The sequence below is a fragment of the Croceicoccus mobilis genome (assembly GCF_001661965.1).
Classification (GTDB): domain Bacteria; phylum Pseudomonadota; class Alphaproteobacteria; order Sphingomonadales; family Sphingomonadaceae; genus Croceicoccus; species Croceicoccus mobilis.
Genome location: NZ_LYWZ01000025.1, coordinates 1 through 111706 on the forward strand (window position 1 = coordinate 1; position 111706 = coordinate 111706).

General features: G+C 62.3%; 118 protein-coding genes and 1 riboswitch (1 of these 119 cut by a window edge). Of the genes, 75 read left to right on the forward strand and 43 right to left on the reverse strand.

Going from position 1 to position 111706, the window contains the following annotated elements:
• On the forward strand, positions 1 to 558 hold a 558-nt coding region (locus tag A9D13_RS14185; RefSeq protein ID WP_216635512.1), incomplete at its 5' end, for an electron transfer flavoprotein subunit alpha/FixB family protein.
• A 36-nt stretch (positions 559 to 594) separates the two neighbouring features.
• Here the strand turns inward: A9D13_RS14185 and A9D13_RS14190 are convergent.
• Positions 595 to 1863 carry an MFS transporter gene (locus A9D13_RS14190; RefSeq protein ID WP_066775062.1) on the reverse strand — a complete coding sequence of 423 codons (1269 nt, stop codon included), beginning with the start codon at positions 1861 to 1863 and terminating at the stop codon, positions 595 to 597.
• A 120-nt stretch (positions 1864 to 1983) separates the two neighbouring features.
• Between A9D13_RS14190 and A9D13_RS14195 the strand changes: the two genes are divergently transcribed.
• The 3 genes from A9D13_RS14195 to A9D13_RS14205 all read left to right on the forward strand — a co-directional run bounded on the left by A9D13_RS14195 (position 1984) and on the right by A9D13_RS14205 (position 4277).
• Complete coding sequence (locus A9D13_RS14195) at positions 1984 to 3192, forward strand: MFS transporter (protein ID WP_066775827.1); 1209 nt, start codon at positions 1984 to 1986, stop codon at positions 3190 to 3192.
• A gap of 208 nt (positions 3193 to 3400) precedes the next feature.
• Positions 3401 to 3757 (forward strand): hypothetical protein, encoded by a 357-nt coding sequence (locus A9D13_RS14200; protein WP_082922478.1) that lies wholly within the window; start codon positions 3401 to 3403, stop codon positions 3755 to 3757.
• A 172-nt stretch (positions 3758 to 3929) separates the two neighbouring features.
• Entirely contained in the window at positions 3930 to 4277 is a 348-nt protein-coding gene (locus A9D13_RS14205; RefSeq protein WP_066775066.1) for a PilZ domain-containing protein, read from the forward strand.
• 36 nt (positions 4278 to 4313) lie between these two features.
• Here the strand turns inward: A9D13_RS14205 and A9D13_RS14210 are convergent, their stop codons facing one another.
• From A9D13_RS14210 to A9D13_RS14295, 18 genes are all read right to left on the reverse strand, one after another.
• Positions 4314 to 4715 carry a flagellar protein FliS gene (locus A9D13_RS14210; protein ID WP_229665314.1) on the reverse strand — a complete coding sequence of 134 codons (402 nt, stop codon included), beginning with the start codon at positions 4713 to 4715 and terminating at the stop codon, positions 4314 to 4316.
• Complete coding sequence (gene fliD / locus A9D13_RS14215; RefSeq protein WP_066775068.1) at positions 4697 to 6142, reverse strand: flagellar filament capping protein FliD; 1446 nt, start codon at positions 6140 to 6142, stop codon at positions 4697 to 4699. The genes A9D13_RS14210 and fliD overlap by 19 nt, the downstream gene beginning before the upstream one ends.
• A 59-nt stretch (positions 6143 to 6201) precedes the next feature.
• Positions 6202 to 7344, reverse strand: coding sequence for an EscU/YscU/HrcU family type III secretion system export apparatus switch protein (locus A9D13_RS14220; RefSeq protein WP_066775070.1), 1143 nt, complete (start codon positions 7342 to 7344; stop codon positions 6202 to 6204).
• Positions 7341 to 8126, reverse strand: a complete 786-nt coding sequence (fliR, locus tag A9D13_RS14225) for a flagellar biosynthetic protein FliR (protein ID WP_066775073.1) — start codon at positions 8124 to 8126, stop codon at positions 7341 to 7343. Before fliR ends, A9D13_RS14220 begins: the two co-directional genes overlap by 4 nt.
• A 19-nt stretch (positions 8127 to 8145) precedes the next feature.
• Positions 8146 to 8418: a flagellar biosynthetic protein FliQ gene (locus tag A9D13_RS14230; RefSeq protein WP_066775076.1), complete on the reverse strand. Its 273-nt coding sequence runs from the start codon at positions 8416 to 8418 to the stop codon at positions 8146 to 8148.
• Positions 8419 to 8428: 10 nt separating this feature from the next.
• A complete protein-coding gene (fliP, locus tag A9D13_RS14235; protein ID WP_082922439.1) occupies positions 8429 to 9178 on the reverse strand; it encodes a flagellar type III secretion system pore protein FliP in 750 nt (249 codons plus the stop codon).
• Entirely contained in the window at positions 9175 to 9453 is a 279-nt protein-coding gene (locus A9D13_RS14240) for a flagellar biosynthetic protein FliO (protein ID WP_066775079.1), read from the reverse strand. The genes fliP and A9D13_RS14240 overlap by 4 nt, the downstream gene beginning before the upstream one ends.
• Positions 9453 to 9770: a flagellar motor switch protein FliN gene (gene fliN, locus A9D13_RS14245; RefSeq protein WP_066775082.1), complete on the reverse strand. Its 318-nt coding sequence runs from the start codon at positions 9768 to 9770 to the stop codon at positions 9453 to 9455. The genes A9D13_RS14240 and fliN overlap by 1 nt, the downstream gene beginning before the upstream one ends.
• Positions 9767 to 10705 carry a FliM/FliN family flagellar motor switch protein gene (locus A9D13_RS14250; protein ID WP_066775083.1) on the reverse strand — a complete coding sequence of 313 codons (939 nt, stop codon included), beginning with the start codon at positions 10703 to 10705 and terminating at the stop codon, positions 9767 to 9769. The genes fliN and A9D13_RS14250 overlap by 4 nt, the downstream gene beginning before the upstream one ends.
• A gap of 5 nt (positions 10706 to 10710) precedes the next feature.
• Entirely contained in the window at positions 10711 to 11283 is a 573-nt protein-coding gene (locus A9D13_RS14255; protein ID WP_066775090.1) for a flagellar basal body-associated FliL family protein, read from the reverse strand.
• Positions 11284 to 11316: 33 nt separating this feature from the next.
• The gene (locus A9D13_RS14260) at positions 11317 to 12564 is read right to left on the reverse strand and encodes a hypothetical protein (RefSeq protein WP_066775093.1); all 1248 of its coding nucleotides are present in this window, start codon (positions 12562 to 12564) and stop codon (positions 11317 to 11319) included.
• Between the two features lie 106 nt (positions 12565 to 12670).
• Positions 12671 to 13090: a hypothetical protein gene (locus A9D13_RS14265; protein WP_066775096.1), complete on the reverse strand. Its 420-nt coding sequence runs from the start codon at positions 13088 to 13090 to the stop codon at positions 12671 to 12673.
• Positions 13091 to 13094: 4 nt separating this feature from the next.
• Positions 13095 to 14426: a FliI/YscN family ATPase gene (locus A9D13_RS14270; protein ID WP_066775099.1), complete on the reverse strand. Its 1332-nt coding sequence runs from the start codon at positions 14424 to 14426 to the stop codon at positions 13095 to 13097.
• Entirely contained in the window at positions 14426 to 15028 is a 603-nt protein-coding gene (locus A9D13_RS14275; RefSeq protein ID WP_066775102.1) for a FliH/SctL family protein, read from the reverse strand. The genes A9D13_RS14270 and A9D13_RS14275 overlap by 1 nt, the downstream gene beginning before the upstream one ends.
• Positions 15021 to 16031, reverse strand: a complete 1011-nt coding sequence (locus A9D13_RS14280) for a flagellar motor switch protein FliG (RefSeq protein WP_066775105.1) — start codon at positions 16029 to 16031, stop codon at positions 15021 to 15023. Before A9D13_RS14280 ends, A9D13_RS14275 begins: the two co-directional genes overlap by 8 nt.
• On the reverse strand, positions 16031 to 17716 hold the full coding sequence (gene fliF, locus A9D13_RS14285) for a flagellar basal-body MS-ring/collar protein FliF (RefSeq protein WP_066775107.1): 1686 nt from the start codon (positions 17714 to 17716) through the stop codon (positions 16031 to 16033). Before fliF ends, A9D13_RS14280 begins: the two co-directional genes overlap by 1 nt.
• Before the next feature lie 3 nt (positions 17717 to 17719).
• Positions 17720 to 18073, reverse strand: coding sequence for a flagellar hook-basal body complex protein FliE (gene fliE / locus A9D13_RS14290; protein WP_066775111.1), 354 nt, complete (start codon positions 18071 to 18073; stop codon positions 17720 to 17722).
• Positions 18061 to 19380: a sigma-54 interaction domain-containing protein gene (locus A9D13_RS14295; RefSeq protein WP_066775114.1), complete on the reverse strand. Its 1320-nt coding sequence runs from the start codon at positions 19378 to 19380 to the stop codon at positions 18061 to 18063. The genes fliE and A9D13_RS14295 overlap by 13 nt, the downstream gene beginning before the upstream one ends.
• Before the next feature lie 375 nt (positions 19381 to 19755).
• Between A9D13_RS14295 and A9D13_RS14300 the strand changes: the two genes are divergently transcribed.
• On the forward strand, positions 19756 to 20580 hold the full coding sequence (locus tag A9D13_RS14300) for a flagellin N-terminal helical domain-containing protein (RefSeq protein WP_066775116.1): 825 nt from the start codon (positions 19756 to 19758) through the stop codon (positions 20578 to 20580).
• A gap of 227 nt (positions 20581 to 20807) precedes the next feature.
• Here the strand turns inward: A9D13_RS14300 and A9D13_RS14305 are convergent, their stop codons facing one another.
• Complete coding sequence (locus A9D13_RS14305) at positions 20808 to 21677, reverse strand: OmpA family protein (protein ID WP_066775119.1); 870 nt, start codon at positions 21675 to 21677, stop codon at positions 20808 to 20810.
• Positions 21678 to 22134: 457 nt separating this feature from the next.
• Complete coding sequence (locus A9D13_RS14310) at positions 22135 to 23466, reverse strand: Hsp70 family protein (RefSeq protein WP_066775122.1); 1332 nt, start codon at positions 23464 to 23466, stop codon at positions 22135 to 22137.
• Positions 23467 to 23647: 181 nt separating this feature from the next.
• On the opposite strand from A9D13_RS14310, the gene A9D13_RS20580 reads away from it, so the two are divergent.
• The 6 genes from A9D13_RS20580 to A9D13_RS14340 all read left to right on the forward strand — a co-directional run bounded on the left by A9D13_RS20580 (position 23648) and on the right by A9D13_RS14340 (position 28107).
• Positions 23648 to 23878: a hypothetical protein gene (locus tag A9D13_RS20580; RefSeq protein WP_156522088.1), complete on the forward strand. Its 231-nt coding sequence runs from the start codon at positions 23648 to 23650 to the stop codon at positions 23876 to 23878.
• Positions 23879 to 24052: 174 nt separating this feature from the next.
• Positions 24053 to 24466 (forward strand): ASCH domain-containing protein, encoded by a 414-nt coding sequence (locus A9D13_RS14320; protein WP_066775127.1) that lies wholly within the window; start codon positions 24053 to 24055, stop codon positions 24464 to 24466.
• Positions 24467 to 25146: 680 nt separating this feature from the next.
• Positions 25147 to 25317: a hypothetical protein gene (locus A9D13_RS14325; RefSeq protein WP_156522089.1), complete on the forward strand. Its 171-nt coding sequence runs from the start codon at positions 25147 to 25149 to the stop codon at positions 25315 to 25317.
• 340 nt (positions 25318 to 25657) lie between these two features.
• On the forward strand, positions 25658 to 26641 hold the full coding sequence (locus tag A9D13_RS14330; protein WP_066775132.1) for a cation diffusion facilitator family transporter: 984 nt from the start codon (positions 25658 to 25660) through the stop codon (positions 26639 to 26641).
• A 111-nt stretch (positions 26642 to 26752) separates the two neighbouring features.
• The gene (locus tag A9D13_RS14335; RefSeq protein ID WP_066775135.1) at positions 26753 to 27217 is read left to right on the forward strand and encodes a hypothetical protein; all 465 of its coding nucleotides are present in this window, start codon (positions 26753 to 26755) and stop codon (positions 27215 to 27217) included.
• Between the two features lie 71 nt (positions 27218 to 27288).
• A complete protein-coding gene (locus A9D13_RS14340; protein WP_066775138.1) occupies positions 27289 to 28107 on the forward strand; it encodes a LysR family transcriptional regulator in 819 nt (272 codons plus the stop codon).
• A gap of 48 nt (positions 28108 to 28155) precedes the next feature.
• Here the strand turns inward: A9D13_RS14340 and A9D13_RS14345 are convergent, their stop codons facing one another.
• The 3 genes from A9D13_RS14345 to A9D13_RS20975 all read right to left on the reverse strand — a co-directional run bounded on the left by A9D13_RS14345 (position 28156) and on the right by A9D13_RS20975 (position 30815).
• Positions 28156 to 28836 (reverse strand): energy transducer TonB, encoded by a 681-nt coding sequence (locus A9D13_RS14345; RefSeq protein WP_066775140.1) that lies wholly within the window; start codon positions 28834 to 28836, stop codon positions 28156 to 28158.
• Positions 28837 to 28989: 153 nt separating this feature from the next.
• A complete protein-coding gene (locus A9D13_RS14350) occupies positions 28990 to 29820 on the reverse strand; it encodes a universal stress protein (protein ID WP_066775142.1) in 831 nt (276 codons plus the stop codon).
• A 2-nt stretch (positions 29821 to 29822) separates the two neighbouring features.
• Positions 29823 to 30815, reverse strand: a complete 993-nt coding sequence (locus tag A9D13_RS20975) for a hypothetical protein (RefSeq protein ID WP_066775144.1) — start codon at positions 30813 to 30815, stop codon at positions 29823 to 29825.
• A gap of 127 nt (positions 30816 to 30942) precedes the next feature.
• On the opposite strand from A9D13_RS20975, the gene A9D13_RS20585 reads away from it, so the two are divergent.
• The 36 genes from A9D13_RS20585 to A9D13_RS14530 all read left to right on the forward strand — a co-directional run bounded on the left by A9D13_RS20585 (position 30943) and on the right by A9D13_RS14530 (position 57872).
• Positions 30943 to 32499, forward strand: a complete 1557-nt coding sequence (locus A9D13_RS20585; RefSeq protein WP_156522090.1) for a hypothetical protein — start codon at positions 30943 to 30945, stop codon at positions 32497 to 32499.
• A 460-nt stretch (positions 32500 to 32959) separates the two neighbouring features.
• The gene (gene rpsL, locus A9D13_RS14360; RefSeq protein WP_066775147.1) at positions 32960 to 33331 is read left to right on the forward strand and encodes a 30S ribosomal protein S12; all 372 of its coding nucleotides are present in this window, start codon (positions 32960 to 32962) and stop codon (positions 33329 to 33331) included.
• Positions 33332 to 33490: 159 nt separating this feature from the next.
• On the forward strand, positions 33491 to 33961 hold the full coding sequence (rpsG, locus tag A9D13_RS14365; protein ID WP_066775149.1) for a 30S ribosomal protein S7: 471 nt from the start codon (positions 33491 to 33493) through the stop codon (positions 33959 to 33961).
• Between the two features lie 176 nt (positions 33962 to 34137).
• Complete coding sequence (fusA, locus tag A9D13_RS14370) at positions 34138 to 36231, forward strand: elongation factor G (RefSeq protein WP_066775151.1); 2094 nt, start codon at positions 34138 to 34140, stop codon at positions 36229 to 36231.
• A 105-nt stretch (positions 36232 to 36336) separates the two neighbouring features.
• On the forward strand, positions 36337 to 37527 hold the full coding sequence (gene tuf, locus A9D13_RS14375) for an elongation factor Tu (RefSeq protein ID WP_066775155.1): 1191 nt from the start codon (positions 36337 to 36339) through the stop codon (positions 37525 to 37527).
• 176 nt (positions 37528 to 37703) lie between these two features.
• Positions 37704 to 38015, forward strand: coding sequence for a 30S ribosomal protein S10 (rpsJ, locus tag A9D13_RS14380; protein WP_066775157.1), 312 nt, complete (start codon positions 37704 to 37706; stop codon positions 38013 to 38015).
• Positions 38016 to 38312: 297 nt separating this feature from the next.
• Positions 38313 to 39167: a 50S ribosomal protein L3 gene (gene rplC, locus A9D13_RS14385; protein WP_066775832.1), complete on the forward strand. Its 855-nt coding sequence runs from the start codon at positions 38313 to 38315 to the stop codon at positions 39165 to 39167.
• A 3-nt stretch (positions 39168 to 39170) separates the two neighbouring features.
• Positions 39171 to 39797: a 50S ribosomal protein L4 gene (rplD, locus tag A9D13_RS14390; protein ID WP_066775161.1), complete on the forward strand. Its 627-nt coding sequence runs from the start codon at positions 39171 to 39173 to the stop codon at positions 39795 to 39797.
• Complete coding sequence (locus tag A9D13_RS14395) at positions 39790 to 40104, forward strand: 50S ribosomal protein L23 (RefSeq protein ID WP_066775164.1); 315 nt, start codon at positions 39790 to 39792, stop codon at positions 40102 to 40104. Before rplD ends, A9D13_RS14395 begins: the two co-directional genes overlap by 8 nt.
• A 2-nt stretch (positions 40105 to 40106) precedes the next feature.
• Positions 40107 to 40943: a 50S ribosomal protein L2 gene (gene rplB, locus A9D13_RS14400; RefSeq protein WP_066775167.1), complete on the forward strand. Its 837-nt coding sequence runs from the start codon at positions 40107 to 40109 to the stop codon at positions 40941 to 40943.
• 5 nt (positions 40944 to 40948) lie between these two features.
• Positions 40949 to 41224 (forward strand): 30S ribosomal protein S19, encoded by a 276-nt coding sequence (rpsS, locus tag A9D13_RS14405; protein WP_066775169.1) that lies wholly within the window; start codon positions 40949 to 40951, stop codon positions 41222 to 41224.
• A complete protein-coding gene (gene rplV / locus A9D13_RS14410) occupies positions 41224 to 41601 on the forward strand; it encodes a 50S ribosomal protein L22 (protein WP_066775171.1) in 378 nt (125 codons plus the stop codon). Before rpsS ends, rplV begins: the two co-directional genes overlap by 1 nt.
• A gap of 2 nt (positions 41602 to 41603) precedes the next feature.
• A complete protein-coding gene (gene rpsC, locus A9D13_RS14415) occupies positions 41604 to 42299 on the forward strand; it encodes a 30S ribosomal protein S3 (RefSeq protein WP_066775174.1) in 696 nt (231 codons plus the stop codon).
• A 23-nt stretch (positions 42300 to 42322) separates the two neighbouring features.
• The gene (rplP, locus tag A9D13_RS14420; protein WP_066775176.1) at positions 42323 to 42757 is read left to right on the forward strand and encodes a 50S ribosomal protein L16; all 435 of its coding nucleotides are present in this window, start codon (positions 42323 to 42325) and stop codon (positions 42755 to 42757) included.
• The gene (gene rpmC / locus A9D13_RS14425; RefSeq protein ID WP_066775178.1) at positions 42757 to 42960 is read left to right on the forward strand and encodes a 50S ribosomal protein L29; all 204 of its coding nucleotides are present in this window, start codon (positions 42757 to 42759) and stop codon (positions 42958 to 42960) included. Before rplP ends, rpmC begins: the two co-directional genes overlap by 1 nt.
• Positions 42961 to 42971: 11 nt before the next feature.
• On the forward strand, positions 42972 to 43262 hold the full coding sequence (gene rpsQ / locus A9D13_RS14430) for a 30S ribosomal protein S17 (protein ID WP_066775180.1): 291 nt from the start codon (positions 42972 to 42974) through the stop codon (positions 43260 to 43262).
• Positions 43263 to 43331: 69 nt separating this feature from the next.
• Positions 43332 to 43700 carry a 50S ribosomal protein L14 gene (rplN, locus tag A9D13_RS14435; RefSeq protein WP_066775183.1) on the forward strand — a complete coding sequence of 123 codons (369 nt, stop codon included), beginning with the start codon at positions 43332 to 43334 and terminating at the stop codon, positions 43698 to 43700.
• A complete protein-coding gene (gene rplX / locus A9D13_RS14440) occupies positions 43700 to 44020 on the forward strand; it encodes a 50S ribosomal protein L24 (RefSeq protein WP_066775186.1) in 321 nt (106 codons plus the stop codon). The genes rplN and rplX overlap by 1 nt, the downstream gene beginning before the upstream one ends.
• Positions 44013 to 44591 carry a 50S ribosomal protein L5 gene (rplE, locus tag A9D13_RS14445; protein WP_066775188.1) on the forward strand — a complete coding sequence of 193 codons (579 nt, stop codon included), beginning with the start codon at positions 44013 to 44015 and terminating at the stop codon, positions 44589 to 44591. Before rplX ends, rplE begins: the two co-directional genes overlap by 8 nt.
• A 26-nt stretch (positions 44592 to 44617) precedes the next feature.
• On the forward strand, positions 44618 to 44923 hold the full coding sequence (gene rpsN / locus A9D13_RS14450) for a 30S ribosomal protein S14 (protein ID WP_066775190.1): 306 nt from the start codon (positions 44618 to 44620) through the stop codon (positions 44921 to 44923).
• A gap of 11 nt (positions 44924 to 44934) precedes the next feature.
• Positions 44935 to 45330, forward strand: coding sequence for a 30S ribosomal protein S8 (gene rpsH / locus A9D13_RS14455; RefSeq protein ID WP_066775192.1), 396 nt, complete (start codon positions 44935 to 44937; stop codon positions 45328 to 45330).
• Positions 45330 to 45863: a 50S ribosomal protein L6 gene (gene rplF / locus A9D13_RS14460; RefSeq protein ID WP_066775195.1), complete on the forward strand. Its 534-nt coding sequence runs from the start codon at positions 45330 to 45332 to the stop codon at positions 45861 to 45863. The genes rpsH and rplF overlap by 1 nt, the downstream gene beginning before the upstream one ends.
• A 1-nt stretch (position 45864) precedes the next feature.
• Entirely contained in the window at positions 45865 to 46209 is a 345-nt protein-coding gene (rplR, locus tag A9D13_RS14465; protein ID WP_066775198.1) for a 50S ribosomal protein L18, read from the forward strand.
• Positions 46210 to 46211: 2 nt separating this feature from the next.
• The gene (rpsE, locus tag A9D13_RS14470; RefSeq protein WP_373288745.1) at positions 46212 to 46994 is read left to right on the forward strand and encodes a 30S ribosomal protein S5; all 783 of its coding nucleotides are present in this window, start codon (positions 46212 to 46214) and stop codon (positions 46992 to 46994) included.
• Positions 46995 to 47000: 6 nt separating this feature from the next.
• Positions 47001 to 47186 carry a 50S ribosomal protein L30 gene (gene rpmD / locus A9D13_RS14475; protein ID WP_066775209.1) on the forward strand — a complete coding sequence of 62 codons (186 nt, stop codon included), beginning with the start codon at positions 47001 to 47003 and terminating at the stop codon, positions 47184 to 47186.
• A 143-nt stretch (positions 47187 to 47329) separates the two neighbouring features.
• Complete coding sequence (rplO, locus tag A9D13_RS14480) at positions 47330 to 47809, forward strand: 50S ribosomal protein L15 (protein ID WP_066775212.1); 480 nt, start codon at positions 47330 to 47332, stop codon at positions 47807 to 47809.
• A 162-nt stretch (positions 47810 to 47971) separates the two neighbouring features.
• A complete protein-coding gene (gene secY, locus A9D13_RS14485) occupies positions 47972 to 49336 on the forward strand; it encodes a preprotein translocase subunit SecY (RefSeq protein WP_066775215.1) in 1365 nt (454 codons plus the stop codon).
• Positions 49337 to 49384: 48 nt separating this feature from the next.
• Positions 49385 to 50029, forward strand: coding sequence for an adenylate kinase (locus tag A9D13_RS14490; RefSeq protein WP_066775218.1), 645 nt, complete (start codon positions 49385 to 49387; stop codon positions 50027 to 50029).
• A gap of 91 nt (positions 50030 to 50120) precedes the next feature.
• Positions 50121 to 50948, forward strand: a complete 828-nt coding sequence (locus A9D13_RS14495; RefSeq protein ID WP_066775221.1) for an SRPBCC family protein — start codon at positions 50121 to 50123, stop codon at positions 50946 to 50948.
• A gap of 337 nt (positions 50949 to 51285) precedes the next feature.
• Complete coding sequence (gene rpsM, locus A9D13_RS14500; RefSeq protein ID WP_066775834.1) at positions 51286 to 51654, forward strand: 30S ribosomal protein S13; 369 nt, start codon at positions 51286 to 51288, stop codon at positions 51652 to 51654.
• 51 nt (positions 51655 to 51705) lie between these two features.
• Positions 51706 to 52095 carry a 30S ribosomal protein S11 gene (gene rpsK, locus A9D13_RS14505; RefSeq protein ID WP_057884041.1) on the forward strand — a complete coding sequence of 130 codons (390 nt, stop codon included), beginning with the start codon at positions 51706 to 51708 and terminating at the stop codon, positions 52093 to 52095.
• A gap of 114 nt (positions 52096 to 52209) precedes the next feature.
• Positions 52210 to 53265, forward strand: a complete 1056-nt coding sequence (locus A9D13_RS14510) for a DNA-directed RNA polymerase subunit alpha (RefSeq protein ID WP_066775224.1) — start codon at positions 52210 to 52212, stop codon at positions 53263 to 53265.
• A 118-nt stretch (positions 53266 to 53383) separates the two neighbouring features.
• Complete coding sequence (gene rplQ / locus A9D13_RS14515; RefSeq protein ID WP_066775227.1) at positions 53384 to 53803, forward strand: 50S ribosomal protein L17; 420 nt, start codon at positions 53384 to 53386, stop codon at positions 53801 to 53803.
• 130 nt (positions 53804 to 53933) lie between these two features.
• Positions 53934 to 56129 carry a prolyl oligopeptidase family serine peptidase gene (locus A9D13_RS14520; RefSeq protein WP_082922442.1) on the forward strand — a complete coding sequence of 732 codons (2196 nt, stop codon included), beginning with the start codon at positions 53934 to 53936 and terminating at the stop codon, positions 56127 to 56129.
• A 116-nt stretch (positions 56130 to 56245) separates the two neighbouring features.
• On the forward strand, positions 56246 to 56803 hold the full coding sequence (locus A9D13_RS14525; protein ID WP_066775837.1) for a hypothetical protein: 558 nt from the start codon (positions 56246 to 56248) through the stop codon (positions 56801 to 56803).
• Between the two features lie 217 nt (positions 56804 to 57020).
• Positions 57021 to 57872: a hypothetical protein gene (locus A9D13_RS14530; protein ID WP_156522091.1), complete on the forward strand. Its 852-nt coding sequence runs from the start codon at positions 57021 to 57023 to the stop codon at positions 57870 to 57872.
• Here the strand turns inward: A9D13_RS14530 and A9D13_RS14535 are convergent, their stop codons facing one another.
• The 7 genes from A9D13_RS14535 to mdh all read right to left on the reverse strand — a co-directional run bounded on the left by A9D13_RS14535 (position 57873) and on the right by mdh (position 66602).
• Positions 57873 to 58505, reverse strand: coding sequence for a trimeric intracellular cation channel family protein (locus A9D13_RS14535; protein ID WP_066775840.1), 633 nt, complete (start codon positions 58503 to 58505; stop codon positions 57873 to 57875).
• Positions 58506 to 58595: 90 nt separating this feature from the next.
• Entirely contained in the window at positions 58596 to 59996 is a 1401-nt protein-coding gene (lpdA, locus tag A9D13_RS14540) for a dihydrolipoyl dehydrogenase (RefSeq protein ID WP_066775236.1), read from the reverse strand.
• Between the two features lie 27 nt (positions 59997 to 60023).
• Positions 60024 to 61256, reverse strand: coding sequence for a 2-oxoglutarate dehydrogenase complex dihydrolipoyllysine-residue succinyltransferase (odhB, locus tag A9D13_RS14545; protein ID WP_066775239.1), 1233 nt, complete (start codon positions 61254 to 61256; stop codon positions 60024 to 60026).
• A gap of 39 nt (positions 61257 to 61295) precedes the next feature.
• Positions 61296 to 64142, reverse strand: coding sequence for a 2-oxoglutarate dehydrogenase E1 component (locus tag A9D13_RS14550; RefSeq protein ID WP_066775842.1), 2847 nt, complete (start codon positions 64140 to 64142; stop codon positions 61296 to 61298).
• Between the two features lie 101 nt (positions 64143 to 64243).
• Positions 64244 to 65134, reverse strand: a complete 891-nt coding sequence (gene sucD / locus A9D13_RS14555) for a succinate--CoA ligase subunit alpha (RefSeq protein ID WP_066775242.1) — start codon at positions 65132 to 65134, stop codon at positions 64244 to 64246.
• Positions 65131 to 65634 (reverse strand): hypothetical protein, encoded by a 504-nt coding sequence (locus A9D13_RS14560; protein ID WP_066775245.1) that lies wholly within the window; start codon positions 65632 to 65634, stop codon positions 65131 to 65133. Before A9D13_RS14560 ends, sucD begins: the two co-directional genes overlap by 4 nt.
• Before the next feature lie 5 nt (positions 65635 to 65639).
• Entirely contained in the window at positions 65640 to 66602 is a 963-nt protein-coding gene (mdh, locus tag A9D13_RS14565; protein WP_066775247.1) for a malate dehydrogenase, read from the reverse strand.
• 261 nt (positions 66603 to 66863) lie between these two features.
• Positions 66864 to 67104, forward strand: a riboswitch (cobalamin riboswitch).
• Positions 67105 to 67235: 131 nt separating this feature from the next.
• On the opposite strand from mdh, the gene A9D13_RS14570 reads away from it, so the two are divergent.
• Genes A9D13_RS14570 through A9D13_RS14585 form a run of 4 tightly spaced genes read left to right on the forward strand, consistent with a single transcriptional unit; the run spans position 67236 to position 71627 of the window.
• Entirely contained in the window at positions 67236 to 69047 is a 1812-nt protein-coding gene (locus tag A9D13_RS14570; RefSeq protein ID WP_156522093.1) for a TonB-dependent receptor plug domain-containing protein, read from the forward strand.
• Between the two features lie 2 nt (positions 69048 to 69049).
• Positions 69050 to 69904 (forward strand): ABC transporter substrate-binding protein, encoded by an 855-nt coding sequence (locus A9D13_RS14575; RefSeq protein WP_082922443.1) that lies wholly within the window; start codon positions 69050 to 69052, stop codon positions 69902 to 69904.
• On the forward strand, positions 69901 to 70860 hold the full coding sequence (locus A9D13_RS14580; RefSeq protein WP_066775255.1) for a FecCD family ABC transporter permease: 960 nt from the start codon (positions 69901 to 69903) through the stop codon (positions 70858 to 70860). Before A9D13_RS14575 ends, A9D13_RS14580 begins: the two co-directional genes overlap by 4 nt.
• Positions 70860 to 71627 (forward strand): ABC transporter ATP-binding protein, encoded by a 768-nt coding sequence (locus A9D13_RS14585; RefSeq protein WP_066775258.1) that lies wholly within the window; start codon positions 70860 to 70862, stop codon positions 71625 to 71627. Before A9D13_RS14580 ends, A9D13_RS14585 begins: the two co-directional genes overlap by 1 nt.
• A 199-nt stretch (positions 71628 to 71826) precedes the next feature.
• On the opposite strand, the gene A9D13_RS14590 is transcribed toward A9D13_RS14585, so the two are convergent.
• Entirely contained in the window at positions 71827 to 74256 is a 2430-nt protein-coding gene (locus A9D13_RS14590) for a YadA family autotransporter adhesin (protein ID WP_172808183.1), read from the reverse strand.
• A gap of 727 nt (positions 74257 to 74983) precedes the next feature.
• Here A9D13_RS14590 and A9D13_RS14595 point away from each other — a divergent pair.
• The 5 genes from A9D13_RS14595 (at position 74984) to A9D13_RS14615 (ending at position 82409) form a co-directional block, all read left to right on the forward strand.
• A complete protein-coding gene (locus A9D13_RS14595) occupies positions 74984 to 75691 on the forward strand; it encodes a response regulator (protein WP_066775261.1) in 708 nt (235 codons plus the stop codon).
• Positions 75688 to 76998 (forward strand): ATP-binding protein, encoded by a 1311-nt coding sequence (locus A9D13_RS14600; protein ID WP_082922445.1) that lies wholly within the window; start codon positions 75688 to 75690, stop codon positions 76996 to 76998. The genes A9D13_RS14595 and A9D13_RS14600 overlap by 4 nt, the downstream gene beginning before the upstream one ends.
• Before the next feature lie 129 nt (positions 76999 to 77127).
• Complete coding sequence (locus tag A9D13_RS14605; RefSeq protein ID WP_066775267.1) at positions 77128 to 77811, forward strand: carbonic anhydrase; 684 nt, start codon at positions 77128 to 77130, stop codon at positions 77809 to 77811.
• Positions 77808 to 79337: a SulP family inorganic anion transporter gene (locus A9D13_RS14610; protein WP_066775269.1), complete on the forward strand. Its 1530-nt coding sequence runs from the start codon at positions 77808 to 77810 to the stop codon at positions 79335 to 79337. Before A9D13_RS14605 ends, A9D13_RS14610 begins: the two co-directional genes overlap by 4 nt.
• 291 nt (positions 79338 to 79628) lie before the next feature.
• The gene (locus A9D13_RS14615) at positions 79629 to 82409 is read left to right on the forward strand and encodes a bifunctional diguanylate cyclase/phosphodiesterase (protein ID WP_066775272.1); all 2781 of its coding nucleotides are present in this window, start codon (positions 79629 to 79631) and stop codon (positions 82407 to 82409) included.
• 4 nt (positions 82410 to 82413) lie between these two features.
• On the opposite strand, the gene A9D13_RS14620 is transcribed toward A9D13_RS14615, so the two are convergent.
• The 5 genes from A9D13_RS14620 to rph all read right to left on the reverse strand — a co-directional run bounded on the left by A9D13_RS14620 (position 82414) and on the right by rph (position 85140).
• Positions 82414 to 82638: a hypothetical protein gene (locus A9D13_RS14620; RefSeq protein WP_066775275.1), complete on the reverse strand. Its 225-nt coding sequence runs from the start codon at positions 82636 to 82638 to the stop codon at positions 82414 to 82416.
• 187 nt (positions 82639 to 82825) lie between these two features.
• The gene (locus A9D13_RS14625) at positions 82826 to 83173 is read right to left on the reverse strand and encodes a hypothetical protein (RefSeq protein WP_066775277.1); all 348 of its coding nucleotides are present in this window, start codon (positions 83171 to 83173) and stop codon (positions 82826 to 82828) included.
• Between the two features lie 99 nt (positions 83174 to 83272).
• Positions 83273 to 83785: a DUF2938 family protein gene (locus tag A9D13_RS14630; protein WP_066775280.1), complete on the reverse strand. Its 513-nt coding sequence runs from the start codon at positions 83783 to 83785 to the stop codon at positions 83273 to 83275.
• A 6-nt stretch (positions 83786 to 83791) separates the two neighbouring features.
• The gene (gene rdgB / locus A9D13_RS14635) at positions 83792 to 84427 is read right to left on the reverse strand and encodes an RdgB/HAM1 family non-canonical purine NTP pyrophosphatase (RefSeq protein WP_066775282.1); all 636 of its coding nucleotides are present in this window, start codon (positions 84425 to 84427) and stop codon (positions 83792 to 83794) included.
• Positions 84424 to 85140: a ribonuclease PH gene (gene rph / locus A9D13_RS14640; RefSeq protein ID WP_066775284.1), complete on the reverse strand. Its 717-nt coding sequence runs from the start codon at positions 85138 to 85140 to the stop codon at positions 84424 to 84426. Before rph ends, rdgB begins: the two co-directional genes overlap by 4 nt.
• Before the next feature lie 219 nt (positions 85141 to 85359).
• On the opposite strand from rph, the gene A9D13_RS14645 reads away from it, so the two are divergent.
• The 4 genes from A9D13_RS14645 (at position 85360) to A9D13_RS14660 (ending at position 87904) form a co-directional block, all read left to right on the forward strand.
• On the forward strand, positions 85360 to 85596 hold the full coding sequence (locus A9D13_RS14645) for a hypothetical protein (RefSeq protein ID WP_066775286.1): 237 nt from the start codon (positions 85360 to 85362) through the stop codon (positions 85594 to 85596).
• A 190-nt stretch (positions 85597 to 85786) separates the two neighbouring features.
• Positions 85787 to 86854, forward strand: a complete 1068-nt coding sequence (gene hrcA, locus A9D13_RS14650) for a heat-inducible transcriptional repressor HrcA (RefSeq protein ID WP_373288748.1) — start codon at positions 85787 to 85789, stop codon at positions 86852 to 86854.
• Positions 86855 to 86905: 51 nt separating this feature from the next.
• Entirely contained in the window at positions 86906 to 87475 is a 570-nt protein-coding gene (gene grpE, locus A9D13_RS14655; RefSeq protein WP_066775290.1) for a nucleotide exchange factor GrpE, read from the forward strand.
• 168 nt (positions 87476 to 87643) lie between these two features.
• Complete coding sequence (locus A9D13_RS14660; protein WP_308420375.1) at positions 87644 to 87904, forward strand: YMGG-like glycine zipper-containing protein; 261 nt, start codon at positions 87644 to 87646, stop codon at positions 87902 to 87904.
• Positions 87905 to 87988: 84 nt separating this feature from the next.
• Here A9D13_RS14660 and A9D13_RS14665 read toward each other — a convergent pair whose 3' ends face one another.
• Together A9D13_RS14665 and A9D13_RS14670 are read right to left on the reverse strand one after the other, a co-directional pair.
• Complete coding sequence (locus A9D13_RS14665) at positions 87989 to 88396, reverse strand: hypothetical protein (RefSeq protein ID WP_082922446.1); 408 nt, start codon at positions 88394 to 88396, stop codon at positions 87989 to 87991.
• A 77-nt stretch (positions 88397 to 88473) separates the two neighbouring features.
• The gene (locus A9D13_RS14670; RefSeq protein ID WP_172808184.1) at positions 88474 to 89031 is read right to left on the reverse strand and encodes a copper chaperone PCu(A)C; all 558 of its coding nucleotides are present in this window, start codon (positions 89029 to 89031) and stop codon (positions 88474 to 88476) included.
• Between the two features lie 183 nt (positions 89032 to 89214).
• Between A9D13_RS14670 and dnaK the strand changes: the two genes are divergently transcribed.
• Both dnaK and dnaJ read left to right on the forward strand, forming a co-directional pair.
• Positions 89215 to 91140 carry a molecular chaperone DnaK gene (dnaK, locus tag A9D13_RS14675; protein ID WP_066775299.1) on the forward strand — a complete coding sequence of 642 codons (1926 nt, stop codon included), beginning with the start codon at positions 89215 to 89217 and terminating at the stop codon, positions 91138 to 91140.
• A 221-nt stretch (positions 91141 to 91361) separates the two neighbouring features.
• The gene (gene dnaJ, locus A9D13_RS14680) at positions 91362 to 92492 is read left to right on the forward strand and encodes a molecular chaperone DnaJ (RefSeq protein ID WP_066775302.1); all 1131 of its coding nucleotides are present in this window, start codon (positions 91362 to 91364) and stop codon (positions 92490 to 92492) included.
• 6 nt (positions 92493 to 92498) lie between these two features.
• Here dnaJ and A9D13_RS14685 read toward each other — a convergent pair whose 3' ends face one another.
• Complete coding sequence (locus A9D13_RS14685; protein WP_066775305.1) at positions 92499 to 94820, reverse strand: patatin-like protein; 2322 nt, start codon at positions 94818 to 94820, stop codon at positions 92499 to 92501.
• Positions 94821 to 94912: 92 nt separating this feature from the next.
• On the opposite strand from A9D13_RS14685, the gene radA reads away from it, so the two are divergent.
• From radA to rnr, 9 genes are all read left to right on the forward strand, one after another.
• Positions 94913 to 96295 (forward strand): DNA repair protein RadA, encoded by a 1383-nt coding sequence (gene radA / locus A9D13_RS14690; protein WP_066775311.1) that lies wholly within the window; start codon positions 94913 to 94915, stop codon positions 96293 to 96295.
• Positions 96296 to 96315: 20 nt separating this feature from the next.
• Entirely contained in the window at positions 96316 to 96840 is a 525-nt protein-coding gene (locus A9D13_RS14695) for a CvpA family protein (RefSeq protein WP_066775314.1), read from the forward strand.
• Positions 96841 to 96853: 13 nt separating this feature from the next.
• On the forward strand, positions 96854 to 97282 hold the full coding sequence (locus A9D13_RS14700) for an iron-sulfur cluster assembly scaffold protein (protein ID WP_066775317.1): 429 nt from the start codon (positions 96854 to 96856) through the stop codon (positions 97280 to 97282).
• Between the two features lie 90 nt (positions 97283 to 97372).
• Positions 97373 to 99004, forward strand: coding sequence for an MFS transporter (locus tag A9D13_RS14705; RefSeq protein ID WP_066775320.1), 1632 nt, complete (start codon positions 97373 to 97375; stop codon positions 99002 to 99004).
• Positions 99005 to 99068: 64 nt separating this feature from the next.
• Positions 99069 to 100133: an alanine racemase gene (gene alr, locus A9D13_RS14710; protein WP_066775322.1), complete on the forward strand. Its 1065-nt coding sequence runs from the start codon at positions 99069 to 99071 to the stop codon at positions 100131 to 100133.
• 101 nt (positions 100134 to 100234) lie between these two features.
• Entirely contained in the window at positions 100235 to 100816 is a 582-nt protein-coding gene (phaR, locus tag A9D13_RS14715) for a polyhydroxyalkanoate synthesis repressor PhaR (protein WP_066775324.1), read from the forward strand.
• Between the two features lie 188 nt (positions 100817 to 101004).
• Positions 101005 to 102588 (forward strand): proline--tRNA ligase, encoded by a 1584-nt coding sequence (proS, locus tag A9D13_RS14720; RefSeq protein WP_066775848.1) that lies wholly within the window; start codon positions 101005 to 101007, stop codon positions 102586 to 102588.
• Positions 102589 to 102731: 143 nt separating this feature from the next.
• Positions 102732 to 103373, forward strand: a complete 642-nt coding sequence (locus tag A9D13_RS14725) for a DUF805 domain-containing protein (protein ID WP_172808185.1) — start codon at positions 102732 to 102734, stop codon at positions 103371 to 103373.
• A 46-nt stretch (positions 103374 to 103419) separates the two neighbouring features.
• Positions 103420 to 105741 carry a ribonuclease R gene (gene rnr, locus A9D13_RS14730; protein ID WP_066775329.1) on the forward strand — a complete coding sequence of 774 codons (2322 nt, stop codon included), beginning with the start codon at positions 103420 to 103422 and terminating at the stop codon, positions 105739 to 105741.
• 15 nt (positions 105742 to 105756) lie between these two features.
• Here the strand turns inward: rnr and A9D13_RS14735 are convergent, their stop codons facing one another.
• Positions 105757 to 106446, reverse strand: coding sequence for a DUF4197 domain-containing protein (locus A9D13_RS14735; protein WP_066775332.1), 690 nt, complete (start codon positions 106444 to 106446; stop codon positions 105757 to 105759).
• Between the two features lie 128 nt (positions 106447 to 106574).
• Positions 106575 to 107030 carry a universal stress protein gene (locus tag A9D13_RS14740; RefSeq protein WP_066775335.1) on the reverse strand — a complete coding sequence of 152 codons (456 nt, stop codon included), beginning with the start codon at positions 107028 to 107030 and terminating at the stop codon, positions 106575 to 106577.
• A gap of 203 nt (positions 107031 to 107233) precedes the next feature.
• On the opposite strand from A9D13_RS14740, the gene A9D13_RS14745 reads away from it, so the two are divergent.
• From A9D13_RS14745 to lpdA (A9D13_RS14755), 3 genes are read left to right on the forward strand one after another with little or no spacing between them, the layout of a single operon-like run.
• Complete coding sequence (locus tag A9D13_RS14745; RefSeq protein ID WP_066775338.1) at positions 107234 to 108553, forward strand: pyruvate dehydrogenase complex dihydrolipoamide acetyltransferase; 1320 nt, start codon at positions 107234 to 107236, stop codon at positions 108551 to 108553.
• Positions 108554 to 108564: 11 nt separating this feature from the next.
• Entirely contained in the window at positions 108565 to 108951 is a 387-nt protein-coding gene (locus A9D13_RS14750; protein WP_066775341.1) for an acyl-CoA thioesterase, read from the forward strand.
• 10 nt (positions 108952 to 108961) lie between these two features.
• A complete protein-coding gene (gene lpdA / locus A9D13_RS14755; protein WP_066775344.1) occupies positions 108962 to 110377 on the forward strand; it encodes a dihydrolipoyl dehydrogenase in 1416 nt (471 codons plus the stop codon).
• 83 nt (positions 110378 to 110460) lie between these two features.
• On the opposite strand, the gene A9D13_RS14760 is transcribed toward lpdA (A9D13_RS14755), so the two are convergent.
• Positions 110461 to 111369, reverse strand: a complete 909-nt coding sequence (locus tag A9D13_RS14760; protein ID WP_066775347.1) for a LysR family transcriptional regulator — start codon at positions 111367 to 111369, stop codon at positions 110461 to 110463.
• Positions 111370 to 111516: 147 nt separating this feature from the next.
• Here A9D13_RS14760 and A9D13_RS14765 point away from each other — a divergent pair, with 147 nt between their 5' ends.
• Positions 111517 to 111706, forward strand: partial view of a CoA-acylating methylmalonate-semialdehyde dehydrogenase gene (locus A9D13_RS14765; RefSeq protein WP_066775348.1) — the 5' end (the start) only. It continues 1307 nt past the right edge of the window; the window shows 190 of its 1497 coding nt (coding positions 1-190); its start codon is at positions 111517 to 111519; the stop codon falls past the right edge of the window.

A 111706-nucleotide genomic window follows, 5' to 3' on the forward strand; every position in this document is an offset into this window, starting at 1 on the left:
CCGATCTATGCGGGCAACGCGATTGCGACCGTTGAATCGACCGATGCGAAGCTGGTCATCACCGTGCGCGGCACCGCCTTCGACAAGGCCGAGGCCGAGGGCGGCAGCGCCGAGATCGAAGCGGTCGCATCGACCGGCGATACCGGCAAATCGAGCTTCGTCAGCGCCGAGATCGCCAAGAGCGAACGCCCGGAACTGACCAGCGCGAAGATCATCGTGTCGGGCGGCCGCGCGCTGAAGGACAGCGAGACCTTCGAGAGCCTCATCATGCCGCTTGCCGACAAGCTCGGCGCGGGCGTGGGCGCATCGCGCGCCGCCGTGGACGCGGGCTATGTCCCCAACGACTACCAGGTCGGGCAGACGGGCAAGATCGTGGCTCCGGAAGTCTATATCGCGATCGGCATCAGCGGCGCGATCCAGCACCTTGCCGGCATGAAGGATTCCAAGACCATCATCGCCATCAACAAGGACGAGGACGCACCCATCTTCCAGGTCGCAGACATCGGCCTGGTGGCGGACCTGTACAAGGCCGTGCCGGAACTGATGGAGAAGCTGTAAGATAAGCGGGGCGGGCCGAAAGGTTCGCCCCGCTTTTCAATCGGCGGGGATCGGATCTTCCTCGATCGCCTCGCCCGGGCGGCGGTCCAGCGGTTTCACCCGGATCAGCCGCAGCGATACCAGCAGGCCCAGTGCGATCAGCAGGGCCGCGAACATCGATACGCCCATCCAGCCCCCATGCGTCCACGCATAGCCGCCGACCGAGCCCAGTACGCTCGACCCCATGTAATAGCAGAACAGATAGCAGGCCGTGGCCTGTGCCCGGTGGTGTCCTGCGCGCCTGCCGACCCATGATGATGCGATGGCATGCGCGCCGAAGAATCCCGCAGTGACCACCGCGATCCCAACGACGATCACGAACAAGGGTTCAGCCGCCGTCAGCCCGATCCCTGCCAGAAAGATCACGATCGGCGCCCACAGGCTGCGGCGCGGGCCATAGCGTCCCGATGCAGCGCCGCTGATCGCGGAACTGGCCGAACCGACGAGATAGAGCAGGAAGATCGCACCCACCGCCGATTGCCCCAGCGAATAGGGCGGGGCCAGCAGGCGAAATCCGACATAATTGTAGATGCTGATAAACCCGCCCATGAACATGAAGGCGAGCAGGAACAGCCATGGCAGGGCGCGATCGGCAAAAACCTCGCGGAAGCCGCCGACATAGCCGGTCAGCGACACCGGCCGCGGTTCGAACGCGCGCGATGGCGGCAGCGTGCGCCAGAACATCGCGCCCATGGCAAGGCCCGCCACGCCGGTCAGGCCAAGCGCGGTTCTCCAATCGAGAAAATCGGTCAATAGGCTGACCAGCAGGCGCCCGCTCATGCCGCCCACCGCGCTGCCCGCGATATAAAGGCCCATGGCGTGGCTGACCGCGCCATCCTCCACCTCTTCGGAGATATAGGTCATGGCGACCGCCGGAACGCCCGCCAGCGCAAGTCCGCAGGCAAAGCGCGCGGCAAGCAGGCTGTACCAGCCGGGAAGCGCGGCCAGCAGCGCGGTCATGACCGAGGCCGCCAGCAGCGATGCGATCATGATGGGCCGCCGCCCCAGACGGTCGGAAAGCACGCCTGCCACCAGCAATACAAAGGCCATCGGCCCTGTCGCCAGCGATACGGCAAGGCTCGATTCCTCTGCGGTAAGGCCGAATTCGTCGGCAAAGACGGGCAGCAGCGGCTGCGTGCAATACAGGAGAGCAAAGGTCGACAGGCCCGCCAGCAGCATGGCGAGGCACAGGCGCTTGTAGGCGGGCGTGCCCCGGGTGATTTTCTGGCTGGTCATCGCCTCGGCTATGGGGAGCGGCCCGGTCATTGGCAATTGCTTATCGGCGAAGGGCTACTTCGCTGATTGCATGCGCCTGTCGCGCTGATCGATTTTCTCGCAAAAGCGCCGCTTGTAGCGCGCTGGGTGCTTCATATATTGCGCCGCAGCATGAACGATATTTCAACGACACAGAAGGCCCGCCATCCCGGCCTGGTGCTTTTCGCGCTGGCCGTGGGCGCATTCGCCATCGGCACGACCGAATTCGCGGCGATGAGCCTAGTCCCGTTTTTTGCCGATGATCTCGGCATTTCCGAGGTCGCGGCGGGCCATGCCATCAGCGCCTATGCGCTGGGCGTGGTGGTCGGCGCGCCGCTGATCGCGATGTATGGCGCGCGCCTGCCGCGCCGCACGCTGCTGATCGGGTTGATGGGCTGTTTTGCATTTGCGAACGGGCTTTCCGCATTTTCGCCCGATTACAACTGGCTGCTGGCCTTCCGTTTCCTTTCGGGCCTGCCGCATGGCGCCTATTTCGGCGTTGCGGCGCTGGTCGCGGCATCTCTGGTCCCGGCCAATCGGCGCGCCACATCGGTCGCGCTGGTGATGAGCGGGCTGACGGTCGCCACCATCATCGGTGTGCCTGCCGCGAATTTCATGGGCCAGCTGGTCGGGTGGCGTTCCGGCTTTGGCGTGGTCGCGGCGCTGGCTTTGCTGACCATGACGCTGGTCGCGTGGCTGGCCCCGCATGGCGGCGCGGACAAGACGACCAGCCCGATGCGCGAATTGAGCGCGTTGAAGCGCCCGCAGGTGATCCTGACGCTGCTGTCGGGGGTGGTCGGGTTCGGCGGCATGTTCGCTGTCTATACCTATATCGCCTCTACCCTGATCGACGTGACCGGATCGGGCGAAGGGTCGGTGCCGATCGTGCTGGGTATTTTCGGGATCGGCATGACCATCGGCACGCTGGGCGCGGCGCGCGCGGCAGACCATGCGCGCGACAAGACCGCCATCGTGCTGTGGATCTGGAGCGCGATCGCGCTGGCCATCTATCCCTTTACCGTCGGCAATGTCGTGTGGATGGCGCTGGCCGTCTTCGTCATCGGGCTTGGCAGCGGGATCGGCGGGGTGATCCAGGTGCGGCTGATGGATGTCGCAGGTGAGGCTCAGACGTTGGCTGCCGCTGCTCATCACAGTGCTTTCAACATGGCCAATGCGCTGGGCCCGTGGCTGGCCGGGCTTGCCATCACGGCGGGCTATGGGCTGCGTTCGGCAGGCTGGATCGGCTCGGCGCTGGCGCTGGGCGGGCTGGCCGTGTTCTTGATCGCGGTCATGCTGGAAAAGCGGCAGGGCACAGAGCCGGAGATGCTGCCGGCCGAATGATCGCCTGTTCGATTGCGGGCGGATTAACGGGGGCGGGCAGCGTCCTGCGCCGCTCGCTCGGCTCGTCGCGGCAGGCGAACGCATGCTTTAATTCGCCGCCAGCCGCCTTCCTTTCGCCGCATTTGCGGGAAGGTTTTGCGGGGGTTGGGGGTTCTCCTTGCAAACGCCCCGGCAACGCGCCGGGCAGCCAATGGAAGGAGTGATCCTCATGAAGAACATCATCAAGGGCAGCATGATCGCCGCCGCTTTCGCCATTCCCGCCGCCGCCATGGCCGCTGCGCCGATCAGCTATGAAGAGCAGATGGCGCATCAGGAAGAAGCGCGGGTTCTGACGTCACCGATCGCGGGTATCCATAATTCGAAATGGTATGATTACCGCATCAATGTGACGGAAACGAAGAAGGAACTGGCCAGCGACCTGCGCCGCGCCAGCGATCTGGAAGACCGCCGCGACGCATGGGGCGAATATGCGAGCGAGCTGAAGGATAATCGCCAGGACTATGTGAAGGCGATGGCCAAGAAGGGCTATAAATACAATGTGATCGTCGAGCAGCCGGGTTACTGATCCGGCAGCGCCCTCAGGGTCGCAGAAAGGAGCGGTTCGCCATGGGCGGGCCGCTCCTTTTTCGTGGGCGGATACGGGGTTTATACTTACCGGGCGAATAACCCTATCGCGACCCGGCACGATCCATATCGCGGCTTTACCGGCATCATGCCGAAAAGGGGCGCATTCTTAAATGTTCAGATCCGATCCGCGAGAAATCGTCGAGATCCATTGCAGCTTCCGGCAGGGGCTTCAGGCGCTTCAGCCGATCAAGGTCACCGACCTGACCTGTGCTGGGTGCAAGCTGGACCATGTTCCGATGGAGATCACGCAAGGCGATCGTATCGCCATCAGGATCGACACGCTGGCACCGATCTATGGCGTGGTGCAGTGGGTGAAATCGGGGATGGGCGCGGGGCTGAAATTCGAAAAGCCGCTGCATCCCGCCGTTTTCAAAAGCATGCTGGCAAAGCTGCGCAGCGAGAATCAGGCGACCGGCTATACGCCGCGCTCGAACGCCGCGCCCGCCCGGTTCTGCTGAACGCCTATCTGGCTGACTGCCCGACCGGCCGATGGCCTAACCGGCGCGCATGGCGGCACCGATCTCCTGAAAATCGGCGCGGATCCGCGCCAGCTTTTCCGCTTCGAAACGCGCCGCGCTGTCCAGAATGGCGCTGCGCGCACGGGCATAGAGGTCGCGCATGGCAGTGACGACGGGGTCATCGCCGATAAGCCCCATTTCCAGCGCCAGAATGCTCGACACCGCGCGGGAAAGGGAGCTGCTGCGCAGGGCCGGATCGCGGATCGCATCGGCGTGGATCGCGGTGCCCAATGCCCCGACCAGCTGTTCGAAACAGATGGAGACCAACTCGCGCCGGTCCGCGCCATCGATGCGCGCGTCGAATTCGACGCTGCGATAGGCTTCGGCAGGGGCGGTTCGGTGCATCATCGCCATGCCGCTCAATCCGCCGAATTCCACGCCGCGATCTGCGATTCCAGAAAGGCGAGCGTGGATTGCGAGGCGCTGACGCGGCTGTCGGACGCGGCGAAGCGGGTGACGAGACGCTGGCGCAGCGCCTCCTGCTTTTCGGCCAGCGTATCCTGGTCTTCGCCCACGGCGTCGAGCTGGTCGTCATAGCGCGCGATGGAGCCTGCAAGGCTGGAGGGATTGCCGGTGCTGGAAGCGGCGCGGCTGATCCCGTCCATCGTCGAATAAATGCCATACAGGCCCGTGGTGAACATGGCGGCGGCCCCTTCGGGATCGCGCGCCAATGTCGCGGCAAGCTGTTCGCTATCCAGCGAAAACGTGCCGTCGCGGTTGATGCCAAGGCCAAGGTCGGACAGCGTGCGCACGCCCCCTTCGGCGACATTGCCCATGATGACGGTGCCTGCCAGCGTGCGCAGGCTGTTCTTCAACGCGCGCGCGCCCGAATCGCGGGCCAGATCGCCTGTCGCCGGATCGGTCGCGGTGTTCAGCTCTGCCATGATCTCGTTCAGCGCGGCGGTCAGATCCTCCATCGCGCCCGATATGGATTCAGAAGCATCGGAAAAGCGCAATGTGGTCGGCGCGCCGATATTGGTCGCGGTCAGTACCATTTTCACGCCGGGCACCACGTCGGTCAGCGTGTTGCTGGCCGATGTGATCGCCATGCCGTCCAGCGTCAGCGCCGCGTCCTGCGATGCCTGCACCAGCGTTCCGGTCGCGCTGCCCGGCTGCCATGCCAATGCCGAAAGGCCCGGTTCCGCCGCGTCTTCGGTCACGTCCAGCACGAAACCGTTCTGCGCGCCCTCGGCACCCTTCATCACAAGGCGCGGGCCATTGACCGTGTCGGCGACATAGGCGGTCACGCCGGAATCGGAGCCGTTGATGGCGGCGGCCACATCGGCCAGCGTCGCGCCGCTGCCGATCGCGATGTCGACAGAGGGCTGGGCCGCATCCTCGGTAAAGCCCGCACCCGTCACCTGACCGAACCGCAGCGTGATCGTGCCAGCGCCGATGGCCGTGTCGGTGGAGGCGACCGCAGGGCTTGCCAGCACCTGGTTTTGCGCCAGCTGCGTGACCTCCACGCTATAGCTGCCCGACGGCGTCACCGATTTCGACAGGCTGACCGATGCCACCGCGCCATTGTCCATGGCAGGCGCGGGCGCCAGATCACCGACGCGGATGCGATCGCCCAGAGAGGTCGAGAGGCTGAGCACCATGCTCTTGAGATTGGAGGCGGACGAGATCTGCGCCTCCAGCGTTTCCGATCTGGCCGACAGCCGGTCGATGCGTCCCGCGAATTGCGCCGCGGAAAGCTGGCTGGCCAGCCCGGTCATGTCGATACCGCTGCCAGCCCCCAGCGCGCTGATGATGCTGGAGGTAGCAGACGTGTTGCTGGTAGTGGTGGAGCTGGTGGTGGTCATGGATCTCAGAACGGCGGATCGCGCCTGCGCTTAAGCCGCGCGCGGGCCGCTTCCTTTCATCATTCGGGTTTGATTTCCGCCCGGCCATCGGCATCGAAATGCATGGTGACGGGCAGGTTGACGCTGGGCGCGACCGGGCTTTCCCCGCGTTTGAGCGACAGGACGAAGCCCAGCACGGCGGCCACGGCGGCATAAAGTTCGTGCCGGATCACCTGCCTTTCCTGCGTCGTGAAATAGAGCGCGCGGGCAAGCGGCGGGTATTCGAGGACCGGCACCTCGTACTCGGCAGCCAGTTCGCGCATGGCCAGCGCCTTGTCGTCGCGGCCCTTCGCCAGCAGGATCGGGGCATGGGCGCGGTCGGGGTCATAGACCAGCGCGACGGCGAAATGGCTTGGATTGGTGATGACGAATTGCGCCTCCTTCATCGCCGGGACCAGCGCGCCCGCGGCCATGCGGCGCTGGCGATCGCGGATCGCGGCCTTGTTTTCGGGGCTGCCTTCGCTCTGCTTGTGTTCGTCGCGCATGTCCTGATGGCTCATCATCAGGCGCTTGTTGCGGCGGAACATCTGGATCGGCACATCGACCAGCGCGATCAGCAGCAGCCCCGCGCCCAGCGCAAAGAGCAGGGTCACGATGGCATCCCAGCCATAGCCCAGCTGCTGCCCCATATTGCCCCGGCCCAAAGCGGCAAAGCCCATGATCCGGTCCTTGCCCCAGACCCATGCGATCGCTGCCAAGAGCGCGACCTTGGCCAGACCCTTGCCCATCTCGATCAGGCCGTTCATCCCGAACATGCGTTTGAGGCCCGAGAGCGGATTGATGCGCGAACCCTTGAACGCGAGATTGCCGCCGACCCATACGCCGGTGCCGAACCCCAGCTGCGAGATCAGCGCCCCTGCCATCATCAACGCGCCCAGCACCAGCACCGGCGGCAGCGCCGCGCCCAGCATGGGGAGAAGGACGCGTTCGGGCGTAAAGGCATCGAGATCGGCGCGGTCCCACATCAGCCCGTGCCGCATCGCGCCGGTCAGCCTGTCCCACACCCAGCCGCCGCCCAGCGCCATCCACCCCGCGCCCAGCAGGATCGCGCTTGCCGTCGCCAGTTCCTTCGATCGCAGCACATCGCCGTTCTTCGCCGCGTCCTGCTTGCGCTTGTCGGTTGGGGCGAGGGTCTTTTCGCCGCTGTCCGATTGCGCGCTCATGGCGTGATCAGCCCTTCGCTGAAGTCGAGGGCGACCCCGATCAGGCCGGTCATCTGTTCGCCCAGCACCGGGAAGCTGGCGATCAGCGCGGCAAGCCCGGCCAGCACGCCCAGCGGCAGGCCCAGCGCGAACAGGTTCAGCGATGGCGCCGAGCGGCCCAAGACGCCTGTCACCAATTGCGCCAGCATCAGCACCAGCGTGACCGGCAGCGCGATCAGCACTGCGTTTTCAAAGAGTACCGAGCCAAAAGAGACGATCACCTCCATGCGGTCGGCCGAAAACCAGCCGCCGCCGGGCGGAAAGCTGCGGTAGCTTTCCACCAGAAGCGCGATCCAGTGCAGATGCGCGCCCAGCGCCAGGAACAGCAGCGTCATCACGACGGAAAAATACTGCCCCAGCGCCGGCGACTGCGCGCCGCTGGCCGGATCGACGGCGGTCGCCATCGACATGCCCATCGCGCCCGATATGACCTCGGCAGCGACGATGGGCGCGGCAAAGGCCAACTGCAGGACGAAGCCCAGCGACAGGCCGATGGCGACTTCGCCCGCGACGGTCACCATGCCCGACAGCGATAACAGGTCGGCAGGCGCGGTGACGGCGGGAAACCAGCTGCACACGAATACGGCGATCGCCCCGGTCGCGATCACGCGCACCTGCGGCGGCACGCCGGCGCTGCCGAACAGCGGCGCGGCCAGCATGGCTCCGCCGATGCGGGTCATGACGAAGACCAGCCGCCAGAATTCGGCTTCGATCCCGCCAAGGCCGAAGGAAAGCCCGATCATCTTCCGACCATCCTTCCGGTCATTGGCCGATCATCGCGATTTCGGCGAACACATCCTGCGCGAAATCGGCGACCAGCCCCATCATCGCCCCGCCCAGCAGCACCAGCACCAATGCGGTGACCGCCAGTTTCGGCACAAAGGTCAAGGTCTGTTCATTGACCGAGGTCGCCGCCTGGATGATCCCGACGATCAGGCCCACCGCCAGCGCCGCCAGCAGCACGGGCGCTGCCACCAGCGCGGTCGTCCACAGCATCCGGTCGGCCAGCGCCAGAAGGGCGTTGCTTTCATCCATCACGAACCCCTCACACGAAGCTTTGCGCCAGCGATCCCATCAGCAAGGCCCAGCCATCGACCATGACGAAGAGCAGCAGCTTGAAGGGGAGCGAGACGATCATCGGGCTCATCATCATCATGCCAAGGCTCATCAGCACGCTGGAGACGACAAGATCGATGACGAGAAACGGCAGGAATAGCATGAAGCCGATCTGGAACGCGGTCTTGAGTTCGCTGGTGACAAAGGCAGGCAGCAGGATCGAAAAAGGCACGGCCTTGCGGCTTTCGAATTTCGGCGCATCGGCGATGTCGGCGAACATCATCAGGTCTGTCTCGCGCGTCTGGCGCAGCATGAAGGCGTGGAATTCCTCCCCCGCATTGGCGATCGCGGTTTCCGCCGGAATGTCGCCATCGGAATAGGGGGCGATGGCGCGCGCGTTCACTGCGTCCAGCGTCGGCGCCATCACGAACAGCGAGAGGAACAGCGAAAGGCCGATCAGCACCTGATTGGGCGGCGACTGCTGCAATCCCATCGCCTGCCGCAGGATCGCCAGCACGACGAGGATGCGCGTAAAGCTGGTCATCATCAGGATCAGGCTGGGCAGGATCGTCAACAGCCCCATCACCAGCAATAGCTGGAGCGACAGGCTCAGCGATCCGCCATTGGTCGCCTCCAGCGTGCCCAATGCGCGGTCGAGCGCGGCGGGCACCGCCTCTTGCGCGAAGGCAGGCGCGGGCAGGAGAAGCAGCGGCAGAGTCAGGGCGAGGAGGCGTTTCACTCGACCATCTCCGCGAAACTGCCGCGGGCCGGGGCCTCGGCAAGGCGCGTGAGGCCCGAGCGCGAGGCGGAGACGAGGATCTCTCGCCCATGGAACTCGATCACGGCAAGCTTCATGGTGGGCGAGAGCATCTGCGTCTCGACGATGCGCACCGCGCGGGCCTGCCCGCCCGCCTGCTGGCGCTGCTGCATGTGCTTGGCGAGTTTCAGCACGCCCCAGATCAGCCCCGCGATCAGCGGCAGCATGATGGCCAGCTTGAGGAGGTACCAGAGCATCAGAGCATGCCCTCTGCCGCAATGGCGGGCGCATCCGCCGCAGCGGGCGCGGCGCTTGGGGAGAGGGGGGCATGGCCTTCCATCTCCACGATCCGAAGGCCAAAGCGGCCACCCTGCACGACGACTTCGCCGCGCGCGATGCGGCGGCCATTGACCTGCACGTCCAGCAGCTCGTCGGTCAGCCGGTCCAGCACGATCACGCTCTCCTCGCCCAGCGCCATGACGTCGCGCAAAGGCAGTTGCGTGCTGCCAAGCTCGATCGAGAGGCGGACGGTGACGTCCTTGAGGAAATTCATCGGGTCGTGTGCGATGGTCATGAAATGTCATCCTTTTTCGGAAGGGCAGGGGCAGGCGTGCGCGTGCCGAGCTGGAGAGCGACGCGGTCGTCCATCTCACCCACCGTGCCATGCGCGATCAGTTGCTCGCCGATGGTGACGGGGACATGGCGGGCGATGGAAACCGGCAGGATGTCGCCGGGCTTCAATCCCGAAAGGCGGGCGAGCGGCAGGGCCATATCGACCAGGGTCGCCGTCAGCGTCAGCGGGATGTCGGCAAAGGGCCGGTCGGCCGCCGTGCGCGGCGCCGGGGCAGGGGCGGCGCGTGCGGGCGCGGTATTGTCGCCCAGCGCTTCCCACAGCGCCGCAATTGCGGCGGCGGGCATGGTCAGGCGGATCAGCCATTCCGGCCCCTCGGCAAAGCGGATGGAAAAGCCGATCTGATGCAGCGGGCAATTGGCGGCAAAGGGGCGCAGCAGCGCGATATCGCCGCCGCCCGCTTCAGCCCTGGGCGCGGCCAGCGCGCCGCCCGCCGCGATGCGCCCGATCAATTCGGCCATGATCGCCTCTATCCGGGAAAGCAGCAGTTCGGCGGAAACCGGCAGGCGGGCGGGCAGCGGATCGGGCACGTCGCCATCGCCGCCGAACGCGCGGTCGACCAGTTCGAACAAAGCGCGGGCATCAGTCGATACCAGCAGGCGGCAGGCATCGGTGCTGCCGGCCAGCACCCGGTGGCAGGCAGGGCCATTGGCTTTTGCCAGCAGCGTGTGGGCAAAACCGTCGACCGGATCGCCTGCCGTCACGGCGGGCATGATCCCGCCTGCCAGCGGCGCCAGCTCTGCCGGAAGCGCGGCGGCGACGCGGTGGCCCAGCAGGACCAGCGCCTCGCCGGCGTCGGCCTTTTCGACCTGCCGTTCGACCAGTTCGCGGCAATGGCGCGCCAGTGCCCGTTCGGCCCGTATGGTGTCCTGCCTCATCGGTTCTACTGCACGATGAAGGAGCGGAAATAGACCTCGTCGATCCCGCCAAAGCCTTCGCGCCGCGTCAGCTCTTCATTGATCGCGGCGGCCAGCCGTTCCTGCAGCGCGCGCTTGCCCTCGATCGAATAGACCTGCTCTTCTTCGGTATCGGCCAGCACCGCCAGCATGGCCGACCGGATGGCCAGCTCATGCGTTTTCATCCACATCAGCACGCGCCCGTCGCGCTGCGTCGATGCGGCCAGTGACACCTGCACCAGCGCGTCGGAATTCTTGAGGTTGGAGGTGAACTCCTCGCCGAAAGTGTAATAGGCGGTGCGGAATTCGCTGCCGCCATCGCCATAGACGATGGGCACGGCGTCCTTTTCCTTTTCGGCTGCGGCATAGGGATCGTCCTCGCCCTTGCGCACCAGTTTCGGGTCATTGACCTCTTCATGGGACGCGCCGATCATGCCCGACTGCATGGCGGCAAAGGCCCCGCCGCCGCCTGCGCCCATTAATGCGATCGCGCCGATGATCTTCACCACCATGCCGCCGCCCTTCTTCGGCTTGGGCTGGTCCTTTTCGCTTTTGCTCATGGATATTCCTTTCGATTGCTAAGGGCGCGCGGATCAGGCGAGGATGCCGCGACGGCCCGTGAGGTCTGGCTGGCCGGTCTTGCCGACTGCTTCGGGGGCTGTTTCGGCGGCTGCCGCGCCGTCGGCGCGCGAATGCGCCGGGGCGTCGCTGGCACGGTGCTGCTGGGCGAAGGACTGGCCGCCGTGGGATGGCGCGCCCTGACCTTGTGCATTCTGACCGAGGTTATGGCCCTGATTTTGGACCTGATTTTGTCCTTGCCCCTGCTGTGCGTTCGATTGGGCCTGGTCCGGCCCGCTGCGGGTCGCGGCACCGGCCTGCACGGCGCGGGCGAAATCCGGGTCCGCACTGCTCAGCGTTGCGGCAAGGCCATGGTCCTCGCTCGACAGGCGGAGCGCCACGATACCGAATTCGGCATGGCCAATGGTCGCGCGCACCGGCTGGCCCGAAGTCTCGCGCGCCCGCGCGATCGCCTCGACCAGCGCGCCCAGTCTTTCGGCGGCCATGGGCCCATCGGCGGCGGAGAACTGGGCGGCAGGCTGAGGGGCGGGATCGGCGATCGGCGTGGTCATGGCGACCGGCGCGGACGGGGCCGGGCCGACCGTCGCGGGCGCAGGCTGCGCGCCCTGCGGTGCATGGCGATCCGCCGCCGTGGCCGTGGTCGCCTTTGCAGATTTGGGTCCGACCGGGCGCGGCATGTCGCTATCGTTTGCAGCAGGCTCGGCGGAATTGATCGGCTCGGCGCTGGCAGCGGCTTGGCCAAGCTTCGTCGGCGTCTCCATGGCCGTGGCAATCGGCTCCGCTGTCACTGGCCCCGACACCGATCCCGGTACAGGTGCGGGTGCGGCGGAAAGGCGCGTTGTAAGCGCGTCGATGCGGATGGGGCGAATCGTCGCGGGGGCTGCGTCGGCATCCGATGCCGCAGGCAGCACGGCGTTGGCGGGCCGGGCTTCGCGCAGCTGCTCCGCAGGGGCTGCGCCCTTGGCCCTGCCGGTCATGGTGGCGAGCATTGCCGCCATGTCGCGCAGGGCGGCAGGCGCTTCGGCTTCGGCGGCAAGCTGCGGCAGCGTAAACGGCAAGCTTTTGCCGCCTGCATTGCCACCGTTGCCGCCTGCATCCGGCAGGCCCGCGCTATCGCTGCCCGCGACCGGCGCAGTCGCGGGGGCTGGGGGAGCCGCCTGCATCGCGGCCAGCGCCATCAGCAAGGGCCCGAAAAGCTCCGAATCCAGCGCTTCTTCGCCGGTTTCACCTGGCGATGCGGGTGCGTTGGGCGATTTCGCCATGGAAGACGACAGGCCCTGAAGGGCTGAACTTGCAGAAGTCGTGGCAATGATCGCAGCGTTCGGCATGAACCCTCGGTTCGTCGGCGTTGATGACGAACACTGCCTTTCAAGTATCGTGCCAGATTGCCTTTCGTCCCGGTGTCGGCAGGAACTGGCCGCCGCGTTCGATCATGCGGCGGCAATCCTCGGCCCGGTCCTGCGCATGGGCGCGGCGCTTTTCGGCGTGGCGGCGTTCGTCCTGCCTGCGGTCGGCGGCGGTGCGGGCATTGTCGATATCGGTGTCGGTCTGGGCGGTGATGCGTGACAGCCCCTCACGAAACCGGACCATGTGCAGCAGCGATGCGCCGTCATCGGCATGACGCGGATCATAGCTGGCCTGAATGTCGACGGTCCGCTCGCGCAGAGCCAGCAGCTGGGCCAGCGTGCCCTCCGCCTCGGCAGCCTGCGCGGCGGCGGCGTGGCTGGCGATGGCGCGGATCCTCTCGATCCGGCGCAGGCGCAAAAGGCGGTGCCTGTCGGGTTTCATCGCGCTATCGGGCAGGGGTGGGGGCCAGCAGCGCGGCAAGATCGGCGACCGACTGTTTCAGCGGTGCGATCTGTCCCGTCGGCTGGGCAAGAAAAGCGTTGATCGCCTTTTCCATCGCCAACGCCCGGTCAAGCTGTACATCCGATCCGGCGCGATACGCGCCCATCAGCACCAGGTCGCGATTGGCATCGAGCGTCGCAATCAGGCTGCGCAGCTCGCGCCCATGGGCGATATGGTCGGGGGCGGCGACATCGCTCATCACCCGGCTCAATGATGCGGCGATGTCGATGGCGGGATATTGCCCGCGCTGCGCCAGTGCCCGCGACAGCACGATATGCCCATCGAGGATGGATCGGGCGGTGTCGACCACGGGATCGTTTTCATCATCGCCATCGGCCAGCACCGTATAAAGGCCGGTAATGGCCCCGCCGCTGCTGGCCGAATTGCCCGCGCGTTCGACCAGCCGGGTGATCGTCGCCAGCGCCGATGGGGGATAGCCGCGCGCCGCGCCCGGTTCGCCCAGCAGCAGGCCGATTTCGCGCGCGGCGTGGGCGACGCGGGTCAGGCTGTCCATGACAAGGAGGACGCTTTTGCCCTGCGCGCGGAAATATTCAGCCATGGATGTCGCCAGCATCGCGCCGCGCAGGCGCAGGTTCGGCGCATGGTCGGCGGGCACGGCAATGGTGATGGTGCGCGCGCGTTCGGGGCCTGCCATGTGCCGCTCGACAAAGCCGGACACTTCGCGGGCGCGTTCGCCGATCAGGGCGAAGATCACGATATCGGCCGTGCTGCCATGCGCGATCATGTCGATCAGCACCGACTTGCCGACCCCCGATCCGGCCATCACGCCGATCCGCTGCCCTTCGCCGAACGTGGTCAGCGCATTCAGCGCCCGGACCCCGCAATCGAATGGCAGGCGCACGCTGGATCGTTCAAGCGCGCCAGTGCGCACGCCGACTGCGGGCCAGTGTTCGCATCGTTCGGTTGGGCCAAGCCCGTCGATCGGCCTGGCCTCTCCATCCACCGCGCGGCCCAGAAAGGCATCGCCCACCGGCACCATGCCCGGCGTTCCTTCGGGCAGGACGCGCGCGCCGGGGTGGAGGAGGGCGCTTTCGCCCAGCGGCATCATCAGGGTCAGGCCATTCTGGAAACCGATGACCTCGGCCCCCAGCGTGGCGCCGCTGTCCTGTTCGATCCGGCACAGGCATCCGACGGGCAGCGACAGGCCGCTGGCCTTGACCAGCCCGTTTTCGCAGGCGCGGACAAGCCCGTGCCGGATCGGCGTCAGCGGTATCGGGGCCAGTTTCAGCCCGTCCAGAAAAGGATGCTTGCCCATTACCGGTCCAGCGCCTCTGCGATGCGTTGCCGCCAGCTGGCAGGGCCGTCCTCGATCCCGCCATCAGCCGTCTCGACGCGCAGCGCGCCGCGTTCCAGCGCGGGGTCGGGGCGAAAGCGCCAGTCGGCAGGCGCATCGTCGGCAACCAGCGCCAGATCAATGGGGTTGAGGCAGATGGTGCGCGGCCCGCTTTCCGACAAAAGCGCGAGCGCGGCATCGATGCGCCGGACCAGCGCGTTCTCGTCCATGGCCATGGGGGCCAGCGTCTCTTCGCAAAGCGCGGCCACGATGTCGCGCAGATCGCGGGAAAGCCCGGCGCGGGCTTCCTCGTCGAGGCGGCGGAAAGTGGGCATCAGCGCCGCGCGCGCGTTCTCGTCTGCGCCATGGCGCGCCTCCATTTCGGCGCGTGCCTGGGCTATCCCTGCGGCAAAGCCGTCGGCGTAAGCGGTCTGCGCGGCATCGGGTTCGGGCGGCTGCGGCGCGCAGGCGGGCATGCCGGGGGCAAACCGCCGGTCGGCGCGAAAGCCGAGGCCCTGCGACAGCGAGGCCAGCGATACGGCTGCCGGGACATCAGATGCATGACCGGGAAAGTCTTCAAACATATTCATCGTCTCCCGATCCGATGATGATGGTGCCTTCGGCGGCAAGACGGCGGGCAACGGCGATGACCGCCCGCTGGGCCGTGACCACATCCTCCATCTTGAGCCTTCCACGGCCCTCGATCTCGTCCTTCAGCCCGTCGGCGGCGCGCGACGACATGGCGGCGAAGAAGAATTCGCGCTCCGTCTCGGCAATGCCCTTCAGCGCGTCGATGAGAATGTCGGAATCCACCTCGCGCAGCAGCGCGCCCATCTGCTGGGCAGGCAGGGCGAAGAGATGTTCGAAGCGGAACATCTCCTCCTCGATCCGCCTGGCCAGCTTCTTGTCGAATTTGGAGATCGCGGGCATCACCACCTTCTCCACCGCCTTGCCGGTGCCGTTGATGATGGCAGCGGCCTCTGCCGCGCCGCCCATGGCAAGCGGGGCATGGCCGTGGCATTCGCGGATGCGCCGTTCGAGCATCTGTTCCAGCACCTTGAGCGCGCCTGCCTGCACCGTCCCCATGGTGGCGACGCGGCGCATGACCTCACCCTGCACGGCGGGGTCGAGGCTTTTGACGACCTTGGCGGCAGGCTCGGCCTCTATCTGCAGGAGCAGTAGCGCAATCGCCTGCGGATGTTCGCCGCGCACCAGTATCGAGAGCGATTGCGGCGTGAGCCAGCGCAGCAGTTCGAGCGGCGAGGGAGGAGCCTCGGGCACGATGCGCTGCATCAGATTGTCGGCCTTGATGTCGCCCACGGCGCGGGTCATCAGCTGGCGCACCTGAACGCTGCGGTCCTGCGCGGCGAATTCGGCGCTTTCGGCGTGGGAGACGAAGCTGGCGATGGCGCGATTGATCGCATCGGGCGCGACATCGCCCAAGGCGCACATGCTTTGCCCAAGGCGCTGTAGTTCATCGGGGCCGAGCTGCGAAAGCAGCGACGCGGCCTGCTCTTCATCCAACAGCATGACCATCATTGCCGCCTCTGCCGCAGGGCTTATCGTCGGGGTGAGCGCATCGTCCATCACGCCGCGCTCATCTGCTGGCCGCCTGCCGGGGCGGGGGCAGGGGCATCCTCGCGCAGCATCTGGCGCAGGGCGGCGACCGCGCTTTCGGGTTGTTCGCTCACCATCCGGCGAGCAAGCCCGACCTTGCGGTCAAGCTGCTCACGCTCGGCGATATTGCCGACCAGCTCTGCCGCGCGCGGGGTGATGGCGGCATCGCCGCGCTCCTCGCCATCCTCGCTGTCTCCGGTTTCCAGCGCGGGTACATCGAGCGCGCCGTCCTTTGCAGCAGGGCGTTTCAGCGCCTTGATCATCGGACGCACCGCCAGCAGCAGAACCAGCAGCACCGCCAGCAACGCCGCGCCATAGCGGACGAGGCGGGCAAACCAGCTCGTTTCATAAAAGGCCTGCGTCGCCGTGGTGACAGGTTCGAAGCTCCTGACCATGACGGTCAACCGGTCGCCGCGCGCGTCGTCGACGCCCACCGCAGAGCCGATCAGGGACTTGATCTCGTCGATGTCGGACGCCTTGGCATCCTTCATCGCCTCTGACGACAGGGCGACCGCGACCGACAGGCGCTTCAGCCCGCCGGGCGCGCTATTGGCGACGGCAACCTCTCGGTCCAGTTCGTAATTGCGGGTGGCGGCAGTTTCACCGTTTTGCACGGGCGCAGCGGCTGCGGCGTTTTCGGTTCCGGTGGGAGCGCGGTCTTCGGCCGTCGCTTCGGGCGGGGGCGTGTTCGACAAGGCGCCCGGAATGCCCGCGGCGGGCGCGGCGGCGCTGTTGGTCGCGCTATGCACGCTTTCGCTGCGCAGCGATCCGTCGCGGCCATAGGTTTCGCTGGCGCGCGTCACCTCTTCCATGTCCAGCTCGACCTGGATCTCGCTGGTGAAATTGCCTTCGCCGAACATGGGGGTGAGGAGATGGGTGAGCTGGCTGCGCAATTTGGCTTCCATGCGCGCCTGCCGGTCGAGCCGGTCGTCATCGGCCTTTGCCGGATCGGACAAGAGCGTGCCGTGCTGGTCGACGACGCGGACATCATCAATGGCAAGTCCCGGCACCGACGCCGCGACCAGATTGACGATGGCGCGCACCTGTTCGCCCGACAGAGAGCGTCCGCGCGCCAGCCGCAGCATGACGGAGGCAGATGGCGGCACGCTGTCGCGGACAAAGGCGCTGCGCTCGGCCTCTGCCAGATGGACGCGCACCGATTCCACTGCGTCGATTTCGCCGATGGTCAGCTGCAATTCGCGCTCGCGCGCGGCGCGCAGGCGCTGGCCTTCCATCGTGCGGCTTGCGCCCAGCGGCAGGGAATCAAGGAGTTCGGTCCCGCTTTCGGGCGTCCCGATGGAACCGTCCTGCGCGACCAGCATGCGGGCGCGGTAATAATCCTCTTCCGTCACGGTCAGCGCGCCGGTGGCATTGTCGATGGCATAGCCGATGCCCGCGCTATCCAGCATCTGCACCACGGCGGCGCGGTCGCTATCGGCCAGATCGGCATAAAGCATGCGCTGCGACGATGGCGCGAGCTGCGCCCATGCCAGCGCCGCCGCGCCAATGGCCGACAGTGCGAAAAAGGCAGGCAGCGCCTTCTTCACCGGCTCCTGCGCGGTAAAGCTCTTGATGCGCGTCAGCACCGATCCACCTGCGGGATCGGTAAGCGGGGCAGTCAAAGACTGGCTGGCGGCGGGGACGAGACCTGACATGGCTTAGACCCCCATCCGCATGATGTCCTGATAGGCGGACAAGAGCTTGTTCCTCACCTGCAGCGTGGCCTCGAAAGCGACGCCCGCTTCCTGCCGTGCCAGCATGACCTTGGCGACATCGGTCACCTCGCCGCGCTGATAGGCATTGCCTATGTCCTCGGCCTTTACCTGGACGGCGTTCACGTCCTGCAGCGAATTGTTCAGCGTTTCGGCAAAACCGGGCGTGCCCGCGCTTTGCGTTGATTCCGCCTTTTGCGAGGCGTGCACATCGCGCAGCGCCTGCGAACGGTCGATGATCTGCTGCCGAAGCGCGATGATCGAGCGCACATCGGCGCCGGTGGGATTTATCGACGACACCGCGCACCCCCTGCCGCATAGCGGCCCATCTCGACACCCGCGTCACGCATGGAGGCGAGGCGGTAGCGAAGCGTGCGTTCCGATATGCCCAGCGCCGCTGCCGTGCGAACGCGATTGCCGCCGTGATCGTCCAATGCGCGCAGGATCGCCTCGCTCTCCGAATGCTGGACGATATCGTGCAGGCTGGCATCGGAAGCGGCGGCACGAGCCGGGGCGGCAGGGCGCAGCGGGATCGCGCGCACATTGTCGCCGCCGACAGGGGCGGGCTCGACCAGTATGGCCGGGCGGTCGAAGACGATGTGATCCGCCGCGATCACGCCCTCGCCATTGGCAAGGAGCAGGGCGCGGCGAACGACGTTTTCCAGTTCGCGCACATTGCCGGGCCAGCTGTGCGCGGTCAGCATCGCCACCGCATCGTCGCTGAAAAACGGGACCTGCTGGCCCGTCGGCACATGGCGCATGGCCAGCGCATAGGCCAGCATGGGAATGTCATTGCGGCGCTGGCGCAGCGCCGAGAGCGTCAGCGGAAAGACGTTGAGGCGGTAATAGAGATCCTCGCGGAAGCGGCCCTCGGCCACTTCGACGGGCAGGTCGCGGTTGCACGCCGCGATGATGCGCACGTCGATCTTTACAGGCTTCGACGATCCGATGGGCACGACTTCGCTTTCCTGCAGGGCGCGCAGCAGCTTTGCCTGCAGGTTGATCGGCATCTCCGCGATCTCGTCCAGCAGCAGCGTGCCGCCGTCGGCTGCGCGGAAAAACCCCTCGCTCGCCGCATTGGCGCCGGTGAATGCGCCTTTCTGATAGCCGAAGAGCATGGCTTCCAGCATGGTTTCGGGCATGGCCGCGCAATTGACCGCGATGAACGGTCTGTCGGCGCGCGGGCTCCTCATGTGGATGAAGCGCGATAGCACTTCCTTGCCCGTGCCGGTGGGGCCGTTGATCAACACCGGGATCTCGCTGGCGGCAAGCCTTTGGGCAAGCGCGAAGATCGACAGGCTTTCAGGATCGGCGGCGATGGGATTGTCATTCCCGCTCATCGCCGCGATCACCTTGCCCAGCGCGGTGTCGGACAGCGGATCGCGATAGGAAACGCGCATGTGGCGCGGCCCCAGCCGGGTCACGCCCGGCGGGCCGGAACGGTCGAGGTCGATCACGCGGGCCGCAGGCGGCGGCGGCGCGGTGTCGGCGGCATCGCGCATGAACACATTGCTGCCCGCAAGCACCGTCTCGCAAATGGCAGAAACCCGCTGGCACAAAGCCCCGTGCCGCGATCTGGCCGTATTGGCGAAGAGAACCCCTGTCATCTGACAACCCCTTGATGGACCCCGGCTGGCCCCTGATGAAATCCGGCTGGCCCCGGTGGAGCCATGCCCGCAGGAAAATCCCGCGCAGTCCCGTGCGGGGTCTTTCCGATGGCCCCTTGTGGCCGTGTGTCCCTCAAGAAGCGGGCAAGGCGAGGCTGCGTAGTTTCCCCTAGTTTCCCTGCAGAAAGCCCCGAAAGCGGCGGGTTTCATCCGATGCCGATGAATTTTTGCCCTTAATCCATCCGTTTCGCTGCCGGTCTTGTCCCTGTCAGCCGCACCGGACCAGTCCCGATGCAACCCCCATGGTGCGGCCTGTCGTTCATTGGCCCGGCATTTTCCGGGCGACCAGGTAAGTCACGAACGGGAGTTTCAATCATGTCGGTCATCAATACCAATATCTCGGCCATGAAGGCCGCCAACGCCTCGATCTCGGCCAACCGCGACCTGGGCACCGCGATGGAGCGCCTGTCGACCGGCAAGCGCATCAACGGCGCCAAGGACGATGCGGCGGGTCTTGCCATCGCCACCACCATGACGGCCGATGTGCGCGCCATGAACCAGGGCATCCGCAATGCGAATGACGGCATTTCGCTTGCACAGACGGCCGAAGGCGCGCTGGACGAGGTTTCGAACATGCTGCAGCGTGTCCGCGAACTGGCGGTCCAGTCGAAGAACGGCACCTATAGCGCCGATGACCGCAGCTATCTCGATGCCGAGGTGACCGAGCTGCAGTCGCAGATCGGCGATATCCTGACCAACACCAAGTTCAACGGCGTCGCGATCTTCAGCCAGACCGCGGGCACCGATGTCGACGTCACCATCGCGACCGGCGCTGCCGCCACCGATGTCGTCACGCTGAAGAGCAAGGCGATCGACGGCACCAATGTTTCGGCTGCCGCTCTCGATGTCAGCACCGATGCGCTGGCCGCGACGACGATCACCAATGTCGATCTGGCGCTGAAGGACGTGAACGCCACCCGCGCCACGCTGGGCGCCGGTCAGAACCGTCTGGAAAGCGCGGTCAACAATCTCACGACCAACACGACCAACCTGTCCGATGCCCGCTCGCGCATTCAGGACACCGACTATTCGACCGAGACGACCGCTCTCGCCAAGGCCCAGATCCTGAGCCAGGCGTCGAGCGCGATGCTCGCGCAGGCGAACCAGAGCCAGCAGAACGTGCTGTCGCTGCTGCGTTAAGCACCGCGTCAAGCAACGAGAGCCGGTCGGGTGCGATTGTCCCGGCCCGATCGGCAAACGCAAGGACCCGGCGGCCAGATCCAGCCGCCGGGTCCTTATCGTGCGCGCTATCGTGATGCGCGCTATCGGGATAGGCCAAAGCAAAGGGCCGGGCGGACAGCGAATGTCCACCCGGCCCTTTTGCCGTGCAGTGTGGGGGGCGGGACCGGCCCGCCCCCGGGGCTGCATCAGATCCCGTCGACGCTCTTGCTGACGAGGATGTTCACCGAAACGCGGCGGTTCTGCGCACGGCCTTCTGCCGTGGTGTTGTCCGCGGTCGGATCCGCCTCGGCCATGCCGGTCGGGGTCAGCATGCGATACGGCTTCCAGCCGCACTGCTGCTGCAGATAGTTCACGACGCGCGCGGCGCGCTTTTCCGACAGTTCCTGATTGATCTCATAGCTGCCGGTGTTGTCGGTGTAGCCAACGACGAGCAGGAGAGCATTGTCCATCGCATCGGCCTGGCTCGCGGCCGAGCACAGTTCGGTGCGGGCGTCGTCCGACAGGTTGTAGCGGCCGGTGTCGAAATAGACGTTGGTCACGCCCTTGACGTTGTACTTGTCGATGTCGCCGACGCGGCCACGCAGCGCTTCGGTAGCGGCGGCATTGGCGTTGATGGCGTTTTCATTGGCGGTGAAACGCTGGTTGGTGCCGCCGTGGATCATCGCCGCGGTCTTGAGATCGTCGTTCTTCATCGTGATCTCGGTGGCGAGCAGGGCGCCGCCGGCCTGAATCGTCTCGACCTTGACGGGAAGGCCGGTGATCAGCGCATCGGTGGCAAGCTTGCTGCTGCCCAGACCCAGAAAACCGCCCTTGGCCTTGACCTTGGTCTCGGCATCGACGGCAACGGTCATCGGCTGGCCATCGTCGGTCATGATCTGCAGCTGGTTGCCCGAACGGGCCGAGATGATGCCTTCGACATCGGGGCCGTCTTCACCATAGACGGTCACGTCTTCGTTATCCTGCGCCACGGCCTGCGCGGGAAGCGCGATGGTCATGGGCGCGGCAAGCGTTGCTGCCAAAAGGAGAGCCTTGGGGCTCTTGGAAAATACACTCATCGAAATACTCCTTGCAAACCAAACAGCCGACCCTGCTTAATCCCGGTAATTCCCCCGGCCGCCGTTAAATGGCGTGTCCGACTGTCTAAGAACTCAAACCTCGCTTGAAGGTTGCACGACAGGACTGCCGCGTCGGAGCCGTGCCTGTTGTTTGCGCCCTTTCTCATTCATGAACATTCACGACAGGATGACCGTTTCTACGGGTGGCTCGTGACCTCTGTGCGATGAATTGAGGCATTGGACAGCTTTTGCGATCATGATCTGGCCACGAAATCGCCACATTATAATTTTGGCGCGTTCTGCCTGCAACCTTGCGGGCGGGCCGGGAAAAGCAACCCGCGCTCAGTGACTTGTGGGCGCGAGGGCAGGGCGCGGGGCGGGAAATCGGCCAAATCCGCGATTCGCGATTGTTAACGGGGGAAGGGCGGATTCGCGGCCGCGCCCGAATCCGGCTCAGCTATTCGGTCGCTTCGGGGGCGATCCATTGCTCCATGTCGTCAGCCAGCCCGATTTGGGCCAACCCATGCGCGATCGAGGTCAGTTCCTCGCCAGTGGCCAGCCGGTCATTGCCAAAGCGGTCTGCGAAAATCGCGCGCACGGCAGGGATCAGTGACGATCCGCCGGTCAGGAACACAAGGTCGATGTCGCCCGCCTCCAGCCGCGCATCGGCCAAAGCGGCATCCAGCGTCGCCGAGATGCGGGTGAGGTCGGGCGCGATCCACTCCTCGAAGTCGGCGCGGGTGACGGGCTTTTCGATCGACAGGTCATCGCTTTCGAACACGAAATCCGCCTTGTCCTCGCTCGACAGGGCGCGTTTCAGCCGGCCCACCGCTTCATACAGGCCGTGGCCCAGCTCATGCTCCACCACCGCGATCATGCGGGCGATGGCGGCGGGATCGGTGGCGGCGCGGTGCAGGCGGTGCAATTCGTCCAGCGTCTTCCTGTTGCGCATCAGCGCCAGCTTCGACCAGTCGCGGAAATCGGCGTAATAATTGGCCGAGATCTCCAGCACCTTGCCGAAATTCTCATAGGTCCCGCCCTTGCCGAGCACGGGGAGGACGAGATGGTCGAGGATGCGATAGTCGAACCGGTCGCCCGCGATACCGATGCCGGCGCTGCCCAATGGGGTGCAGCGGCGCTCGGCATCGGGCGCTTCGATCCGGACGATGGAAAAATCGCTGGTGCCGCCGCCGAAATCGGCGACCAGCAGCGTGGCGGGCTGGCTCTGCCGCATGGCAAAGCCATAGGCCGCGCCCAGGGGTTCATAGACATAATGCACGGGCCGACCCAGCAGCGCGAACATCGCGTCATAACGCGCCCGCGCCAGCGCCGGATCGGGCCGCGCGCCGACATAATGCACCGGGCGGCCAACGACGATGCGTTCGGGCAGGGCCGATGGCCGGGCGCCGCCATGGCGCAGCAGGTGCGACAGGAAGATCTCGCCCAATTCCTCGAACTTCAGCCGTTTGGTGAACAGGCTGGCGCTGTCGAACGATGGGCTGGCCGCGACCGATTTGAACGATTGCAGGAAACGCGATCCCGCCGGAAAGTCGAGGAACTCGGCAATCGCCCACGGCCCCGCCTCATGCCCCAGCCCGCCGCGAACGTCGGGATCTTCCCAAAAGCACAGGGCGGACCGGAACACGCTGGTATCGCCATCGGGCGCGGCGAAGTTCCACAGGTCCACCGCATGGCCGCTCGCCTGCGCCACCACCGAATTGCTGGTCCCGAAATCGATGCCGAGGGCGCGGCTTTGCTGCCGGTCGATCTGCGGGTCGTGCGCGGTCATGTCGAAGGGTTTCCTGCTGGGCCGCATGGGGCTGTCCGGTGGCTCGGGCCGCGTCCTATGGCAGCAAGGGCGCGGGCTTTCAACGCGCTTGCCCCGATGGCGGATATTGCGGGTCGCCATCGGCGCTTTCCATCGCTTCAGGCCAATGCCGAATGCCGGGCAGTGCTGGTATGGGCGGGCCATGGCCACGTCGAATTTTCCGGTTGCGCTTCTCGCGCTGGCGCTGGCCGCCGGATGCCTGTTCGGCGCATGGCAAAAACTGCGCGAAGGCCGCGTGGGCTGGCGCTGGTCCACGCGCATTTCCGTGCGCAAGGGGCGTAATCCTCACGGCTTCTGGCTCAGCGTCGGGGCCAATATAGCGATCGCCGCCGCCCTCTTCGTGCTGGCGGTCTATCTCCTGCTCTCGCGCTAAAGCCCGGCCCGCCGGATGTCTGGCTGACCGACTGGCGGCGTCCTCCATCTTTGGCTAGATGCGGAATGTCTGCAAACGCCCGATTTCACGCCTTCACCATCCATTGGCGCAATCATCAACCCGGCCTTTTGCGGCTCATTCTGCTTTTTGTTTCCTGCACCGAAGGGGGGGGATATGTCCGAAAGCCTTGCGAGCCTGAAGGTTCGATACCCCGACGCCGAGACCTTTGCGCTCGGAGACAGCCACGCGCTGAGCGAACGGCTCATCCGGCTGATCCGTCAGGGAAGGAAGATGGCGAGCACCGGAGCATATCGCGACTTCGAGCTTGGCGAAGCAATGCCGGAGCCGGGCCGAGCGGATATCGTACTCGACTGGTCAGGGCATCCGGCGCTCGTCATCAGAACCGTGGAGGTGCGACGCTGCACTTTCCTGGAAGTCACGGAGGAGATGGCGCTGGCCGAAGGTGAAGACGAATGCCTCGATGGCTGGCGCGAAGGCCATCAGCGGTTTTTCGAACGAAATGGCGGCTTCTCTCCCGACATGGAAATCATCTGGGAGCGGTTCGAGCTTATCGAGGATCTCGCCTGAGATCGGGCCGCTGCTGGCAGATCGCGATCCCTGATCTGTCCGCTTCCCACCACATTCGGGTCCTTCCGACCGGTTGGTGATCTTCCCGAAAGCGAACCGGCAGCTTTGCGACACTTCTGGCAAAAAGCGGCATGTCGGCTAACGACCGTTTGCAGTTGTTCATGATGTGACGCTACGACCGATCTGTGAACCATCAACGCCATACTCTTGCTTTGCTTTTTGTCGGTGCCTGCGGGCTCCTCATCTTCCTCGCGCTCAAAATGGAAGTTGGAGGATCGGACAACTGGATGCGCGGAGTAATTTCCGATTTTCGGCCAGTACAGGGCTATACCGGCAATAGAAGTCAGGCGGTAATACAGTTGAAGGACGGCAAGACAATTCTTCTGAAGGTTCCCGACAGGATTGCATGTGCTGTGGGAGATGAAGTTGAGATAAGAAGGTTCTCAGTCGTGTTCGGCACAAGGTACCAATGGGGGCCTGCGAGATGCCTTTCGCATCAATGACCGCTACCCACCCCAATTCGGACATTAACCTGCGCAATGGCTTTGCCCGAAAGCGGACCGGCAGCTATTTGCTTTTTTGTCCAAAAGCGGACTGTCTGCAAACGACCGGTTGCGGACGTTTGCATAGTATCTAATCTCTCAATGATGGACTCAGAGAAAAAGACGTCAGGATTCAATTTGTCGCGCCGTTTCTATCTTCCGCAGCTGTTGGGCATGCTCATTTTGACCGGGGCGTTCCTCGTCGGACCGAGCAGCGAATGGCATATTCCCATGCTCATTGTTTCTGGCATCTTATTTTTTGCTGCAGCCATCACCTTGGTGAAGGAATCCCGCAAGAACGGCAGCTAACCACCCCGTTCCGGTCATAAGCTCATAAATGCCAAACGCCCGAAACCTGCCGCAGCCACGGCAAAGCCGCGGCTGTCACGTTGAACGGATCGCTGCGGGCTTAGCGCCCTTGCGTCCGCCAGCCGAGGCGCCGCCTCTGGCGATTAGGGCTCCGCTTGCTGCGCAATGCTCGCCCTAATTGCCGGGCGGCTGCCTTACACCCCGTTCCGGCCATCAGCGCAAAAACCTCAAACGCCCGAAAGCTGCCGCAGCCACCGGCACAAATCACCCGCCCGTGCATTGAGTGACGCATAGGCCGTGCCGTCCCGGCGCGCCTGATCGCCGTCACAGGAACCGCCCCTTGCAAGCCGTCAAATATATCAAGACCAATATCGTCCTGTTCGGCGCTTTGTTCGCGAATCTGGGCATCGCCATCGCCAAGTTCATCGCGGCCAGCATCACCGGCTCGTCCTCCATGCTGTCCGAGGGGTTTCATTCCGTCGTCGACAGCCTGAACCAGGTGCTGCTCCTGTATGGGGAGCACAAGTCGGACCGGAAGCCGGATGAAAACCATCCCTTCGGCTATGGGCGCGAGCTGTATTTCTGGGCCTTTGTCGTTGCCATCCTGATCTTTGCCGTGGGCGCGGGCATCTCTTTCTACGAAGGCGTGATCCATTACCTGGAGCCCGAGGAACTGCGCGATCCCACGATCAACTATATCGTGCTGGGCGCAGGGCTGTTGATGGAGGGGACGAGCTGGTTCATCGCGGTCAAGGAATTTGCCGCGACCAAGGGCACGCGCAGCTGGTGGAGCGCGGTGCGCCGCTCGAAGGACCCATCCGTCTTTATCGTCATGTTCGAGGATTCGGCGGCGATGATGGGCCTGATCGTCGCAGGCATCGGCGTGTGGGCCAGCCATTATTTCAATTCGCCGCAACTCGATGGCGTCGCCTCCATGGTGATCGGCGTGATCCTCGCGCTCGTCGCGGTGCTGCTGGCGCGCGAAGCAAAGGGCCTGCTGATCGGCGAAAGCGCGGATGAGGACGTGGTGAAGCAGGTGCGCGCCATCGTGTCGCGCAAGGAATGGGTGACGGCGGTGAACCATGTCCGCACGATCCATACCTCTCCCAACGAGATTTTCGTCGCGATCAGCGCCGATCTGGTCGACAGCACCCCGATGGGTGAGGGCGAGCGCCTGATCGAGGAAGTGGAGGCCGAACTGCGCGCCGCGATCCCCGATCTCGCTTCCATCTACATCCGCCCCGAAAAGGCGGAGGATGCGGTGAGTTTTGCCGAACCGGGGTACGGGGTTTCACTGGGGGTGCAGCCGTTACCGAGTGAATAAACGATATAGGTGTAAAAACCGCCGGCTTCGGGGCGGGGCTTAATCCTCTGTCATCAATTTTCGCCATAGTCGGGCAGCCATCCGGGTCGCGTCGGAAGGAATGGGGTCCCTATGTCGATTATCCGCCTGCGCAATGCCTTTTTCGGTACTGCGATCGCTGCCACTGCCATTTTCGCTGTCACCAGCTTCGTGCCCGCGCCTGTCGCTCTGGCGCAAGACGAGGCCGCTGCCGTTGGGGAAGCCGCCGAGAGTGAGGCGAGCGGGGCACAAGCTCAGGGCCCCTCGCTCTACGCCGTGTGCAAGACCTATAACCGCGGCACGAAGACCACCGCTGCCTGCATCGGCTATCACCGCACAAGCGAGACCACGGCCTGCACGACTTATGGCGATTGCGGAACCGATATCGCCGAATTGTGCCGCAAGGTCGGCGTGCGGCACGAGGTCGATCTGAAGGAATTCTCCTCGGGCCTTGGCACTTTTGCGAGCCAGGGCGAATGCGAAGCGAAATGCGAGCATTCCTATGGCGAGGCGAACTGGGGCAAGTATGGGCGCAAATGCCTTGGCACGCTGGATTGAGGTAAAGGGGTAAGCGGCGGGCAAGCCGCGCGTTGCCCATCGGGCCACTTCGCATTATCAGCGGGTCCACAATGAAGCGTACTCACTTGCCCCTGAACGGTTTGCGCGTGCTCGATGCGGCGGCGCGGCACCTGTCCTTCACCCGCGCCGCGGACGAGCTGGCGGTGACGCCTGCCGCCGTGGGCCAGCAGATCCGCGCCTTGGAGGACCTTCTCGGTGTTGTCCTCTTCCGCCGCACGCCCAAGGGGCTGGAGCTGACCGACGAGGGCGCGGCCGGGCTGGATTCGCTCAGGAGCGGGTTCCTGCGCTTCGAGGAAGCGGTCCATGCGATGCAGGCGGGGCAGTCGAGCCATAAATACACTTTTGCCGCGCCGCGTGACTTCTTTGGCGCGTGGTTTGCGCGCCGGCTTGCCAGCTATCGTGAAACGAACCCCGAAGTGCGCTTCCACATGGCGGGCGGGCACGACACCGATTTCACCGAGGCGAACCTCGATTTCGCGGTGCGGCTGGCCGATGGGCCGGGCGATCTGGAAGGTGTGCCGCTGGCACCCGGAAAAAGGGTTGAGGTGGCAGCACCCGGCGCACCCGATTGCTGGATCAGCTGGCCCGGCGGTCCGCGCCGCGATGGCGACACAGGCGAAGTGGCCGACGATGCCGATACGGGCCTGCGCGTCGGCGCGACGGGGCAGGCACTGGCGGCGGTGCAGGGCGGCATGGGCCGCGCTTTGCTGCCCTTGCAGCTGGTGGAGGACGATATCGCCGCCGGGCGGCTGATCGCCATGTCCGATGTGGAGGACACGCGCGCGACCTATTGGCTGGTCGCCCCGCGACCCCAATGGCGGCAAAAGAAAGTGAAGGCGCTGATCGAGTTTCTGTCCGCGACCGAGTGAGATGTGGGGATGGCGGCGACGCGTAACGCCGCCGCCTTCGGTTTCACGTCAGCGCGGGATCACCCAGCGGACCGAGTTTTCATAGCTACCCTTGACCCGCACGCCTTCACTGTCGCGCGCGGCGTCGAAACGGGCGCGGCGGGCGATCTGCTTGCAGGCCGCGGCATCCAGCTCGGCATTGCCGCTGGACCGGGTGATCGTGCAATTATCGACCCGGCCATCCGCGCCGATCGCAAGGCGGAACCCGACCGTCCCCTCGATCCCCTGCCGCAGCGGGCGCGAGGGATAGTCATCGGGCGTCACCCATTCGCCGGGCGCATTTCGGGGCGTGGCGCCCATCGGTTCGATCCCCGGCAGTTTCGGCGTCGGCAGCGGCACCTTGCCCAGACCGTCGCTGGCGGAAGGAAGCGCGATCACCGTCGTGTCGAATTCATTGGTGAAGGTCACGTCGGGCACCGGGCGCGGGACGGGGACCTTGATGATGGGATCGGGCGCCTGCACGATCGGATCGCTTTTCGGTGCGGCGTCGGGCGTCGGTGGCGGAGGGGGCAATGGCACCGTCACATCAGGCTTTTCGATGAAGCTGGTCTTCACATTATCCGTGACCGTATCGATCACCGTCGCCGCGAAACCTGTCAGCAGCGCATATCCCAATGCTGCGTGAATGGCCGCGACCGAAACGATGGTCGCGGTGCGATGCCTGCTGTTCTGCGTATCCGTATAAGCCATCGAGCATCTCTCCTTAAGAGCGCCCGAACAGCCATCATCTTGTTGTTCCGTCGGCGTTTCCGGGCGCGTTGGGAGAGGCATGTTACCATGTAACATGCCAATGTCTACCATTCTACTTTGGTATGGCTTGCTTGCGCCGCAAGCGCCCGAAAATCACTCGCCCGATGGCGGAACGATCAGCGTGTCAATCGGCGCGCTGCCCAGCAGGTTTTCCGCCGTGCTGCCAAGGAAGGCACGGTGCATCGCGGTATGACCCTGCGATCCCAGCACCAGCAGATCGGCCGGCCATTCGGCAATCGCGGCGCGGATCGTCTTTTCGGGGCTTCCCTCCACCAGCATGGCAGTGATGCGGGTCTTGACCTCCGGCGCGATCAGGTCGCTGGCGATAAAGGCGTCCAGCGATTCCTGCGCGCCTTCCTCGACCTCTTTCGCGACATGCTTCGATTTCTGCCAGCCGGCAAAAGGCACGCTCCACCCGTGGATCAGCCGGATCGCGGCCTGCGGCAACAGCTGCCCGGCATAGCCCAGGGCCTGCGCCGACGTGCCCGACAGATCGCTGCCCGCGACAATGCGCGTATAGGGCGCATGCGGGCGCTGTTTCACCACCAGCACGGGCACATGTGCGTGGCGGATGATGAAATCGACCGCCGTCCCCAGGAAATAATCGCCGATGTCGTTATAGCGCGCCACGCCGGTCACGATCAGCTGCGCGCCCACCTCGTCGGCCAGCTCGGTGATTTCGTCGGGGGGGTAACCCTCGGGGCTCAGCAGTTCCACCGTCAGCCCGTCTTCCAGCCCGTCGGGCATCGCGGCGCGCAGGGCTGCTTCGGCTTCATCCGGCTTTCCGGCAAGCCGGCTGCCGGGGCGCACGGCATGCACCACCACAAGGGTTGCTCCGCGAGAGCGCGCCATCATGGCGGCGCGGTCGATGGCTCGGTCGTCTCGGCCCGAAAGATCGGTGGCGACAAGAATTGGTGCGGTCATGCCTATAGAGTTATGCCGCCCTCTCGCGCCATTGCAAGATGCTTGGGCGTGGCGATTGGGGAAGGCGGATTGATCTGGCGCAGTTCGCCGCCACCGCCGGGGGCATCACGCAGAGCCTGCCGCGCCTTCCACTGCGCATGCGCGCGATCGAGCTTTGCATTGATGCTGGCGATCAGCGCGCGTTCCTGCGCGGCCGGGTTTGGCTGGGCAGCGGCATGGGCCCCGCCGTATCGCTGGCTGCGGCGATGGCGCAAAAGGAACATGACCAGCGCCTCGTTATGCTTGCGATATTCGCCGATCACCTCGCCATGCGACACGATGGGCCGCGCCTCGCCCTCCAGCGCGCGGGCAAGCGCTGTATCCTCCAGCCTTGCGATGCCAAGGTCGATGGCCTTTTCCCACGCCTGCGCAAATTCTTCCGCCCCGTGGCGCGCGCGCAGCTTGTAAAGCGCCTCCATGCTGGCCCCGATGCTGCGCGCCGCCTGCCGCACCGATCCGCTGGCGGCGAGCGCGGCGATAAAGCCGCGCTGCCGGTCGGGCGTGATCGAGTTGCGGCGCGGGGCTGGGTGGACGAAGGGCGCAAAGCGCAGCAGCGGATCGTTGGCGTCAGGCTCGGGCGCGGTAAAGGCGGTCCGGCTGGTCCGCTGCGCAGGCCGCGCCGATGCGCAAGCCAGCTGCCCCTTCGCCGCCGCCGCATGCGTGCGCGCCTTCGCCCGCCAGCGCTCCGCCCGCGCGGCCAGCGCCGTGTCCGACATGCGCGCCGCATCCCAGGCGGCGCGAAAGCTTTTGCCAGCGGGCGCATTGCGCGCCTTGTAAACAGCCGCCTCGCTCACCCCGCATGCCCGCGCCGCATCCCCCACAAACCCTGTCGCCGCCAGGGCCGCAATGAAATGCCGCTGCCGCTGCGCAGTGAACTTGCCGTGAGTGGCGCGGGGCAGGGGCGTGAAGGGGAAGGGTGCGGTGTCGGTTGCGGCGGTGTGGTGGGGTTTCGGCATGGGGGAGCGCTCCGGTGGGGGATGGAGCGGCGGGGGATATTGGGCCGTGGGGGTGTAGGAAAATAAAACCTGACAAGGTTATCTGGTGCTAGGTTTAAATTGTGGATTTTACGCGAAGGGAGTTCGAGTGAACGCCAACTTGGGGTCGTCTTCCGAGAGAGAAGAAATTGCTAACCGTCTATCATATGACTGGGAATCTTTAAAAAATAAAAAGTCCAAGCAAGGCACATCTTTGCAAGATTTCTGGCGGCGTTCCGGCAATGGGGGTGGTCTTGCAAGTGACGATCAGCTTTTAGCAATGGGTCATCTTATAGATGTGCCTGATATCGGCCGATATCATATAGCCTATATCCCTTGGAAATCGTCTCATCCAGCTCTCTCAAAGCAGAATTGGAAAGACAAAGAGTGGGCTCTTTTAAATCGGGTTTTAAAGATATGCTGTGAACGTAATCCTGTATTTGTTCAAAACTTTGAATGGACCAATCTGACGGTCAGGTCCGAGTATGCGATCCCCTTCATCAAAGCGAATTTTAACAATTGCCATTTCATTGGTGATATAGATGGAGGTGAATTTCATCCTAATAAGGTTTTTAGCTGCCGATTTGATGGATATATCAAAAACGCAAAAAGTGAATTTACGGGATGCTTCTGTAATGGAACGGTTATTTTTGACAGTCGAGATGCAAAAGTAAATCATTGCGAATTTAATGAATTAGTTGCGCACAATCGAAACACGCTACCAAGATCTTTAGAAGTCACAGACAGTAAGATAAATAGAATTGTTATCCGTGGCGCAATGAAATCAGTAATTTGTAGGAGAACTGAAAATAATAATCTCGATGCATCTGATGCGCATATTGGGAAAATAAATTTATCTGAAATGGGCGGTGACGGTATTTTCAATTTTCATCGATCTGTTATAGAAAACTATGCCACTTTCGAAATTGTTTTAATCAATTCTTCAAGTGACTATCGAAATGTATTCAAAAACTGTCGATTTGATGACAAGGTTGTTTTTTTAAATACCTCTCTGAAATTATCGGAATTTTGCGAGGTGCGTTTGAATCAACCTATTGATATTCGACTCTATGCAAAAACGCCCGAGGCCGCCTGCGATGAAGAAATCAAGGAAATAAGGGCTTTATCCAAGTGGGATCGCGACGCTCGCTTGGATGCATTGGAGCGATCTTGCCAGATCATTTCAGACCGTCATCGACAGGATGGTCGTCGAGACTTGGAGCACAGGTTTAGGCGGATGGAGATAAAATCCCGATCCTATAAGTCTAGCAATGTCGGTTTCGCAAAATTTGTGTCAAGATTTTATGGCTTGGTCTCGAACTTTGGCGTGAGCCTATATCGGCCAATTGTCTCCTTATTAGTTTTGCTTCTTTGTTCGGCCGCTACCTACGCAGCAATTGGTGCATTTGCGCAAGGTTTGACAGAAATTGGCGGAACTCTACGTCCAGAAGTCCTGCTAGACGCGGCAAAACTATCCTTCCAGCATATCTTTCCTATCGGCATTTCCGTTGATGGTTCAAATTTGTTCGACGGAAAATTAATAGGTGAGGACTCGGGTGCATACGGTCTCGTCGTGGGAGTGCTGGCAACGTGCCAAACGATCCTGTCCGGCATCCTCATTTTCTTGTTCGGTCTAGCGGTTCGGGCAAAGCTCCTAATTGGCTGAGCCACTTGACCCCGCCCCCGAATCCCCCTAAGGGCCGCGCCAACCGCAGGTAGGCCATCCTTCAAGCAAGGATTCCCTCACGCGGATAGAGCTGAACATTGCCGGTGAGTGGGGCGGTCCTGAATGGTCCGGGCCTCGTTATCCGTCAAAGTAACCCGGCTGGACCCGGGTGGAGCGTTTCGGTTCGTGCGATCTTCGCCTCCGGCGGCCTTTATATGTAGGCCTGCCGCCATGGCGGTTTCGGCACGTCCTTTCCTCCATCTCCCGGACAATCCGAACGGCGGCTCGCGAATGAGTTTTTCGCCGCTCTCACCCATTCACTCTGGTGCGGGGGAGAGCGGAACCTCATCGGGGAGGGCGGTAATCGCTCTCCCGCCCGGATGAGGTGACCCCGGACGGGAAACCTCCCGTTCGGAAAAGTGACGCCGGGCCATCCGGCCCGGAAACAAGGAACGTATAAATGCCTACGATTAACCAGCTGGTCCGCAAGGGCCGCGAGCCGCAGAAGGCCAAGAGCAAGGTTCCTGCGATGGAGCAGAACCCGCAGAAGCGCGGCGTCTGCACCCGCGTGTACACCACCACGCCTAAGAAGCCGAACTCGGCACTTCGCAAGGTGGCCAAGGTGCGCCTGACCAACGGCCGTGAAGTCATCAGCTACATCCCGGGCGAAGGCCACAACCTTCAGGAGCACTCGGTCGTGCTGATCCGCGGCGGTCGTGTTCGCGACCTTCCCGGTGTGCGTTACCACGTGCTGCGCGGCGTTCTGGATACGCAGGGCGTGAAAGACCGCAAGCAGTCGCGTTCGAAGTACGGCGCCAAGCGTCCGAAGTAAGAAGCTTTTTTTGGGGGTGCGGATCGGCCATCCGGCCGCTCCTCGGTACCAGCCCGTCTCCCCCACCCAACCACCCGATGATCACCGATAACTTATCGGGTGGTTGGGTGGGGGAGACGGGCTGGAGCCGCCCCTGAACTCCAAAGGAGTACGGATAAAATGTCACGTCGTCGTCGCCCCGAAAAGCGCGTCATCCTGCCGGATCCCAAGTATGGTGATCAGGTCCTGTCGAAGTTCATGAACAACCTCATGCTCGACGGCAAGAAGTCGGCTGCCGAGAAGATCGTCTATGGCGCCCTCGAAACCGTCGAGGCTCGCGCCAAGGCCGATCCGGTGCAGCTGTTCCACGATGCCCTTGGCAACGTGATGCCGCAGATCGAAGTCCGCAGCCGCCGCGTCGGTGGTGCGACCTACCAAGTTCCGGTCGAGGTTCGCCCCGAGCGTGCGCAGGCTCTGGCCATTCGCTGGCTGATCACCGCGGCCCGCAACCGCCCCGAGACCACCATGGCCGCCCGCCTGTCGGGTGAGCTGATGGATGCTTCGAACAACCGCGGCAACGCCGTGAAGAAGCGCGAAGACACCCACCGCATGGCCGACGCCAACCGCGCGTTCAGCCACTACCGCTGGTAAGACTTGTGGAAAGACGCGGTCGTCCGGGCTAAAAGCAGGGCGGCCGTGTCTTTCACCGGTCACATTTATCACTATATGGGGCGCATTCGGCTCCGTTGAGAGTCGACAGCAGAGCGAAGGCCGGGATCGGCACGCCACGCTGTTTAAAGCTTCATACTCACCCCGAGGAATTTTCCATGGCCCGCGAATATCCGCTGGAACGCTACCGCAATATCGGCATCATGGCTCACATCGATGCTGGCAAGACCACCACGACCGAGCGGATCCTGTACTACACCGGCAAGTCCTACAAGATCGGCGAAGTCCACGACGGCGCCGCCACGATGGACTGGATGGAGCAGGAGCAGGAACGCGGCATCACGATCACGTCGGCTGCGACCACGACCTTCTGGGCCGCCGAAGATGGCCAGGGTCCGAAGCACCGCATCAACATCATCGACACGCCCGGCCACGTCGACTTCACCATCGAAGTCGAGCGTTCGCTGCGCGTGCTGGACGGCGCGGTTGCGGTGTTCGACGGCGTTGCCGGTGTTGAGCCGCAGTCGGAAACCGTGTGGCGTCAGGCTGACAAGTATGGCGTTCCGCGCATGTGCTTCATCAACAAGCTGGATCGTACTGGCGCGGATTTCTATTACTGCGTGCAGTCGATTATCGATCGTCTCGGCGCAACCCCGCTGGTCCTCTATCTCCCGATCGGCGCGGAAAGCGACCTGCAGGGTGTTGTCGATCTGGTGAACAACCGTGGTATCGTCTGGGAAAATGACGGTCTGGGCGCGACGTTCAATTACGTCGACATTCCGGAAGACCTTGCCGATAAGGCTGCTGAATACCGTGAGAAGCTGATCGAGACCGCCGTCGAACAGGACGATGCGATCATGGAAGCCTACCTCGAAGGCGAAGAGCCTGATGCGGCGACGCTGAAGAAGCTGATCCGCAAGGGCACCATGGCGCGTGATTTCGTTCCCGTGCTGTGCGGTTCGGCCTTCAAGAACAAGGGCGTCCAGCCCCTCCTCGACGCGGTGGTTGACTACATGCCGTCGCCGCTCGACGTTCCGGCCATCGAAGGCGTTCTGCCCGACAGCGACGAGAAGGACACGCGTCCTTCATCGGACGATGCTCCCTTCGCCGCACTTGCGTTCAAGATCATGAACGACCCGTTCGTCGGTTCGCTCACCTTCACCCGCATCTATTCGGGCAAGCTCACCAAGGGTTCGGTTCTGAACTCGGTGAAGGAGAAGAAGGAAAAGGTCGGCCGCATGCTGCTGATGCACTCCAACAATCGTGAGGACATCGAAGAAGCTTACGCTGGCGACATCGTCGCTCTGGCAGGCATGAAGGACACGACCACCGGCGACACGCTGTGTGATCCTGCGAAGCCGATCATCCTCGAGCGCATGGAGTTCCCCGAGCCGGTCATCGAACTGTCGGTGGAGCCGAAGACCAAGGCCGACCAGGAAAAGATGGGCGTTGCCCTCAACCGCCTGGCTGCTGAGGATCCTTCGTTCCGCGTTTCAACCGACCACGAGTCGGGTCAGACCATCATCAAGGGCATGGGCGAGCTTCACCTCGACATTCTCGTCGATCGCATGAAGCGCGAGTTCAAGGTCGAAGCGAATGTTGGTGCGCCGCAGGTGGCTTACCGCGAATATCTCGCGAAGCCGGTTGACGTTGACTACACCCACAAGAAGCAGTCGGGTGGATCGGGTCAGTTCGGCCGCGTCAAGGTCAAGGTCACCCCCGGTGAGCGCGGTCAGGGCTTTGTCTTCGAAGACAACATCAAAGGCGGTAACATTCCGAAGGAATATATCCCCGCGATCGAAAAGGGTCTTCGTGAGCAGGCCGAAGGCGGCTATCTGGTCGGCTTCCCGATTATTGACTTCACCGTCGAGCTTTACGACGGCGCTTACCACGACGTCGACTCGAGCGCGATCGCATTCGAAATCGCCGGTCGCGGTGCGATGCGCGAGATCGCGCAAAAGTCGGGTATCAAGCTGCTCGAACCGATCATGAAGGTGGAAGTCATTACCCCCGAGGATTACCTCGGCGACGTGATCGGTGACATCAACAGCCGTCGTGGTCAGATCCAGGGCACCGATACGCGCGGTAACGCGCAGGCCGTTGAAGCCAACGTGCCGCTGGCGAACATGTTCGGGTACGTGAATGAGCTGCGTTCCTTCACTCAGGGCCGTGCGCAGTACACGATGCAGTTCAGCCACTATGACGAGGTTCCGGCAAATGTCGCAGCCGAGGTCAAGGAGAAGCTTGCGTAAGCAATCCTAACGGTCTAGGGGCGGCGCCTGATTCAGCGGGTGCCGTCTCTGTCCCGCCTACAATCAAACACGATCAATAGATCCAGACGAACAGAGGTTTTTAAAATGGCGAAAGCTAAGTTTGAGCGGAACAAGCCGCACTGCAACATCGGCACCATCGGTCACGTCGACCACGGCAAGACCACGCTGACCGCAGCGATCACCAAGGTGCTTGCTGAAGAATTCGGCGGCGCCGCCGTTGACTTCGCAAACATCGACAAGGCTCCCGAAGAGCGTGAGCGCGGCATCACCATCTCGACCGCACACGTCGAGTATGAGACCGACGCACGTCACTACGCGCACGTCGACTGCCCGGGGCACGCCGACTATGTGAAGAACATGATCACCGGTGCCGCCCAGATGGACGGCGCGATCCTCGTGGTGAACGCAGCGGACGGCCCGATGCCCCAGACCCGTGAGCACATCCTGCTCGCTCGTCAGGTCGGTGTTCCCGCTCTCGTCGTGTTCATGAACAAGGTCGACCAGGTCGACGATCCGGAACTGCTCGAGCTCGTTGAGCTGGAGATCCGTGAGCTTCTCTCGAGCTACGACTTCCCGGGCGACGATATTCCGATCGTTGCAGGTTCGGCTCTCGCAGCTCTCGAAGGCCGCGACGACGAAATCGGCAAGAACAAGATCCTCGAGCTGATGAAGGCCGTGGATGACTACATCCCGCAGCCCGCGCGTCCGGTCGACAAGCCGTTCCTGATGCCCGTGGAAGACGTGTTCTCGATCTCGGGTCGTGGTACGGTTGTGACCGGCCGCGTCGAAACCGGCATCGTGAAGGTCGGCGAGGAAGTCGAGATCGTTGGCCTCAAGGATACCCGCAAGACCACAGTCACCGGTGTGGAAATGTTCCGCAAGCTGCTCGACCAGGGCGAAGCTGGCGACAACATCGGCGCACTGGTTCGCGGCGTTGCCCGTGAAGACGTCGAGCGTGGCCAGGTTCTCTGCAAGCCCGGTTCGGTCAACCCGCACACCGAGTTCAGCGCAGAAGTCTACGTCCTGTCGAAGGACGAAGGTGGCCGTCACACGCCGTTCTTCGCGAACTATCGTCCGCAGTTCTACTTCCGCACCACCGACGTGACCGGCGAAGTGATCCTTCCCGAAGGCACCGAGATGGTCATGCCCGGTGACAACGTCACCATCGGCGTGAAGCTGATCGCTCCGATCGCGATGGACGAAGGTCTGCGCTTCGCAATCCGTGAAGGTGGCCGTACCGTCGGTTCGGGGGTTGTCAGCACCATCACGAAGTAATATAGGCCTGCTCGCCGGCAGGGAGTGATTCCCTGCCGGCCAGGTTTCGCCGGTTCGCCGGCAACGAATTTTCGGGGGCCGCCCCTTTTCCTGGCAACAGGCAAGGTGGGGCGGACCTTCTTTTTTTAGAGGTTGCTGAAAAGTGATCTCACGGCTCTTTCGCATCGGTATTGGACATGGAAGCTCAGAATATCCGCATTCGCCTTAAGGCGTTCGACCATCGCGTTCTCGACACCGCAACCGGTGAGATCGCCGAAACCGCCCGTCGCACGGGCGCGCTGATCCGGGGCCCCATTCCGCTGCCGACGCGTATTGAGAAGTTCACCGTGAACCGCGGTCCGCACATCGACAAGAAGTCGCGCGAGCAGTTCGAGGTCCGTACCTATAAGCGTCTGCTCGATATCGTGCAGCCGAATGCCCAGACGGTCGATGCCCTGATGAAGCTCGACCTTGCTGCTGGCGTCAATGTCGAGATCAAGCTGGCCTGATAGGCCGCGGGTCTCGCGGAAGGCCTGAGAGGGCTTTCGCAGACATCGGGATACCGCCGGAGTGTCGTTTTTCGAAGCGACATTATGCTCCGGGCCGCGTCCCCCGTCTTGCTTCCACCTTCTGGGGTGAGAGCATCCAGCCCGGACGGGGCGACGTTTCGAAATATCGGGCTGAGAATAGCCGTGGCGGCATATGTCTCCACGGCTCTTCACGCACCAGGGGGATGGTCCCTCGAGTGCCTCTGTCACCGGGCCTATGGCGAATGGTCGCTATGCCCATGTTTAGGAGTTTTGATCATGCGCACCGGCGTGATCGCCAAGAAAGTCGGGATGACCCGCCTGTTCCAGGAGGACGGTCGGCACGTGCCCGTTACCGTTCTGGCGCTGGAAGATTGTCAGGTCGTTTCGCACCGCACCCTGGACCGCGACGGATACGTCGCCGTGCAGCTCGGTGCTGGTGAGGCGAAGCAGAAGAACGTGGCCAAGCCGCAGCGTGAGCATTTTGCGAAGGCTGAGGTTGCACTCAAGATGAAGGTGGCGGAATTCCGCCTTGAGGACGAAGAGGGTCTCCTTCCCGTCGGCTCGTCGATCTCGGCTGAGCATTTCATCGCGGGCCAAAAGGTGGACATCACCGGCCACACCCAGGGTAAGGGCTTTGCCGGCGCCATGAAGCGTTGGGGCTTCGGCGGTCTGCGTGCCACCCACGGCGTTTCGCTCTCGCACCGTTCGCACGGTTCGACGGGTAACCGCCAGGATCCGGGTCGCGTGTTCAAGAACAAGAAGATGGCCGGCCACATGGGCGACCGTCAGCGCACCCAGCAGAACCTGGAAGTCGTGCGCACCGACGCCGACCGCGGCCTGATTTTCGTCAAGGGCTCGGTCCCGGGTGCGAAGAATGCATGGCTGCTCGTCTCCGACGCCGTGAAGCTGCCGCTTCCCGAGGGTGTTCCGTTCCCCGGTGCAGTTCTCGAGAAGAAGGGCACTGCTCCCGAGCATGATGAAGCGCCGGCCGGTATGGTCGAAGGTGCTGCAGAGCATGAAGTGCAGACGGAAGTTTCGGCCGAGCAGCAGGAAACCCTGCTGAACGAGCAGGAAGCCGGTGCCGACACCGAAAACAACGCTGCCGATGGCGGCGAGAACAAGGAGGGCTGATCCGTGAAGGTGAAGGTCCAGAAACTCGACGGCAAGGCGTCGGGCGACATCGAGCTGAACGACGACGTCTTCGGTCTCGAACCGCGTGAGGATATCCTCCATCGCGTTGTCACCTGGCAGCTTTGGAACCGTCGCGCCACGGCCCGCCCGACGCGTGAGCGTTCGGACGTTGCCCGTACCGGCAAGAAGTGGGGTCGCCAGAAGGGCGGCGGCACGGCTCGTCACGGTGACCGCGCTGCTCCGATTTTCATCGGTGGTGGTAAGGCTCACGGTGCTCGCAAGCGCGATTTCGACATGTCGCTGAACAAGAAGGTCCGCTCGCTGGGTCTGCGTATGGCGCTCTCGAGCAAGGCGAAGAACGACAATCTGTTTGTTCTCGACACGCTTGAGATGGCCGATGCCAAGACCAAGGCGCTGGCCGCCGACTTCGCCAAGCTGGGCTTCGGCAAGAAGGTTCTTGTGATCGACGGTGAGCAGGTCGAGGGCGGTTTCGCCAAGGCAGCCGGCAACCTCGTCGGCGTGGATGTGCTCCCCGCCGTGGGCGCCAATGTCTACGACATTCTCAACCACGACACGCTGGTGCTTACCCGCGCCGCTGTCGAAAAGCTGGAGGCACGTTTCAATGGCTAAGGCTAAGGAAATCGACGTCCGGCATTACGACGTGATCGTTGCGCCGCACATCACCGAGAAGGCCACGCTTCTCTCGGAGAATAACGCGGTCGTCTTCAAGGTCGCCAATGACGCTACCAAGCCGCAGATCAAGGCTGCGGTCGAAGCGTTGTTCGACGTGAAGGTCACGGGCGTGAACACCATCGTCCAGAAGGGCAAGACCAAGCGCTGGAAGGGTGCACCCTACAAGCGCACCGATGTGAAGAAGGCGATCGTAACCCTGGCCGAAGGCCAGTCGATCGATGTCACCGAAGGCGTACGGGGCTAATCATGGCACTCAAGAACTATAAACCGACGAGCCCGGCCCGCCGCGGCCTCGTGCTGGTCGACAAGTCGGGGCTCTACAAGGGCAAGCCCGTCAAGTCGCTCACCGAGGGTAAGCGCAAGACCGGTGGCCGTAACAACAAGGGTCATGTCACCTCGCGTGGCATTGGCGGCGGTCACAAGCAGAAGTACCGCTACATCGACTTCAAGCGCCGGAAGTGGGACATGCCCGCTACCGTCGAGCGCATGGAGTATGACCCCAACCGCACCGCGTTCATCGCGCTGATCAAGTATGAGGATGGCGAACAGGCCTATATCCTCGCACCTCAGCGTCTTGCCGTGGGTGACACTGTCGTGGCAGCCGAGAAGGCCGACACCAAGCCTGGCAATGCCATGCTGCTGTCGACCATGCCGGTCGGTACGATCTGTCACAACCTCGAGATGAAGCCGGGCAAGGGCGGCCAGATCGCTCGTTCGGCAGGTGCCTATGCGCAGATCGTCGGTCGTGACCGCGGTCTTGTGATCGTGCGCCTCAACTCGGGCGAGCAGCGCTACCTGCGTGGCGATTGCATGGGTACGGTTGGCGCGGTCTCGAACCCCGACAACTCGAACCAGACCCTCGCCAAGGCCGGTCGTCGTCGCTGGATGGGCAAGCGCCCGCTGACCCGCGGCGTCGCCAAGAACCCGGTCGACCACCCGCACGGTGGTGGTGAAGGCCGCACCTCGGGTGGCCGTCATCCGGTTACCCCGTGGGGCAAGCCGACCAAGGGTGCCCGCACGCGTAACAACAAGCAGACGGACAAGATGATCATCCGGTCCCGTCACGCGAAGAAGAAGAGGTAAGACCCATGGCACGTTCGCTTCGCAAGGGTCCGTTCGTCGAGCTGTCGCTGCTTAAGAAAGCAGAAGACGCGCAGGAAAAGAATAGCCACGCGCCGATCAAGACCTGGTCGCGCCGCTCGACGGTCCTGCCGCAGTTCGTTGGTCTGACGTTCAACGTCTACAACGGTCAGAAGTTCATCCCCGTGTCCGTCAATGAGGACATGGTCGGCCACAAGCTCGGCGAGTTCGCACCCACGCGCAACTTCCCGGGTCACGCCGCAGACAAGAAGGGCAAGCGCTGATGAGCAAGCAGAAAGCTCCGCGCCGCGTTGCCGATAACGAGGCTCTGGCAGTCGGGACCACGATCCGTGGCTCGGCACAGAAGCTGAACCTCGTTGCTGGTCTTATCCGCGGCAAGAAGGCCGAGGAGGCGATGAACATCCTCGCTTTCTCGAGCAAGGCAATGGCTGTCGACGCACGCAAGGTGCTCGCTAGCGCAATCGCCAACGCCGAGAACAACCACAACCTGGACGTCGATGCCCTGGTCGTTGCTGAGGCATCGGTCGGCAAGTCGATCACCATGAAGCGTTTCCACACGCGGGGCCGTGGCAAGTCCACGCGCATCTTGAAGCCGTTCAGCCGGCTGCGCATTGTGGTTCGTGAAGTCGAGGAGGCCTGATCATGGGTCATAAATCCAATCCGATCGGTCTGCGTCTTCAGATCAACCGCACTTGGGAAAGCCGCTGGTACGCCGAAGGGCGCGACTATGCCGGCCTGCTCAAGGAAGACATCGAGATCCGCAAGTTCATCATCGACTCGCTGCCGCAGGCCGCGATCTCGAAGGTGGTCATCGAGCGTCCGGCCAAGCTGTGCCGCATCTCGATTTACGCGGCTCGCCCCGGTGTCATCATCGGCAAGAAGGGTGCGGACATCGAAAAGCTGCGCTCGAAGCTGGCCAAGATGACCGACAGCGAAGTGAAGCTGAACATCGTTGAGATCCGCAAGCCGGAAATCGACGCCAAGCTCGTCGCTCAGGGCATCGCCGATCAGCTGATCCGCCGCGTGGCTTTCCGCCGCGCGATGAAGCGCGCGATGCAGTCCGCCATGCGTCTGGGTGCCGATGGCATCAAGATCATGTGCGGTGGCCGTCTCGGCGGCGCTGAAATCGCCCGCGTCGAGCAGTATCGTGAAGGCCGCGTGCCGCTTCACACGCTGCGCGCCAACATCGACTATGCCGAAGCCGAGGCGCTGACCGCTTATGGCATCATCGGCATCAAGGTGTGGATCTTCAAGGGAGAGATCCTTGGCCATGACCCCATGGCTCAGGACCGTCTGATGATGGAGGCCCAGACCTCCGGCGTGCGTCCGGCGCGCTGAGATAGGGACTTAAGGTAAGAGCAATGCTGCAACCGAAAAAAACCAAGTTCCGCAAGGCGTTCAAGGGCAAGATCCATGGCAACGCCAAGGGCGGCTCGGATCTGAACTTCGGCTCGTACGGGCTGAAGGCGATGGAGCCGGAGCGGATCACCGCACGCCAGATCGAGGCGGCTCGCCGCGCGATCACGCGTCACATCAAGCGCCAGGGTCGTCTCTGGATCCGCGTCTTCCCGGACGTGCCGGTTTCGAAGAAGCCTGCCGAAGTCCGTCAGGGTAAGGGCAAGGGTTCGGTCGAATACTGGGCAGCCCGCGTGAAGCCCGGCCGCATCCTGTTCGAGCTGGACGGCGTTGCCGGTCCGCTTGCTGCAGAAGCGTTCGAGCGTGCTGCGATGAAGCTGCCGATCAAGACGAAGGTCGTTGCCCGTCTCGGCGACACCTCGCACCTCGGAGGCGAATAATGGCGAACAAGACTGAAGACCTGCGCGCCAAGAGCGACGATCAGCTGACCGCTGATCTCACCGATCTCAAGCGTGAGGCGTTCAACCTGCGCTTCCAGGCTGCGACCAACCAGATCGAGCGTCCCGCTCGCATCAAGGAAGTCCGCCGCGAGATTGCGCGCATCAAGACGCTGCAGGGCGAACGCGCCCGCGCAGCGAACTAAGGAGCAACCACATGCCCAAGCGTATCCTGATCGGGACGGTTGTTTCCGACAAGACCGACAAGACCGTGGTCGTGAAGGTCGAGCGCAAGGTGAGGCACCCGCTTTACGGGAAGATCATCCGCCGCTCGAAGAAGTATCACGCTCACGATGAAGAGAATGCCTACCGCCCCGGCGAGTGGGTTCGCATCGAAGAGACGAAGCCGATCTCGAAGCTGAAGACGTGGAAGGTCATCGACCGCGTCGGTGGACAGGCGGACGTTGCAATCGAAGCAGATCTCGACGTCGAGGCCGCAGGCAACTAAGGGCGCCTGCAGTAGAGTTTTGGAACTGCCGGACATGTTCCGGCAAGCCGAGTAGAAGGAACCGGATCCATGATCCAGATGCAGTCAAACCTTGACGTTGCTGACAACAGCGGCGCCAAGCGCGTCCAGTGCATCAAGGTGCTGGGCGGATCGAAGCGCCGCACCGCGAGCGTTGGCGACGTGATCGTCGTTTCCGTCAAGGAGGCGCAGCCCCGTGCCAAGGTGAAGAAGGGCGACGTGCACCGTGCCGTCATCGTCCGCACCAAGAAGGACGTTCGTCGTCCCGATGGCAGCGTCATTCGTTTCGATTCGAACGCCGCCGTTCTCGTTAACAAGAGCGAGGAGCCGATCGGCACCCGTATCTTCGGCCCCGTCGTCCGCGAACTGCGCGGCAAGGGTTTCATGAAGATCATCTCGCTTGCGCCGGAGGTGCTGTAATGGCTGCCGCGAAGATCAAGAAGGGCGATAGCGTCGTCGTGCTTTCGGGCAAGGACAAGGGCAAGACCGGTACGGTCGCCCAGGTCATGCCCAAGGACGGCAAGGTCGTGGTGGAAGGCGTCAACGTCATCACCCGTCACCGCAAGCCGACCCAGATGAACCCGCAGGGCGGCATCGACCGCGCTCCTGCACCGATGGCGATCAGCAAGGTCGCCGTTGCCGATCCCAAGGACGGCAAGCCCACCCGTGTCCGCTTCGAAACGAAGGACGGCAAGAAGGTGCGCGTTGCCGTCAAGTCCGGGGAGACGATTGATGGCTGATTATACTCCGCGTCTTCGCACGAAGTACGACGAGGAAATCGTCAAGGCGATGACCGAGAAGTTCGGTTACGCCAACCGTTACGAAGTTCCGAAGCTCGAGAAGATCACGCTTAACATGGGCGTGGGTGAAGCGAGCCAGGACAAGAAAAAGGTCCAGACCGCTGCGGCGGAAATGGAGCTGATCGCTGGCCAGAAGCCAGTGATCACCAAGGCGAAGAAGTCGATCGCGCAGTTTAAGCTGCGTGAAGGCATGCCGATCGGCTGCAAGGTTACCCTGCGCCGCGAACGCATGTTCGAATTCCTCGACCGTCTCGTCACGATCGCGATGCCCCGCATCCGAGACTTCCGCGGCCTCAACCCGAAGTCGTTCGACGGCCGTGGCAACTATGCCATGGGCCTGAAGGAGCAGATCATCTTTCCTGAGATCAGCTACGACCAGATCGACAAGGTGCGCGGCATGGACATCATCGTGACGACCACCGCAAAGACCGATGACGAGGCGCGCGAACTGCTGCGTCTGTTCGGTTTCCCGTTCCCGGCTGAAGAGTCGGCAGAGAAGGAAGCGGCGTGAGCCGCTGAGAAAGAGAGCTTAAGTCCATGGCGAAACTGAGTTCCGTGAACAAGAACGAGCGTCGCAAGAAGCTGGTTAAGCAGTACGCTAACCGCATTGCGAAGCTGAAGGCGATTGCTGACGACGAGTCGCTTGATGATGGCGAGCGTTGGCTTGCGCGTCTCAAGCTGGCCGAGGTTCCCCGTAATGCGAACCCGACCCGCGTGCGCAACCGTTGCACCACCACCGGCCGCCCGCGCGGCTATTACCGCAAGTTCGGCCTCAACCGTATCGAACTGCGTGACCTCGGCAACAAGGGCCTGATCCCGGGCCTGACCAAGTCGAGCTGGTGAGGAATTAACCTATGGCGATGACCGATCCCCTGGGTGACATGCTCACCCGTATCCGCAACGGCCAGCAGGCGAAGAAGGATTCCGTCCTTTCGCCCGCGTCGAAGCTGCGTGCGAATGTTCTCGAAGTGCTCCAGCGCGAAGGCTACATCCGTGGCTACAGCGAAGACGCTTCGGGCAAGCACCCCGCGCTGCGGATTGAACTGAAGTATTACGAGGGCGAACCCGCGATCAAGCTGATCGCCCGCGTCTCCAAGCCCGGTCGCCGGGTCTATTCGGGCTCAAAGGAGCTTCCGAATGTCCGTGGCGGTCTTGGCATCACCATCGTCTCGACGCCCAAGGGCGTGCTCTCGGATGCCGAGGCACGTGCCGAGAACGTCGGCGGCGAAGTGCTGGCGGAGGTGTTCTGATGAGCCGCATCGGTAAAAAGCCGGTTGCGATCCCCAGCGGCGTCGAGGCGAAGATCGCCGACGGCACGCTTTCGGTGAAGGGCCCGAAGGGCACTCTCACCATGGGGCTGACCGACCTGGTCACCTATGAAGTCAAGGACGGCGCGATCGCCGTCCAGCCTGTCAATGACACCAAGAAGGCCCGTTCCTTCTGGGGCATGCAGCGTACGCTGGTCTCGAACCTTATCGAGGGCGTGACCGAGGGTTACACCAAGACGCTCGAGATCAAGGGTGTTGGCTATCGTGCGTCGGTGCAGGGCAAGAAGCTCAAGCTTCAGCTCGGCTTCAGCCACGATGTCGACCTCGACATTCCCGAAGGTCTTGAGGTGAAGACGCCTGATCAGACTACCGTGCTGGTGTCGGGCATCGACAAGCAGGCCGTTGGTCAGTTCGCTGCAGAAGTTCGCCAGTGGCGCAAGCCTGAGCCTTACAAGGGCAAGGGTATCAAGTACCAGGGCGAGTATATCTTCCGCAAGGAAGGGAAGAAGAAGTAAGATGGCTAAGCTTTCTCTTTTTGAACGCCGCCGTCGCCGCGTGCGCACTGCGCTCCGCGCTCGTTCGGGTGGCAAGCCCCGCCTGTCGGTGCACCGCACCGGCAAGCACATCTATGCGCAGATCATCGACGATGCAGAGGGCCGCACCGTGGCTGCTGCCTCGACCCTCGGCCAAAAGGCTTCGGGCGCGAATGTCGATGCCGCTTCGCAGGTTGGCAAGGACATCGCCGCTGCTGCCAAGAAGGCGGGCGTGACCACCGTCGTGTTCGATCGTGGCGGCTTCCTGTTCCATGGCCGCGTCAAGGCGCTGGCTGATGCCGCGCGTGAAGGCGGGCTGGAGTTCTGATGATGGCAGACGAAAACAACACCGAAAACACCCCCGTGGTGGATAACGCGGGTTCGACCCCGACCCCGACCGTGGCGAGCACTGAGGCTGCCGACAACCAGTCGACCGCAGCGGGTGATCCGTCGCAGCCGGCAGAGCGCGAGGGCCGTGGCGGCCGTCGTGAGCGCGGCGAACGTGGTGGCCGTGGCCGTGGCCGTGGCGGTCGTGACGACCGTCGTGGTGGCCGTGGTGGCAACCGCGAGGATGATGGTGAGGAGCTGATCGAAAAGCTCGTCCACATCAACCGTGTATCGAAGACCGTTAAGGGCGGTAAGCGCTTCGGTTTCGCAGCACTCGTCGTTGTTGGTGACGGCAAGGGCCGCGTTGGCTTCGGCCATGGCAAGGCTCGCGAAGTTCCCGAGGCGATCAACAAGGCCACTGCTTCTGCCAAGAAGAAGATGGTTCGCGTACCGCTCAAGGATGGCCGCACGCTGCACCACGACGGCAAGGGCCGTTTCGGCGCTGGCAAGGTCAATGTTCGTACGGCGCCTCCGGGTACCGGCATCATCGCCGGTGGTCCGATGCGCGCTGTCTTCGAAGCACTTGGCGTTGCTGACGTCGTGACCAAGTCGGTCGGCACTTCGAACCCCTACAACATGATCCGCGCCACTTTCGACTCGCTGACCAACCAGACTTCGCCGAAGTCGGTTGCGCAGCGTCGTGGCAAGAAGGTTGCTGACCTTCTGGGCCGCGGTGGCGCGAGCGAGGCCGAGGCGGAAGCCGAAGCCGCCGCCCTGGTGGAGTAAGCGATCATGGCAAAGGCAAAGACCATCAAGATCAAGCAGATCGGTTCGCCGATCCGTCGCCCGGAAAGCCAGAAGAAGATCCTGGTTGGCCTGGGTCTTGGCAAGATGCATCGCATCGTGGAAGTGCAGGACACTCCCGAAGTGCGTGGCGCCATCGCCAAGCTGCCGCACATGGTGGCCGTGGTCGACTGATCGCTTCGGCGACTGAGACTGCGCCTCATGGCAGGCGATACTTGACATGAGGCGGCCCGGGCGCGTACCGGGCCGCCTTCATTTGCGGATTGGGTGACCGATCCATTTGTTCAGCGCGAAGAAAAGCGAAAGCGAGTGCAATTATGAAACTGACTGACATCCGCGACAATGAAGGTGCCCGGCACCGTCGCATGCGCATCGGCCGTGGTATCGGTTCGGGCAAGGGCAAGACCGGTGGACGTGGCCAGAAGGGCGCGAAGAGCCGTTCGGGCGTCTCGATTGGTGGGTTCGAAGGCGGTCAGATGCCGCTTCACATGCGTCTGCCGAAGCGCGGTTTCAACAACCCGTTCGGCAAGGATTACGCTGAAGTGAACCTGGGCATGATCCAGAAGTTCATCGACGCGGGCAAGCTGGATGCTGGCAACACCATCGATCACGACGCGCTCAAGGCTGCTGGTCTTGCGCGTGGCGGCAAGGATGGAGTGCGCCTCCTGGCCAAGGGTGAACTGACCACCAAGGCAAGCTTCAAGGTTGCTGGCGCCTCCAAGGGTGCTGTTGCGCAGGTCGAAAAGGCCGGCGGTTCGGTGGAAACCACCGTTGCGCCCAAGGCAGCGGCTGAATAATCCGCAAGACTTTTACGGGCGGGGGTGTTCGCATTCCCGCCCGTTTCCTATATGCGCGGGCGAGAGGGGCCCTTTGGCCTTGAAGCGAGAGCGTGGTGTCTATAGCCCGTTCTGCATTCCCGATGGGGACAGCCCGTCACCGGCATAGGCATTTGATTATCCATGGCATCACGCGCCGATAACGTAGCGAGCTCGCTGAGCCTCGCCAATTTCTCGAAAGCAAGCGAGCTCAAGCAGCGCATCTGGTTCACGCTGGGCGCTCTTATCGTGTTCCGCTTTTTGAGCTTTGTACCACTGCCGGGCGTGAACCCGCTGATCCTTCAGGATCTTTATGCACAGACCCGCGGGGGTGTGCTCGATCTCTTCAATACCTTCTCGGGCGGGAGCCTTGAGCGCATGAGTCTCATCGCGCTCGGTGTCATGCCTTACATCACCGCCTCGATCGTCGTGCAGCTTGGTGCAGCGCTTCATCCTGCACTTGCGGCTCTTAAGAAAGAGGGTGAGAGCGGGCGCAAGAAGCTGAACCAATATACACGCTATGGCACTGTCGGTCTTACGGCAGTGCAGGGCTACTTCCTTGCCGTTGGCCTTGAAACTTATGCGGCCTCCAGCGGTCTTCAGGCTGTCGTGGATCCTGGCGTCATGTTCCGCATCGGCGCCGTCATCAGCCTCGTCGGTGGTACGATGTTCCTGCTGTGGCTGGGTGAGCAGATCACGTCGCGCGGTATCGGCAATGGTGTTTCGCTGATTATTATGGCGGGCATTATCGCCCAGTTCCCGACCGTGGGTGCGCAGCTCATGGAAGGTGGGCGCTCCGGCTCGATTCCGGCTTATCTGATTGTCATGCTCTTCGTGACCATCATCGGCTTGATTCTTTTCATCTCCTTTATGGAGCGTGCACAGCGGCGCCTTTTGATCCAATATCCGAAGCGTGCGCAGCAGCGTGGCGGGATGCAGGCTGACCGGTCGCACCTCCCGCTCAAGCTAAACACTGCTGGGGTCATTCCTCCGATCTTTGCGAGCTCGTTGCTGCTGTTGCCGCTGACGATTACGCAATTCGCTGGCAATTCGGTTACGCCTGACAGCACGATGGGCGGCGTTCTGGTGGCTTTGAACCAGTACCTTCAGCACGGCGCGCCGCTTTACATGCTGCTTTATGCCGTGGGCATCATCTTCTTCTGCTTCTTCTACACGGCCGTTGTGTTCAACCCCGAGGAAACGGCGGAAAACCTGAAGCGTGGCGGCGGTTTCATCCCCGGGATCCGTCCCGGCCGCAACACGGCTAATTATCTGGATTATGTGCTGACGCGTATTACGGTGATTGGCGCGATTTATCTCACATTGGTCTGCGTCCTGCCAGAATATGTCATCGCACAGACGGGACTCCCGTTTTTCCTGGGCGGAACGAGTCTTCTCATCGTTGTCAACGTAACCGTTGATACTATCGCGCAGATCCAGAGCCATCTGCTAGCGCATCAGTACGGCGATCTTATCAAGAAAGCCAAGTTCAAGGGTCGCATGCGCTAATCAGAACGTGCATGAGGGGCGGCCTATCAAGGCGGGAGGAAGCGCACAGTGAATATCATCCTTCTCGGGCCTCCGGGCGCTGGTAAGGGGACACAGTCCCAGCGGCTCGTGACAAAGCATGGCATGCGCCAGCTTTCGACCGGGGACATGCTGCGGGCTGCGGTAAAGGCCCAGACCCCGGTTGGCTTGCAGGCCAAGGCGGTAATGGATGCCGGACAGCTGGTGTCCGACGAAATTGTCTCGGCGCTCATTTCAGCCGAATTGGAAGCGATGGACGATTCCACCGGGGCAATTTTCGATGGTTATCCGCGTACCGCCGAACAGGCGCACTCGCTCGATGACATTCTGAAATCCCACGGCCGCAGCCTCGATCACGTGATCGAGTTGGAAGTTGACGAAGACGCGCTCGTCGAGCGCATCACCGGACGCTATACCTGCGCCAATTGTGGCAAGGGTTATCATGACAAGTTCGAACAACCTCGTGAGCTTGGCACGTGCGACAAATGCGGTTCGACCGAGTTTAAACGCCGACCGGACGACAATGAGGAGACCGTGCGCACGCGCATGGCGGAATATCGCGCAAAGACTGCACCTATTCTGCCGGTATATGAGGCGCGCGGAATTGTATCTCGCGTCAACGGCATGTCCGATATCGACGAGGTCACGGCGGCGATCGAGAAGATTCTGTTTTAACTAGCCAGATATTGGTGGGGAAGGGCGCTTGCGTTTCCCCTTAGTTGCATCCTAACCCTTTCCCTCTCGCTTTGGGGGAAAGGGTTTTTTAATGTCCTACTTCGATGGCCTACGCGGCCATGCACTACTCGCGGTCGTTGCATTTGCTGCGATTACGCGCCCCCAGCCATCTCACGCCGAGGTCGCGCTCCTGACTGACGATATGTTTGTCGTGAGGCACACGGGTATCGTCGGCGCTGACGTGCGGGTGAGTTGGGACGCCCTGCTTTCGCCTGCAGATTGGTGGAGCGGTGCACATTCCTTTTCCGGAGATGCCGCGAATTTCGTGCTCGATCCACGGGCTGGTGGTTGCTTCTGCGAAGTTTTACCTGTCGATGGCGAACGAGCCGAGCCTGGTAGCGTCAAGCACCTCGAAGTTGTGTTTGTGGATCCGGGCAAGGCAATGCGGCTCGTAGGGGCGCTTGGGCCCCTTCAGTCAGAGCCGGTGCGCGGCGTATTGACCGTCACGCTGAAACCGGTGGAAAATGGAACGCGCATCCTTTTCGAATATGCCGTGGGTGGCCCTTCACGTTTCGACCAGAACACTATCGCGCCAGCAGTGGATAGGGTGATTGCGGATCAAATGAGCCGCCTTGTAGATCGGCTTGGTGAAGCTGGGGCCGACATCGATGCCCGCGCGATCCCGAGTTTTGAACCTGAGCCTTCGGTGCCCGCGTCGGCGGACACGGGCGGATCTGCGGTGGCGCCTTCGGGCGAGCAGTCGGAGACGAGGGCTTTTGGGGCCGAGACACGCGCCATCCCGGCTATCATCGAGGAAAGGGAGACTCCAATAGATGGGGCGGGCGATGATACCCAGGCCGACGCCGCGACGCCAGATGATGAAGCTGGGGGGATTGGCTCCGATTTCCTTTCGCGCTGAATTTGATCTGCAGATGGTGAACGCTTTTTTGACGATTCGAGCGCTCTGATCTATCATTTTAATTCATGACGCATCGCATCAGTTTCGCACGGTCTTTGACAACCCGTGCGCGTCATTTCCTATCGGGCGTTGACAGCAGCTGCGAATCTACGTATGCGCGCCCCTCGCTCGTCCTTGTTAGTGAGTGGTCCGGCCGGATCGTGCAAAGCGCGTTCCTTTCCGGGCTTTTGCCGTTTGAGGCAGCCATTCAACCACGGGCGGGTTGAACGCGATGAGATAGGGGCCGTCACCGCGGTATTGCGGGTTTGGCGTAACCCCTGTGGAGCAGGAGATTTTTGTGGCTCGTATTGCCGGGGTCAACATCCCCACCAACAAGCGCGTTATCATCGCGCTTACCTATATTCACGGTATCGGTCCGAAGTCGGCCGTGGACATCGCCGACAAGCTTGGCATCGATCACACCCGCCGCGTGCAGGACCTGACCGACGCAGAAGTGCTTCAGATCCGTGAAACGATCGACGCCGACTATCTGGTCGAGGGTGACCTCCGCCGTGAAACCGCGATGAATATCAAGCGTCTGATGGACCTGGCCTGCTATCGCGGCCTGCGTCACCGTAAGGGCCTTCCGGTCCGCGGTCAGCGCACCCACACGAATGCCCGCACCCGCAAGGGCAAGGCCAAGCCGATCGCCGGCAAGAAGAAGTAATCAGCGCCTTTTCGGCAGCGGATTATTTCACAGTAAGCAGGATACGAGACAATGGCACGCGAACCTCAGCGCATTAAGCGGCGCGAGCGCAAAAACATCTCCAGCGGCGTCGCGCACGTGAACGCCAGCTTCAACAACACGATGATCACCATCACCGACGCGCAGGGCAATGCTATCAGCTGGTCCTCGGCAGGCATGATGGGCTTCAAGGGCAGCCGCAAGTCGACTCCCTATGCGGCTCAGGTTGCAGCCGACGATGCGGGCAAGAAGGCCGCCGAACACGGCGTGCGTACCCTGGAAGTGGAAGTGAAGGGTCCGGGTTCGGGTCGCGAAAGCGCATTGCGCGCTCTGCAGGCGGTGGGTTTCACCATCACCTCGATCCGCGACGTGACCCCGATCCCGCATAACGGCGTTCGTCCTTCGAAGCGTCGTCGCGTCTGATCCCGGTCGGCGGGGCGTTGGATCCACGCCCCGCCCGTCCGACCTGCCCTAGGCCCGAAACTGCGCCCTCACGCAGCCTGAAGGCCGCCCAAGAACAAATTCCAGGGGAAGCCCATGTCCGTCAATATGAAGAACTGGCAGGAACTGAAGAAACCCAATAATCTCGAAATCAAGGGTCAGGGCGATGCCAAGCGTCGCGCTACCTTTGTCGCAGAGCCCCTGGAGCGCGGCTTCGGCCTGACGCTCGGTAATGCGCTGCGTCGTGTGCTGCTGTCCTCGCTGCAGGGCGCCGCCATCACCTCGATCAAGATCGATAACGTCCTTCACGAGTTCTCGTCGCTGGCTGGCGTGCGTGAAGATATCACCGATATCGTCCTCAACGTTAAGCAGGTCGCGCTGAAGATGGAAGGCGAGGGCGTGAAGCGCCTCAACCTGTCCGTTACCGGTCCAGCCGAAGTGACCGCGGGCGACATTCAGGTGACTGGCGACATCGAAGTCCTGAACAAGGATCTCGTGATCTGCCACCTCGACGATGGTGCGACGCTCAACATGGAGCTGACCGCTGACACCGGCAAGGGTTACACCCCGGCCGTTGCCAACCGTCCGGCTGATGCGCCGATCGGCCTGATCCCGGTCGATTCGCTGTATTCGCCGGTTCGCCAGGTGAGCTACAAGGTTGAGAACGCCCGCGTCGGTCAGGAACTGGACTATGACAAGCTGTCGCTGACCGTCGAGACCGACGGTACGGTGACACCTGAGGACGCAGTGGCTTACGCTGCGCGCATCCTGCAGGACCAGTTGGCTCTGTTCGTCCACTTCGAGGAAGGCATTCCGCAGGGCGCTCCGCAGACCGCGGGCGTTGCAGCGGCTCCCGAGGAATCGGATGCCAACCAGCTCAACCGCTACCTTCTCAAGAAGGTCGACGAACTGGAGCTTTCGGTCCGTTCGGCCAACTGCCTCAAGAACGACAACATCATCTATATCGGTGATCTGGTCCAGAAGACTGAGGCCGAGATGCTGCGCACGCCGAATTTCGGACGCAAGTCGCTCAATGAGATCAAGGAAGTTCTCTCCTCGATGGGTCTGCGCCTTGGCATGGACATCCCGGGCTGGCCGCCCGAGAACATCGAGGAAATGGCCAAGAAGCTCGAACAGGAGCTGCTGGGCTAATACCAGAATTCCCGCCGTGGCGACGGCTGCGGCGGGAAACCGGGTTTCGGGCTGAACCCTTTAATCAGCCAGCTTTGGGCTACCTGAAACGGGCCCTCATCGAACGAAGGAACGAGATATGCGTCACAAGATTTCGGGGCGGAAGCTCCAGCGTAAGACCGGTCACCGTAATGCGCTTTTGCGCAATATGGCTGCGGCGCTGATCAAGCATGAGCAGATCAAGACCACCACGCCCAAGGCTCGCGAATTGCGCCCCTATGTCGAAAAGCTGATCACGCTGGCAAAGCGTGGCGGACTGTCGAACCGTCGTCTGGCGCATAGCCGGCTGCTCGACGATGCGCAGCTGGCCAAGCTCTTCGACGTTCTGGCCGCGCGTTATAGCGACCGTGAAGGCGGTTACACTCGTATCATCAAGGCCGGCATCCGCGCTTCGGACTCCGCGCCGGTCGCGATCATCGAACTGGTCGACCGCGATGTCGAGGCCAAGGGCCAGGACAGCGGTCCTGTGATGAACGAAGACGAGTACGAAGACGCCTGATCAAGGTTTCTTCTTGATAATTCGAAAAGGGGCGTCGGCATTTCGTGCCGGCGCCCTTTTTCGTTGTGGTCGCTTGTACTTCCGTTTTGATGAAGCTTGCATGGCAAGATCTGGCTGCTAGCAAGCTGGAATGATTGAAAAATATATCGGCGCTCTGGTGTTCGCATTCGTTTCTGCCGGAATTCCCTTGGTTGCAAATGGACAGGAGTTGGAGATGATGAAGCAAGGCCAATATCGCCAGCCGCTACCGCCATATCCTGCAACGCGGCGTGAAGACCGGGTCGAAAAGATGCACGGTGTCGAAGTTTCCGACCCATATCGCTGGCTCGAAGAAGACGTCCGCAACAGTGCTGAGGTCGCGGCCTGGGTTGCGAAAGAGCAGGCATATACCGAGGCCTTTTTGGGCACTTTGCCAGAGCGTGCTACATTTGAGCGCAGCCTTACGAGCTTGCTGAATTACGAGATATATGGATCGCCGGTCGAACGCGGGGGCAAAATCTTTTACACCTATAATCCCGGCCTTGCGGACCAGGATGTTCTGATGATGACCTCGGCTGGTGCTGCCAGCTTCGATGGCTCAGGCACTGTTCTGCTCGATCCGAATGGATTATCGGAGGATGGGACAACTGCTCTTGCATCCTGGGAAGTCTCACCCTCGGGGCGCTATCTGGCATATATGACCGCGCAAGCCGGCAGCGACTGGACTACCTTGCGGATTTTGGACATCGGCAGTGGCGAATTGCTTGAAGACAGGCTCGAATGGCTAAAGGGCGGTGCCATCAGCTGGGTCGATGACGACAGCTTTTTCTATTCCCGCTTTCCCGAACCTGCCGAGGGGCAGGATTTTCAGGTGGCTGCACTGAATATGAAAATCTATCGCCATCAGCTTGGCGATAAGCAAAGTTCCGATGTAGTTTTCTATGAAACTGCTGAACAACCTGATTTGATGCATGGTTCGACCATTAGTGCGAACAAACGCTGGCTCATCGTGACAAGCAGTAAGGCTGGCGCGTTGGGCAATCAATTGAGAGTCTTCGACCTTCATTCGCCTGCAAGTCCTGCTTTAACCGTGGCGAGCGGCAATGACACAATCTGGGTTCCTGCGGGCACGATTGCTGACCGGCTCTATGTAAAGACCGACAGTGATGCGCCTCGGTATCGGTTGATGGCAATTGATCTGAATGCGGATCAACCGCATTTGCGTGAAGTGATCCCGCAATCCGATGATGCGATTGAGAATGTCGCGGTGGTCGATGGGCATATCGCGATCGACTTTCTCGATGACGTTAAGTCCCGCATGCAGCTTTACGATGCCGAAGGACGCCCTACCGCAGAGGTGGACTTGCCCGGTATCGGGGCCATTGGCGCTTTCCATGTCGAGCCCCAAGGCAGTCGCGCCTGGTTCAGCTTTTCTTCGTTCAATCGGCCATCGGAATTATTCGCCTTTGACCCGAAGACCGGAGAAAGTCATTCTGTCGTTGACCGGAAACTCGCATTCGACCCCGCTGATATCAGGATCGAGCAGGTGTTCTATCCGTCTGCGGATGGAACGCAGATTCCGATGTTCATCGTAAAGCGAGCGGATTCGACAGGACCTGCACCGACCCTCCTTTACGCTTATGGCGGCTTTAACATCACCATGTCGCCTGCTTACAGCAGCACGCGTATGGCCTGGGTTCAGGCAGGTGGAACCTATGCCTTGGCCAATATTCGTGGCGGGGGTGAATATGGTAGCGCATGGCATCAGGCCGCTGTCGGGCCAAAGCGTGAAAATGCGTTTGAGGATTTCATAGCTGCGGGTGAATGGCTCAAGGCGAATGGGGTGACAGGCAGCGGGCAACTGGCGATCCAAGGCGGATCAAATGGCGGTCTATTGATGGGGGTTGTCACCAACCGTCGACCCGATTTGTTCGATGCCGTCAATCCGCAAGTCGGGGTCATGGATATGTTGCGTTTTGACCGGTGGGGTTACGGGAAATACTGGACTTCAGATTATGGCGATCCAGCAGACGAACAGGATTTCGCTGTGCTTCGCGGGTATTCCCCCTATCACAATATACCCTCGCATGGCGTCTATCCGCCGATACTCGTGACGACGGCAGACACTGACGATCGCGTGATCCCCGGGCATAGCTTCAAATATACGGCCGCCTTGCAGGCCGCAGATCTTGGGTCTGCACCGCATCTGATCAGGATCGAGGCGAAGGCAGGGCATGGCGCGGGCATGCCGGTTTCGAAAGTGATCGCCGCCTATGCCGACATTATGGGGTTCCTTGCGCACTTCACTGGCTTGGACGCGCATGGAGCAGAACAGCAAGGTTCATGAAACTGCGAAGTTAAATGAATATTGGCTGTCCGCTGAGTTCAGCATCATCTCATGGCCGATCTTTTAAAAGGGCCTCAATCGGGACATTCCGCCCGCTTATGAGGAAGGATCGCACCATGAAACCCATTACAAAGACACTTATCGGGACTGCTGCAATCGGAGCCATGACACTGGCGGGCGCCGCTCCTGCTGTTGCTGCTGATCGCTATCGTGATCGTGACGGCATTGATGCCGGGGACGTGATTGCGGGCGCTCTCATTATTGGCGGAATAGCCGCAGTGGCCGGTGCATTCGATGACGACGACAATTATCGCTATCGCGACCGCTACGACAACCGACGCTACAACGATCGTTACTACAACCGTAGGAGCGCCCGCAGCGCCGTCGAGCAATGCGTGCGCATTGCCGAACGTCAGGCCTATCGCGCCGGTTACAGGCGTGTGAAGGTGACTGACATCCGCGATGTTGATCGCAAGAGCTATGGCTACAAGATCAAGGGCCGCATCGCAGTCGACAATGGCTATCGCGGCGGCCGCTATGGCCGCGGTTGGGGTGGCGATTATCGTGGATGGAACCGTTCCATGAACGGGTGGGACAGCGGCAAGTTCAGCTGCAAGATTGATCGTCGCGGCGTCCGCGATCTTGACTACAGCGGCATTCGCGGGCTGCGCTGATCTGTCTAGCCAAGGCGTTCCTTCCTCGCGCCCGGTCGCAGTCCCTGTGACCGGGCACCTTACGGAAATGCCTGGATTTACGGTACCTGCTTCGGTTCAGATTTCGGTAAGCGGAAGAACGGTAATGCTTTGGACTAAGGCGCATTACGATTCGAGTTGGCGAGGTTAGATTTACCTTTGCCTTATAGCTGGGCGCCTGTTGAGGGGTTGTGACGAGATGACCAAATTCACGCGACTGTGCTCTATTCCCGCTGTAGTCGCAGCCATGGGGATGGCTATGCCGGCTTCGGCTGCAGCCATGCCGGTGTACAGCGCTGGCTCTCCTGCCGCGGAGGGGCTTGGGACTGCATTGCAGGGCGATGTCGCAGGCTGGGACCGTTATCGTCGCCATCGGCATCGTCGTGGCAGCGATGCAGGGGACATTCTGGCCGGTGTGATCGTCTTGGGCGGTGCGTTGGCGATTGCCAATGCGATCAAGAGCAAGCGCGAGGATGAGCGTTACCGGAACGACTATCCGCAGCCCTATCCTGACAATGATTATCGCCGCGAACGCAGTGATGATCGCTATGATGCATATCCCAGCCGCGAGGCATACGACTCTCGCCGCGGTATAAACGGCGCGATCGAGCAATGCGTGGGAGAGGTTGAACGTCAAGGCCGGGTCGATTCAGTCGATGATGCGTCCCGAGGTGCAGATGGCTGGATCGTCGAGGGAGATCTTTACGAGGGCGGCCGTTATCGCTGTGAGATCGACAATGCCGGGCGCATCCGTGAAGTGGATGTCGAGATGACCCGCGCCGGCTATGGGCAGGCACCTCAAGCACCCTCATATGGAAGCCGCGATGAGGATTTTTATGCGTCTGCGCGCGCACGCCAAGGCGTGGGCGAGCCGGACGAGCGGGATTGGATCGAGGTCCCGGCTCAGGAGGAATGGCGCAATGACGGGCCGGAATACGCAGAGCCTCTCGAAAGCGCCCCTGACGATGACGGTGAACAGAACTGGGAGCGTGGTGACGAAGACGATCGCTATCAGACCTCGGACGGGCCGATAGTCGCCATGGCGAGATGATCAGGAAGGCGGGCCGTCACGGCCCGCTTTTTTATTTCCATAGGACGGGAGTTCGATACTCCACACAAGCGCAGCACCGCGAAGCGCAAAGCCGGCTGCACTGGCGATCAGAAGCGCGGGCAAGCGTGGCAGGTCTGTCGCCAGCGCGGCCAGTGCCAATATCGATGTGAGGGCTGCGGCTGTGACGTATAGTTCCGGACGCATGAGTATCGAGGGCTGACCGGCAAGGACATCGCGGATAATTCCCCCCACGCATCCCGATGCCACGCCAAGGACCACGGCAGGGATTGGCGCGACACCGAACTCCAGTGCCTTGGCCGTGCCAAGTGCCGCAAAGGCGCTGAGACCGGCGGCATCGGCCCATTCCAGCAATTGTCCGCGCCACCAGCGTTCCGGCGTGAACCAGACCAGTAGGGCCGATGCAAGGATCACGGCGCTTACCCATGGATCGCTGAGCCACTCCGCCTGCGTGCCCAACAATATGTCACGAAGCGACCCGCCCCCGACCCCCGTTACGAGGGCGAAAAAGCATACCGTTACCAAGGTTTGCCCCAAACGCGCGGCCACGAGTGCGCCGGAAAGCGCAAATACGGCAACGCCCGCCAATTCCAGGATCATGACCGGGGTAATCATAAGCAATTGCTCAAAAAGGAAGCCCTCCACCCGCATTTACCGCGGGGGAGGGCTTGCCTGTCAATCATTCGCGCCTTTACGCGCAAGCGATCAGATGTGGATAGGCAGGCCTTTCACGCCCATCGCCGCTTCCTTCACCGCTTCCGCATGGGTCGGATGCGCGTGGCAGGTATAGGCGATGTCTTCGCTGGTGGCGCCGAATTCCATGGCCTGCGCGACCTGTGCGACCATGGTGCCCGCGACACTTGCGATCATCCATGCGCCCAGCACGCGGTCAGTTTCGGCGTCTGCGATCACCTTTACGAAGCCGTCGGGCTCGCGATTGGTCTTGGCGCGGCTATTGGCCATCATCGGGAACTTGAAAGACTTGACCGTGTGGCCCGCCTCCTTCGCGCCCGCCTCGGTCATGCCGACGCCGGCGATTTCAGGCATGGTGTAGACGACGCTGGGGATGACGGCATGGTTCACGATGCCGACTTCGCCAGCGATGTTCTCTGCCACGGCCAGGCCCTCGTCCTCGGCCTTGTGCGCAAGCATCGGGCCGGGGACGCAGTCGCCGATGGCCCACACGCCTTCGACCTTGGTGGCGAAGTCATGGTCGATCTCGACCTGACCGCGCTGGTTAGTTTCAAGACCGATAGCCTCAAGGTTCAGCCCGTCGGTGTTAGGACGACGACCGATGGCGACGAGGACCGCATCGGCCTCGATCGTCTCGGCATCACCGCCCGCGGCGGGTTCGATGGTGAGGGTGGCCTTGCCATCCTTGACCTCGGCGCCCGTGACCTTGGTCGAAAGCTTGAGCTCCATGCCCTGCTTCTTGAAGATCTTGGCCGATTCCTTGCGGATGTCGTCGTCCATGCCGGGCAGCAATTTGTCGAGGAATTCGACCACGGTGACCTTTGCGCCCAGACGGCGCCACACGCTGCCCAGTTCCAGACCGATCACGCCGCCGCCAATGACGACCATGTGCTCGGGCACTTTGGGAAGCTTCAGCGCCCCGGTGCTGTCGACGATCACGCCGCCGTCATTGTCGACGTCGACGCCCGGAAGCGGGGTGACCGACGAGCCGGTGGCAATGACGATATCCTTGGCAGTATAGTCCTTGCCATCGACCTTGACGGTGCTGGCATCGACGAAGCTGCCCTTGCCCTTGAGCCATGTGACCTTGTTCTTCTTGAACAGGTACTCGATGCCGCCGGTCAGTTCCTTGACCGCCGTATCCTTCTCGCCCAACATCGCGCTGAGATCGAGGCTGACCTCTTTGGCGATCACGCCGAACTTGGCCATGCCGTGATTGGCTTCCTCGAACAGCTCTGAGCCGTGGAGAAGGGCCTTCGATGGGATGCAACCGACGTTGAGGCAGGTACCGCCAAGCGTCTCGCGGCTTTCCACGCAAGCGGTCTTGAGCCCCAGCTGCGCGGCGCGGATCGCTGCCACATAGCCGCCGGGGCCGGCGCCGATCACGATAACGTCGAAGTCTGTTTCAGCCATGATTTCGTTACTCTTTTATCGTCAGGCTCAAAGGTCGATCAGGAGGCGAGCGGGATCCTCGATCGCTTCCTTGATGATCTTCAATGCCGTAACCGCCTCGCGTCCGTCGATAATCCGATGGTCGTAGGACAGTGCAATGTACATCATCGGGCGGATTTCAACCTTCCCGTTGATGGCGACGGGGCGTTCCTCGATACGGTGAAGGCCCAGCACGGCGGACTGCGGAGGGTTGATGATCGGGGTCGACATCAGCGAACCGAACACGCCGCCGTTGGAAATGGTGAAGGTGCCGCCCTTCATGTCTTCCATCGTCAGCGAACCGTCCTTCGCACGGCTGCCGAAATCGGCGATGTCCTTTTCGATCTGGGCAAAACTCTTCTTGTCGGCATCGCGCAGCACGGGAACGACAAGGCCGTTCGGGGCAGAAACGGCAACCGAAACATCGACATAGTCGTGGTAGAGGATCTCGTCCCCTTCCATCTGCGCGTTGACGCTGGGCACGTCCTTCAGCGCAAGGCACGCCGCCTTGGTAAAGAAGCCCATGAAGCCCAGGCGCACATCATGCTTCTTGGCAAAGAGGTCCTTGTATTTCGCGCGCGTTTCCATGACCGCGGTCATGTCGACATCGTTGAAGGTCGTCAGAAGCGCAGCCGTGTCCTGCGCGCTCTTCAAACGCTTGGCGATGGTCTGGCGCAGGCGGGTCATCTTCACCCGCTCGATGTTGCGGCCACCGGCTGCCGGAGCCGCGCCTGCCGGGGCAGGGGCGCTGGTCGATGCAGCGGGAGCGTCTTTCTTTGCCTTCGCGGCGGCGAGGACGTCTTCCTTGGTCAGGCGGCCATCCTTGCCGGTGCCCTTGATGCTGGCAGGGTCGATGCCATGCTCAAGCACTGCGCGGCGAACTGCGGGCGACAGCACGACGGCATCGCTGCCGCCTTCCGCCGAAGCCTCTTCCTTCGCGGCCGGAGCCGGGGCAGGCGAGGGGGCTGCATCGGCTTTGGGCGCGGGCTTGGCAGCGCCGCCCGATCCTTCCTCGATGGTAGCGATCAGCGCGCCAACTTCGACATTGTCGCCAGGCTGGACGAGGTGCTCGCCCATGACGCCTGCTGCCGGGGCGTTGACGTCGATCGCGACCTTATCGGTCTCGAGGCTGCAGATCGGTTCGTCGGCTGCAACCGCCTCACCGGGCTGCTTCAGCCATTCGCCAACAGTGGCTTCGGTGATCGATTCGCCCAGTACGGGAACCTTGACTTCGGTGCTCATTTCAATGCCGTCCTTATGTGTTTCTGACGGGGCTGCGGATCATTTGTCCGCGGCGATCATGTCTTCGATGGAAAGGCCCAGCGCATCGGCGACCAGCGCCTGCTGCTGCGCAATATGGCGCGAGGCAAGGCCGGTTGCCGGCGATGCGGCCGGTTCGCGGCCAGCATAACGGGGACGCGAAACCGGAGCCTCCGCCTCGGCCAGCGCCTGCTCGATCTGGCTTTCGACAAAGAACCATGCGCCGTTATTCTTGGGCTCTTCCTGACACCAGACGACCTTCTTCAGGTTCTTCATCCGGCTGATGCGAAGCGCCAGCGGCTCGCCCGGGAAGGGATAGAGCTGCTCGATACGAACGATGCTGGTGTTGTCGAGCCCGGCCTTGTCGCGCGCTTCGATCAGGTCATAGGCGACCTTGCCCGAGCACAGCACGAGGCGTTCGACCTTCTCGTCCGGGATCTCGGTCGTGTCCGAAACGATCCGGCGGAAATGGCTTTCGCCCAGGAACTCCTCCTTCGACGACTTGGCCATCGGGTGGCGCAGAAGCGATTTCGGCGTCATGATGATTAGCGGCTTGCGGAAGTTGCGGTGCATCTGGCGGCGAAGCACGTGGTAATAATTCGCCGGCACGGTGATATTGCACACCTGCATGTTATCGCCTGCGCAAAGCTGCAGGAAACGCTCAAGTCGGGCCGAAGAGTGTTCCGGACCCTGACCTTCATAGCCGTGCGGCAGCAGCATCACGAGGCCGTTGGCGCGCAGCCACTTGGCTTCGCCCGCGGCAATGAACTGATCGATCATGATCTGGGCGCCATTGGCAAAGTCGCCGAACTGCGCTTCCCACAGGACCAGCGATTTCGGATCTGCCAGCGCATAACCATATTCAAAGCCAAGAACGCCATACTCGCTCAGCGGGCTGTCATAGACCTCGAAGTGGCCATGTGGAACCGTGTAGAGCGGGATGTACTTCTTCTCGGTTTCCTGATCGACCCAGACCGCGTGACGCTGCGAAAACGTGCCGCGTCCCGAATCCTGCCCCGAAAGGCGGACAGCGAAGCCCTCTGCCAGAAGCGAGCCGAAACCCAGCGCCTCTGCCGTGGCCCAGTCGAAGCCTTCGCCTTCCTCGAACATCTTGCGCTTGGCATCGAGGACGCGGTTCAGCGTCTTGTGGATCTTCACGTCTTCGGGGACGGTGGTCAGCGTGCGGCCAAGACTGTCAAACAGCTTGGTTTCGATCCCAGTGATCGAATTGCGACGCGCGGTTTCGGGATCTGCCGGCTTGTTGAGGCCGGTCCAGCGACCGCCGAACCAGTCGGCCTCGTTTGCCTTATAGGTCTTGCCTGCCTCGAATTCTTCTTCAAGCTCGTGGTTGAAGGCGTCTTCCTGGCCCTTCAGATAGCCCGGCTCGATCACACCTTCCTGCTCCAGACGCTCGGCATAAAGCTTGGAGACGCCCGGATGCCCCCGGATCTGCTTGTACATCAGCGGCTGCGTGAAGCTGGGCTCGTCGCCTTCGTTATGGCCGAAGCGGCGGTAGCACCACATGTCGATGACGATGTCGCGGCCGAACTTCTGGCGATACTCGATGGCGAGCTTGCAGCAGAAGGTCACCGCTTCCGGATCGTCGCCGTTCACGTGCAGGATCGGCGCCTGAACACCCTTCGCCACGTCGGACGGATAAGGCGAGGAGCGCGCGAACTGCGGGCTGGTGGTGAAACCGATCTGGTTGTTGATGACGAAATGGATGCAGCCGCCGGTATTGTAGCCACGGATGCCCGAGAAGCCGAGGCATTCCCAGACGATGCCCTGTCCTGCGAAAGCCGCGTCGCCATGAATCAGGACGGGCAGGACCTGCTTGTGCTTCGCTTCGCCCTTGTCGTCATAGCCGATGTCGTCGTGGAAACGCTGCTGCGCGCGCACCTTGCCGAGCACGACCGGGTCCACCGCCTCGAGATGTGAGGGGTTGGGGACAAGGCTCATGTGAACCTTCTGGCCGTCGAACTCGCGATCGGTGCTGGTGCCGAGATGGTACTTAACGTCGCCCGATCCCCCCACGTCTTCAGGGTTGGCCGAGCCGCCCGAGAATTCGTGGAAGATGACCTTGTATGGCTTGCCCATAACATTGGCGAGAATGTTGAGGCGGCCGCGGTGGGCCATGCCATAGACGATCTCGCGAACGCCCATTGCGCCGCCGTACTTGATCACGGATTCCAGCGCCGGGATCATGGATTCGCCGCCATCAAGGCCAAAGCGCTTGGTGCCGACATATTTCTTGGCGAGGAACTTCTCGTACTGCTCGCCGCGGATGACCGCGCCCAGGATCGCCTTCTTGCCCATGATGGTGAAGTCGATCGACTTGTCGGCGCCTTCCATGCGTTCCTGGAGGAAACGGCGTTCCTCGACATCGGAGATGTGCATGTATTCAAGGCCGACCTTGCCGCAATAGTTTGCGCGCAGGATTTCGACCAGCTCGCGAACTGTCGTCCATTCGAGGCCGAGATTGCCGCCGATATAGACCTTGCGATCAAGATCGCCCGGACCGAAGCCGTGCCATTCGGGCGTCATGTCCTTGGGCAGTTCGTGGTGCGACAGGCCCAGCGGGTCCAAATCCGCCGCCAGATGGCCGCGCACGCGATATGTGCGGATCAGCATCATGGCGCGAACGGAATCGCTCGCCGCAGCCTCGATCGCCTTCTCGTCGACCGGCGCGCCTTTCTTCTTTGCGGCATCCTTCAACGCCGCCTTCATACCCGTGGGGTCGAGCGCCTGCGTCAGGTCGTCAAACGACCCTGCGCCAGACAATGGCCAGCTCTTGCGCTGCCAGGAGGGGCCGGGTTGGGGGCCATCGGGCTCCATCTCCGGCAGGAAGGTCTGGTTCTCTTTACCCATGGGTATCATCCGCTTTGCGCCCGCATACATCTGCCGCGGGCAGGGTTTGAAGGGAAGGCGGCCGGCTGTCCTCCCCGCGCCGGCCGCTTTCCGCTTTCAGGTCAGGCGATTTCCTTGAGCAGTCCGTCAAGGGTTTCGCCAAGCAGCGAGGGCGAGGGCGAGACACGGATGCCTGCCTCTTCCATGGCTGCGATCTTGTCTTCGGCGCCGCCCTGGCCGCCCGAAACGATGGCGCCGGCGTGGCCCATGCGGCGACCCGGAGGTGCCGTGCGGCCCGCGATGAAGCCGACCATCGGCTTCTTGCGGCCCTTCTTGGCCTCGTCCTTCAGGAACTGCGCCGCTTCCTCTTCTGCCGAACCGCCGATTTCACCGATCATGATGATCGACTTGGTTTCGTCGTCAGCAAGGAAGAGTTCGAGCACGTCGATGAAGTTGGTGCCGTTGACGGGATCGCCGCCGATGCCGACAGCCGTCGTCTGGCCAAGGCCGATGTTCGAGGTCTGGAACACCGCTTCATAGGTAAGGGTGCCCGAACGCGAGACAACGCCAACCGAACCCTTCTTGAAAATAGAGCCGGGCATGATGCCGATCTTGCATTCGCCGGGCGTCAGCACGCCGGGGCAGTTCGGGCCGATGAGGCGCGACTTGGAGCCCTGCAGGGCGCGCTTGACGCGCACCATGTCGAGCACGGGGATACCCTCGGTGATGGCGACGATCAGTTCCATTTCCGCATCGATCGCTTCCAGGATCGAGTCGGCAGCGAACGGCGGCGGAACATAGATGCACGATGCGGTCGCTCCGGTCGCGGCCTTGGCTTCGTGAACGGTGTTGTAGTTGGGCAGGCCGATGTGGGTGGTGCCGCCCTTGCCGGGGGTCACGCCGGCGACCATCTGGGTGCCGTAGGCCAGTGCCTGTTCGGTGTGGAACGTGCCGGTGGCACCGGTCATGCCTTGAGTAATGACCTTGGTATTCTTGTCTACGAGAATGCTCATTCGGTTTCCCCTTCTGGGACGGAGATGACGAAAATCGCCTTTGGCTTCTTGGCGTTGCCGCTTGGATTGACGGTGACTTCGTGGCCGGCGCGCATCCAGGTGTGGCTGTAGCCTTCCTGGCGGTCCGGCATGCCGATCGTCTGGCTCGCTTCTTGTGCCAAGGCATTATAGCTGGCCGTGTCAGCGAGAAGGGTCATGACCATGCACTGTTTTTCACGCAGGTTTTCCTTGGTCACGACGATATAGGCTTCGTTGCCCTTCTTCTCGTACACACCGCGCACGAGCTGTTCGCGGCCATTCGACTTGCGCAGCGTTTCCCAGCCCATGCCCTTCAGATCCTTTAGTTCGATCCAGGTGGGGGTGGTAATCGCGGCGCAGGCGTCAATGGCTTCCACGACCTGTTCGGCCGTGGCGGGCCTGTCCTGCGCGGCTGCCGTGCCCGCCGAAGCGAGCACGGCGCAGGCCGCGCCGGCAAAAGTGATGCGAAGGCCCGAAGTCATGGCTATCAGGCCAGCGAACCGTCGAGGCCCTTGCAGGCTTCCAGCAGTTCCTCGACCGCGTCGACCGAGACCTTGAGGTTGGACTTTTCTTCGTCCGACAGTTTGATCTCGACCACGTCCTCGATGCCGTCGGCACCGATGACCGCAGGCACGCCGACATACAGGCCGTCGAGGCCATACTTGCCATCGACATAGGCGGCGCAGGGCAGGATGCGCTTCTGGTCGCCGAGATAGGCTTCGGCCATCGCGATCGCGCTGGTCGCCGGGGCGTAATAGGCCGAGCCGGTCTTCAGCAGGCCAACGATTTCGCCGCCGCCCGAACGGGTGCGCTTCACGATTTCGTCGAGGCGGCCTGCATCGACACCCTTGATCTTGGCAAGGTCGCCCACGGGAATGCCGCTGATGGTCGAATAGGAGAGGACAGGGACCATGGTGTCGCCGTGCCCGCCGAGGACGAATGCGTTCACGTCCTTCACCGAAACGCCGAATTCCCACGCGAGGAAAGTGGCGAAACGGGCCGAGTCGAGCACGCCAGCCATGCCGACGACCTTGTTATGCGGCAGACCGGAGAATTCGCGCAGCGCCCAGACCATCGCGTCGAGCGGGTTGGTGATGCAGATGACGAAAGCGTCGGGAGCATTGGCCTTGATGCCTTCGCCAACCGACTTCATCACCTTGAGGTTGATGCCGAGGAGGTCATCGCGGCTCATGCCCGGCTTACGCGGGACGCCCGCAGTGACGATAATGACGTCGGCGCCTGCGATGTCGGCGTAATCATTGGTGCCGGTGATGTTCGCGTCGAAACCCTCGACCGGGCCACACTGCGACAGGTCAAGCGCCTTGCCCTGCGGCATGCCCTCGGCGATGTCGAACAGGACGATGTCGCCCAGTTCCTTCTTTGCGGCCAGATGGGCGAGCGTGCCGCCGATCATGCCCGAACCGATCAGGGCAATCTTCTTGCGTGCCATCGACTCTCTTCCTCTTTTCTATCGTACCCGTGGGATGCGATCGTCCGGATTGGAGTCACCTTTACAGGACCGGGCGAGCGCGGTTTCGGTCCTGTGCCGTAGGCCTCGGAAAACGGGATTGCAACCGGCAAAAAGTGGGGTGTCGCGATTATCTTTGCTATCAGTTCGCAATAGCAAATTGAGGACTTGCTGCCTCTGGCCGGTGATGGAGCAGCGTGCGCACTTTGCTCTCTACTTGCCAGCGGTGCAAGTCGCGGCTAAGCGCCCGCCATCGTTACGGGTTGGCCGAAAGGCGAAGTCACTTCGTCCCAGGCCCTAAGAGGGAAGACCGGTGCGCTCTCCTGCATCCATGCAGGAACATCGCAAATCCGGCGCTGCCCCCGCAACTGTAACCGGCGAGCATGCCGCCCATTAACGCCACTGGTCCCAATCGGGTCCGGGAAGGCGGGCGAAAATGCGCAGACCCGGGAGCCAGGAGACCTGCCCGTACCGGTCGTTCGAGCCAGCGGGCGGGGTGTACCGAAGGCATCGGCAAGGCGCAGAAAAACGCGTCTTTCCGACAGGAGCGACATTCGTTCTTGTTGGAGGGTACCCTTGCGTAATTTATTATTAGTCGCCGTTTCCACCTTTGCCATGGCTGTGCCGGCCGTCGCGCAGGATGATAGTCAGATCGTCATCGCCGATGAGCGGGTCGAGCCGATAACCGTCACCGCGACCGGTCTCGAGCTGCCCGTTGGCGACACAGGCCAGTCGATCACCGTCATAGATCTATCCGAGATCCAAAGCGTGCAAGGCCCCGACCTCAGCCGTGTTCTCAGGCGTCTTCCGGGCGTCACCTTCAGCCGCAATGGCGGAGCGGGCGGCTTTACCGGCGTGCGGGTTCGCGGCGCCGGATCCGAGCAGATGCTGGTGCTGATCGATGGGGTCAAGGTCAACGACACCGGCGCACCCGGCGGCGGCTTCGACTTCGGCAATCTGCTGGCAGGCGACGTCGATCGGATCGAACTGCTGCGTGGGCCCAACTCGGTCATCTGGGGGTCTGATGCCATGGGCGGCGTGATGAATGTCACGACCCGGCTTACCGACGGCATTGCTGCCAGCGGTGAATATGGAGCCGACGATACCGTGTACGGGACATTGTCGGCCGGAATGGTCGGTGACCGTGTCGAGGCGGGCCTGACCGGCAGCTACTATGACACTGACGGCTACAGCGCGTCCGCCAATGGCACGGAGCCGGATGGTTTCCGCCAATGGCAGCTAACGGGCCGCGGGCGTTACTGGCTTGCCGACGGGCTCTCGCTCAATGCCAATGGCCGCTATGCCAAGGGCAAGCTGGAGCAGGACGGCTATGAATGGGTCGCGCCCTATGCTTTCATCGATACGAGTGATCTGCAGGACACGCGCGAATGGTCGGGCCGCGTCGGTGCCGATTATGCAGGTGAGAAGCTGACGCTTCGCGCAGGCTATGCCGTCAGCGATACGCGCCGCCTCTATACCGGCGAAAGCTACGGCGACTATCCATACGAGACAAATGGCCGCCTTCGCCGCGCCGAACTTTTTGGGCGCTATGATCTTTTCGAAGCCGTGGCGCTCGATTTCGGGGCCGATCGCGAATGGTCCCGGTTTGCCGATTCCGGCGTGACGCGTTCGTCTACTCTGACCAGCGGTCATGGACGGTTTTCGTGGAACGGTCCGGTCGTCAAGCTGGCCGCTGGCGCTCGTTACGACGATCATCAATTTTTCGGCAGCGAATGGACCTTCGGCGCCAATGGAGCGGTCGAGCTCGGCAACGAGGTCAGGCTGCGGGCATCCTATGGGGAAGGTTTCAAAGCGCCGACGCTTTACCAGCTCTTTTCGTTCTATGGCGATACCTCGCTCAAACCGGAACGTAGCCGAGGCTATGATGCGGGTATCGAGAAGGGGCGCCGAGACGGAAAGTTCTTCGCATCCGCATCGCTGTTTCGGCGTGATAGCCGGGACCTGATCGACTTCGATCTCGTGAACTCGGTCTATTATAATATCGGCGAAGCGAGGGCTCAGGGTGCGGAGCTGGAACTGCGCTCACGCCCAGTCGATGCGCTGCAACTGGGATTGGTCTGGTCCTATGTCGAGACCGAAGACAGGACCGCGGGCAGCTATTACGAAGGCCGCGATCTGAACCGCCGACCCCGTCATGCGGTCACGGCATCGGCCGATTGGCTCACTCCGGTCGGGCTCACGCTCGGCAGCGATGTGCGGCTGGTCGGTGACAGCTTTGACGACAGGGCCAATAGCGTTTCGCTCGATGGCTATGTCACCGTCGATTTGCGCGCCAGCGTGCCGATGGGCGAAACTTTCGAGATCTATGGCCGGGTCGAGAACCTGTTCGACACGGGTTATGAAACGGTCGCGACTTACAACACCGGCGGCCGTGCAGCCTATGCCGGTGCGCGATTGAGGCTGTAACGGTGAAGGCGCGGCGCGCTTCGGGTTCGGGTGTGCTGGCGGTATGTGCGCTGGTCACGGCCGCCTGTGCGCCCGCGCCGGAAACGGATGGAAGCGATGCGATGCGTATCGTGTCGCTCAATCCATGTGCCGATGCGATCCTCGCCGATATTGCCCCCGGCAAGCTGGCGGCGATCTCTCATTACAGCCATGATCCCGGCAGTTCCTCGATGGCCCCGGCACAGGCCGCCGATTTTCCTTCGACCTCGGGCAGCGCCGAGGAAGTGGCGGCTTTGGCGCCGGATCTGGTCATCGCCAGCAGTTTTTTGCCGCCCGCCACCGAACAGGCCATGGCGTCCATGGGGCTGAAAGTGGTCAAGATGGGATCGATCTCCTCTGTGGCTGACGCCAAGGCTCAGGTGCGGCAGCTTGCCCGCGTGGCGCATGCCGAAAAGCAGGGCGAAAGGCTAGTCGCAAGCATGGAGACGGGATTGGCAAGCGCGGCACCGCCTGCGGGCGCCGAGCGCCTCCCGGCTCTCGTCTGGCAGGCTGGCGGGCTTGTTCCCGGTGAACAGACGCTGGTCAGCGACCTTCTCGATCATACCGGTTTCACCAATTGGAGTGCGGGCCGCGGGCTGGGGCAGGGCGCAGTCCTGCCTCTTGAAGACGTGATCGCCGATCCCCCGCCGCTGATCCTTGTCGCAGGCCCGGATGATGATGTGGTGGATGACGACACGCGCAGACTTCGTCATCCGGCTCTCGATGCATTGGGTGTCGAGCAGGCGGCCTTTCCCGCCCGCCTCGTCTATTGCGGCGGACCGACCATTGCGCGGGCGGTGGGGCGGCTGGCCCGAATTCGCCGGGACCATGCGCGATGAGGCGGCTGGTGCCGATCCTGCTTGCGGCAATTGCGATCGCGTTGCCGCTGTCGCTTCTGGCGGGGCGCGTCTGGATATTCCCCGGTGTCGAGCCGGTGCCGAATGCCGCGATCATCCTTGCCGAATTGCGCTTGCCGCGCGGAATCCTTGCCCTGGTGATCGGTGCCGGTCTTGGCGGGGCCGGGGCCGCGATGCAGGGCTATTTGCGCAATCCGCTGGCCGATCCGGGGCTTTTCGGCATTGCGCCGGGCGCTGCCTTCGGAGCGGTTCTCGCGCTATTGCTGGGATTGGGCATGGTGCCGCTGGCTTTGCCCGGATTTGCACTTGTCGGCGCGGCGGGGGCGATGGCGATGCTGGCGCTGATTGCAGGGCGTACCGGCGGGATTGCGCTTTTCGCTTTGGCGGGCCTGATGATCGCCAGCCTTGCAGGTACGCTCACCAGCCTTGCCATTAGCCTGTCGCCCAATCCCTTTGCGACATCGGAGATCGTGCGCTGGCTGATGGGTGCCTTGACCGACCGGAGCTGGTCCGACGTCTGGATTGCCGCACCGCTGACGCTCATCGGTCTTGCCGTGCTGTATTTCGCCGGGCCGTCGCTCGACGCGATGATGCTGGGTGAGCAGACTGCATCGTCGCTTGGGGTGGATGCAAGGCGGCTGCAATGGCTTATTGTCATCGGTGTGGGGTTCGCCATCGGGGCCGGAGTCGCCGTGGCGGGGATCATCGGGTTCGTGGGGCTGATGGTCCCGCATATCGTCCGCCCGCTTACCGATCGGCGTCCCTCCAGCCTGATCGTGCCGAGCGCGCTTGCAGGCGCAATGCTGGTGCTGGTCGCCGATACCGTATGCCGGATCGTGCCGCTGGTGAGTGAATTGCGTCTGGGTATCGCGCTTTCGCTTTTGGGCGCACCCTTTTTCCTCGTCCTTTTGCTGCGGCTTCGGCGGGAGCTTGCCTGATGCTGCAAGCGAAGGATCTGGCGATCGCGCGCGCGGAGCGGATGGTGATCGAGGGTGCGAACATCGCGATTCGGCCCGGCGCGATCACTGCGATCTGCGGCCCCAACGGGGCGGGCAAATCGAGCCTGCTTGCCGGACTTGCCGGCCTGCTCCGGCCTGTGCGAGGTGAGCTTTCAATAGACGGGAAATCATTGGATGGGATCGCGCTTCGAGTCCGCGCGCGAACGCTTGGCTTTCTGCCGCAGGATGCTGAAGCCGCATGGGATGTCGATGTGAAGACCCTTGTCGGACTGGGCCGCATGCCATGGCGTGCGGTTCCGGGGCGACCGGCACGCGCTGCTGCGCAAGAAGACCGCGGCGCCGTCGGCGAGGCGATGTCCGCGATGGAACTGGGTGCGCTAGCCGACCGTCCCCTGTCTACCTTGTCGGGTGGGGAGCGGGCGCGAGCCATGATGGCGCGCGTGCTTGCCGGGAAGCCACGCTATATTCTGGCAGATGAGCCGTTTGCCAGTCTTGATATCGGACATGCCCGCGATCTTGCCCGCCTGTTGCGCGAACAGGCGAGGCAGGGGCGGGGGCTGGCCGTGGTCATGCATGATCTCGCGCTTGCCATGAACATCGCAGACACCGTGATCGTGCTCGACGCTGGCAGGATAGTCGCCGATGCTCCGCCCGAACAGGCCCTGTCTGCCGAAACGATCGCGCGGGTCTGGCGTGCAGATGTTCGTTGGCTGGGTCAGGCGGGGGCGCGCGCGCTTTCGATCTGAACTGGCAAAAACAACCCCGGAAACGCGAGAGGGCGCGATTCCGGGGCCAGTGTTCGAGAGTGGGTCCGTCAGTTCTGTTCTTGGCCAGTTCCATCCGAGGTCCCGGCAGACCGGGCCGCCGCCCGGTTGATGTTGCCCGCCAGTGGACTGCGGCGGGCTAACCTCTCCCTTTCATCTATCTCCAATTGCTATTCCGGCTTCAGAACGCGAAACCTGCGCCAGCGCTGATGCCGGCATAGCCGCGTGTATTGACCGTGCCGCTCACCTTCGCGACCGCGCGTCCATCGTTCGAACTGGTCGAGAAGCCGAGGGCAAAGGAAGTCTCTCCACGATAGTGGCCAATTGCGCCGGCCATCATGCGGCCATCGCTTTCGATCACCTGCGGCAGCCCCGCGGTTGCCATCGCGGCGGCCGTGCCGGCGTTCGCATGTTCGCTCAGTTCCTCAAGGTCGTAATTGAGCTGGGCGAAGCGCATGTCGGTGTAGTCGATCGCCATGGATAGCCCGTCCTGCATCTGCTGGACATTGACAGCATCGTTGGGCAGCACGCCTGTCGCGACATTGTGCAGGGCGACGGGGGAAGAACTGTCGGCACCGATGAGTGCTACGTCGTTGGTCACCGTACCCCCGTTCGAGACGTTCGGATTATCCGGATCGGAATACTGCACCGCCACGACAACGCTGCCAGAGTAATTGTTCTGGATATTGGAAATCGCATTGGTGTTGGTGTCGATATCGGTCCGGTTGGTGGCGATATTGGCGGTGTTGGTGTCGATATCCGTGCGGTTGATTGCGATATTGGTCGTATTCACGGCGACTTGCTGATTGGTCGCGTAAAGTTGGGCGCCGTTCACCGCATCGGTGGATCCTGCAGACAGGCTTGCCGCCGCGACATTGTTCAGCGTTACCGGAGCCGACGGGTTCGCGCCGATAAGCGCTGTCGTCTGCGTAGGCGTGGCGCTGGCCATCGCCGGATCGCTATCCGAAACATATCCGATCGGCACATTGTCGACCTGTGCCTGGATATTGGTGATCGAGACCGAGTTGTTCGTTACCCGGGTGCCAAGATCGACGATATCGCCTTCGTTGACAGTGACACGCGCATCGATGTTCGAGATGTCGGCCTCGTTCGTCGTGACGCGGGTGCCAAGATCGACGATATCGCCCTCGTTCACAGTGACCCGCGTGTCGAGATCGGCGATATCGCCCTCGTTGATGGTGACCCGCGTGTCGAGATTGGCGATGTCGCCCTCGTTGATGGTCACACGGTCATCGAGATTGGAGATATCGGTCTCATTCGTGGTTACGCGGGCATCGAGATTGGTGATATTCGTTTCATTGGTCGAAACGCGCATGTCGACAGCGGCGATATCATTCGTGTTCTGGTCGACCTGCGACTGCACCGCAAAGAGCTGGGCTCCGTTCACAGCTTCGCTGCTCGTCGCCGAAACTTCCCCGTCGGCGACGTTCGAAATGGTGGTGCCGCCCGCGCCTCCCAGCACGATGTTGCTCTGGCTGGCATCCGAGTATTGCACGGACAATGCCTGAAGGTCGGAGATGTCGCTTTCGTTCTGCGTGACGCGTCCGTCCATATTGGCGATGCTTGTTTCATTCGTCGTCACCCGTCCGTCGAGTGTGACGATGTCGCTCTCGTTCGTGGTGACGCGGCCATCGATTGCAGCGATGTCGGCTGCGTTCTGCGCCACATTCAGATTGGTTGTATTGAGCTGCGAGCCGTTTACCGCTTCCATCGATGTGCCCGATAGCTCGCCATCCGCGACATTGCCGATAATGGTGCCGCCAGCGCCTGCCAGCGTGACGGACGTCTTGGCGTCGTCATCGTAAAGGACGGCATCGTCGGCCAGTTCGGCCACGGCGCCGACAACTTGTCCCACGGTGGCTGCGTCGCTGTCCTGCGTACCGGGAGCGACATTGGTGATCTGCCGCAGATTGCCGGCGCTGCCCACCGAGACGCTTCCCACGCTGTTATAAGTGCCCGCAAGGCCCGGGGCGCTGTAACCGGCCATCCCGGCACGATCTGCGACAGAGCCGGTACCCAGCGCAACGCTGTTCGCGACCTGTGCGGTGGCATCCGTACCGATTGCCACGGATGCATCGGCACCGACTTCGGTCAGGGCGCGATTGCCGATGGCGATGGAATCGAGGTCGTTGGCCATACCGGTCGCGCCATCATCGCCAAGGCCGCTAATCCGGTTCCCGCCGATCGTAATCCCCTGCGCGGTGCCAAGCGTATAGCCGTCAGCGGTAAGATTGCAGTTGTCCGACGGCGCAATCAGATTGCCGTCGGTGTCGAGTACGGTGAGGCCGATATTGTCGCCCGCCGCGATGCTGGCGAGAATGTCGTCGATTTCAATATCGACATCGCTGATATCGAGGACGTCGCCCGTACCGAGGATGTTGCCGACAAGTGGAATGCCGCCGAGATACGCGTTGATGTCGATCACGTTGTCGGTAAGCGAAGTGAGCGAGGTGATGAGAGGATCGTTCGCCTGGTCGATGATATCGGTGACTGCCGATGGCTCTAGCGATATGCCGGTGCATACGTCGACGGCCGGCTGCAACGACTGCGCCTTTGCCTCTTGCGAATTCAATGCTGTGGCCACTGCCATCAAAGCTGCCGATCCTGCCATCACGGTCCGAAGCCGGACCTTCCCGTTGAATTTCATTTTGCGTCTCCCACTGTCCCGTTTGACGGGCTTTTCGACGACGCAAGCCTTTCGTTTCTTCCGTTAAGGTAAAGTAACTGCAAGGTAATTCAAAATTTTACCAAAGTATCATGGTCCGAAAAATCTGAATTTAGCCAGGCGGTTTTTTCAGAAATTACGATACATTCTTTGCAAAATTGATCTGCATCGGACTCGGATTTTGGTGTCGATTCACCGGCGGGATTTTTATGATCGAGCTTCGGAAATTATATTTCAACTTGCATATAATCGGTGCAACCTGTCCCAAAATGCGAATGTTGCGGAACGGTTATCGTAATTCAGCCGCTTTTCGCCAAATCGCCGGCGCTCCAGCGCCTCTTTATGCAGAATGTCAGTGAAACTTGCGCCCGCAACAGCATTGATTCGTCTGGTTCTCGAACGCGGTTAATCCGGCAAAGCGGCAGGCCTTGGCTGAAAGAGGCGCCAGATAGAATTTGTAACAATCGAGCCACACGTTCGAAATGGCCCTGCCGCTATCGTGCGCGCCGCAACACTGCCGATGCCGCCACCGCCCTTAGGCGATGTTCCTTGTCCACGTGGCTTGCTCGCCCGCTAACGGCGCGATAGATGAAAGCGAACCTTCCGTTCCATGGCCAGTTCCGTTGAAAGCCCTATCTCTTCCGGTGACACGATGAGTGCGCAGACCATTCTGGTCGTCGAGGACGACGCCCCGCTTCGTGCGTTGATATCACGTGCGTTGAAGGAGCACGGCTACGAAGTGCGCAGCGCCGCTACGGGGGCGGAGATGCAGGTGAGCCTGGAGCGAGGTGAACCCGATCTCATCGTGCTCGACATCATGTTGCCGGGCACAACGGGTATCGACCTGCTTCGCCGCTTGCGGATGGAAAGCGACATTCCCGTCATCTTCATCAGCGCAAGGGGCGAGGAAGCCGATCGCGTCATCGGGCTTGAATTGGGTGCGGACGATTATCTCCCCAAGCCTTTCGGCACGCGCGAACTCGTGGCGCGCGTCACCGCAGTCTTGCGCCGGCACGAGGGGCAGCCGCGCAAGCGCGAGCGGCGGGACGAATTCACTTTCGAGGGTTGGCATCTGTCGCTGCCCCGTCGTGAACTGCGTTCGCCGTCGGGCGCGCTGGTGGATCTCACCACTGCGGAATTCGACCTGCTTGGAACCTTCGTCCAGAAACCGCAGCGAGTAATCGCGCGCGAGAGGCTGATCGAGATGTCGCGCTCTCGCATCGGTGACGCATCGGATCGCAGCGTCGATGTGCTGGTGAGCCGGCTGCGCCGCAAGCTTTCGCATGCAGGGCATGATGCGCCTATCGTGACGGTGCGCGGCATCGGCTACATGCTCAGCGCCGAGGTTGAATCGGTTTGAAATCGGCCCGCTCCATCGGGCTGACGGGTCGACTGCTGGCGATCCTGCTTGTCGTCGTCGCACTCGACTTCATCATCAATGCCGTGGTGTTCGAGCGCGCGAGCGAATTTTCCCTTCAGGAAGAGGACACGCACCGCATGGCCGAAAGGCTGGTCGTGGCCTATCGCATTCTCGACGATGCAGCGCCGGAAAGGCGCGAGCCGTTGATCGAAGAGCTTACGACCAAGCATCTGGCAATCGATTGGCGTGAAATGGGAACGCGGCGCCCCGCGAGCCTCGAACTCGACAAGCTGCGTCAGCAGATGATCGCTTTCGAAGGCGACCTCGCGCGGACCGGTTTACGCCTGCATCTGGCTCCGCTGTCGGAAAAGGGCGATATTTCGGGCAGCATGATCCTGACCGACCGATCGGTCGTGAATTTCACGCTGCATGCGCATGAGGCCGGTCGTCTCAATGCCGAGCGGCTGGTCGCTCTTGCCTTGCCCACGCTGCTTCTGATGGCGCTGGGCGTATTGCTGGTCAAAAAGGCGATGCAACCGCTACGCGGCCTCATCACCGCGACGCGCCGGGTCGGCGATGATAACAAGCCAATCCCCCTGCCGGGAACGGGGTCGGGCGAGGTCCGGCAATTGATCGAGGCTTTCAATGTCATGCAGGAGAGGATCCATCACCTGCTGCACAATCGCAGGCTTACGATCTCCGCCATCGCGCATGACCTGCGAACGCCGCTGACCCGCCTGCAGATGCGGCTGGAGAATTCAGAGATAGATAGCGAAGAGCGCGCCGCGATGGAGGCTGATCTCGCCGAAATGCGACATCTCCTCGAATCGCTTCAGGTGTTCAACCAGACCGGCAGCGTAAGCCATCCGCGTGAAATGATTGATGTAGCGGCAAGCGCGATGACCCTGGTCGATGACGCGATCGATCGTGGCTATCCGGCCAATTACGAAGGCCCCGGTCATCTGGAGATCAAATGCAGGCCATTGTCTCTGCGCCGGATCATGTCGAACCTCGTGGAAAACGCCCTCCATTACGCGGGTGACGCGTCGCTTAGCATCGGCATGCAGGATGGTGAGCTGGTCATCGTGGTGGAGGACACGGGACCGGGCATCCCCGAACAGTATCTGGAAGATGTGCTCGAACCGTTCACCCGGCTTGACGAAGCGCGTAGCCGTGACACGCGCGGTATGGGCCTTGGCCTTGCCATCGTCGACCGGATCGTTCGGGCAGAGGGGGGGCGGTTCAAGCTTGCCAATCGCAAGGCGGGCGGTCTTCGCGCCACGGTCCTCCTGCCGCTGGGCGAGTGAAATTCGCAGTCGCAGCAACATAAGGTTACAAAGCGGAACGACTGGAGAAAAACTCACGAAGTAGAAACCATGATTTGAGCAGCGCCTCACCCTCGATCCGCGCGCTGTTTCAGTCAAAGGAGCCTACTCGTGAACGAACTTATCGGACGCGTCTTCGACTTCGAAAAGCGAATTTTCCCTGATAGTGCCGAGCTTTACGGCACGCTGACCCGTGACGGACAGAGCCCGCAGGCCCTCATGATCTCGTGCGCTGATTCGCGCATCGTGCCCGAAGAGATCATGCAGGCGCGCCCCGGTGACCTGTTTGTCTGCCGCAATGCCGGAAACATCGTTCCGCCCTACGCATCGATGCTGGGCGGCGTTTCGGCGACCGTGGAATATGCGGTTGCAGCACTGGGCGTGCGCGACATCATCGTGTGCGGCCATTCCGACTGCGGCGCCATGAAGGCGGTTGCCTATCCCGATGGTCTGGAAGCCATGCCCAATGTCGCGGCCTGGCTGAAGCATGGCATGACGGCAGAGCATGTCGTGTCCTCCTGCACGCCTTCGCTGGAAGGCGCCGATCGCATCCGTGCGATCAGCCTTGAGAACGTCATCGCGCAGCTCAACAACCTGCGCACTCACCCGTCGGTCGCACGGGCGATGGCTTCGGGTGAGATGAGCCTGCATGGCTGGTTCGTCGACATTCATGCCGGGCAGGTTCTGGGCTATGACGGCGACAAAGGGACATGGTCGGCACTACGCGACAATGAGCCGCTGCCGGTCGCCCATCCCGCAAATGCCCGCTACATGCTGGCGGAGGCAGCGGAATGACCGCCGCCGCCATCCCGGCCGAAGACGAAAAGGGCGGCATGTTCAGCCACTTTTCGCGCGACTTCACCGCCTCGATCGTCGTCTTCCTCGTCGCCATGCCGCTGTGCATGGGCATCGCGATCGCTTCGGGCGTCCCGGCTGAGAAGGGCCTTCTGACCGGGATCATCGGCGGCATCGTCGTCGGCCTTTTCGCAGGCTCGCCCCTGCAGGTCAGCGGACCGGCAGCCGGTCTTGCCGTTATCGTGTTCGAATTCGTCAGTGCCAATGGCCTGTCGGCATTGGGGCCGATGCTGGTACTGGCTGGCGCGTTACAGCTGATCGCCGGCTGGATGAAGCTTGGCGCGTTTTTCCGGTCGATCTCTCCGGCGGTCGTTCATGGCATGCTCGCCGGCATAGGTGCGCTGATCGTGGTCGGTCAGTTCCATCTGCTGTTCGATGCACGCCCACAATCGAGCGGCGTCGACAATCTTGCCATGATGCCGGCGCGTTTGCTGGGCCTCACTCCCTTCGATCTCAGGGCTACCGAACTGGCGCTGATGGTCGGTCTTGTTACCATTGGCGTGATGCTGGGGTGGGAAAAGTTCCGGCCAAAGGGCATGGGCCTGCTGCCGGGCGCGCTATTGGGCGTGATGGCCGCGACGCTGCTTGCCATGGGGCTGGGGCTCGACATCGCGAAGGTGGATGTGCCTGAAAGCATCATCGGGGCGGTCGCCGCTCCGGGTGATGGGTTCATCGCCACCATGCTGACGCCGACGATCATCGTTGCCGCCATCGCGGTTGCTTTCATCGCCAGCGCCGAGACGCTGCTCTCGGCCGCTGCGGTCGATCGCATGCATGACGGCGTGCGCACCAATTACGATAAGGAATTGAGCGCACAGGGCGTCGGCAACCTGTTGTGCGGCTTGGTTGGCGCCTTGCCGATGACGGGTGTGATCGTGCGCTCGTCCGCAAACGTGCAGGCGGGTGCGAAGACGAGGCTGTCGACCGTCATTCACGGCTTCTGGATCCTCGGCTTCGTGTCGCTCCTGCCTTTCGTACTGCGCGAGATTCCCATGGCGGCGCTGGGTGGCGTGCTGGTCGTGACCGGCTGGAGGCTCGTCAGCCTCAAGCATGTTCGCCACCTCTATTCTGCCTATGGGCCTTTTCCGGCCTTGGTATGGGCAGTGACTTTCGTGCTGGTCGTATCGGTCGATCTCTTGACCGGCGTGCTTGTCGGGCTTGCCCTGACTTTGGTGGAGCTTATTCCGCACCGCCGCAGCCTTAAGCTGAAGGTCGAAGAGGACGATGAAGGCGAGCATCGTGAGGTCAAGCTGGGCGGCAGTGCAACCTTCCTCAGCCTCACCGGATTGACGAAGCGGCTGGAGACGATCCCGATGTCGCGCCCTGTCCGGGTGGACCTGCACCAGGTGAACGGTTTCGACCACACCTCGGCGGAGCAGTTCAAGGAGTGGGTCGCCCGTCGCAGGAAGCTGGGCAACCATGTCGTCGTCGATGGTCCCCAACACATGGTGGATCGCTTTTCCTGATCATCGCGATCCTTCATGATTGGCCGGGCGCTCTCCCTCGAGCGTCCGGCCAATTTTTTGTTGGGACGGGCCGATGGCCCCAACACATGGATTTGCCAGGTGGCGATGGCGATTTAGCCATTCTAATCCGCCGCGCAGACAACGCGCATTCTGCCAAATTTTCAAATTTATCTGCAAAAATAGAACTTAAATTCTGCAAAAAATACGCTTTTTAGGGTGAAATTACAGATCTGCTCCATATTCCGTTAAGCATTTCATGAGATCTCCGCAGCTTCAGACGGGATCGAAATTATGAACGGAATCAGTCATTTCGCGCTAACGGCTTTGGCAGGCGTCATCTGCATCTGCACAGCCTTTGTCGCGACCTTCATGCTGCGCACCGCGTTGAAGGGGGACGACAAGAAGCGGCACGGTCAGATGCTGGCTGCTGCAATCACGGCCGGTGGCGGGATCTGGGCCACGCATTTCGTCGCCATGCTCGGCCACCACGGTCCGGATCAGTTGACCTATCTTCCGGTGCAAACGCTGTTTTCGCTGGGTATCGGTCTGGGTGGCTACGCCTTCGCCTTTGGCATGAACTCGGGCAACGGGCTTCGCGGCAATGTGGTTTCCGGCATGCTTTGCGGCCTTGCCACTTCCGGACTGCATTTCGTTGGCGTGGCAGCGTCCAGCTTCAACGGTCATGTCGAGTGGGACTATGGCCTCATCGCGCTTTCCATCGTTGCAGGCACACTGATCGCCGGATGCGCCATTCCGGTGATTATTCGCCTCGAACGGCGGCGAGCCTATCTGCTTGGCGCTCCTCTGCTCGCCCTGTCGGTCATTGTCATCCATTTTACCGCAATGGAAGCGATGGAGTTCGTCATCACCGGGGGCATGCCGGCCCGTCAGTTTACGCTCCCTCCGCTTGAGCTTGGGGTTTTGATCGGGGTCGGTTCGCTCGTCCTGATCGGCTGGGCGCTTTCGTTGTCGCTGTCGATGCATATCTTCGAACTGGTTCTGGGCCGCAGGTCGCGCGAATTCTCGGTGCTGGTGCAAGGGGTGAAGGACACCGCCGTCTACATGCTTGATGCCGAGGGCAATGTGCTGACCTGGAATGAGGGCGCCCGTCAGCTCAAGGGCTATGAGCGTGAGGAGATCGTCGGCAGGCCCTTCGCGAATTTCTACCCGGCGGAGGACCGCAGGGCCGGCGTTCCGCAGGCGGCACTGGCGCAGGCACTTTCCACCGGCATATTCAAGGCGCGCGGACAGCGCATCCGGAAGGATGGCAGCAGTTTCTGGGCCGATGTCTCGATCGAGCCCGTATACGGCGACGGCCGCTTCATGGGCTTCGCCAAGATCACGCGCGATATCACCTCGCAGGTTGAGGCTGAACAGCATCAGCGCCAGATCCGGGCTGATTTGCAAGCGGCGACCGGCAATATGGTGCAGGGGCTTGTTCTGTTCGATAGCGGTGGCCGGGTAAAGCTGAGCAATGATCGCTTCCCGCAGATATTCGGGCAGTCCGTCGATAGCGTGAAGATCGGCATGGACAATCGCGAGCTGACCGAGGTCACGTTGATCCAGCGGCTTGTCGACCATGGCGTGCCGCGGGATGGCGCGGCAGCGCGCAGGCTGATCGACCAGATCGAGAATGGCAAGGACCGCAATGGCTTCGTTCAGGTCGAGATCGACGAAGACCTGTCGATTGCCATCAGTGAGCGCCTGTTATCGGATGGTGGCAGGGTCTTGACGATCGAGGACGTGACGGAGCGGCAGAAGGCGGCTGAACGGCTGGAATTCATGGCCAGCCACGATGCGTTGACGGGGCTTCCCAATCGCGAGGCGTTTCGCCGACTGGTGGAGGCCGAATGTGCGATGGGACAGATGGAAAATGGCGGATTTGCCGTGGCCATCGTCGACCTGGACCGTTTCAAGGAGGTGAACGACTCCTATGGTCACGCCGTGGGTGACGCACTGCTGCAGACGGTATCGGACCGGCTTTCGCGCGCCGTTGCCCGGCAGGGTGTGGCAGCCCGTTTGGGCGGTGATGAATTTGCGGTGTTCGCCCGGTTGGAGGGCGGCGAGGACGCCATCGGTGAACTTGCCGAACGGCTTGCCAATGCAGTGAACTTCGCCGCCATCCTCCACAATCGTGCCATCAATAGCGCGGGCAGCGTAGGCATCGCGCTAGCCGGGGAGGACGGGCAGGAGTGGAAGGCGCTCCTCACCAGCGCCGATCTTGCCATGTATCGCGCAAAGGCAAGCCCGGGGCTCAACTGGTGTCGGTATGAAAGCGAGATGGATCGGCAGTCGGAAGAGCGGCGGGCCCTGCAGGCTGCGTTGCGTGATGCGTTGGACAGGGATGAGTTCCATATTGCCTACCAGCCGCAATGTTCGGTCGATAGCGGCGAAATCGTCGGCTACGAGGCGCTGCTGCGCTGGAACAGCGCGGTATTGGGCGAGGTGTCGCCAGAGAAATTTATCAAGCCTGCCGAGGAAAGCGGACTGATCTTCCCCATCGGCGAATGGGTCCTGCGGACCGCCTGCAAGGAAGCTGCGCGCTGGAAAGAACCGCATAAGGTGGCGATCAATATCTCGCCCCTCCAGCTGGTTCAGCCGGAACTCTTTTCTCTGGTTACCGAAGCATTGGCCGATAGTGGACTGTCGCCTGACAGGCTGGAGGTTGAGATTACCGAAAGCGCGATCATCTCCGACAAGCTGCGTGCGCTGCATAATCTGCGCCAGATAAAGGCGCTTGGCGTGACGGTTGCCATTGATGATTTCGGCACGGGATATTCTTCCCTCGATACGCTCAACTCATTCGAATTCGACAAGATCAAGATCGATCGCACCTTCCTGATGGATGCAAAGCGCAACGCCGGTTCGCTTGCTATCATCAAGGCCGTTCTGGCGCTTGGCCGCAGTCTCGACCTGCCGGTTCTGGCCGAGGGCGTGGAATCCGAAGACGATCTCGCCTTGTTGCGCGAGGAACGCTGCTGGGAAGCGCAGGGCTTCTATTTCGGCAAGCCTGCCGTGATGAATGAAAGCCTTGTCATGGGAGAACCGCCAGCCAAGGTTTCCGCGGCATGACTGTTCAATAGCGCGCTATGTCGAGCAGCTTGATCCGGCGGCCGCGACCTGGATGAATCTCTGAAACGGGATACCAGTCGCTGTCGGGTGCACCCCTGACGCGAACGCCAACGGCTGCAGTCCATTTCGGGAAGTGCCAGGCATAGCAGGACCTTTGCCAGCTGGCGTCGTCGACTTCGACCCGCCAGCCGAAATCGGCCATCGCGTCATGGATCAGTATGGCGCGCAACTTGTCGATCCGGGCAATTGCCGCGACCCAGCCCCCAATCGCTTCGGCTCAGGGACTTGACGATAAGCTCGAAGCTTTCGCGCATGGTGCCGGGAAGAGGACGCTCCTCTGCATCGGTCAGCAGGTCGGGCATGGCGCAATTGGCGCATGGTGCCCTGTATCGGTCCATGCATTGGCGGCGAAGCGGTCAGGAACAGGCGCGGATGGCAGGTCTGGGCTTGTGCCTTCGCACTTCGAAATTTGCGCCGCGCAGCTTCGCCATCACGAAGGTATGGACTGCGGGGTAGAGCGGATTGATGAAGCGCAGTCGCGCTGAACTGCCGCGCTCGATCCAGTCGACTTCCGCATCGATACCGTGAAGGCCCCCGAACGAAACGGTAAGCCGGTCTCGCAGGCGAAGCTGACGCGAGATGCCTTCGATTTGGGCTTCGTCCGCAGACAGCGAGGTCAGCTGCGCCGGAAACGCCATCCCCGTTCCAATGCGATATTTGCAGCGCGCGCGCAGCGGTGCGCGCTCGGCTTCCGTGGCGATCATGTTGCGACCTACACAATCAGTGTGGGAGGGCGGTATTGCTGGGTAAAAGGTCGGTTACGAAGATTGAATTTGTCTTAATGACGGCCTGTCATGATTGTATCAGATACCAAGCGGCTGAAGCATCGCGAAAATAACCGAAAATCCGAATTGTGCGGCCGCAAATACGGTATGGGCGATGATCACATAGGCAATGCGCGCGCGCCTGTTTTCAAGTCTGGCGCCAAATAGCCCTCCACCCATCGCAGGCATCAGGATCATCGTGCCGGCAAGCGAGCTCAGCACCAGCCCGATCACGATCACTGGCGGCACACTCGGCTGGACCGGGAAGTCAGTGCCACCAACGACCGGCAGCATCAGCGCGTATAGGACGCCGACGGCGTAATGGAATAGCCACCCACTGGCCTGTTCGATTGCGCTGGTTGCTGTTTCCCTGTCGGCTAACGCCAACTCTCCGCGTGAAAGGCCCATCAGCCAACGCCCGACAAGACCCCAGTCGCTGCCGCCCATGCCGATCGTTCGGCGCGAGAGTGCGGCGAACAGGTCCAGCGCCAGAGTTGATCCGATTCCAACGACAGATGCGAAGATGAGCAGGTCGATTGTTCCGGAAGGCATTTTCCCTCAGGCCCCGAACTGCTCTGCGACCAGCTTGGCGAAGGCATCGGCGCGGTGGCTGATCGCGTGTTTTTCGCCGGGGTCGATTTCGGCGAAGGTCTGCTCGCGTCCTTCGGGCACGAAGGCCGGGTCATAGCCGAAACCCATCTCCCCACGCGGCGGCCAGGTGAGCGAGCCGTTGACGCGCCCTTCATAGACCGCGTGTCGTCCATCGGGCCATGCCAGCGCCAGCGTGCAGGAAAAATGGGCAGAGCGATCAACGTCCGCCCCTTGTTCCGAAAGCAGCCCTTCGACCTTACCCATGGCCATGTACCAGTCGCGGCCCGGCGCGCCTTCGAACCATTGCCGTTCCGCCCAGTCGGCGGTGTAGACGCCGGGGCGGCCATCCAGAGCATCGACCGACAGGCCGCTGTCATCGGCCAGCGACACGATCTGCGACGCCTTCGCCGCAGCCTGCGCCTTGATCAGCGCATTTTCGACAAAGGTCGTCCCCGTCTCGGCCGGTTCGGGCAGGCCCAGCGATCCTGCCGAGATGCAGTCCATCCCATAGGGCGCGAGCAAGGCCGAGATTTCCTTCAGCTTGCCCGCATTATGGGTGGCGATGACCAGCCTGCCGGAACCGAGACGGGGAGTGTCCGTCATGCCGAGACCGCGGCTGCCTGCGCTTTGAAGATTTCGTCGCAGCCGGTGCGGGCAAGGCGCAGGAGGCGCAGCAGCTGCTCCTCGTCATAGGTCGCGCCTTCGGCGGTGGCCTGAACTTCGGCGATGTGGCCGCCTTCGATCAGCACGAAATTCGCGTCGGCGTCGGCGCTCGAATCTTCGCTATAGTCGAGGTCGAGGACCGGCGTGCCGTTGTAGATGCCGCAGGAGATGGCAGCGATCTTGCGGGGCAGGGGGTCTTCCTTGATCGCGCCCGATGCCATCAGCCCATTCACCGCAAGGCGCAGGGCGACCCATGCACCGCTGATCGAAGCGGTGCGGGTGCCGCCATCGGCCTGGATCACGTCGCAGTCGAGGGTGATCTGGCGCTCGCCCAGCTTTTTGAGATCAGTGACCGAACGCAGCGAACGACCGATTAGGCGCTGGATCTCCTGCGTGCGGCCCGACTGCTTGCCCTTGGCCGCTTCGCGGCTGCCACGGGTGTGGGTGGCGCGCGGGAGCATGGAATATTCGCCGGTCACCCAGCCTTCGCCCTTGCCGCGCATGAAGGGCGGAACGCGCTCTTCCACGCTGGCGGTGCACAGCACCTTGGTGTCGCCAAAGCTGACGAGGACCGAACCCTCTGCATGCTTGGTGAAGCCGGTTTCGATGGTGATCGTCCGCATTTCATCGGCGGAACGGCCGGAAGGGCGCATGGGAATACCTTTGTCTTGTGTCGTCATAAATGGCGCATGGGGCGCCGTGTTGCGCCCCCTGTGGAGCGAACGGGCGCGCGGTGCAAGGCGCGTTTAGATCGTTACGAAGCCTGCACTGGGGAAGAAGCCCGCCATTAACCCGGTGTTGACCAGCATTGGGCACCAATCGTCAGCAGTTGCGCGGTTAAAGGCGCGGCTCCCCCAAACGGAGTTACCTGCTTGAATCTCCTGACTGCGATTTCCGGCCTTTCCGCGCTGCCCGTGATGGGCATGGTGCTTACCGCATCTTCGATCGCCTCGACGCAGGCAGAGACTGCAAGGCCTGCTGCCGCGCAGACCGAACTCGTTTCCAAGATGGATGACGGTGCGCGTTGCCGGGTCGAGGCGAAAGCCCTTCGCGAATATCGGCGTTGCCGCGGCGGGCGCTGGAGCAAGGCGCAGTCCGCCTATAATTAGGGCTGTATGTCATTGTCCGGGCAACTCCGGATCCATGACACTGCGCTGGGATGGCTCGATTATGGGCCTGGTTAGCGGGCCGGCGCGAACAGCCATGATTTCGGTACAGACCCACCCTTTCAGGCCGCGATAAGCCGGTGCCCGTGAATCAGGCTTGAGCCTGCGTCGCGCAGCACCTAAATCCGGCATGATGTTCTCTTCCGGCCCATCCATTCCAGAACTCAATGACCGCGCTCGCGAAATCTTTCGCCGCGTGGTGGAGGGGTATATCGCGGACGGCCAGCCGGTCGGATCGAAATCGCTGGCTGCGGGGCTGGAGCTTTCCTCCGCCTCGATCCGGTCAGTCATGGCGGATCTGGAGCGGCTGGGCCTTTTGGCCGCGCCGCATACCAGTGCAGGGCGGTTGCCCACTGAAACGGGGCTGCGCCTGTTTGTCGACGGGATGATGCAGGTCGCCGAACCCAGCGCTGCCGAACGTGCCGCGATCGAACGAGAGCTGTCGTCGAGCGGCCCGGTCGAGACCGCACTGGCCCGAACCTCTGCTTTGCTTTCCAGCCTTTCGGCCTGTGCAGGCGTGGTTATGGTGCCGGCACGCGAACCGCGCCTCAGGCAAATGAGCCTCGTGCCTCTGGGTGAGGGCAGGGCGCTCGCTGTGCTGGTCGGTGACGATGGCGATGTCGAGAACCGTCTGATCGAACTCGCACCGGGAACCGATGTCTCCGCGCTTGAACAGGCGGGGAATTACATCACCAGCCAGCTTGCCGGGCGCACTTTGGCAGAGGCCAGCCGGGCGATGCACCGCGAACTGGCCAGCGAAAGGGCGCAGCTTGACGATGCGGCCCGCGACCTCGTCTCCCGCGGCCTTGCGGTATGGAGCGAAGATGCCGCCCGGCGTCCGGTGCTGATCGTGCGCGGTCAGGCGAACCTTCTCGATGAAACTGCCGTTGGCGATCTGGAGCGTGTGCGCATGCTGATCGACGATATCGAACGCAGCGAACAGGTCGCCGCCCTTCTCGACAATGCGCGAGAGGCTGACGGGGCGCGGATATTCATCGGGTCGGAGAACAAATTGTTCTCGCTTTCCGGTTCTTCGGTCATCGCCGCGCCTTACCGCGACCGCGACGGAAAGGTCGTCGGCGTGGTGGGTGTTATCGGCCCCACGCGGTTGAATTACGCCCGCCTCGTCCCCATGGTGGATTTCACGGCACGCAGCCTTGGCAACAGCCTTGATGTGCGTGCGGGTCATTCTGGCCGGTAATCGGCTGGAAACACAGATTTTTACCGGATTAGCAGGAATACAGAAAACGCCATGAGCGACGACAAAACGCACGACGAGGCCGTCGAAAACGAACTGAAGGGCGTGCCGGAAGACATGATCGACGGTGAGAACTCCGAAGAGGAATCCATCGACGAGGCGCTCGGCAAGCTGAACGCTGAGCTGGACGAGGCGAAGCAGCAGGTGCTCTACGCGCGTGCCGACACGCAGAACCTGCGCCGCCGCATGGAAAAGGAAGTGGCCGACGCGCGCGCCTATGCCGCGACCGGTTTCGCCCGCGACATCCTCTCGGTTTCCGACAATCTTGCCCGCGCGCTGCAGGCGATCCCCGCCGAACTGCGCGAGGACGAGAAGTGGAAGGGCCTTGTCGCCGGGATCGAGGCCACGGGTCGCGAGATCGAGAAGGTGTTCGCTTCGCACGGCATCAGCCGCATCGCCGCCATGGGCCTGCCGCTCGATCCCAATCAGCACCAGGCCATGATCGAGATGCCGACCGACGACGCCGAACCCGGCACGGTCGTGCAGGAAATGCAGGCTGGTTACATGATCAAGGACCGCCTGCTGCGCCCTGCGATGGTGGCCGTGGCGAAAAAGCCCGATTGATCTGTTGTTCAATTGCGAGCCGCCGCGCTGACCTGAGCGGTGGCTCGCAATGACTGCCCAAGGCGCTTCCGTTTGACCGTTCTGCAGCACGTATGACGGTTATTCAGGAACCATGGTCGCAGCATCCCGGTTCTACTCTCACATCAGAGACAGAACCGGAGAACTCCCGTGAACATCAAGAAGATCGCCCTCCCGCTTGTAGCTGCCAGCGCTTTGGCCACTGGTGCATGCGCCGATAATTATGCCGTCGAAGGCGCTGCGCTTGGCGCGGCGGCGGGCGCTGGCGTTGGTGCGGTGACGGGCGCAGATGTCGGCACATCTGCCGCTGTGGGCGCAGCTGCTGGCGGTGCCATCGGCTATTTCACCGACAAGAATGACACCTGCGACGGCTATAACGATGCAGGTTATCTGGATAACGACTGCAAGTAAGGCCTAGCCGATCCAGACCGAAAGGGCCGCCCTGACCAAGCGTCGGGGCGGCCCTTTTCGCTTGGGCCGGAATGCCCGGTATGATCAGAAAGGAAGTATGCTCTCAAGCTGTGCCAACGGGGGCGCTCCACGGACCGTTCGGCCCCGGCGCAGCATGAATACATGGCGCACGATTTCGGCCTGCTGCTCGATCCCATAGCGTTTCAGCGGCCAGCCCGGACGGACAGAATAGTCATAGCGGCAGAACGGGTGGCGCATTAGCACCAGCCAGTATTTGCCTTTTTGCTGGGCCTGCCAGACATGCGTCATTTCGTGGATGAACAATCCCTGCGCCGTGATCGAGGCGTCGGCGAAATCATCGGTGTAGTGGGCGTGTTCTGCAGGGAAGTGGATGTGCCCGCATGGCGCCATCACCGTGTTGGATGGCTGAAAGGGAAACCATTTCCGGCGCCTGATCGACACCGGGCCGGTATCGATGGCCGTACCGAACATCGAATGCACCAGTGCCTTCTCACCATCCGTCAGCAGCCGTGTGCCGCCAGCGGGGATTGCAGGAGGGAGGGGGCGGCTCAGTGCGCCATCTCCCCGTGATCCATGCTCATCGCGCCGACATCATCCTGCCCCGGCAGATCATCCGCCGGCCCGATTACCAGCGCCGTCGCCGAAATCTTGTCGCCATTATCAAGTGTTACCGTCAGATCCGTGGTTCCGCCCGCTACCAGCGTGGCGTCTAGATCGAACAGCATCACGTGGAAGCCGCCGGGTGCGAAGGCCACGGTTTCCATCGGTTCCATCAGGATCGAACCGGCAGAGGCCATCATCGCGACCCCGTCCTCGACGATGCTTTCGTGCAGTTCGGCTTCGCCTGCTCCCATTACCGATGCGCTGGCAATGCGGATCGGGGTATCGCGCTTTGATTGCAGCGTGAAATAGGCGGCACCCGGGCGGCCCGGCACGGCGGGAAGGCGGACCACCGCATCCGAAAGCACCATGCCCAGCTCCTCGACCGGCGCGGGCGCGACCGGGCCGGTTTCGGCGGCGGTCTCATTTTCGCCCGCAGGCTTTTCCCCGCAGGCGGCCAACGCCAGCGGCAAGGCGATTGCGGTAATCAGGGTTAGTTTGCGCATGGACAGGCGTCTTTCCCACGGACAGTTGTTGATGGGCATCAGATAGGGGGCGTGGCCCACTTGTTCCACCGAAAAGCGCCCCTATATCGCGCTTCAGAATGAAGAGCCGCACCGGTCTGCTTGCCCCCTGTGGGGAGTGTGCCAAACGCGGTGTCAGCAAGTAGAAGGGTGAAAACAAGTACAATGGCTAAAGTAATCGGCATCGACCTCGGCACGACCAACAGCTGCGTTGCGGTGATGGACGGCGACAAGCCCAAGGTCATCGAGAATTCCGAAGGCGCGCGCACGACGCCCTCGATCGTCGCCTTTACCAAGGATGGCGAGCGCCTGATCGGTCAGCCGGCAAAGCGCCAGGCCGTGACCAATCCCGACAACACGATCTTTGCCGTCAAGCGCCTTATCGGCCGCCGCTTCGAAGACCCCATGACCAAGAAGGACATGGAGCTGGTCCCCTATGACATCGTCAAGGGCAAGAACGGCGACGCATGGGTTAAGGCGGGCGGTGAAGATTATTCCCCGTCGCAGATCTCGGCCTTCACTCTGCAGAAGATGAAGGAAACCGCCGAGAGCTATCTTGGCGAAACCGTTTCGCAGGCGGTCATCACCGTTCCTGCATACTTCAACGACGCGCAGCGTCAGGCGACCAAGGACGCCGGCCAGATCGCGGGTCTTGAAGTCCTGCGCATCATCAACGAGCCGACTGCGGCTGCGCTCGCCTATGGCCTCGACAAGGAAGACGGCAAGACCATTGCCGTCTACGACCTTGGCGGCGGCACTTTCGACATCTCGATCCTCGAGATTGGCGATGGCGTGTTCGAGGTGAAGTCGACCAATGGCGACACCTTCCTTGGTGGTGAGGATTTCGACAGCGCGATCGTCGAATATCTGGCCGATTCCTTCCAGAAGAAGGAAGGCATGGACCTCAAGAAGGACAAGCTGGCGCTGCAGCGACTGAAAGAGGCCGCCGAAAAGGCGAAGATCGAGCTGTCCAGCGCCCAGACCACGGAAGTGAACCTGCCGTTCATCACCGCGCGCATGGAGGGTGGCAGCACCACCCCGCTGCATCTGGTGGAAAACATCAGCCGTTCGGACCTTGAAAAGCTGGTCGATCGCCTGATCCAGCGCACGCTTGAACCCTGCAAGAAGGCTCTGGCCGACGCGGGCGTGAAGGCGAGCGAGATCGACGATGTCGTGATGGTCGGCGGCATGACCCGCATGCCCAAGGTGCGTGAAGTCGTGAAGAGCTTCTTCGGCAAGGAACCGCACACCGGCGTGAACCCGGACGAAGTCGTGGCCATGGGCGCTGCCATTCAGGCTGGCGTTCTGCAGGGCGACGTCAAGGACGTGCTGCTGCTCGACGTGACCCCGCTGTCGCTGGGTATCGAGACGCTGGGCGGCATCATGACCAAGATGATCGACCGCAACACCACGATCCCGACCAAGAAGTCGCAGGTTTACTCGACTGCCGATGACAATCAGCAGGCAGTGACGATCCGCGTCTTCCAGGGTGAGCGCGAGATGGCCGCGGACAACAAGATCCTCGGCCAGTTCGACCTTGTCGGCATTCCGCCCGCACCGCGCGGCGTGCCCCAGATCGAGGTCACGTTCGACATCGACGCCAATGGCATCGTGAACGTTTCGGCCAAGGACAAGGGCACCGGCAAGGAGCAGCAGATCCGCATCCAGGCATCGGGCGGTCTGTCGGACTCCGACATCGACCAGATGGTGCAGGACGCAGAAAAGTTCGCCGAAGAGGACAAGAAGCGCAAGGCCAGCGCCGAAGCGCGCAATCAGGCCGACAGCCTCGTCCATTCGACCGAACAGCAGATCAAGGACAACGGCGACAAGATCGACGAAAGCCTCAAGGCCGACATCGAGGCTTCCATTGCCGAGCTGAAGACCGCGCTTGAAGGCGGCGATGTCGACGACATCAATGCCAAGAGCCAGGCCCTGGCCGAAAAGGCGATGAAGATGGGGCAGGCCATTTACGAAAAGCAGCAGGCCGAGGCAGGTGCCGCCGGTGACGCTGCTGCCGCGGACCAGGCAGCCGACGAGGAAGTCGTCGACGCCGAGTTCTCGGAAGTGGATGAAGACGGCAAGAACGCCTGATCAGATACCGGCCCCGGCAGCAATGTCGGGGCCGGGCTTGATAAATGGCCCGCGCCTCCGTTACGCAAGGAAGCGTTAAGAGCGCGCGTTAACCTTGCTGATAGGGGCGCGGGTCTATTACGTTTTTCGCGCGTGCGGAAACACGGCGCGATTTTTCTGGAATTACAGGATCGAAGGACCATCCGCTTGTCGCGAGCGGGCATGTCCCATGGGGTAGCTTAGTGGAAACGGAAATCGACTTTTACGAATTGCTGGAGGTCGAACGCACGGCCGACGACAAGACGATCAAGTCTGCCTACCGCAAGCTGGCCATGCGTTTCCATCCGGACCGCAACCCCGGCGATGCCGAGGCGGAGGCCCAGTTCAAGGCGATCAGCCGTGCGTATGACTGCCTGAAAGATCCGCAGAAGCGCGCTGCATATGATCGTTATGGCCATGCCGCATATGAGCAGGCCGCCAGTGGTGGCGGCGGTGGCGGGCATCCCGGCGGCTTCTCCGACATCGGCGATATTTTCGAGACGATCTTTGGCTCCGCATTCGGCGGCGGTGGCGGCGGTGGCCGCCCGCGCCGGGGCGCGGACCTGCGCTATGACATGGAAATCACGCTGGAAGAGGCGTTCCATGGCAAGGATACCGAAATTTCGATTGAGGTGTCCCAGACCTGCGAACCCTGCCACGGTTCGGGCGCGGAGCCCGGCACGGACGTCAAGCGTTGCGACACCTGCGCCGGCATGGGCAAGGTGCGTGCTCAGCAAGGTTTCTTTGTGGTGGAACGCGCCTGCCCGACCTGCCATGGCCGCGGCGAAGTGATCGCCACTCCCTGCCGTGCATGCGGCGGCGAAGGCCGCGTCGACATGCCGCAGAACCTTGAAATCACCGTTCCCCCGGGCGTCGAGACCGGCACCCGCATCCGCCTTTCAGGGAAGGGCGAGGCAGGGCCGCAGGGCGCGCCTCCGGGTGACCTCTATATCTTCATGCATGTCCGCCGACACGATGTGTTCGAACGCGACGGCACCAATCTTTTCACCAAGGTCCCGATCACCTTTTCCAAGGCGGCGCTGGGCGGCACGGTCAGCCTGCCGGGTCTCGATGGCGAATGGATCACGGTCAATATCCCCGCGGGCGTGCAGTCAGGCGAACAACTGCGTAAGCGCGGCGATGGCATGCCGGTGCTGCAGGGCCGTGGTCGCGGCGATTTGATCGTCGACATCCAAGTCGAGACACCGCGCAAGCTTTCCTCGCGCCAGAAGGAGCTTCTGCGCGAATTCCAGCAGAGCGAAACGCAGAACCAATGCCCGGATTCGATGGGCTTTTTCGAGCGGATCAAGGCTGGCTGGGGCAAGCCGCGCTAAGTTGCTTCATTCGCGCTTCGCAGGGCCTTCCATGACTTCCCGCCGCAGCGCCTCGATCAGATGGGCGCTGCATTGTCCGGCCTCGTCTTCCTCGGCAAGGATGGCGAGAAAGGCTTCCCGCCTGATATCGGCCATAAGGCCGGCGGGCAGGGCACTCTCCGGCTCCAGCGTGGAGGCGGTGATGTCGATCAGTCTTTCCGCCCCGTGCAGGCGACCCCACAGATAATCATTCTCACGATAGGCGCGGCTGAAGAACGCGCCGAAATTATAGAACTCGATGCCTTTCAGGCTTTCCGCCGCACCCCCGCCGCGAATGGCGCTGGCGTCTTCGGGGGAGATCCTGTCGACCTTGATCGGTTCAAACTCGTCGAATCCGCGCGCCCCCAATAGCGGCAGGGTCGCAATGTCGTAGAACGGAAAACCCAGATAGGCGAGCAGCAGCACCCTTCGTTGTTCGCGCGGTAGCGGCGACAACCCATCGGCAAGAAGCGCATCGACCTTGGGGTCGGTCTCGGCCAGGTCGCGTGTCGCGGCAATATGGGCGAGCGCGGCCTCCGGATCGGAAAAGATGCGACTGGCGACAGGGGGAAATCCCGGCCCAAGCGCTTCCACGCCATCAAGCCGGGTGTAGATCGAGAGCGCTTCATAGACCGCGTCGCGCGCGGCATTGCGCTTTTCTGCGGGCAGGGCACCGCCGATGTCACCGGGCGACAGCCTGCGCGCCAGCAGGCGCAACCGCCTGATGCGAAATCCGAGATCATGGGTGCGAAAGAAGCTTATCGCTTCCTCGCTCGCCCCGGTTTTTCCGCCCGAAAGGCTGGCGAGACCATGGTGCTCGAGAAAGCCTGACAGCGTGCTCGCAATGCTTTCGCGGCTTGGTTTGTCGCCGGGATGGGCGCGGCGGATCAGGCCGGCGAGGTTCTCGATGATCCCGGCATATTTGCTGCGGGCGTAGGAATGGAAGGCGAAACCCGCGTTCTCGGCGGCGGCCTGTTGTGCGCGGCGACGCCATTTGGTCAGCCGTTCGGGCGTCGGGCGATCAAGAAACAAGGTCCTTCCCAACAGGCGGTCGACGGTCGCCTCGACTTCGGGGCGCAGGGCATCGACGATGGCGCGCAGGCGTGCGGCCTCTCGGCTATGGTCGGCGATGCGTTCCAGATCATCGCGGATCGGCTGTTCACGAGGGATCGCGGACAATGCGCCGAATATTGCGCTGAAAAAGCCGATCTCGCGATTGGGTTCGCCGGGGTTGCCGTGGCCCATGCGAAAATCAGGGCGCGGATCAATATAGATAAAGCGCCGGTCGACTTCCCGCGTCGCCGGGCGACCGGAAAGGGCGGCGATGGCCTCGGCAAAGGGCGCGCCCACCAGCACCGCCCCGTCGATCAGAGCGACATTGCCGATGTCGCCCGCGTGAACGTGATGCGGCATGACACGATGGAGGAATTCCTCGCGGCTGTCCCAGTTCTGGCCGCGCTCGGTTGCGAGCGCCTCGATCTCTGCGACGGTGAGGGGCGGGAAGGCGCCGGGAAAGCTGCTGGTCGCGCGTGCGGCAAAGACGAGGTCGGGGCGCGGCGCCATGACCGGGTCACCGCCATGGGCGCGGAAAGAGATTGGCAGGCGATGCTCGGTCTCACGCGCCATGGCCGGCGAATGGAGCCGAAGCGGCATGTTGGAGCCGCGAAAATCGGTAGCGGTGACGAACAGGTCGACCGGATGGCCATCGGGGATCAGTGACGGGCCCGGCTCCTGCCGCAACATGGCGACCAGCGCATCGTCGATCAGCCGGGCCATGCCGATCCCCGAGAAGGGCGGCGCGAACCAGCGTGAGCGGATCAGGCGCGACAGCTTGCCGCGCACTTCTTCTCGCGTTTCGGGTGCGACGGTGCGGGTGACGGCATTGCCGGGGCGACGCAGCGCCCATTCGACCAGCGGCTGTGCCCATAGTTTCGAAAAGCGATTGCCGGGTCGTGCCTCGGGCGCGACCAGCACATCGCTGTCCGCGCAATCGAGCCACAACCGGGTCAGGGGATCGAGCGAGCGGCCCGTCAGCAATGCCTCGCCCAGGAAGATCGCATTCAGCCCGCCCGCGCTGGCCCCGGCCAGAATATCGGGCACGACCCGCAGGCGAGTGTCGCCCTTCTTCGCCATGGCATCGAGAAGGCGGCGATAGGCGCTTTCGACGCCACGCGATGGCGGCGCTCCGCTGGCTGCTTCATTGGCGGCGCGGGCGAGGTGCCAGGTCTCTTTCGTAACGCCATGCATGTATACGGCGAGGCTGACGCCGCCATAGCAGATGAGCGCGATCCGCAGTTCCTTCTCCCTCATGCAAGGGACTGTGACACCCGGACCGATTAAAAGCCAGTGAATCAAGCTTCAGATAGAATTGCGTTCCCGGTCCGTTCCGGTTACGCGAGGTCATGGCGAAACCCAAACGCAGATTCGTGTGCCAGGCTTGCGGCAGTGTCTCCCAGAAATGGCAGGGGCAATGTCATGACTGCGCCGAATGGAACACGCTGGTAGAGGAAGCGCCCGCGACGGTATTTTCGTCAAAGCACGATTTGTCGGGCGGCGGGCGGCCGATTGCCTTTACCGCTCTGGATGAAGACACGCCTTTGCCGGTGCGGCAGCCGACCGGCATGGCGGAATTCGACCGCGCATTGGGCGGCGGGCTGGTGCCGGGCAGTGCGATCCTGATGGGCGGCGATCCGGGGATCGGCAAATCGACGCTGCTTTTACAGGCGAGTGCGAGCGTGGCGCGCAGCGGCAAGGACGCGGTTTACATCAGTGGTGAGGAAGCGGCGGGGCAGGTGCGGCTTCGCGCCGGGCGGCTGGGTCTCGCCGATGCGCCTATCCGTCTGGCGAGCGCGACTTCGGTGCGCGACATACTGACAACGCTGGGCGGGATGGAGCCGCCGTCGCTACTGGTCATCGATTCGATCCAGACCATGCATTCCGACAAGATCGAGGGGGCGCCCGGCACGGTCAGCCAGGTGCGCGGCTGCGCGCTGGAACTGATCCGCTATGCCAAGGAATCGGGCTGCGTGCTGGTCATGGTCGGCCATGTGACGAAAGACGGCAATATCGCGGGGCCGCGCGTGCTGGAACACATGGTCGACGTGGTGATGAGCTTTGAGGGCGAGCGTTCGCACCAGTACCGGGTATTGCGCGCGCTGAAGAACCGCTTTGGCGCTGTGGACGAGATCGGCGTTTTCGCGATGGAAGGTGCGGGTCTGACCGAGGTGTCGAACCCCTCCATGCTGTTCCTCTCCACCCGCGACGAACCGGTGGCGGGCAGCGCGGTGTTTCCGGCGCTGGAGGGAACGCGGCCCGTTCTGGTCGAGATTCAGGCGCTGATCGTGCGGCTGCAATCGGGCGCGACGCCGCGGCGCGCGGTCGTAGGCTGGGACAGCGGGCGGCTTGCCATGCTGCTTGCCGTGCTGGAATCGCGCTGTGGGCTCAGCTTTTCTTCGGCAGAGGTCTATCTCAACGTGGCGGGCGGCTATCGCCTGCAGGATCCGGCGGCGGATCTGGCCGTGGCGGCGGCGCTGGTTTCCGCGCTGGCCGACAGGCCGCTGGCGAAACAGTCGGTCTGGTTTGGCGAGGTATCGCTGTCCGGTGAAATCCGCCCGGTTTCGCATGCGCCGCTGCGGCTGCGCGAATCTGCAAAGCTCGGCTTTGACAAGGCCTTTGGCCCGCCCCTAAATGGCGCAGCGTCAAGCGACGAGAAAGGATCGGCTCGTTATGACGCGATGGACCTGTTGATCGGATTGGTTGAACGGGTCGTTGGATCGGGCGATTAGACGGGCGCGAATAGACCAGAATGGAATATACCGGATTCGACCTGCTGGTCCTCGTGATCGTGGGGCTGGCTGCCGTGGGCGGCCTGCTGCGCGGTTTCGTCCATGAAACATTGTCGCTGGCAGCATGGGTCGCGGCGGTGGCAGCGATCTATTACCTGCATGAACCGCTGACCGGATTTCTTGTCGGGTTCTTCGAAGACAACGATACCAACGCAGGGCTGCTGGCTTTCGTGCTGCTGCTGATCGTGCCTTATGTGGTGATGAAGCTTGTCGCGAAATGGGCCGGCAGCCGGACGCGCGAATCGGTCCTGGGCTTTGTTGATCGCATCCTTGGGCTGGGGTTCGGCGTGGTAAAGGGCGCGATCCTGGTCGTGCTGTCGTTTTCGATTTTGGCGCTGGGGTATGACACCGCATGGGGTGCAGAAGGCCGGCCCGACTGGATCAAGGAGGCGCGCAGCTATCCTTTCGTCAATGCGGCCAGCAACGCACTTGTCGAGACCATTGCAGCACGGCGTGAGGCGTTTCAGGAAGAAGCCGCGCAGTGACGGGGCGATCGCGATGAGCGCCGCGAAGCTTTACACGCCCGAAGTGTTGCGCGCTGCGGTCGCGCTGGCCCGATATCCGCTTTTGCCGGATTTTCCGCTTACGTCGGAGGCACGCTCCCCCAGTTGCGGCAGCACGTTGAGGATCGGACTTTCCGTGGATGACGGCGGCGCCATCGACAGGCTCGGCCTGTCGCTCAGCGCCTGCGCCATCGGGCAGGCGAGTGCGGCCATCTTTGCCGGAAACGCAGTCGGTTCCTCCGCGCAGCGGATCGGTGCTTCGCGCAATGAGATCGAAGCTTGGCTGGGCGGCGAGAGGGCCATGCCCGATTGGCCCGGACTTGAACTGATCGCTGCGGCCCGCGACTATCCGGCACGCCATGGTGCAATCCTGCTTGCATGGAATGCCGCGATCCGCGCGCTCGACAATCAGCCGCGCGGCTGAGCCGCTTTCCCACCATGCTCTTTCGTTGCGCTTGGCAATTCGCACAGGGCCGGTTTATGCGAAAGGCAAAGGGGCCAAGGGGAGAGCGGCATGGCCGATGCGAATTTTGACGCGGCAGGCGTGGATGGCGAAATAAGCGCGAGCGATGTGAGGCTGGTGATCACCGCGTCATCGCTGGGTACCGTGTTCGAATGGTATGATTTCTTCATCTACGGTACGCTTGCCGGGCTGATCGGCGCCGCCTTTTTTCCGTCGGACAACGAAACTTTGCAGATACTGCTCGTCTGGGCGGGGTTTGCCGTGGGATTCGGTTTCAGGCCGCTGGGCGCGGTGCTTTTTGGATTTCTGGGCGACAGGCTGGGGCGGAAATATACCTTTCTTGTCACGGTGACGCTGATGGGTATTGCCACGGCGGGCGTCGGCCTCATTCCCTCTGCCGCGACGATCGGTATCGCGGCCCCCATCATCGTTCTGGTCCTGCGCGTGCTGCAGGGGTTGGCGCTGGGCGGCGAATATGGCGGCGCGGCGGTCTATGTCGCCGAACATGCGCCGCCTGAAAAACGCGGTTTCTACACCTCTTTCATCCAGGCGAGCGTGGTGGGCGGCTTCGTGCTTTCCATCGCCGTGGTGCTGGGCTGCCGTTTCGTGATCCCGCCCGAGGATTTTGCCAGCTGGGGATGGCGCGTGCCGTTCCTGCTGTCGCTGGCGCTGCTGGCGATTTCGCTGTGGATGCGCTTCAAGCTGTCGGAAAGCCCGGTCTTTCGCGCGATGAAGGACGCGGGCGAGACAGCGCAGAACCCCTTTGTCGAGAGCTTTACCTATCCCGGAAACAAGTGGCGCATCTTTGTCGCGCTGTTCGGGGTGACAGGTTCGCTCACGACCATCTGGTATACCGCCTTTTTCTCCAGCCTATCATTCCTGAAAGGCCCGATGCGGGTGGAGCCGCTGACGGTGGAACTGATCCTGTTTGCCGTGGGGATCATCGCGATGCCGCTTTATGTCATTGTCGGAAGGATTTCCGATCGGGTCGGGCGCAAGCTGCCGATCGTAATCGGGCAGGCGCTCTCGCTTGTCCTGCTGTTTCCGGCGTTTCATTTCATCGGTTCCATGGCCAATCCGGGGCTGGAGGCATCGGCGCAAAGCGCGCCGGTCGTGGTGGCTGGCCCCGATTGCAGCTATGATCCCTTCGCCGATGCGCAGGCCACGCCATGCGGTCGCCTGATTGAGGATCTCACCGTTTTCGGTGTCGCCTATGACTTGCAGGAGTCTCCGTCGCTTACGCTGTCGATCGGTGATGTGAGCGAAACGATTGCCGACTATCCGGCACAAGATGCGCCAGCGCGGCGCGCAGCCTTGCAGGAGAGGCTGACAGCAGGCGGCTATGATTTCTCATTGCAGACGCCGGGTTGGGGCCGCATTGCCGGTATAGTCGGCGCGCTGGTCATGCTATCGGCGCTCTCCGCGCTGACCTATGGGCCGGTGGCGGCGCTTTTGGCAGAGATGTTTCCGCCGCGCATTCGCTACAGCTCGATGTCGATCCCCTATCACATCGGCGCGGGATATTTTGGCGGTTTCCTGCCCCTGATCGCCAGCTATATCATTGCGCGAACCGGCAATGCCTATGCCGGGCTTTGGTACACCTGGGCCTTTATGGCGATCGGCCTGGTCGTCGCGATTTTCGGCCTGAAGGGCGGCCCGCCCCGCGATTTCGAAGAGGCATGAGAATTCGAGGGAACAGGAGGCGCGGGCACTGGCGCGGCAGGCGGCGATATGCGAACCGCGTCGCATGAATTCCGACGCTTCGCTTTCCAATCTGATTCCTGCACCCTCGCTGCGCCTCTCCTTCGACGCGGGGGCGCTGGCCGATAACTGGCGCGCGATGGACAGGCTGTCGGGCTCCGCCGTGGCGGGTGCGGCGGTTAAGGCAGACGGTTATGGCACGGGGGTGGAGCGGGTGATGCCCGTCCTGCTGGACGCCGGCGCACGCTATTTCTTCGTCGCGCATTGGAGCGAGGTACCCGAGGTTATCGCGCATGCCGATGCGCACGGCATATCCGTATTGCATGGCCCGATGACCGAAGCCGACACGCGTTTCGCATTGGCCAGCGGCGTGCGTCCGGTGATCAACAGCATGGCGCAGGCTGTGCGCTGGGGCGCGGCGGGGGGCGGTGCCTGCGACCTCATGGTCGATACGGGCATGAACCGTCTGGGTGTACGGCCCGAAGAACTGGCCGACCCTGCGATAAGGGCGCTGGATATCGAGGTGCTGATGTCTCACCTTGCCTGCGCGGATGAAGACAGCGCCATGAATGCGCGCCAGTGCGCTGCATTTCGTGAGGTGACGGCCATGATCCCCCATCGCCGGGCAAGCCTTGCCAATAGCGCGGGCATCGCGCTTGGCAGTGATTATCATTTCGACCTGACGCGCCCCGGCCTGGCCCTTTACGGCGGTACCGCGCGGGCCGAAGCGGAAGGGCTGGTGCGGCAGGTGATTACGCCTGAGGCGGCCATCATCCAGATCCACGACCTGCCTGCGGGGGAAAGCATCGGCTATGGCGCGACCTTCACCGCGCCGCATGACATGCGGGTGGCGATCCTCTCGTTGGGCTATGCCGACGGCTACCTGCGTTGCTGGAGCGGGGAGGGCATCTTTACCGCGGCAGATGGTGCACAATTGCCGGTGCTGGGCCGGGTGTCGATGGACATGACCGCGGTGGATGTCACCGCAGTGCCGCATCTTCGCGAGGGCGACTGGCTGCGTGCGCAATATGATCTGGCGCAGGCTTCCCAAGCCACCGGATTAACGCAATACGAGCTATTGACATTGTCCGGACCGAGACTGCGCGGCTGATTGCTTGCCGCAAAGCCATTAGCCATGCTATTAGCAATTGCAGCAAAGCAGTGCAGCATGTGGCTTTGCAGCAAAATGCCATCCTTTAACTTGGGGGTTATGTGGCGGATAAAGAAAAAAACGATGGTGTGATCATCATCAAGAAATATGCCAATCGGCGTCTCTACAACACCGATTCGTCAAGCTACATCACGCTTGACCATCTGGCAGAAATGACGCGAGAGGGTGTCGATTTCCAGGTCATCGACGCGAAAAGCGGCGCGGACATCACGCATCAGATCCTGACGCAGATCATCATGGATGAAGAAGCGGCCGGATCGCAGATGCTGCCTGTCAGCTTTTTGCGCGACCTGATCGGGATGTACGGAAATTCGATGCAGGCCATGGTGCCGCATTTCCTTGAAATGTCGATGGCCCAGTTCCGCGACAACCAGCTCAAGATGCGCAAGGCGTTCGAGGATTCGATGGGCAGCAATCCGCTGGCCAAGCTTGCGCAGCAGAACATGGCCATGTTCAAGGCCGCGACCGATGCCTTCATGCCCGGCGCTGCTGGCATGGCAGCGGGTGAAGAGGGCGGCGAAGAAACAGCCGCCACTGCAGCACCGGCCAAGGACGCGGAGCTGGACGATCTGAAAAAGCAGATGGCCATGATGAAGGAACAGATCGACAAGCTTTCGAAGTAAACAAGCCTGTCCGATCCGCAGCAATCGGGCCGCCTGCATGCACATGCGGGCGGCCCGTTTTGCGCTGGCCCTTGGCAAGTGGGCCGCGCGGGAATAAGGGGCCGGTTTGCACTGCTGCCACGCGCAGCGATCCAGCGCCGCATGTTCCGCCCGAGGCGCCGGGCCATCCCATTTTCAAGGTGCGCCCCTTGGCCGACAAGTCCCAGAAGTCCGGTTCGCAGAACCAGCCCCAACAGGCGACGATTCGCCACGCGCTTGACGTGTCGCGCAAGGATGATTTCGCCGCATGGTACCAGGCGGTGGTCTCGCAGGCCGACATGGCCGAGGAATCGGGCGTGCGCGGCTGTATGGTGATCAAGCCGTGGGGCTGGGGTATCTGGGAACGTATCCAGCGCCTGCTCGATGACCGGATCAAGGAAACCGGCCACGACAATTGCTATTTCCCGCTGTTCATTCCGCTGTCCTATTTCGCCAAGGAAGCCGAGCACGTCGAAGGCTTCGCCAAGGAAATGGCGGTCGTCACCCATCACCGGCTGAAGGCCGAGGACGGTTCGCTGGTCGTCGATCCCGATGCGAAGCTGGAAGAGCCGCTGGTCGTGCGACCGACGTCGGAAACGGTGATCGGCCATGCCATGGGCCGCTGGATCCAGAGCTGGCGCGACCTGCCTTTGAAGATCAACCAGTGGGCCAATGTCGTGCGCTGGGAAATGCGGACCCGCATGTTCCTGCGCACCAGCGAGTTCCTCTGGCAGGAAGGCCATACCGCGCATACCGACAAGGCAGGCGCCATGGACGAGACCCTGCTGATGCTGGAGGTCTATCGCGCCTTTGCCGAGGACGTTCTGGCCATGCCAGTCGTCGCGGGCGAAAAGCCTGAGAACGAGCGTTTCCCCGGCGCGGACGCAACCTATTCGATCGAGGCGATGATGCAGGACGGCAAGGCGCTGCAGGCCGGCACCTCCCATTATCTGGGCACCACTTTCGCCGATGCCGCGAACATCAAGTACCAGGACGATCAGGGCGCAGAGCAGCTGTGCCACACCACCAGTTGGGGCGTATCGACCCGGCTGATCGGCGGCGTCATCATGACGCATGGCGACGATGACGGCCTGCGTGTGCCGCCGCGCATTGCGCCGCACCAGATCGTGCTGCTCCCCATGCTGCGCGGCAAGGATGGTGACAGCGAACTGCTCGCCTATTGCGAGGATCTGAAGAAGCACCTGACCGCGCAGGACGCTTTCCGCGAGCCGGTGCGTGTGCTGCTGGACACGAAGCCGGGCAAGGCCGCGCAGAAGCGCTGGAACTGGGTGCGCAAGGGCGCGCCGCTGATCGTCGAGGTCGGCCCGCGCGACATGGCGGGCGAAAAGGTCGCGCTGCTGCGCCGGGACCAGCTCTGGACCGATGAGGGCAAGGCAAACATGAGCTTCGAGGGGCGCGAGGATTTCCTCTTCAACGCCGCGGGCATGCTTGAGGAAATCCAGCTCGGCCTGTTTGAGGAAGCGAAGCAGCGGCGCGACGACGCGATCCGCCACGACATCACCACGATGGAGGGGCTGGCCGAATATTTCGCCGAAGGCACGGAGAAACCCGGCTGGGTCAAGGCCGCATGGTCGCGCCCGACCGGCGAGGCGCTGGACAAGGTGGTCGAACAGTTGAAGGCGCTGAAGCTCACGATCCGCAACACTCCGCAGGGCGATGCGAAGCCCGAGGATCCCTGCATCTTCACCGGCGAGCCTGCGGTAGAAACCATCTTCATCGCGCGCGCTTACTGATCCCTGTCAGCTGATCCCTGTCAGCCGCAGATGCGATCGGGCGGGCTGCGGCTTGCCTGATCGCGGTCGTGCGCGCACAATGGCTTCCCATGGGATACCGTGCCGGTGGGGCATGGATCCGCCGGTTTTGCGTCGGGGGGCTGATGTTCTTCAAATCGATCAAATATAATCTCGCGCATATTGGCGACTTCTTCGGGCGCGACGATCGGGCCACGTTCTGGTGGTATGTGCTGTTCCTCGTGGCACTGCAGTTCGTTGCCAGCCTTGTCTGGGGTTTCGTGGTGGCGGCCCGCATGATTGGTACGGCCGTTTCCGAAGCCGGCAATGCTGCAGACGAGGTGTCGCCCCCGATGATGCAGTCGGTTGCCGACATGATGATGCCGCAGCTGATTTTCAGCATAATCATGATGGTGGCGATCCTGCTGCTGCTCATCGCGTCTTTTGTGCGCCGATTGCACGATGCCGGCTTTCCCGGCTGGATCGCGCTGATCCCCGCAGCGATGGTCCTGGGCAATCTCCTCACGTCCTATCTGATGATGGACCAGATCCGCGACACGCTTGCATCCGCGACTTCGCCTGAGGAGATCGAGGCGGCGGCCTTCGCCGCGACAAGTCCACTGCAGTTGCTGCTGGGCTGGGGGCCATATCTGATCGTGCTGGTTTTCGGCGTTTGGCCCAGTCAGAAGCATGACAATCGCTGGGGCGCATATGTCCCGCCTGCCGCGCCGCAGCCGAAGGTCGACCGCCCGACCGCCCATATATCGCCCGAACATAAGGATCGTTGAGCGATTGCGATTGCGAACCGGCACGGTCCCGCCCACATAGGGCGCAATGACAAACAATCGTAAATTCGAGGGCCTGCCCAGCAAGGAGCAGGTCATGGAGTATATCAAGAGCTCCGACACCCCCGTCGGCAAGCGCGAGATCGCGCGCCAGTTCAAGCTTAAGGGGCAGGAGAAGATCGCGCTGAAGGCGCTGCTGAAGGACATGGCCGAGGAGGGCATGATCGACGGCAAGCGCACGGCCTATCACCGCATGGGCGGCGTGCCCAAGGTGACCGTGCTGCGCGTGGTGGAGATCGACGAGGGTGAGGCCGTTGCCATCCCCGAGACTTGGGACCCCGAAAGTGGGCAGGCCCCGCCGCGCCTGCGTGTGCAGGAGCCCAAGGGCAAGGGCAAGCGCGCTTATCCCGCTTTGCGTAAGGGCGACCGCATTCTTGCCCGCACCGAAGAGGCCGGGAAGGGCTGGCTCGCCCATGTCATGCGCAAGCTGCCCGACCGCGCCGAATCGATTATGGGCGTGGTGGAGATCGACAAATCGGGCAAGGGCTGGCTGGCCCCGACCGACAAGTCGCAGCGCCAGTCGCTCCCCATCGCGGATATCGGCGGTGCGGAAAGCGGGCAACTGGTGCTGGCCGAACCTGCGGGCAAATCGCCGCGTTCGGGCGTGAAGGTGACAGAGGTGCTGGGCGACCCCTTGGCGCCCAAGAGCTTCAGCCTGATCGCGATCCACAAATATGAGATCCCGCATGTCTTTGGCAGCGAGGTGCTGGAAGAGGCGCAGACGAGCGCAAAGCTGCCGCTGTCGCAAGAGAGCCGCGAGGACCTGACGCATCTGCCCATCGTCGCGATCGACCCTGCCGATGCGCGCGACCATGACGATGCGATCTGGGCAGAGCCCGATACCGACCCCCAGAACAAGGGCGGGTGGAAGGCTCTGGTCGCGATCGCCGACGTGTCCTTCTACGTCCGCCCCGGCATGAAGATCGACCGCGAGGCAAGGAAGCGCGGCAATTCGGTCTATTTTCCCGACCGCGTCGTGCCCATGCTGCCCGAGGTGCTATCCGCCGACGTTTGCTCTCTGGGTGAGGGCGAGGACCGGGCTGCGATGGCCTGCCACCTGACCATCACTGCCGACGGGCGCGTCACCAGCTTCCGCTTCACCCGGGCCATCGTGCGCATCCATGAGGTGATCGCCTATGAAGATGCGCAAAAGCGTATTGACGAAGGCGAGGCCGCGGCGAACCTGACCAACCTGTGGGGCTGCTGGAAGGCGCTGGAAACCGCGCGCAACGACCGGGAGCCGCTGGACCTCGACCTGCCCGAACGGCGCGTCGTGCTCGACGAACAGGGCCGCATTGCCGAGATCGCCGTGCGCGAGCGCCTCGACGCGCACCGCGTGGTCGAGGATTTCATGATCGCCGCCAATGTCGCCGCGGCCAAGGCGCTGGAGGCGAAGGCCGCCCCTGTCGTCTATCGCGTCCATGAAACGCCGAGCCGGGAAAAGCTCGTCTCGCTGCGCGACTACCTCAAGACCTTGGACAAGCAGCTTTCGCTGGGTCAGGTCATCACCCCTTCGCTGTTCAACCGCATGCTCAAGGACGTGAGCGACGACGCCGAAAAGGCGCTCATCATGGAGCAGGTGCTGCGTACGCAGATGCAGGCCTATTACGGGCCGCGCAATGCCGGGCACTTTGGCCTGTCGCTGGGCAGCTATGCGCATTTTACCTCGCCGATCCGCCGCTATGCCGACCTTCTGGTCCATCGCGCTCTGGTCGATGCGTACAAGCTTGAACAGCCCAAGCCGCAGTCCAACGCCATCCCCGATGGCAGCGGGCTGTCGGACCGTGACCGGGAATCACTCGACCGTGTCACCGAAGCCATCAGCCGCGCCGAACGCCGCGCGATGGAGGCAGAGCGCGACACCATCGACCGCTATGTCGCGGCATGGCTGTCGGCCCGCGTGGGTGAGGTTTTCGACACGCGCGTCACCGGTGTGCAGAAATTTGGCCTGTTCGCCACGATCCTCGGCCTTGGCGGCGATGGGCTCGTGCCGGTTTCGGTGCTGGGTGACGAACGCTTCAACTATGACGAAAAGGCGCAGGTGCTGGTCGGGCAGTCGACCGGCACCACCTATCGCTCCGGCGACCGGATGAAGCTGCGACTGGCAGAGGCCAACCCGCTGTCGGGTGCGCTGAAGTTCGAGCCGCCCGAATTCGCCGGCAGTATCGAGCCGCGCGGCGGTCGGCTTGAAGGGAAGAAAAAGCGCCCGATGCACAAGGGCAAGCCCGTCCGGCACGACAAGGCTGGCAAGCACATGGTTGGCAAGCGCGGGCGTCCGGGCAATATCCGGCATCAGGGACGGAAGAAGTAGGGAGAGCGTTCGACCTCAGTTGCCGAACAGCCCCTTTAGCAAGCCGCCGGAATTGCCTAGCGGATTAGCGCGGAACTTCGCTTCTTCCGATCCGATATATACGAAAATGCCGTTCAGCCCCTGCTCGGTCACGGAACTGCCTAGACCATCGCGGTCGATTCCGGCGAGGCCCAGAAAGCTGTGTTTGGCGTTCAGCCGGTCAAGCTGGCTGTAGGCGCCGACATCGCCGAGAGCGTCGTCGACCAAGGGGCGCAGCTTGCGATTGAGATCGTCCCCCGCGCTACGCTGAAGATATTGCGTGGCGCCGTCGTTTTGCGAAACGATACCGGGCGCATCGGCAAGAGTAAGGTTATCGATCGCCGTGCGAAAGATCGGCTTTGCTTCCCCGGCGGCAATTCCGGCAGCATCGTTAAGCTTGCGGATCAGCCCGTCGAGCAGTCCCGCCTTGCGCCCTGCATTGAAAAGCGATGACAGCGCACCGCCGCTTCCTCCGATCAACGGGAGAGCGATACGAATGTCCGGATCGCCATAAAAGGCACCGGGCTGGGAGAGCTGGTCCAGCGCATTGTCGCTGGCACGGCCAAGGATATTGCTCAACCCAAGGCCTTGTGCATGGGCCTTTGCCGCGAATGGCGCGATTGCCAGTCCGGTCGCCATCGTGAACAGGAAATTTCGGCGCTCCAGCAATTTGCCTGTCTCTCGCATGTCTGAGATCCTTTTTTCCTGCCACGGGAATTGATGAGGCGCCCAACATACCGGACGGCTCGAGGAAGCTCGATAGAGTGAAGTGGTAAATGCTCGCCCAGTTGTACGGCAGCAATAGATTTTGCGATTCAGCTGATCGCGTCGATCTCTTCCTCGCTCAGTCCGCCCGGCACGATCATCAGCGGGCAGGGAAGGTGGCCTGCGCGGTGCCCGGCAAAGTGCGCGATCAGCGGGCCGGGAGGGCCCTCTGCCGCAGCGGCCAGCACGAGGGCGGCGATATTGCCGTGTTCGGACAGATAGTCCTGCACCACCTTTACCCCGTCGCCGACCTTCACCGCGATGGATGGCATCCGGCCGCTTTCCTCCAGCAGGTGCCCGGCTGCGGCCATGACCAGCACTTCGGCGCGGCTCTTGGCCTCGTCCTCGATCGTGGCCTGAACGCCGCCGAACGCGGTGAACTGCTGTTTGGGTACAAGGGCGATGATATGAACCGATCCACCGGTGTCGGCAGCGCGGCGCGAGGCAAAGCGCAACGCGAGTTGCGATTCCGGTGTTTCGTCCATGATTACGAGGTAAGTACGCATTGCAAAAAGATGCCTGTCAGTTGTGCGTAACGCAAAAGCTGCTGGATTACGGGCGGTTGCGCAAGGGTTAGGGGGAATGCTGCAGCAAATCCAGTCTTGACCCATGCGGCGCAAGGTTGGAGATAAACACGCAAATCTCCTCCCCAAAGGGCTGCCCAGCCATAACAAGGGCGGACCCGCAACAAATCAGGATGCCTCAGCCCATGCCAATCGCGATCAAGATGCCTGCGCTTTCCCCCACCATGGAAGAAGGCACGCTTGCCAAATGGCTCGTAAAGGCCGGGGACAAGATCGCACCGGGCGACATCATCGCCGAGATCGAGACTGACAAGGCGACGATGGAGTTCGAATCCATCGACGAAGGCACCATCGCCGCGATCCAGATCGATGAAGGCGCCGAGAATGTGAAGGTGGGCACCGTCATCGCCATGCTCGCCGAAGAGGGCGAAGACGTGGAAGAGGCCGCCAAGGCTGCTGGCAGCGCTGCTGCCGCCCCGGCCCCGTCGCCCGCACCTGCTGCAGCCGATGCTGCGCCCGCGCCTGCCGCATCGTCCGCTCCGGCACCCGCGTCCGCTCCGGCACCGGCTCCGGCTGCATCGGGGGACCGCATCATCGCTTCGCCGCTTGCTAAGCGCATCGCGGCCGACAAGGGTGTCGATCTGTCCGGAGTGACGGGTTCCGGTCCGCGTGGCCGTATCGTGAAGGCAGACGTCGAAGGCGCGAAAGCCGGCGCTGCCGCGCCCGCCGCTGCGCCCGCAGCCGCTGCGCCTGCTGCGGCGGCCTCCGATGTCGCCATGGCAGACGAAACCCGCGCTATCCTCGATGCGCGCGTGCCGCATTCGGTTTCCAAGCTTTCGGGCATGCGCAAGACCATCGCGCGCCGCCTGACCGAATCCAAGCAGAACGTCCCGCACATCTACCTCACTGTCGACGTGCGCCTCGACAAGCTGCTGGCTCTGCGATCCGAAGTGAACAAGGCGCTGGAAAGCCAGGGCGTGAAGGTTTCCGTGAACGACCTCCTGGTCAAGGCTTTGGGCAAGGCGCTGATCGCGGTGCCCGAATGCAATGTCAGCTTTGCCGGTAACGAGCTGATCCAGTACGAGCGCGCCGATGTCTCGGTCGCGGTGTCGATCCCGTCGGGCCTGATCACGCCGATCGTGTCCGATGCCGATGGCCGTTCGGTCAGCTCCATCGCCAAGGCGATGAAGGACCTTGCCGGCCGCGCGAAGGAAGGCAAGCTCGCTCCCGAAGAATATCAGGGCGGCACTGCGAGCCTGTCCAACATGGGCATGATGGGCATCAAGCAGTTCGAGGCCGTCATCAACCCGCCGCAGGGCATGATCCTTGCCATCGGCGCAGGCGAAAAGCGCGCCATCGTTGACGAGAGCGGCGAGATCGTGCCCGCCATGGTGATGAGCGCGACGGGCAGCTTCGACCACCGCGCCATCGATGGTGCGGACGGCGCGCGCCTGATGGCCGCTTTCAAGGAACTGGTCGAAAACCCGCTGGGCATGCTGGCGTAAGAGCGCCGGAGATGGGCGAAAGCGAAACCCCTCCCGAAATCGATCCGGCGATCCGCGTGGTCGCCATGCCTGCCGATACCAATGTCTATGGCGACATCTTCGGCGGGTGGCTGGTTTCGGTCATGGATAACGCCGCGGGACTGATCGCTTCGCGGCACAGCCAGGGCCGCGCGGTGACCGTCGCGATGGACAAGATGCTGTTCCATGCACCAGTTTCGGTGGGCGACGAAGTATCCGTATATGGCGAGATCACGCGCATCGGGCGCAGCTCGATGACGATCAACGTGGAAGCGTGGCGCCGCCATCGCTTTGAAGAAGAAGCCGTGAAGGTGACCGAGGCCGATTTCACCTTCGTGGCGATAGACAATAATGGGCGTCCGCGCCCGATAAAGGTTTAGGAGACGACGAGTGGCAGACAGCTATGACGTGATCGTATTGGGGTCCGGCCCCGGAGGCTATGTCGCCGCGATCCGTGCTGCACAGCTTGGGCTGAAGACCGCCATCGTGGAGCGCGAGCTTCTGGGCGGCATCTGCCTCAACTGGGGCTGCATCCCGACCAAGGCACTGCTGCGTTCGGCAGAGATCAAGCATTTCGCCGAGCATGCGAGCGATTACGGACTGAAGATCGCAGGCAAGATCGAGGCGGATCTGGAAGCCGTGGTCAAGCGTTCGCGCGGAGTCGCCAAGCAGCTTAATTCGGGTGTCACCCACCTGATGAAGAAGAACAAGATCACCGTCCACATGGGCACGGGCACGCTGACCGGCCCGACCAGCCTGACGGTGAAGGGCGAGAAGGGCGAGGAGAAACTGACCGCCAAGCACATCATCGTGGCGACGGGTGCGCGTGCCCGCGAACTGCCCTTTGCCAAGGCGGATGGCGAGAAGATCTGGACCTATCGCCACGCGATGACGCCCAAGGAAATGCCGACCAAGCTGCTCGTCATGGGATCGGGCGCGATCGGTATCGAATTTGCCAGCTTCTATAACGACATGGGCGCGGATGTGACCGTTGTCGAAATGCTCGACCGCATTGTGCCGGTGGAGGACAAGGACGTGTCCGCCTTCCTCGAAAAGGCGCTGACCAAGCAGGGCATGACGATCATGACCGGCGCGGGCGTCGAAGCGATCGACGCATCGGGCAAGGGCGTGAAGGCCAAGATCAAGGGCAAGGACGGCAAGGTCGTCGAGCACGAATTCAGCCACGTCATTTCCGCCGTCGGCATCGTGCCGAACACCGAGGACATTGGCCTTGAAAAGGTCGGTGTGAAGATGGAGCGCGGCTTCATCCAGATCGACGACTACGGCCGCACCGGCGTCAAGGGCCTGTGGGCCATCGGCGATTGCACGCCGGGACCCTGGCTGGCGCACAAGGCAAGCCATGAGGGCGTGACCGCGGCGGAATCGATCGCCAAGGAGCTGGGCAATAAGGATGTCCACCCGCACGGACTTGATCGCAACAACATCCCGGGCTGCACCTATTGCCACCCGCAGATCGCCAGCGTCGGCATGACCGAGGCAAAGGCGAAGGAAGAGGGCTATACGGTCAAGGCCGGCACCTTCCCCTTCATCGGGAATGGCAAGGCCATCGCGCTGGGTGAGCCGGAAGGTTTCGTGAAGACCGTGTTCGATGCGAAGACGGGCGAGCTGCTGGGCGCGCATATGATCGGCGCCGAAGTGACCGAGATGATCCAGGGCTATGTCGTCGGCAAGACGCTGGAGACGACCGAGGCCGAGCTTATGCAGACGGTATTCCCGCATCCGACCATTTCGGAAAGCATGCACGAAAGCGTGCTCGCCTCTTACGGTCGCGCGATTCACATCTGATCGCTGGCATGATTGAAACAGGGAAGGGCGGGGCCGGAAGGCTCCGCCCTTTTTTGTCAGGGCTCGGTTTTGTCAGGTCCCGGTCAGCCCGGCGACGCGCCCGATAGCAGAACGTTCCGATTGGCGGCGACGGTTTGCAGCAGCCAGTCCTTTCCGGTCTTTACCCGCGCCAGCGTATTGGTGTCGGCATGCGTCACCAGCCAGAAATTGCGCAGGATCATATGGTGCGGCAGCACCTGGATCAGCCGCGGATCGGAATCGCCGATAAAACAGGGCAGCACGCCAAGCCCTGCACCCTGGGCGATCATGCGATGCTGGGCATTGATGCTGGAGGAGCGGAGCGTTGCCTTTAGCCCGGGATGAAGCTCGTCGAGATAGACGAGTTCGGGCGCGTAGACGAGTTCGGGGACATAGCCTATCAGCCTGTGCCCCTCGGTCAATTGCAGCGGGGTCTGCGGTTTTCCGACCTGTTCGATATAATCTTGCGTGGCGTACAGGCGCAGCGCGTAATCCGAAAGCTTGCGCGCGATCAGCTGGCCCGACCGCGGCCGTGAAAGCATGACGGCGATGTCCGCTTCCCGCTTTGACGGATTAAGGAAGCCGCTGCTGGCGACAAGGTCGATGGTGAGCGAGGGATGCGCATCGGCGAGATCCGGCAGGTGGCGGGCTAGGAACCAGCTGCCGAACCCTTCGGAAACGCTGATGCGCAACGTGCCGCCCAGTCCTCCGTCTCCCTCGGCGCTGTCTTCGATGCGGGAGGCCGCGCGCGCCATGGTCGAGACCTCATCGAACAATGTCTCGCCCGCTTCGGTAAGCTGGTGTCCGTCGCGCCCGCGTTCGAACAGAACTGCACCCAATGCGTGCTCCAGCCGCTTCAACCGGCGGCTGACGGTGGTGGAATCCACGCCCAGCAAATGGGCCGCATCGCCGGTGCGCCCGGCCTGCGCCAGCGCGAGAAAGACCTGATAGTCGCTCCAGTCTACCTGTTGCATCTCTACCTCTGCATTTTTGCAGGCTAGGCCCGTATTATTGATTGTTGCATGCAATGATGCACCCTGTAATGCTCTTTGGCAAGAAAGGCGGACCTGATGCGCGCATACGCGCATTGGTCCCATGAACACATGGAGAGGAAGCAAGTCATGCGCATCATCGACAATGTCGTCAGCGGCGGCGGTACCAGCAGCTCTGGCCGCAGCGCCGAGGTTTTCGACCCCAACACCGGACAGGTTCAGGCCAAGGTCAATTTCGGCGACCAGTCGACGCTGGAACAGGCCGTGGCCGCCGCGCAGGCCGCGCAGCCCGGATGGGCCGCGACCAATCCGCAGCGCC

Coding starts and splice junctions, on each gene's coding strand:
- A9D13_RS14190 (WP_066775062.1), bottom strand. CDS start 1,863: ATGACCGGGCCGCTCCCCATAGCCGAGGCGATGACCAGCCAGAAAATC.
- A9D13_RS14195 (WP_066775827.1), top strand. CDS start 1,984: ATGAACGATATTTCAACGACACAGAAGGCCCGCCATCCCGGCCTGGTG.
- A9D13_RS14200 (WP_082922478.1), top strand. CDS start 3,401: ATGAAGAACATCATCAAGGGCAGCATGATCGCCGCCGCTTTCGCCATT.
- A9D13_RS14205 (WP_066775066.1), top strand. CDS start 3,930: ATGTTCAGATCCGATCCGCGAGAAATCGTCGAGATCCATTGCAGCTTC.
- fliD (WP_066775068.1), bottom strand. CDS start 6,142: ATGACCACCACCAGCTCCACCACTACCAGCAACACGTCTGCTACCTCC.
- A9D13_RS14220 (WP_066775070.1), bottom strand. CDS start 7,344: ATGAGCGCGCAATCGGACAGCGGCGAAAAGACCCTCGCCCCAACCGAC.
- fliR (WP_066775073.1), bottom strand. CDS start 8,126: ATGATCGGGCTTTCCTTCGGCCTTGGCGGGATCGAAGCCGAATTCTGG.
- A9D13_RS14230 (WP_066775076.1), bottom strand. CDS start 8,418: ATGGATGAAAGCAACGCCCTTCTGGCGCTGGCCGACCGGATGCTGTGG.
- A9D13_RS14240 (WP_066775079.1), bottom strand. CDS start 9,453: ATGCTCTGGTACCTCCTCAAGCTGGCCATCATGCTGCCGCTGATCGCG.
- fliN (WP_066775082.1), bottom strand. CDS start 9,770: ATGACCATCGCACACGACCCGATGAATTTCCTCAAGGACGTCACCGTC.
- A9D13_RS14250 (WP_066775083.1), bottom strand. CDS start 10,705: ATGAGGCAGGACACCATACGGGCCGAACGGGCACTGGCGCGCCATTGC.
- A9D13_RS14255 (WP_066775090.1), bottom strand. CDS start 11,283: ATGAGCAAAAGCGAAAAGGACCAGCCCAAGCCGAAGAAGGGCGGCGGC.
- A9D13_RS14260 (WP_066775093.1), bottom strand. CDS start 12,564: ATGGCGAAATCGCCCAACGCACCCGCATCGCCAGGTGAAACCGGCGAA.
- A9D13_RS14265 (WP_066775096.1), bottom strand. CDS start 13,090: ATGAAACCCGACAGGCACCGCCTTTTGCGCCTGCGCCGGATCGAGAGG.
- A9D13_RS14270 (WP_066775099.1), bottom strand. CDS start 14,426: ATGGGCAAGCATCCTTTTCTGGACGGGCTGAAACTGGCCCCGATACCG.
- A9D13_RS14275 (WP_066775102.1), bottom strand. CDS start 15,028: ATGTTTGAAGACTTTCCCGGTCATGCATCTGATGTCCCGGCAGCCGTA.
- A9D13_RS14280 (WP_066775105.1), bottom strand. CDS start 16,031: ATGGACGATGCGCTCACCCCGACGATAAGCCCTGCGGCAGAGGCGGCA.
- fliF (WP_066775107.1), bottom strand. CDS start 17,716: ATGTCAGGTCTCGTCCCCGCCGCCAGCCAGTCTTTGACTGCCCCGCTT.
- A9D13_RS14295 (WP_066775114.1), bottom strand. CDS start 19,380: ATGACAGGGGTTCTCTTCGCCAATACGGCCAGATCGCGGCACGGGGCT.
- A9D13_RS14300 (WP_066775116.1), top strand. CDS start 19,756: ATGTCGGTCATCAATACCAATATCTCGGCCATGAAGGCCGCCAACGCC.
- A9D13_RS14305 (WP_066775119.1), bottom strand. CDS start 21,677: ATGAGTGTATTTTCCAAGAGCCCCAAGGCTCTCCTTTTGGCAGCAACG.
- A9D13_RS14310 (WP_066775122.1), bottom strand. CDS start 23,466: ATGACCGCGCACGACCCGCAGATCGACCGGCAGCAAAGCCGCGCCCTC.
- A9D13_RS20580 (WP_156522088.1), top strand. CDS start 23,648: ATGGCCACGTCGAATTTTCCGGTTGCGCTTCTCGCGCTGGCGCTGGCC.
- A9D13_RS14320 (WP_066775127.1), top strand. CDS start 24,053: ATGTCCGAAAGCCTTGCGAGCCTGAAGGTTCGATACCCCGACGCCGAG.
- A9D13_RS14335 (WP_066775135.1), top strand. CDS start 26,753: ATGTCGATTATCCGCCTGCGCAATGCCTTTTTCGGTACTGCGATCGCT.
- A9D13_RS14340 (WP_066775138.1), top strand. CDS start 27,289: ATGAAGCGTACTCACTTGCCCCTGAACGGTTTGCGCGTGCTCGATGCG.
- A9D13_RS14345 (WP_066775140.1), bottom strand. CDS start 28,836: ATGGCTTATACGGATACGCAGAACAGCAGGCATCGCACCGCGACCATC.
- A9D13_RS14350 (WP_066775142.1), bottom strand. CDS start 29,820: ATGACCGCACCAATTCTTGTCGCCACCGATCTTTCGGGCCGAGACGAC.
- A9D13_RS20975 (WP_066775144.1), bottom strand. CDS start 30,815: ATGCCGAAACCCCACCACACCGCCGCAACCGACACCGCACCCTTCCCC.
- rpsL (WP_066775147.1), top strand. CDS start 32,960: ATGCCTACGATTAACCAGCTGGTCCGCAAGGGCCGCGAGCCGCAGAAG.
- rpsG (WP_066775149.1), top strand. CDS start 33,491: ATGTCACGTCGTCGTCGCCCCGAAAAGCGCGTCATCCTGCCGGATCCC.
- fusA (WP_066775151.1), top strand. CDS start 34,138: ATGGCCCGCGAATATCCGCTGGAACGCTACCGCAATATCGGCATCATG.
- tuf (WP_066775155.1), top strand. CDS start 36,337: ATGGCGAAAGCTAAGTTTGAGCGGAACAAGCCGCACTGCAACATCGGC.
- rpsJ (WP_066775157.1), top strand. CDS start 37,704: ATGGAAGCTCAGAATATCCGCATTCGCCTTAAGGCGTTCGACCATCGC.
- rplC (WP_066775832.1), top strand. CDS start 38,313: ATGCGCACCGGCGTGATCGCCAAGAAAGTCGGGATGACCCGCCTGTTC.
- A9D13_RS14395 (WP_066775164.1), top strand. CDS start 39,790: ATGGCTAAGGCTAAGGAAATCGACGTCCGGCATTACGACGTGATCGTT.
- rplB (WP_066775167.1), top strand. CDS start 40,107: ATGGCACTCAAGAACTATAAACCGACGAGCCCGGCCCGCCGCGGCCTC.
- rpsS (WP_066775169.1), top strand. CDS start 40,949: ATGGCACGTTCGCTTCGCAAGGGTCCGTTCGTCGAGCTGTCGCTGCTT.
- rplV (WP_066775171.1), top strand. CDS start 41,224: ATGAGCAAGCAGAAAGCTCCGCGCCGCGTTGCCGATAACGAGGCTCTG.
- rpsC (WP_066775174.1), top strand. CDS start 41,604: ATGGGTCATAAATCCAATCCGATCGGTCTGCGTCTTCAGATCAACCGC.
- rplP (WP_066775176.1), top strand. CDS start 42,323: ATGCTGCAACCGAAAAAAACCAAGTTCCGCAAGGCGTTCAAGGGCAAG.
- rpmC (WP_066775178.1), top strand. CDS start 42,757: ATGGCGAACAAGACTGAAGACCTGCGCGCCAAGAGCGACGATCAGCTG.
- rpsQ (WP_066775180.1), top strand. CDS start 42,972: ATGCCCAAGCGTATCCTGATCGGGACGGTTGTTTCCGACAAGACCGAC.
- rplN (WP_066775183.1), top strand. CDS start 43,332: ATGATCCAGATGCAGTCAAACCTTGACGTTGCTGACAACAGCGGCGCC.
- rplX (WP_066775186.1), top strand. CDS start 43,700: ATGGCTGCCGCGAAGATCAAGAAGGGCGATAGCGTCGTCGTGCTTTCG.
- rplE (WP_066775188.1), top strand. CDS start 44,013: ATGGCTGATTATACTCCGCGTCTTCGCACGAAGTACGACGAGGAAATC.
- rpsN (WP_066775190.1), top strand. CDS start 44,618: ATGGCGAAACTGAGTTCCGTGAACAAGAACGAGCGTCGCAAGAAGCTG.
- rpsH (WP_066775192.1), top strand. CDS start 44,935: ATGGCGATGACCGATCCCCTGGGTGACATGCTCACCCGTATCCGCAAC.
- rplF (WP_066775195.1), top strand. CDS start 45,330: ATGAGCCGCATCGGTAAAAAGCCGGTTGCGATCCCCAGCGGCGTCGAG.
- rplR (WP_066775198.1), top strand. CDS start 45,865: ATGGCTAAGCTTTCTCTTTTTGAACGCCGCCGTCGCCGCGTGCGCACT.
- rpsE (WP_373288745.1), top strand. CDS start 46,212: ATGGCAGACGAAAACAACACCGAAAACACCCCCGTGGTGGATAACGCG.
- rpmD (WP_066775209.1), top strand. CDS start 47,001: ATGGCAAAGGCAAAGACCATCAAGATCAAGCAGATCGGTTCGCCGATC.
- rplO (WP_066775212.1), top strand. CDS start 47,330: ATGAAACTGACTGACATCCGCGACAATGAAGGTGCCCGGCACCGTCGC.
- secY (WP_066775215.1), top strand. CDS start 47,972: ATGGCATCACGCGCCGATAACGTAGCGAGCTCGCTGAGCCTCGCCAAT.
- A9D13_RS14495 (WP_066775221.1), top strand. CDS start 50,121: ATGTCCTACTTCGATGGCCTACGCGGCCATGCACTACTCGCGGTCGTT.
- rpsK (WP_057884041.1), top strand. CDS start 51,706: ATGGCACGCGAACCTCAGCGCATTAAGCGGCGCGAGCGCAAAAACATC.
- A9D13_RS14510 (WP_066775224.1), top strand. CDS start 52,210: ATGTCCGTCAATATGAAGAACTGGCAGGAACTGAAGAAACCCAATAAT.
- rplQ (WP_066775227.1), top strand. CDS start 53,384: ATGCGTCACAAGATTTCGGGGCGGAAGCTCCAGCGTAAGACCGGTCAC.
- A9D13_RS14520 (WP_082922442.1), top strand. CDS start 53,934: ATGATTGAAAAATATATCGGCGCTCTGGTGTTCGCATTCGTTTCTGCC.
- A9D13_RS14525 (WP_066775837.1), top strand. CDS start 56,246: ATGAAACCCATTACAAAGACACTTATCGGGACTGCTGCAATCGGAGCC.
- A9D13_RS14530 (WP_156522091.1), top strand. CDS start 57,021: ATGACCAAATTCACGCGACTGTGCTCTATTCCCGCTGTAGTCGCAGCC.
- A9D13_RS14535 (WP_066775840.1), bottom strand. CDS start 58,505: ATGATTACCCCGGTCATGATCCTGGAATTGGCGGGCGTTGCCGTATTT.
- lpdA (WP_066775236.1), bottom strand. CDS start 59,996: ATGGCTGAAACAGACTTCGACGTTATCGTGATCGGCGCCGGCCCCGGC.
- odhB (WP_066775239.1), bottom strand. CDS start 61,256: ATGAGCACCGAAGTCAAGGTTCCCGTACTGGGCGAATCGATCACCGAA.
- A9D13_RS14550 (WP_066775842.1), bottom strand. CDS start 64,142: ATGGGTAAAGAGAACCAGACCTTCCTGCCGGAGATGGAGCCCGATGGC.
- sucD (WP_066775242.1), bottom strand. CDS start 65,134: ATGAGCATTCTCGTAGACAAGAATACCAAGGTCATTACTCAAGGCATG.
- A9D13_RS14560 (WP_066775245.1), bottom strand. CDS start 65,634: ATGACTTCGGGCCTTCGCATCACTTTTGCCGGCGCGGCCTGCGCCGTG.
- mdh (WP_066775247.1), bottom strand. CDS start 66,602: ATGGCACGCAAGAAGATTGCCCTGATCGGTTCGGGCATGATCGGCGGC.
- A9D13_RS14570 (WP_156522093.1), top strand. CDS start 67,236: ATGGCTGTGCCGGCCGTCGCGCAGGATGATAGTCAGATCGTCATCGCC.
- A9D13_RS14580 (WP_066775255.1), top strand. CDS start 69,901: ATGAGGCGGCTGGTGCCGATCCTGCTTGCGGCAATTGCGATCGCGTTG.
- A9D13_RS14585 (WP_066775258.1), top strand. CDS start 70,860: ATGCTGCAAGCGAAGGATCTGGCGATCGCGCGCGCGGAGCGGATGGTG.
- A9D13_RS14590 (WP_172808183.1), bottom strand. CDS start 74,256: ATGGCAGTGGCCACAGCATTGAATTCGCAAGAGGCAAAGGCGCAGTCG.
- A9D13_RS14595 (WP_066775261.1), top strand. CDS start 74,984: ATGAGTGCGCAGACCATTCTGGTCGTCGAGGACGACGCCCCGCTTCGT.
- A9D13_RS14610 (WP_066775269.1), top strand. CDS start 77,808: ATGACCGCCGCCGCCATCCCGGCCGAAGACGAAAAGGGCGGCATGTTC.
- A9D13_RS14615 (WP_066775272.1), top strand. CDS start 79,629: ATGAACGGAATCAGTCATTTCGCGCTAACGGCTTTGGCAGGCGTCATC.
- A9D13_RS14625 (WP_066775277.1), bottom strand. CDS start 83,173: ATGATCGCCACGGAAGCCGAGCGCGCACCGCTGCGCGCGCGCTGCAAA.
- A9D13_RS14630 (WP_066775280.1), bottom strand. CDS start 83,785: ATGCCTTCCGGAACAATCGACCTGCTCATCTTCGCATCTGTCGTTGGA.
- rdgB (WP_066775282.1), bottom strand. CDS start 84,427: ATGACGGACACTCCCCGTCTCGGTTCCGGCAGGCTGGTCATCGCCACC.
- rph (WP_066775284.1), bottom strand. CDS start 85,140: ATGCGCCCTTCCGGCCGTTCCGCCGATGAAATGCGGACGATCACCATC.
- hrcA (WP_373288748.1), top strand. CDS start 85,787: ATGTTCTCTTCCGGCCCATCCATTCCAGAACTCAATGACCGCGCTCGC.
- grpE (WP_066775290.1), top strand. CDS start 86,906: ATGAGCGACGACAAAACGCACGACGAGGCCGTCGAAAACGAACTGAAG.
- A9D13_RS14665 (WP_082922446.1), bottom strand. CDS start 88,396: ATGTTCGGTACGGCCATCGATACCGGCCCGGTGTCGATCAGGCGCCGG.
- A9D13_RS14670 (WP_172808184.1), bottom strand. CDS start 89,031: ATGCGCAAACTAACCCTGATTACCGCAATCGCCTTGCCGCTGGCGTTG.
- dnaK (WP_066775299.1), top strand. CDS start 89,215: ATGGCTAAAGTAATCGGCATCGACCTCGGCACGACCAACAGCTGCGTT.
- A9D13_RS14685 (WP_066775305.1), bottom strand. CDS start 94,820: ATGAGGGAGAAGGAACTGCGGATCGCGCTCATCTGCTATGGCGGCGTC.
- radA (WP_066775311.1), top strand. CDS start 94,913: ATGGCGAAACCCAAACGCAGATTCGTGTGCCAGGCTTGCGGCAGTGTC.
- A9D13_RS14695 (WP_066775314.1), top strand. CDS start 96,316: ATGGAATATACCGGATTCGACCTGCTGGTCCTCGTGATCGTGGGGCTG.
- A9D13_RS14700 (WP_066775317.1), top strand. CDS start 96,854: ATGAGCGCCGCGAAGCTTTACACGCCCGAAGTGTTGCGCGCTGCGGTC.
- A9D13_RS14705 (WP_066775320.1), top strand. CDS start 97,373: ATGGCCGATGCGAATTTTGACGCGGCAGGCGTGGATGGCGAAATAAGC.
- alr (WP_066775322.1), top strand. CDS start 99,069: ATGAATTCCGACGCTTCGCTTTCCAATCTGATTCCTGCACCCTCGCTG.
- A9D13_RS14725 (WP_172808185.1), top strand. CDS start 102,732: ATGTTCTTCAAATCGATCAAATATAATCTCGCGCATATTGGCGACTTC.
- rnr (WP_066775329.1), top strand. CDS start 103,420: ATGACAAACAATCGTAAATTCGAGGGCCTGCCCAGCAAGGAGCAGGTC.
- A9D13_RS14735 (WP_066775332.1), bottom strand. CDS start 106,446: ATGCGAGAGACAGGCAAATTGCTGGAGCGCCGAAATTTCCTGTTCACG.
- A9D13_RS14740 (WP_066775335.1), bottom strand. CDS start 107,030: ATGCGTACTTACCTCGTAATCATGGACGAAACACCGGAATCGCAACTC.
- A9D13_RS14745 (WP_066775338.1), top strand. CDS start 107,234: ATGCCAATCGCGATCAAGATGCCTGCGCTTTCCCCCACCATGGAAGAA.
- A9D13_RS14750 (WP_066775341.1), top strand. CDS start 108,565: ATGGGCGAAAGCGAAACCCCTCCCGAAATCGATCCGGCGATCCGCGTG.
- A9D13_RS14760 (WP_066775347.1), bottom strand. CDS start 111,369: ATGCAACAGGTAGACTGGAGCGACTATCAGGTCTTTCTCGCGCTGGCG.